The organism is Streptomyces sp. enrichment culture, assembly GCF_964272855.1.
Lineage (GTDB): Bacteria > Actinomycetota > Actinomycetes > Streptomycetales > Streptomycetaceae > Streptomyces.
This window is the reverse complement of the sequence record NZ_OZ186847.1, coordinates 3,145,462-3,260,040: the sequence shown is the minus strand read 5'-3', so window position 1 is coordinate 3,260,040 and position 114,579 is coordinate 3,145,462. Positions and strand designations below refer to the sequence as shown.

Here is a 114,579-nt window from a genome sequence, read left to right as displayed (position 1 = left end):
CGCGGGAGCTGCCGCCGGTGCCCTCCGGGCCGCGCCGCTCCCGGCGCAAGCCCAGCGCGTGGCGCCAGCGCCGGGTCGCGGTCGCCGCCGGTGCCTTGGGCGCCGTGTCCGCGGCGGCGCTGGTCGCCGGATTCGCCTTCTCGGGGTCGTCCTCAGAGGACGGCACACAGGGCGGGAAGGGCCGTACGAGCCCGACGGCGGACGACACGGACGCAGGGGACGCCGCGCCGGACGAGGAGACGTCGACGGGTGAGGGCGGCGGTGCGGCCTCCGCGCCCGCTCCGGGCGGTGCCGCCGCCTCCGGTGCCCCGGCCGCGGACCCCTCGAGCGGTGGTTCCGGCGAACCCTCGGCGTCGCCCGGCGCCTCCCAGGAGCCGGCGACGGCGAGCCCCGCGCCCACCAGTGCCCCCACCACAACCGCCACGAGCGCGCCGACCGCGTCCGACGGTGGTGACGGCAAGCCGGGCCGTGGTCATGGCAGGGGGCTGAGGTAGGCCGGGCCACCTGCGGGAGACGGCCACCAGCAGGCCTGAAACGCCTCCTTGTCCCCTCTCGTCGTCGCACTAACAATGCGCATGACAACGCAGCGGGCGGCCGGACGACCTCCGGTCGCCCACGTCGTACAGAGGGGACCCCACATGAAGAAGCCTCTCCTCGCCACGCTCGCGGCCCTGGCCATCGCCGGGGCGGGCGCGGCACCCGCCGTCGCGGCGACGCCGGACACCGAGGCCCCCGCGGTCAAGGCGGTGAACTTCGCCGGCACCGTCGCGCTCAGCAACTGCTCCGGCTCGGTCATCCGCATGCCCGACTCCGCCGACGACGACCCGGCGCTGGTGCTCACCAACGGCCACTGTCTGGAGTCCGGCTTCCTGGACCCCGGCGAGGTCGTCGTCGACCGGGCCTCCACCCGCTCCTTCGGCCTGCTGAACTCCGCCGGCACCCGCGTGGCGACCCTGCGCGTGAACAAGATCGCCTACTCGACGATGACCGACACGGACGTCGCCGTCTACCAGCTCACCCGCACCTACGCGCAGATCCGCGGTTCCTACGGCATCAACGCGCTCACCCTGAACGACGCCCACCCGGTCGCCGGAACCGCGATCAGCGTCGTCTCCGGTTACTGGAAGCGCGTCTACAACTGCTCCATAGACGGCTTCGTGCACCAGATGCGTGAGGGCGACTGGACCTGGAAGGACTCCGTCCGCTACACCGCCGCGTGCGACACCATCGGCGGCACCTCAGGCTCCCCGGTCGTCGACCAGGCCACCGGCCGGGTCGTCGCCGTCAACAACACCGGCAACGAGAGCGGCGAGCGCTGCACGCTGAACAACCCGTGCGAGGTCGACGCGAACGGCAACGTCACCGTCCGCCAGGGCATCAACTACGCGCAGCAGACCTACCAGCTCGCCGCCTGCTTCGGCCTTGACAGCAAGCTGGACCTGTACGCGAGCGGCTGCACCCTGCCCAAGCCGTGACCTGACCGGTCAGACGGGCGTCCTGCGCACCGACCGGCCCGCCAGGACGTCCGTCCGCCGCCCGTCGTCCATCACGAACCGCCCGTCGACCAGGACGTACGGGATGCCCGCCGGAAGGGTGCGCGGACGGTCGTACGTCGACCCGGCCGCGACGGTCGCCGGGTCGAACAGCACCAGGTCGGCGCGGTACCCCTCGCGCACCACGCCGCGGTCCGGCAGCCGCAGCCGGGCCGCCGGGCGGGCGGTGAGACGGGCGACGCACTCCTCCAGCGACAGCACGCCCAGCTCGCGGACGTACCGGCCGAGGTAGTGCGGGAAGGTGCCGTACGCGCGCGGATGCGGCTTGGCGCCCTGGAGGATGCCGTCCGAGCCGCCGGTGTGGGCGCGGTGCCGCATGATCGCCCGGACGTTCTCCTCGTGGCCGACGTGCTGCAGGATCGTCGGCCCCAGCCGGTCCGCGACCAGCAGCCGGTGGGCGACCGTCCACGGCGCCTCGCCGCGCGCGTCCGCCGACTCCCGGACCGTACGGCCCACGTACTCGCCCAGCTCCGGGTCGGTCACGCCCGAGATCTCGATGGTCTCCCACTCCACGGGCACCCCGTGACAGCCGTCCGCGCCGACGACCTCCATGTGGTGCCGGATCCGCTCGGCGGTCTCCGGGTCGGTCAGCCGCTTCAGCACCGCCTCCGGCCCGCCCTCGCTCGCCCAGCTCGGCAGCAGCGCCGCGAGGGTCGTGCAGCCGGGGGTGTACGGGTAGGTGTCGAGGCTGATGTCGGACCCGGCGGCCAGCGCCTCGTCCAGCAGGGCCAGCAGCTCGGGCGCGCGGCCCTTGTTCACGCCGAAGTTCATGGTGGCGTGCGCCAGGTGCAGCGCACAGCCCGCCTCCCGGGTGAGGGCCACCATCTCCCCGTAGGCCGCCAGCGCGCCCGCCCCGTACGACCGGTGGTGCGGGCAGTAGTAGCCGCCGTACGACGCCACCACCCGGCACAGCTCGGTCAGTTCCGCGTCCTTCGCGTACATGCCCGGCGTGTACGTCAGCCCGGAGGACATGCCGACCGCGCCCTGCTCCAGCCCCTCCGCGACCAGCCGCCGCATCCGGTCCAGCTCGCGCGGGGTCGCCTCCCGGTCCTCCCAGCCGACGGCGAGCGCGCGGACCGTGCCCTGCGGGACCAGGTAGGCCGCGTTCACGGCGATGCCCCGGTCCAGCCGGTCCAGGTACTCGCCCACCGAACGCCAGTCGAAGTCGATGTCGTCGCCGGAGCCGTTCCAGCCGGTGATCGCCCGGCGGACCTCGGCGAGGGTGCGGTCGTCGACCGGCGCGTACGACAGCCCGTCCTGGCCGATCACCTCCAGGGTGACGCCCTGCGCGGCCTTGGCGCTGTGGTCCGGGTCGCGCAGCAGGGCGAGGTCGCTGTGGGCGTGCATGTCGATGAAGCCGGGGGACAGGACCAGGCCCTCGGCGTCCAGCTCCCGCATCGCGGTGGGGCGCTGACAGCCCGCCGCGGCGGCCTCCTTGACGATCGACACGATCCGGCCGCCGTCCACGACGACGTCGGCGCGGTAGGAAGGGGCGCCGGTGCCGTCCACGACGTCCGCGTCCCGGATGACGAGGTCTTCCATCGCCGATGCCTCCGGTCTCCTAGAAGAACGTGCGGATGTAGTCGACGACCGTGCCGTCCGCCTCGGCCACCGGGATCAGCTGCCACTTGTCGAACGACGTGCACGGATGCGACAGCCCGAGGCCCAGCCAGTCGCCGACCTCCAGGTCCGCCTCCGGCCCGGTGCGCAGCCAGGCGTGCTGGTCGGACAGGCCGGTCACCTCGACGCCGGCGGCCGGGCGCTCCACGCCGTCGCGGCGGACCACCTGGGCGAACGGCAGATCCAGGTCGTAGGCCGCGTCCCGCTTGCCCGCGTTGACGAACGCCTGCTCCGGGGAGGGCCGGGAGACCACCTGCGCCCACAGCCGGAACGCGGGCTCCAGAGCGCCCTCCTCCGGGACCCGGGTGAAGGGGGTCAGCTTGCGGTAGTGGCCGTCGTCGTGGGAGACGTACGCGCCGGAGCGCAGCAGCTTCAGCACGGGCGCGGAGAGTTCCGGCAGCTCGGCGAAGGCGTCCGCCACCGCGTCGAACCAGGCGCTGCCGCCCGCGCTGACCACGATCTCGTCCAGCCCCGCGAACCGGCCCGCCTTGTCGAACCCGGCGGCCAGGGAGACCAGGCTGTCCAGCCACGCCCGTACGCGCTCCGGGGTCGCCCGCGGCACCTCGCCCTCGTACCCGGCGACACCGACCAGCCGCAGCGACCGGGCGGCGGCCACCGCGTCCGCGACCGCCGCGCACTCCGCCTCCGTGCGGACACCGGTGCGGGCACCCTCGCCGGCGGCGAGCTCGACGACGACGTCCAGCGGGCGGGCGGCGCCCTCCAGGGCCGCGTCCATCAGTTCCACGCCGCGCACCGAGTCGACGTAACAGACGAACCGGAAGCCGGGGTCCGCGGCCAGCTCGGCGGCGATCCAGCGCAGGGCCGCCGGGTCCACCAGCTCGTTCGCCAGGAACACCCGCCGCACTCCGAACGCCCGCGCCACCCGCACCTGGTGCGGCACCGCGAGGGTGATGCCCCAGGCGCCGTGCTCGATCTGGCGGGCGAACAGCTGCGGGGCCATGGAGGTCTTGCCGTGCGGGGCGAAGGCCAGGCCGTGGCGGGCGGTGTACGTCGCCATGAGCCGGAGGTTGTGCTCCAGGTGTTCGGCGGACAGGGCGAGGACGGGCGTGGTGAAGCCGCCGGTGAACAGGTTGCGGCGCTGGGCGGCCAGCTCGCCGACGGTCAGCCCGTCGGCGTCCGGCGGGAGGCCACGGAAGCGGTGGTCGACGACTTCCTCGGCGAGCCGTGCGAGGGCTTCGCTGCTCATGGAGCCTCCCTGATCAGGTGTGTTGCATTCTATGCAACGTTCGTTGCGTATATCGCTTGTCGCTGTCTAACATCTCGGCCGACGCGGGGTCAACGGAACCGCCACGACCCGCGAGAGCCGACGAGGAGCTACGAGCATCGTGACCACGACCGGAACCGGCAACGCCCCCGACGTGGACACCCCCGACGTCGTGGACGTCGTCGCGCTCGGCGAGTCCATGGTCACCTTCCTGCCCACCCGCCCCGGCCGCCTCGCCGACGTACCGTCCTTCGACCGGGCCATCGGCGGCGCCGAGTCCAACGTCGCCTGCACCCTGGCCGCCGCCGGGCACACCGCGCGCTGGGTCAGCCGGGTCGGCGCCGACGGCTTCGGCGACCACCTGGTCGAGACGATCGCCGGCCACGGCGTCGACACCACCGCCGTGCGCCGCGACCCCGCCCGCCCCACCGGCGTCTACTTCCGCACCGCCGGCGACCGGGCCACCGACGCCCACGAGGTGGCCTACTACCGCGCCGGGTCGGCGGCGTCCGCGATGAGCGCGACCGGCGTCGACCTCGCCGCCGTACGCGCAGCGCGCGTCCTGCACCTGTCCGGCATCACCGCCGCGCTCTCCGCGAGCTGCCTGGAGCTGATGCGGGAGCTGACCGCTCCCGCCGCCGGGCGTCCGCGGGTGTCGTTCGACGTGAACCACCGGCCCGGGCTGTGGCGGGACGCCGGCGGTCCGGGGGTGCTGCTGGACCTGGCGCGCGGCGCGGACATCGTGTTCGTCGGGGCGGACGAGGCCGAGGCGGCCTGGGGCGTCACCGGCGGCCCGGACGCGATCCGCGCACTGCTGCCGGAGCCGGGCGTACTGGTGGTCAAGGACGGGGCACGGGGGGCCACGGTGTACGAGAGCGCGGACGGCGGGCGACCCGGCGGCGGCAATCCGTCGGCGCCGGACCGAGCGGCAGGCCCCGCCGCGGCCCCGGCACCGGGCACCCGCACCACGCGGACCACCTACGTCCCCGCCCCCGAGGTCTCGGTCACGGCAGCCGTCGGCGCCGGAGACGCCTTCGCCGCCGGGTTCCTCTCCGCCACCCTGCGCGGCCTCCCCGTCCGCGACCGCCTGCGCCACGGCCACCTGTGGGCCGCCGCCGCCCTCACCGTCCCCGGCGACCTCGCCACGCCCCCCGCCCGCGACCACGCCGACCGGCTCGCCGACCTCGACGACACCGAGTGGGGGAGACTTCGACTCGGCCCCGGCTGGACCGCCGTGGAAGGGGCCGAGGAGGAGGTACGTACGCCATGAGCCAGACCGTCGACCGCGCGCTGAGCATCCTGCCGCTGCTCGCCGAGGGACCCGCCGACCTCGGACAGGTCGCCGACCGCCTCGGCGTGCACAAGTCCACCGCGCTGCGGCTGCTGCGCACCCTCCACGAACACGGCTTCGTCTACCGCCAGTCCGACCAGCGCTACCGCCTCGGCGCCCGGCTCTTCTCCCTCGCCCAGGAGGCCATGGAGAACCTGGACATCCGGGAGATCGCCCACCCCCACCTCGTCCGCCTCAACGAACAGTGCGGACACACCGTCCACCTCGCCGTCCACGAGGAGAACGAGGTCCTCTACATCGACAAGGTCGAGAGCCGCTACCCGGTCCGCATGTACTCGCGGATCGGCAAGCCCGTCGCCATCACGGTCGCCGCGGTCGCCAAACTGCTCCTCGCCGACCTCCCCGAAGCCGAGCGCCGCGCCCTCGCGGACAAGCTCGACTACCCCATGTACACGGCCCGTTCGACCCCCAACGCCCCCGCCTTCCTGCGGGAGCTGGAGAAGGTGCGCGAACAGGGCTGGGCCACCGACCTCGGCGGCCACGAGGAGTCCATCAACTGCGTCGCCGCACCCGTCCGCGGCGCCGACGGCCGGGTCGTCGCCGCGATGTCGGTCTCCGCGCCGAACGTCGTCGTCACCGCCGACGAACTCCTCACCCTGCTCCCACTGGTCCGCCGTACCGCGGAGGACATCAGCGGCGAGTACTCCGGCAGAACCAGCGCGAAGGACACCGCATGACCGAGAAGACCGCCCTCACCCCCAAGACCCACACCACCCCGCCCGCGAAGTTCTCGCACGGCGTGAGGAAGGGCAACATCCTCCAGGTCGCCGGCCAGGTCGGCTTCCTGCCCGCCGAGGAGGGCAAGCCGCCCACGCCCGCCGGCCCCACCCTGCGCGAGCAGACCCTCCAGACCCTCGCCAACGTCAAGGCGATCCTGGAGGAGGGCGGCGCGAGCTGGGACGACGTGATGATGATCCGCGTCTACCTCACGGACGTCGGCCACTTCGCCGAGATGAACGAGATCTACAACACCTACTTCGAGGAGCAGGGCCTCACCCAGCCCCCGGCCGCCCGCACGACGGTCTATGTCGGCCTGCCCGCCGGCCTCCTCATCGAGATCGACGCCCTCGCCGTCCTGAGCTGATCTCCGCCGCACTCACGCACGCCTGTCACGGCGCGGCGCCCGACATCCCACGGGGCGCCGCGCCGCGCTCCGCCCTGCCCGAAAGCCGCATGCATTTACGTAGAGGACCCCCGTATGTCCTTCCCGCTCGCCGCCTCCACCCCCGCTGAGACCCCGCCCCACACCGGCGGCCTCCTCCTGCTGATCGACGGCACCGCCGGGCTGCTGACGGTCGCCGCCCTCGGCATCGCGCTGCTGCTCCTCCTCATCATCAAGGCGCGCCTCCAGCCCTTCGTGGCCCTGCTCGCCGTCTCCATAGCCGTCGGCCTGATGGCCGGCCTCTCCGTCACCGAACTCTTCGGCACCGTCCAGCGCTCGGACGCCGTCTCCACCATCGAGTCCGGCATGGGCGGCATCCTCGGCCATGTCGCCATCATCATCGGTCTGGGCACCATGCTCGGCGCGATCCTCGAAGTCAGCGGCGGCGCCGAGGTGCTGGCCTCCCGTCTGCTCAACCTGTTCGGCGAGCAGCGCGCCCCGCTCGCCATGGGCCTGACCGGCCTGATCTTCGGCATCCCGGTCTTCTTCGACGTCGGCATCTTCGTCCTCGCGCCGATCGTCTACGCCGCCGCGAAACGCTCGGGCAAGTCGATCCTGCTGTACTGCCTGCCGCTGCTCGCCGGCCTGTCGATGACCCACGCCTTCCTGCCCCCGCACCCCGGCCCGGTGGCTGCCGCGGGCCTGCTCCACGTGGACCTCGGCTGGGTCATCCTCATGGGCGTCGTGTGCGGCGTCCCGGCGGTGCTGGCCGCCTGGGCGTTCTCCGCGTGGATCGGCCGCCGCGTCTTCGTGCCGGTGCCGCAGGACATGGTGGAGGCCGCCGAGGAGGCCAAGCGGGCGGTCCTCGACGAGCAGGGCGGGCAGCGCGCCCCGCGCGAACAGCCGGTCGCCCTCGGCACGGTGCTCGCCATCATCGGTACGCCGCTGATCCTGATCCTCGCCGCCACCTTCTCCTCGATCGCCCTCGACCCTCCCGCAAGCTCTCCGACAGGCTCCGAGCAGGGGGTACCCCCATCCCTCCGCTCGGTCGTCGAGTTCTTCGGCCACCCCTTCGTGGCCCTCACCCTCGCCCTGCTCCTCGCCTACTACGTCCTCGGCGTCCGCCGCGGCTGGTCCCGCAAGTCCCTGGAGACCGTCTCCACTTCCTCCCTGAAGCCGGTCGGCAACATCCTGCTCGTCGTCGGCGCGGGCGGTGTCTTCGGCGCCGTCCTCAAGGGCAGCGGAGTCGCGCAGGCACTGTCGGACACCTTCAACGACGTCGGCCTGCCGGTGATCGTCCTCTCCTACCTGATCTCCCTGGTCCTGCGCGTCGCCCAGGGCTCGGCGACCGTCGCCATCGTCACCACGGCCGGCATCGTCGCCCCGCTGCTCGCCGAAGGCGACCACTCGCAGGCCTTCGTCGCCCTGGTCATCATGGCCATCTCCGCGGGCTCCATCTTCGCCTCGCACGTCAACGACGGCGGCTTCTGGATCGTCGCCAAGTACTTCGGCATCAGTGAGCGGGAGACCCTGAAGACGTGGACGGTGCTGGAGTCGGTGCTGTCGCTCGCGGGGTTCGCGGTGGCGGCGGTGCTCAGCGTCTTCGTGTAGTCCGCCGGGCCCGCCGGTTCGCCGGTCCGCCGGTCCGTCGTTCGCCCGGAAGCCGACCAGTCGGCGACCGGCGGGTCGTGTCCAATGGATGAAGGGGAGCCCCACGGGGGAGCGGCGGCCCTCGCCATGCCGAGTGCGGGGCGAGGGCTGGCTGTTCCCGGCACAGGTATGTCGTCCATACTTCCGCCGTGGAGCAGCGCATAGGACCCAGCATTCAGCCCCTGCAAGGCGCCGCGGCCGACCCGGCGTTCGTCCCCGGCATCACGGGCCCGCGCCCCGAGGAGCCGGAGGAGACGGCGTCCGCCGAGGCGGAGGAGACGGCCGTCACCGAGGAGGCCGTTGAGGAGGAGCCGAGGGAAGCGGCCCCGGAACCGGAGGAATCCACCGAGGACGGCCCCGTGTTCGAGGCCGCCGACCGGCGCGCCCGGATCGTCGCCGACGGCAGGGGCGTACGCCTGAGCCTCGACGAGGAGGCCTGCGAGTTCCGCTGGGACGAGATCGGCGCGGTCGAGACCGCGACCGCCCGCTTCGGCAAGCGGTTCACCGTCACCGTGCACACCCCTGACCGGCGCTGGTACCCGATCGAGATCGAGGCGCCGGCCAGGGCGAGCTTCAAGGAGTGGGAGTCACAGCTCGACGCGGTGCTGGACGCCTACTTCGAGGAAGACGAGAAGGCGCAGGAAGGCGAGAGGGCACAGCAAGACGCGAAGGCCGAGGAGGGCGAGAAGGCCTAGCAGTACTGGGCTTCCTTCCCGATCGACCGGTACATGCAGTCCGCGTTCTCCAGCAGCTGCAGCACCGCGTCCCGGTTGCGTGAGGTCTCCCGCTCGATCACCTCGTCGGGCGGGTAGAACCCGCCTCCGCCGGACCTCGGGTACATCTCGAAGGTGTATCCGAAGATCTTGTGCACGCCCCAGAGGTAGTCGTCGATCGACCCGTCGGTGATGTACAGGTCGCTGGACTGTTCCGGCGTGTAGCCGTTGCTGGCGGCCATCTTCTGACCGACCGTCGCGAAGGCGTTGCGGTCGTCGGCGGTCATGCCCGTGGTCGTGTCGGAGTACGTGTACCCGAACGGCCACAGCACCAGCTCGCTGTAGGTGTGGAAGTCGATGCCCGCCTTGATCTGCTGCGTGCCGCCGACGACCCGGCTGCGCACGAAGTCGGAGACGACCTTGACCTCCTTCGCCGACTCGGGCGCCGAGCCCCGGTAGGTCTCGGAGGACGTCGAGCCGGACGAGCCGCCGCAGCAGCCCCAGCGGTAGTTCCAGTTCCGGTTGAGGTCCGTGCCGACGTACGACGAACCGGAGTTGGGCTGCCGGTTCTTGCGCCAGGAGCGGTAGGAGCCGGACGCGATGTCGTACTCGCCACCGTCCGGGTTGAGGTCCGGGATGATCCAGATCTCGCGGTTGTTCACCATGCCGGTGACCCGGGAGTCGGTGCCGTAGTCGGAGGTCAGCTCGCGCAGCAGGTAGAGCGCCATCTCGACGGTCAGGTGCTCACGGGCGTGCTGGTGGTGGGTGAACAGCACCTCCGGCTCGGACTCGTCCGCGGCCACGTTGTCGCTGATCTTGATCGCGACGATGTTCCGGCCCTGGTACGAGGTGCCGATCGTGCGCTGGGAGGCGATCGACGGGTTGGCGGCGACGATGGAGTTGATCTCGCTCGTCATCTCCGCGTAGTTGTGGTAGCGCGAGTCGGCCGACGGGAAGTCGTACAGCCGGATCTCGTCCGACCCGGCCGACCGGTCCGGCACCGCGCCCAGCGGGCTGACGTCGTAGCCGAGCCGGCGTAACTGCCGGATCTGTTCCGCGCGGCCGGAGATCACGACGCCGTGCCCGTGGACCTCGTCCACGGAGACGCCGGCCCGCTGGAGCGCGGTGCGGTCCTCGGCCGTCGAGCGCAGATGGACCTCGTACTGGCGGATGTCGTCCGCCGAGGCGGTCGCCTCTGCCGCGCTGACGGCGGTGGCGTCGGTGGCCGTCGCCGAGAGGGGTGCGGCGAGGGCGAGGGCGAGCAGGGCGGCGAGCGCGGCGGTGCGTCTGCCGCTGCGGGCGCCCGCGCCCGGGGGAGTGTTCTTGCCGCGAATGCGAAGTCGCATGAAGTCTCCTTGTTTCTCCGGGGATTCCGGGGTCTCCGGGATCTCCGGAGTCTCCGGAAGTGGGGAGTGGAGCGGTGGGGGTGGTTCTCCGGTGCGACGGTGCGGTGGTGCGGCGTGCGGGTGTGGCGCTCATGGTGCGGTGATGGCATGAGCAGGTCAATAGGTCGCGGGGTGCCGATGGCCTGAAGCAGACGGAAAACGGCTGCGCAGTGTACGCGGGGCCGCCGGTCCGGGCGGCCCGCCCGGCAAAGTGCACCCGCGGGTGTGAGCGCCGCGTGCATATATGTGGGGGCCGGGGCAGAGTGAGGGTCCGCGGACGGGCAGCCGCGGACTGTTGCCGACTCCCAGCTCCCACCCCAGAGGACAGGCTGATCATGGGCGGATCAGCGCCACGACGGGACTGTCAGCTGCCGGTCGAGACCACCAGCTTCGTCGACCGGCGGGACGAACAGGCCGAGGGCCGCGACCTGCTGGCCCGGGCCCGGCTGGTCACCCTGACCGGACCGGGCGGCGTCGGGAAGACGCGCCTCGCCGCACGCATCGCGGCCCGTGTCGCCCGCGCCTTCCCCGACGGCGTGCGCTTCGTCCACCTCTCCGGCCTGCACGACCCGGCCCTCGTACCGGTCGCCGCCGCCGACGCGCTCGGCCTGCACGACCACTCGGCGCAGCCCCCGCTCGACGCCCTCGTGGACCAGGTACGGGAACGGCGGCTGCTCCTCGTCGTCGACAACTGCGAACACCTCCTCGCCGCCTGCGCCGAACTGGCGGCCGCCCTGCTGCACGGCACCACCGGCGTACGCGTCCTCGCCACCAGCCGGCACCGGCTCGGCCTCACCGAGGAACACCTCATGGAGGTACGGCCGCTGCCCGTACCCGACCCCGACGGAGATCTCTCCGCCGCCGACGCCAACCCCGCCCTCGCCCTCTTCGCCGACCGCGCCGCCGCCGTCGTCCCCGGCTTCCGCCTCACCCCCGGCAACCGGGCCGCCGTCGCCCGCCTCTGCCGGCGCCTCGACGGACTGCCGCTCGCCATCGAACTCGCCGCCGTCCGGATGCGCGTCCTCGGTGTCGAACAGCTCCTCGAACGTCTCGACGACCGCTACCGCCTGCTCTCCTCCGGCAGCCCCGCCGTCCCGCCCCGCCACCAGACGCTGCGCGCCGCCGTCGACTGGAGCCACGAACTCTGCAGCCGGCAGGAGCAATTGGTGTGGGCCCGCGCCTCCGTGTTCGCGGGCGGCTTCGACCTGGACGCGGCGGAAGCGGTGTGCGCCGACGGTGAGCGAGTGCGCTCGTACGACGTCCTCGAAGCCGTCGCCGGGCTCGTCGACAAGTCCGTGCTGTGCCGCGAACCCGGCCCGGACGGCGTCCGCTACCGCCTGCTCGACACCCTGCGCCACTACGGCCTGCAGCAACTGCGCCGGCTTCCCGGCGAGGAGCTCGCCGCCCGGCGCCGCCAGCGCGACTGGATGCTGACCCGCGCCGCCGCCTGCGAACAGGCCTGGTTCGGCCCGGGCCAACGCGCCATCGTGGCCCGCCTCCGCGCCGACCAGGACAACCTGCGGGCGGCACTGGCGTTCAGCCTGACGGGTACGGGCGGAGGAGAGGGTGGCCTCGCCGGTGATGCCGGTGATGCCAGTGGTGCCGCCCGCGCTGACGCCGGTGGTGAGTCCGCCGTACTCGCCGGCCCCACCCCCGGCGAAGCCCTCGCCGGCCTCCGGCTGGCCGGGACGCTCTGGTTCTACTGGCATGCCTGCGGTGCCCCCCGCGAAGGCCGCTACTGGCTCGACCGCGCCCTGGACGCCAACCCGGAACCCACCCGCGAGCGCGCCCGTGCCCTGTGGGTCTCGGGGCTGCTCGCGGGCTGCCCCGAAGACCTCACCCGGGGCCTGCGGCGGGCCGAGGAGGCCGCCGCGCTCGCCCGGCGGCTCGGCGACGAGGCGGAGGCCGCGCACGCCGGTTACGCCATCGGCGTCATCCGGCTGTTCAGCGACGACCTGCCCGCCGCCCTCGCCCACTTCCGCGCCAGCGTCGCCCGGGGCCGCGTCCCCGGCCAGCACCCCAGCCTCGTCGGCCTCGACCGCGTCGAACTCGCCTGCGCCCTCGGCTTCCTCGGCGAGGCCGACCAGGCGATCACCGTCTGCGAGGAGACCCGGCGGCTGTGCGAGGCGCACGGCGAGGAATGGGTGCTGTCGTACGTGCAGCGCATGCTGGCCCTCGCCCACACCGTGAAACAGGACTGGCCGCGGGCCGAACACCACGCCCGCGAGGCCCTGCGCCGCAAACTCGCCGTCCACGACATCACCGGCATCGGCCTCACCCTGGACCTCCTCGCCCAGATCGCCGGCCAGGACGGCGCCCCGGAACGCGCCGCCGTGCTGCTCGGCGGCGCCGACCGGGTCTGGGCCGACGTCGACCGCGACCGCTGGGGCTCCGCCGCACTCGGCGCCGCCCGCCGCGGCACCGAGACCCGGGCCCGCGAGGCCGTCGGCGCCCAGGACTTCGAGCGGGCGTACGACCGGGGCGCCGCGCTGGGCCTGACGGAGATCGTCGGCTACGCCCTTGAGGAGCACCGGCCGCCCGAACCGCCCCAGCCGGAGCGGCCCCCGCAGGGCGTCCGCCTGACCCGGCGCGAGACGGAAGTCGCCGAACTCGTCGCCGAGGGACTGGCGAACCAGCAGATCGCCGACCGCCTGGTGATCGCCCGCCGGACTGCGGAGGGCCATGTGGAACGCATCCTCAGCAAGCTCGGCTTCAGCAACCGCAGCCAGATCGCCGCCTGGGTGACGGCCCAGCGCTGACCCCGCCGAACCACCCCCCACACCCCGATTCACCCGTACCGACCCACCCCGCATCCGACAGGAACCCCCATGACCACCCGACCAGCCAGCCCACCCCGCCCCTTCGACCACCGCATGGCCGTCCACAGCTCCGACGAGGAGTTCCTGGCCACCGCCCTGTCCTTCCTCGCCGAGAGCCTCACCGCCCCCGACGAGCCCCCGCCCGTCGCCATCGCCGCTCCCGCCAAGCTGGACCTGCTGCGCGTCGCCCTCGCCGGTGACGCGGCACGCGTCGTCACCGTCCCGCACACCGACTGGTACACGGGCTCCGCCGCCAACGCCATCGCGCAGGCCGCCGGTTACCTCACCGCGCACGCCGGCCCCGGCGGCCGTATCCACCTCCTCATGGAGCCCGACTGGGGCGGCCGGGCGGGCCGCTCCGCGCGCGAGTCCGCCGAGTGGATCCGCTACGAGGCGCTGGCCAACCTGCTGTTCGCCCCGTTCGCCACCACCGCCCTGTGCGTCTACGACACCCGTACCGCGGGCCCCGCCGTGATCGCCGCCGCCCGCCGCGCCCACCCCGACACCGAGGTGTACGCCGATCCGCTGCTGGTCGCCGCCGAGCTGGACGCCGTACCACTGCCCCCGGCACCGCGGGACGCGCACCGGCTGGACACGCCCGACCCGCACGCCGTCCGCGCCTGGGCCGTCGCGCGGGGACTGGCCGCCGCGGAGGCGGAACTGTTCGCCACGGCCGTGGCGGAGGCGGCCGTGGACCCCGTGACCGGCGTCCTGCTGTGGGGCGAGGCCCCGTCCTGCGTCTGCGAACTGCGCTCCGCGCGCCCGGTCGGCGACCCGCTCGCCGGCTTCGTCCCGCCGCCCGCCACCGAACCGGCACCCGGCCAGGGCCTTTGGTTCGCCCGCCAGGTCTGCGCGTACGTGGACGTACGAGACGACGCGGCGGGAACCTCGGTACGCCTCCAGTACGCCTAGCCCGCACGGCCGGGCACTGCCACGCAGGTATGGAAACGGGTAGTCCTCCCCGTGTGCCGGACCCACCCCCGGGACAACCTGAACCCATGCTGAGACCCGCCGGGGGCGTCCTCCCGGACCCTCACCCCGAGTACGGCGCCTACCCCCAGCCCCCGATGGGCGCGGGGTACGCCAGCGTCGAGTACGACCCCCGTCCCTCCGCGGTCGGCGAGGCCCGCGCGCAGGTGCGCAGGCAGCTGGAGGGGTGGGGGCTGGCGGAGCGGGACGGCCAGGACGACCTGGTGGCCACAGCCGAACTCCTCGTCAGCGAGCTGGCCACCAACGCCCTGCTGCACTCCGCGAGCCGCTTCCGGCTCACCCTGTCCGCCGCCCACGGGGTACTGCGCTGCGAGGTCGCCGACGCCGGCCGCCGCGTACCTCAGGTGCTCCAGGCGGGCACCTCGGAGAGCGGCCGGGGCATATACCTGGTGGACGCGCTCGCCCGGCGCTGGGGCTGCCATCAGGACGGGCCGGGCAAGACCGTCTGGTTCGAGCTCGGCACGTGCGCGTGCGACGGCTGCGGTCGGCGACAGCCGTAGCACGTGGCAGGCGGCCCGGGCAGCCCGGGCCCCGGCGGCACAGCCGTCCGCTGGGGCCCCTCGTCACCCCGCGCACCGCCGACTGAGCGTAAAGAGTGGAGATCGCGTACGCCCTCTTGCCGCGAAGCGGACCATCCGCTTTCTTGACCTGCATGGCGGACACCACGGGAAACACCACGGCATCCCAGGTCGGCGGATCGGCGACGCGGTCCACACCCCGCAAATCGAGCTGGAAGTACATCGGCCCCGGAATCGTCGTCGCAGCGACCGGTGTCGGCGCCGGCGACCTGGTCGCCACCCTCATCGCGGGCAGCAGCTTCGGCTACACCCTCCTCTGGGCCGCGATCGTCGGCTGCCTCGTCAAGATCTCCCTGGCGGAGGCGGCGGGCCGCTGGCACCTGTCCACCGGCCGCACCCTGTTCGACGGCTGGGCGAGCCTCGGCCGCTGGACGACGTACTTCTTCGCGTCGTACCTGGTGATCTGGGGCTTCGTCTACGGCGCCGCGGCGATGTCGTCGAGCGCGCTGCCGCTCCAGGCGCTCTTCCCCGACGTCATGGACCTGAAATGGTGGGGCGTGGCCTGCGGTCTGGTGGGCCTGGTCTTCGTCTGGTTCAACAAGTACGCCGTGTTCGAGAAGGTCATGACGGTCCTCGTGGGCGTCATGTTCGTGGTGACGGTGTACCTGGCGATCAGGGTCACCCCGAACCTGGGCGAGGCCTTCGCCGGCCTGCTCCCCGTCCTCCCCGACGAGAAGGACTCCATCCTCAACACCCTCGGCCTCATCGGCGGCGTGGGCGGCACCATCACCCTCGCGGCCTACGGCTACTGGGTCAACGCCAAGGGCTGGACCGACACGGGCTGGATGAAGGTGATGCGCCTGGACAACCGGGTCGCCTACGCGACGACGGGCATCTTCGTCGTGTCGATGCTCTTCGTCGGCGCGGAACTCCTGCACTCCGCGAACGTGGCCATCGCCAGTGGCGACAAGGGCCTGATCCAGCTCACCGACATCCTGGAGGCCGAGTACGGCGCGGCGACGGCGAAGTTCTTCCTGATCGGCTTCTTCGCCACGTCGTTCACCTCACTGATCGGCGTCTGGCACGGCGTGAGCCTCATGTTCGCCGACTTCGTCGCCCGCTACCGCCGAGGCGACGAGGCTAAGGGCAAGGAGATCGCCGCCGGCACCCGCGAACGCTCCTGGCCCTTCCGCGCGTACCTGCTCTGGCTGACCTTCCCGCCCGTCATCCTGCTCTTCCAGGGCCAGCCCTTCCGCCTGATCATCATCTACGGCGTCCTGGGCGCGGCGTTCCTGCCGTTCCTGGCGGGCACACTGCTGTGGCTCCTCAACTCGGGCCGCACCCCTAGCGAATGGCGCAACGGCTGGCTGAGCAACGGCATGCTGGCGCTGGCCGGACTGCTGTTCCTGATCCTGTGCGTGAAGCAGATCTGGGACCAGCCGTGGTCGGAGTTCTTCTGACGGCACGGATTCTTACGGCAGACGTGAAACATTTCCCGGCCCCCACCGCATCGAAGAGGTGACGGCGACGGCAAGGTGACGGAGCGGCGGGTCACCGGTTGGGCGGGGAGCACGGATGAGACAGCGGCGGGCGGACGAGTACGCGGAGTTCGCGGCGGCACGCAGCGGACACCTGTACCGGTCCGCCTGCCTGCTCACGGCCGGGGACACCCACCTCGCCGAGGACCTCGTCCAGGAGACCCTGGGCCGGCTCTACGTCAGCTGGAACCGGGTCAGCCGGGCCGGCAACCCCGCCGCGTACGCCCAGACCGTGCTCACCCGCACCTTCCTCGCCCAGAAGCGGCGCCGCAGCAGCACCGAGCGCGCGACCGACGTACTCCCCGAACAGGCGGACGCCACCGGTGACGACACACCCCTGCGCCTGACCCTTCTGGAAGCACTGGCCCGGCTGCCCGCGAAGGACCGGGCGGTGGTCGTGCTGCGCTACTGGGAGGACCGCAGCATCCAGGAGACGGCGGCCGTCCTGCACGTCAGCTCGGCGGCCGTACGCACCCGGTGCGTACGCGCTCTCGCGCGGCTGCGCGAACTGCTCGGCGAGGACATGACCGAGTACGCCGCGACCTGAGCTTCTTCATTCACCTCACCTCTTCATCTCACATCTCACGACTCCAGAAACGGCGGTTCGCCATGCCCGCAGAGCCCACAGAGCCCACACAGGACCCCTTCGAGAACCGGCTCGGCGCCGCCCTGCGCGAGACCGGCGACACCTTCGACACCGACCGCCCCGCCCTGATCGCCGCGGGCCAGGCACGCGGACGCCGGATGCGGCTGCGCCGCCGGGCCGCGGTGTTCGGCGGCGCGGCGAGTCTCGTGGCGGTGGGCGTGAGCGCGGCACTGGTCCTTCCCGGAAACGGGAGCGGCACCGGCACCGCCCCCGGCGGCGGGGGTGGAGCCCAGTCCGTCGGCCGCGCGGGCACGGCGTCCGCGACCACGAGCACACCCGCCCCCGAAACCGCCGAGGAGCTGATCGCCACGCTGAAGTCCCTGCTTCCGCCGGGGAAGGTGACCGGCGAGCGCGGAGACGGCACGGCAGGGGGCTCGCCGTACGCGCATGTCGTGTTCGACGACGGGGAGGGCCCCGGCGCCGTCTCCGTGGGTCTGAGCCGGGTGGAGCCGGGCAGCGAGTCGGCACGCCAGGTGACCGAGTGCCCGGCCAAGGCCTTCGTCGCGCACGACGCGTGCAGCACGACCCGGCTGGCGGACGGCTCCCTGCTGATGATCTTCCAGGGGTACGAGTACCCGGACCGGCGCGTGGACACCAAGCGCTGGCAGGCCGAGCTGGTGACCGCCGAGGGGCAGCACATCAGCGTGAGCGAGTGGAACGCCGAGGCGGAGAAGGACGCCCCGATCACCCGGGAGGAGCCCCCGCTGTCCCCGGAGGAGCTGGCGAAGATCGCCCAGGCGTCCGCGTGGCGGGCCGCGATCGACGCGATCCCGGAGCACCCGAAGGGCAAGCCGTCCGCAGGGACCGGCAGCGGGGACGAGGGTAGGAACCCTGGGGCAGGCGGCGAGGCGCCCCCGGCCGCGGACGGCACGACCGTCGTGAAGACTCTCAAGAAGCTGCTGCCCAAGGGCCTGAAGGTGGTCTCGGACGGCGGCCAGGAGACCGAGTACGGCTACGTGGTCGTGGACGACGGCAAGGGCCGGAGCATGGTCCAGATCAACGTGCAGGCCGGCATGTCGGACGTCGCCGACCAGCTCTTCGGCCCCGACTCTCAGACGCTGGAGGACGGCACGAAGGTCGTCGTCCGGCAAGGCCCCGGCGAGAAGGGCGGCGAGGGCGTCGTCATGTGGACCGTCGACACCATGCGCCCCGACGGCCGCAGGGTCGTGATCAGCGCGTTCAACTCCGGTGCGCAGCACACTGCCGCCACCCGCGAGACCCCGGCCCTGACGATCGGGCAGCTCCGCGAGATCGCCCTCGACCCGCAGTGGCCGACCCTGCTCTGAACCACCCGAGGCGGCGGACCGCCCGGCACCGGCGGACAGTTATCCTCATGGACCTCACCACGTTCCCGGGGGACCTCCGCCAATGACCACGCAGCCGCCGCCATACGGCAACCAGCCCGCCTACGGCCCCCCGGTGCCACCCCCGCCGACAACGCCCCCGGCGGGCTTCGGCCCACCCCCGCCGCAGTACGCCCCGCAGCCACCCCAGCCGGTCGCAGCGGGCCCGGAGTTCATGGCAGTGGACCGCCACAGCTCCATCATCGTCGACACCGAGGGCGTGACCTTCGAGATCAACGACGTGATCGCCGAATTCCCGTGGCCGGAAGTCCGCAGCGTCCACTACAAGGCGAGCCCGTCGGGCAAGCACCTCATGATGGGGGTCGTCCATCTCGACGGCCGCTTCTACGAGTGCGTGGTGGAGGCGAAGCCCCGGACGAAGCTGGGGGAGTGGTTCACCCAGTTGCAGGCGGTGCTGGGGTACTACCGCCCGATGGGCTGATGGTTCACCCTGGGCTGCGCGGTGGCGAGGAGTACGGCCGGTCTACCGGAAGGGGATGTTGAGCCAGGGACTGTGGGGGTGGGACGTCAGAATCCGGTGGGCGTCGACCATGTTGGTGTACCACTCCCCGAACTCCTCCTCGTCGAAGTGCAGACAGCGCCCGAGGATGTACCCGGCGGAGAAGTCCTGCCACGATCTGTACGACAACGCCGCGGAGCGCCCGGCCTCGATGACGGCAGCCTCGGCCTCGTACAGGGTCCCGAACCGGGCCCCCAGGCCCCACCGTGCCATCTTCGAGGCGCGTCCGAGATCCCAGGCTTCGACAGAGGAGACATAGCGGTTCTCGTCCAGCACTCCGTCGGCCCGCATCCGGGCCTCGTACCGGGTGATGCGCCCGATGAGATGCTGCAAGCCTGCGACGCGGGCCTCGACCTCGGCGCTCGGGTCGGGCTCGGTCCTCGTCACGCCTTCGGCGCTGACGGTGACGGAACCGCCTGCCCGCGCACGGAGCACGTTGGCGACGGCCTGCCGCCAGTACCCGACATCGACGTGCCCGCCGAAGTCGCGAGCGATGGAGCGGCGGACACTGAGCACGAAGTCCCAGACACCGCTGTGGGACTCACAGGCCAGGAGGTCCCGCAGAGCGGACTGCCATTCCTCACGTGTGGAGATCCCCCACCACTCGCGAAGCCGCTCGCGTTCGCCGGCGTATCCGGTGCCGTGCCAGCCCATGGCGTTCCACAGCGAGCCGTTGTTGACGCACAGCAGGGCGCCGCAGGCGAGACCGTGGGCGACAGGGCCGTGCAGGGCGCCGCCGACGCGAAGAGTGCGCAGCCGCATGGAGATGCGCTCTTCGGCTGCGCGCTCGGCTGCCTGCGACCAGTCCGTCGAGCCGGGCGGGCCGTAGGGCAGCACGACCTCGCACGGGCTGCCGGGATTTATCGCGATCCAAGACGGGCTCTTCTCACTCCAGACTCGGGAAATCCACCACAAGCGCGCCCGCGCATACACCACATTCGGCTGCGGTGCCGGCAGCATCCCGTCGGTGAACAGCTCCCACCGCATAGCCCCGGTGTGAGGGTCCTCAAAGTAGCGACGAGGACACAGCTCAGGCGTCTTGTCCAGCATCTCGCGGTCCGACTGGTAGTAGAGATTCACATACGCGAGGGCGTTGTAGAACGCCGCCCAGTCATTACGCTGTTTGGCCTCGAACAACACCTCTTCGATATCCGTCGGCGGAATCCAGGAAAGTGGTGGCGGCCCGAACGGCACGTCATTTTCTCCCATGTCTCTCAACGGTCATCGGGATGACTTCAATGCGACACCTCGATAAATGGATGCGGTTTTCTCGCCAAATTTCTGCCTCCTCCGCTCCCTGTTCTCCACGAATGGACTGCAGCTTCCCTCGCGGTCGTGACTTCATGGCAGGTCCGGGATCAAGGACAGCCATGCTGAAAGCTTCCCGTGCAAAGGATCACTCATGGGGAACAAGCCCTCGACGCAGCGCAAGGGGGTCAACAAGTTTTTGACGCGCCGGAGTTGCAGCACCTCCTGGCGGGGCAAGGTCCGCCAGTGCACGGCGTCGGTGCGTAGCTCGTCGGGTGTCCTCCCGATCTCCCGGAAGACGGCTTCGCAGAGATCGGCCGGGTCGCGAAGCCCACGGTCCTGTGTGGCCCCGAATGATCGGATGGCGTTGACGCGAACGTAGGCCTCGTCGGTCAGGGCTGCCTTCCTGTCCGTCTCGGATGCTTCCGTCTTGCGCTGAATCGCCGCAAGGGCAAGGTGGGCCCATCGCAGGCGCATCTCAGTGGGCAGACGGGCATCCTCCATCCGCCCGACAGCCAATTCTCGCAAGGTTTCCCATAGTTGCCGGTCAGTGTTGCCGTGCCCGGCCCGGGCGGCGACCTGTTCCAGCTCTTCAATGGATCGGCGAGACATGTTTCTCAGTGCGAAGTTCTGCGCTGATGGCTCGTCATTCCAGGAAGATGATCCCTGCACGTTCGAACGCATCCTTTCCTACCTGGAGGCTTTCCAGGGAAGGCAAATAGTGGCCACTGTTATTGTTTATGTCTATACCGAAGTAGCTGCCGCTTTCTCCGGCCAGTTCTGCTTCACCCGCAGCATGCACTGGTCCTCCGCGGGTCAGCACGGGATGCTTGAGCTCCACTCCGTTAACATGCTTAGGCATGACGAGCAGCTCGCCGTATTGATCGACAACCCACTTGATTGTTCCGGAGTTGATTGCTTCGTCAAATCCACTGTCGCCCACCCGTAGCGGCCCTACGCCAAGCCTCTCCGCCTGCGCCAATTCACCTTCGAGCAGCTCAGGTAGCTTGTTCTCATAGGGGGCCAGCCCGAAAGGATCAGTCAGGCGGTGCGGGTTGCGGACGTAGGTGGCCGCGTTGGGGGCGGGACTGAGGCCGAGGGGGTCGGGGTTGAGGTAGCGGGCGGTTTCGGTGTCGTAGTGTCTGAAATAGTTGTAGTGCAGCCCCGTTTCCGGATCGTAGTACTGGCCCGGGAAGCGGAGAGGTATGTACGAGGTGCTGTTCGATGCCCAAGCGGTGGTGCCCCACAGGGTGCTTCGTGTTCGCCATGCAATTCTCCCCTGCTCGTCGAAAAGCTCGGTCGGGGTGCCGACCAAGTCCGAGACGATAGAGAAGAAACGGGAGTCGATCTCCTCCTGGGGGGAATCGGCAGCCAGAATGCGCTCGATCTGGGCTATGGGCTGCATGCCCTGGTGGTCCCAGGTGAGGGTGACCGGGTTGGGCAGGTCCGGAGAGGTCGTGGTCTGTTCGCACAGGGTCGTGCCGTCCCAGGTGAACAGCACCCGCTCGACCACTGTTTCGCCGTCCTCCGCCAGGCGGAGCTTCGCCGTGCGGCGCCCCAGGGGGTCGTACGTGTAGCGCCAGCGCGTGCCGTCCGGGGTCGTCACCGACGTCAGGCGGTCCTCGGTGTCCCATTCGTAGCGCCAGGTGTCCGGCTTGCGGGACAGGCGGGGCTTCTGGCGCAGGGTGACGCGGCCCAGTTCGTCGTGTTCGTAGCGGACTCGGCCGGCCCGGGTGATGCGGGTGCCTGTGTACTCGCGGTCGCCCACCGCTTCCGCGCCGGGGTGCGACGCCGGCCAGGACGCCGACGTCTGGTTGCCCGCCGCGTCGTACGCGTACGTCTCCGTCCAGTTCGCCGCGTGCACCGCCGTCACCCGGCCCGCCGGGTCCAGGTCGAAGCGGCGCGGGCCGGAGAGCTGGTCGTCGATGCCGATCAGGTTGCCGTCGGCGCGGTACGTGTACGAGCGGTGCTGGATCCGCGTCCCGCCAGCTCCGGTCACCGATTGCGTCGTCAGGCGGCCGAGCTGGTCGAAGGCGTGTTCCAGGGTGACCGTCGCGCCGATCCGACGGGTCAGTTCGCGGCCTGCCGCGTCGTAGGTGAAGTCGATCGCGCGGCCCGAGGCGACCATGCCTGTGCGGCGCCCCGCCGCGTCGTACCCCCAGGTCGTCGTCGCGCCGGTCGGGGTCGTGCGGCCCGTTCGGCGGCCCAGGTCGTCGTAGGTGTATGTGAGTGTCCGGCCGTCTACCGTCTCCGAGAGCAGGCGGCCGAACTCGTCCCGTGAAAGTGCCAGGGTCGTGCCGTCCGGGCCCGTCGCCTCCGCGAGCTGGTCCGTCTGGTCGTACGCGAAGGTCGTGACCTGGCCCGCGGCGTCCTTGCGGAGCACCTGACCCAGTTCGTTGCGTTCGAAGCAGACGGTCTCGCCGAGCGCGTTCACCCGCGACGTCAGGCGGCCCGCCGCGTCGTACTCGTACGTCAGGCGGCGGTCGTCGAAGTCCGTCTCCGTGATCAGACGGCCGGCCGGGTCGTATTCGTACGTCCATGTCAGGCCCTGCGGGTTGGTGACCTTCGTCAGCCGCAGTTCCTTGTCGTGGTCGAAGTCGTAGCGGACGCCGTCCGGGCCCGTACGGGACGTCAGTAGATCGAAGTGGGTGTACTCGTAGCGCGTGACACCGCCCATCGGGTCGGTGTGGGTGGTGCAGTTGCCTTCGCCGTCGTACGTCCAGCTCTCTGTTGTGCCGTCGGCGGCCGTACGGCGGGACAGGCGGCCCTCTACCGTCCACTCCAGGCGGGTCGTCGCGCCGGTCGGGTCCGTGATCGTGACGGGTCGGCCGAACGCGTCACGGCCGTAGCGGGTGATCGCGCCCAGAGGGTCCGTGATCTCCACGGGGAGCCCTGCCGCGTCGCAGCGGACCGTTGTCGTGTGGCCCAGCGGGTCGGTCACCGACGTGAGGTGGCCGGCCTCGTTGTAGGTGAAGCGGGTGGTGTGGCCTGCCGGGGTCGTCACCGCCGTCCTGTTGCCCCGGTCGTCGTACGTCTGGCGTACGGCCGTGCCGTCCGTGTTCACCACCCGGACGGGCAGCGCCAGCTCGTTGTACTCCGCCGTCGTCTCCCGGCCGTCGGCTCGGACGACCGACGCCAGGTTGCCCGCCTCGTCGTAGCGGAACGACGTGACGTGGCCCAGCGGGTCCGTGCGGGACAGGACGCGGTTGTGGCGGTCCCGTTCGAAGCGGATGGTCGCGCCCAGCGGGTCGGTCTCGGCGACCACCTGGCACAGATCGTTCACCAGGTAGCGGTGGACGTGGCCGGCACCCGTGGTCGCCGTCGTCGTCCGCAGGCCCGTGTGCGGGTCGCGGTCGCCGTACTCCAGGCGCAGGGTCATGTGGCCCTCTGCGCCGCCCTCCGCGACACAGCGGTCCCGGTCGTCGTACTCGTACGTGTAGCCGCGGTCGTTCGTGTCGGTCCAGGAGGTGATCCTGCCCGCCTCGTCGTACGTGAACTTCAGGGGCCGTCCCGATGAGTTCACGACCTCCGTCAGGTCGCCCGCCTCCGAGTAGCCGTAGCGGATCAGTTCCTGGTCGGCGCCGGCCAGGTGCAGGGCCGTGATGCGGTGGTCCTCGGTCGTGATGCGGATGCGGTAGCCGCCGCTGTGGGCGATCGCGGCCGGGGCGCCGTCCTTGTCGTACTCGAAGGTGATCCAGTTGCCGTTGCGGTCGTCGATCTGTTCCAGCCGGGCGTGGGCGTCCGTCTGGTCCTCGAAGTGCCAGACCCGGCCGGTCGACGGGTCGGTGATCCGGTACCCCTCAGGGTCCCGGTGCAGGGGCCAGCGCGGGCCCTCGGTCGGCAGGGTCGGCTCGCCACCGGGCTCCGGGTGCGGGTAGGCGAGGAGCAGGCCGTCCTCGTGTACGAAGACGATGCGTTCCTCGTCCACTTCCAAGCGCTGGTCCACCGTGTTGGACCATGACGGGCCGAACCAGCGGCCCGCCCGGTAGCCGGACTCCGCGCGGCGTTTGAAGACCAGCGGGAGGGTGCCGGGCAGCGTGATGTCCGTCTGGGGGAGGTACATCTTGCCGGTGGCGAGGTCGACGGGGTCGGTCGGGTTGTTGGCCACACGCTGGCCGGGCTCGCTGTGGGCGCCCGGTTCGGAATTGTTGAGGTGGCTCGCGCCGGTGCCCAGGCCGGTGTCCTTGCCCAGTCCATTGACCCCGTCCAGCCGACGTGCGAGCCCCGCCGATCCGCCCACCGCAACCCCGCCGGCCAGGCTCGGCGCCAAGTAGCCCAGCATCCGCACCGGGTCCTTCTCGAACGCGTCCCAGGTGTTCACCGTGCCCTGGTAGAAGTCCTTCGAGAAGGCGACGGGGTCGCGGACGGCCCCGATGCCGCCGTCGATGACCATCCCGGCGTCGTGGAGGTAGGCGCCGGGCTCGGTCAGCAGGCGGCCGGGGTTCACCGCGAGGGCGAAGTCGCCGAAGTCCTCCGCGGCCTCCTTCGCACCGCCCTTGAAGCGGGACCACGCGCTCGGGCGGTTCGGCGCCTTCTCCGCGGCCTTCCCCAACTCCCGCTTGGCGGTGGCCGCCGCCTCCTCGACGTCGCCCTGAGCGGTCTGGATCCTGCCGACCAAGTCGGCCATCAGCGTCTTGCCCGGGTCGGCCGACGGCGGCTTGGTGGCGCCTGCCGTGTCGCCCGCCTTCGTGTCGCCCGCCTTCACCGCCGCGTTGTAGTCCGTCACCGCCTTGTCGTACGTGCGCGACAGCTCACGGGCGGTCGGCGCCTCGTTGTCGATGATCTGCGCGGTGAGGCGCTGGGCCGTGTCGAGGGTGTTCCGGTAGGCCAGCACCGCCAGGCTGGCCGCGACGAACGCGTCCAGCGCCGTGTCCAGGTCCTTGGGGAGGCGTTTGACCGTGTCGCGGAACACCTCGGCCGCCTCGCCCTGCCAGGGGTCGGTGTTCAGCTTGCGCAGCTGTTCCGCGCCCTGGCCGAAGTGCGCCGCCGCGCCGGCCAGCTTCTTGATGAGCTCGTCCAGTTCGGACGGTTTGCCGGGTATCCAGTCCTGGACGGTGTCCCCTTCGGCGATCCATGCCCGGCGGCGGAAACTCTTCTCGGTCATCGTTTACGCCTCTACTCCCCGCCGGTGCCCTGCTCAGTGCTCTCCGTACGCGGCCTGAACTGCTGCTCCTTGCCCGTGATGCCGTGCCCCTCCAGCCACGACGTCACCGGCCGGTCGTCCTTCTGCTGCTTCTGCAGCTCGACCATCCGCGCCTCGTACGCCACCTTCGTATCGGTGACGAGAAAGGTGTTGATCACGGAGGCGAGCGCGGCCACGATCACGTCGGCGTCGTCCGCGATGCAGCCGAGGCCGTGGCTCCACTTGGCGAGGAAGGAGTCGACGGCGTCCGTCACCTCGCTCGCGCCGGTCTTGTCGAGCGTGTTCAGCGCCATGAACTCGAGTCGCTGTTCGGCGCTTTCGCCGGCGAGTTTGCGTGCCGCCTCGGTCGACTCCTCCAAGGGGCGGGCTATCGATTGGAGGAACTGCACCTCGTACTTGAAGTCGCCGCCGTCGGCGCCTCTGGGTACCAGCCAGGATTCACCGCTCATGCCGTCGTGCTCCCCCCGTTCCGGTACGAGATGTGCAGCACCGGCTCGGTGTCGCCGATGGCCGCCGACGCCAGCCGCACCGCGTGGTCCGCGGCCGGGTCCAGCCACACGTCCAGTCCGGGTGGCAGGAGGTCGAGTACGTCGGCGCCGGTGGTGGAGAACCACGGGCCCTCGCCCGCGAACAGGGCGAACTGGTCGAGGGAGGAGAAGACGGGGATCAGGCGGTCGGCTTTCGCCGCATCCCGCCTGTCTTCGGCGTCCATCAGGTCCAGGAGACTCGAACGCGGGCCCTCGCCAGGTGTCGTCGCCCCGGCCGCCGATGCGGGCACCGTGAGAAAGCCCGGCTCGTCCGGTCGTTCGCAGTACACCCGTGCCCTGATGAACGCGTCGAAGACGTCCTGCGGCGGGGCCAGTCCCTCCCGCGCCCGCCGCACGACGTCAATCAGGTCGACGGCTTCCCCCTCCGTACTCATGTTCCCAAAGATCACATGGGGTGGTTACGGAGAGCAAAGCGGCTCACACGTTTTCGGTCCACGGCTTCGATCCGATCCGTGGACTCCGGCTCGGCTACGGCAGCGCGTGCACGTGCGGCCCCACCGCGTTCGACCACGCGTTGCCCGCCGTCGCGTCCCAGTTCGTGGACCAGGTCATCGCGCCCCGCAGGTCGGGGTAGGTCCGCGAGGGCTTGAACGACCCGCACCCCGTGCCCTTCGTCAGACAGTCCAGCGCGTTGTTCACCACGGAAGGCGAGACGTACCCGCTGCCCGCGCCCCGCGTCGACGCCGGCAGGCCCAGGCCCACCTGGGACGGGGCGAGGCCGCCTTCCAGCTGGATGCAGGCCAGCGCCGTCAGGAAGTCCACCGAGCCCTGGCTGTAGACCTTGCCGTCGCAGCCCAGCATGGAACCGCTGTTGTAGTACTGCATGTTGACGACCGTGAGGATGTCCTTCACGTTCAGCGCGGTCTGGAAGTACGAGTTCGAGGTCGACTGCATGTCGATGGTCTGCGGGGCCATCGTGAGGACCATCGACGGGCCCGCCTTCGCGGACAGGGACCGGAGCGCCTGCGTCATGTACGTCGCGTTGAGGCCGTTCTCCAGGTCGATGTCGACGCCGTCGAAGCCGTACGTCTGCATCAGGCCGTAGACCGAGTTGGCGAAGTTCGTCGCGGACGTCGAGTCGTTTACGGTGACGGTGCCGCGTTCGCCGCCCACCGAGATGACGACCTTCTTGCCGGCGGCCTGCTTGGCCTTGATGTCGGCCTTGAACTGGTCGACGGTGTAGCCGCCCAGCCCCGCCGAGTCCAGGTTGAACGTCACCGCGCCCGGCGTCCCGGTGGCGTCGGCGAAGGCGACCGCGATGATGTCGTACTGCGCCTGGACGTCCGACAGCTTCTGCACGGTCGCGCCGTTGTTGAAGTTCTGCCAGTAGCCGGTCACCGCGTGCTTGGGCACGGAGCCGCCGCCGCCTCCGCCGCCGGTGGGGGAGGTCGTCGCGTTCACCGTCGCCGACTTCGGTGACTCACCCGCCGCGTTCGTCGCCGTGACCTGGAAGGAGTACGACGTGGAGGCCGCGAGGCCCGTCACGGTGGCAGAAGTGCCGGTGACCGCGGTGACCTTCGTACCGTTGCGGTAGACGTTGTAGCCGGTCGCGCCGGACACCGTGTTCCAGTTGAGGGAGACGGACGACGACGTCGTGCCCGCGACCGTCAGGCCGCTCGGGGCGCCCGGGATGGTCGGGCCCGGGTCGGTGCCACCGCCGCCGTCGGGGCCGAAGACGGAGATGTCGTCCGCGTGGTACGCCGCCTGGCCGTACCAGCCGTGGGTGTAGATCGTCACCGAGGTCGTCGAGGACCCGGTGGTGAAGGTGGTCCGCAGCTGCTTCCAGGACGTGCTGTCCGGGGTCCACGTCGAGACGTCCGTCGTGCCGGTGCCGGTCGCGCCCAGGTAGGCGTAACCGCCCTGGACCCAGGCGCTGAGGGTGTACGTCGAGTTGGGCTTGACGGCGACCGTCTGCGAGCAGCGGGCGTTGTCCTGCCCGGCGGGCGTCGCCTTGAGCGCGGCCGAGCCGCCGTGCACGGGGGAGGTGACGGTCGTTCCGCTGCCCGCGGAGCAGGTCCAGTTGCTCAGACCCGATTCGAAGCCCGCGTTCTTCGCGTTGTTGATGTCTGCGGCGGACGCCTGGACGGCGGTGGTGAGGGAGAGGGCGAGGGCGGCGGTGGCGGCGCCGGACCACAGGCGTATGCGCCTGTTTCTCCGTCTGTGTACGAGGTCCACTGGGGCCTCCGTTGGGGAGTGGGGGTCGTGGGTCCTTCGGGACGACGGTGGCCACCGCTGACCCCTCAAAGTTGGTCTAGGCCAATTGAGTTGTCAAGAGGTCCAGACCAAACTCCCGGTTTCTGGGGGATGCTTCGAAAGGGTGCCGCTTCGGGTCCCCGGTGCACACAACCTGTCCCGTTTTGGCGTGACTTGTGCGAAGGCAGTTGCTCGCGAGCTACACAAACGCTGTTCTCCGGTCGCAGAGGCGTGGATACAGTGCTGACGTAGTCACGCAATGAAGTCATCTCGGTGCGTCGGAGTCACCCCGGCGGACCGACCGGCGCGAGACGGGGAGCTGCGCGTGCCAACTGCCATTGCCGTGACCAGCGCCGACCTGGCGCTGCCGGCGCAGGACGAGCGGACGCTGCCCGCGGTCGTGCTGAAGGACCTGGACCGGCGTCCGCTGGAGCAGGTGCTCGCCGAGGTCGTGGCCGTCCTGGAGACCCACGGCCACCTCGTCGTCGTCCACTCCGCGGCCGCACCCGCCGCCGTCGAACGCCGGCTGCGCACCGTCCGCTCCCTGCTGGAGACCGACCGGATCGCCCTCTTCAAGCCGGAACTGCCGCCGCTCGGCGTCGCCGTCCTCGCCCGGCAGCTGCGCCAGCTCGCCTCCTGCGACCTCGGCCCCGGCGTCCTCGCCTCCGCCGGCCGGCTGCTCACCCACTACATCCACGCCGGCGCGCTGCTCGGCTCGGTCGCCCGCCTCGAACGGGTCCCCGTCGACCTCAAGGCGCACGCCAAGTCCTGGGTGCCCGGCAGCCAGTTCGCCGTCGTGGCGCACCCGCAGCCGCAGCTCGTCCGCCTCGCCCCCGGCGCCGCCCTCACCGGCCCCGAGTTCGGCACCTGGATGCTCACCGCCAAGGGGCAGCTCCAGTCCGACTGGGTCACGGGCACCCTCGGGCCGTCCTGGAAGGTGCAGGGCCTGCGGGAGACGGCGCTGCCCGCCGAGTCGCCCGCCTGGTGGGGGACCGGGAAGCTGATCGAGTTCTGCTCCTACCTGCCCGACCTGTCGGTCCTCTACCAGCTGGTCGGCTCGGTCCGGCAGAGCAGCTGCCGCTGGTGCGGCATCGACGTCATCGGCGACCGCTGCGTGTTCTGCTCCGCCACCGCGCCACCTCCCGCGCAGCACCACCAGCTCACCGCCGGGTGAGCACCCGAGAAGCCCCGACCGCCACCCCCCGATGAGGTTGCCCGCTTCATGAACTCCCGTCAGCGCCGCGGCGTGATACTGCTCCTCCTCTCCGTCCTGTGCGCCCTGGGCGCGTTCGCGGGCGTCCTGTCCGTCGTCAACGACGTGAAGTCCAAGGTCGGCCCCGAGGTCGCGGCGTACCGCCTGAAGCAGCAGATCGAGCCCTACACACCGCTGTCCGCCGCCCAGTTCGAGAAGGTCTCGATGCCCGAGCGGTGGCTGTCGCCCAACGCGGTCCGCGACCTGTCCGAGATCCGCGGCAAGATCGCGGTCACCACGCTGCAGAAGGGCTCCCTGCTCCAGACCGACATGATCGTGAAGCGGCCCGCCCTGGAACCGGGCGAGCAGGAGGTCGCCATCATGATCGACGCAGCGACCGGCGTCGCCGGGAAGATCACCGCGGGCTCCCGGGTCAACGTCTACGCCACCTTCGAGGGCGAGCGGGAGGGCGACCCCGACCAGTCCAAGATCATCGTCACCGACGCCCGGGTCATCGACGTCGGCGAGCTGACCGTCCTGACGCCCGACGAGAACGACCGGGGCCGGGAACCCACCGACGCCGTCCCCATCACCTTCGCCCTGTCCGCCCTCGACGCCCAGCGCATCACCTACGCCGAGTCCTTCGCCCAGCGTGTCCGGCTCGCCCTGGTCGCGCCCGGCGGCGACTCCGCGATCCCCGAAGAGGACCGGACGTACGAACTCGCGAAGGACAAGTGAGAGGCCCGTATGCCCACGAGGATCCTGCCGGCGGTCGGCGACGCGGACGCGGCGCGCTCCGTCACCACCCTGCTCAGCCAGCTCCCGGACGCCGAGCCGGTGGCCCCGGTGGTGGACTCCACCCAGCTCGTCGACACCCTCGCCCGGCTGGCCGCCGAGTCCGTCGACGAACTCCCCGAGGTGGTGGTCGTACACGAGCGGATCGGCCCCGTCCCCGCCCTGGAGCTGATCCGCGAGGTCGCCTTCCGCTTCCCGGCGGTCGGCGTCATCCTCGTCACCTCGGACGCGAGCCCCGGCCTCTTCCAGGCCGCCATGGACTCCGGCGCCCGCGGCCTGGTCACCCTCCCGCTCGGCTACGAGGAACTCGCCAGCCGGGTCCAGGCCGTCTCCCAGTGGTCGGTCGGCGTACGCCGCCACCTCGGCCACGGCGGCGACGTGTTCACCGGCGTCGGCGGCACGGTCGTCACCGTCAGCGGCGCGAAGGGCGGTGTGGGCGCCACGGTCACGGCCGTCCAGCTCGCGCTCGCCGCCCAGACCTCCGGCCGCAGCACCGCCCTGGTCGACCTTGACCTCCAGGCCGGGGACATCGCCTCCTACCTGGACGTCCAGTTCCGCCGCTCGGTCGTCGACCTCGCCGCCATCACCGACATATCGCCACGCGTCCTCGCCGACGCCGTCTTCCGCCACGACACCGGCCTCGCCCTGCTGCTCGCCCCCGCCGAGGGCGAACGCGGCGAGGAGGTCACCGACCGCGCCGCCCGCCAGATCGTCAGCGCCCTGCGCTCCCGCTACGAGACGGTCGTCGTCGACTGCGGCACCCAGCTCACCGGCGCCGGCGCGGCCGCCGTCGAGATGGCCGACACCGCCCTGCTGCTCACCACCCCGGACGTGGTCGCCGTACGCGGCGCCAAACGCGCGGTGCGCATGTGGGACCGGCTCCAGATCCGCAAGGCCGAGGAGACCACGGTCGTCGTCAACCGCCACACGCGCGGTACGGAGATCCAGCCCGCCCTCATCCGCAAGATCACCGGCACCGCCGTGGCGGCCACCGCGATCCCCGCCAACTTCAAGGAACTCCAGGCCGTCGTGGACGCGGGCCGCCTGCACGAACTCGACGCCAGAAGCACGGTCAAGCAGGCGCTGTGGAGCCTCGCCGGCGAACTCGGCCTGGTCAAACCGGCGGCCGGGGACCGCCGGGCCGGCGGCCGGTTCCGCGGCGACCGGGGCGCGGCGGGCTTCCGGCGGCGCAGGGACGCGGGGGGATGAGCATGCGCGGGCGGATACGGAGGCGCCCGGTGCGAAGCCGGGACCGCGGCCAGGTCACCGTCGAGTTCCTGGGGATGACCCCGCTGATCCTGATCACACTGGTGCTGCTGTGGCAGTTCGTACTCGTGGGGTACACCTTCGTGCTCGCGGGGAACGCTGCGGACGAGGCGGTGCGCGCCGCCACGGAGGTGGCCCCGGGCGAGCGCCAGGGCGCCTGCGAGGCGGCCGGGCGGGACAAGCTGCCGGGGGCCTGGGAGGGGGGCGCGCAGGTGAGCTGTGCGGGCGGGGGCGGCTATGTCACGGCCGACGTCACCCTCAAGGTGCCCGTCCTCTTCCCCGGCGCCGCCGACTTCCCCTTCGAGGTGAAGGGACACGCCGGCGCGGTCGAGGAGGAGACGGACTGAGATGCCGTACGTGACGCCGTACGACAGGGACCCGGGGCGAGGAAGGGGCCGTGACCGTGGCCAAGTCGCCCTCGAGTACCTCGGCTTCATCCCGATCCTGATCCTCGTCGCGCTGGCCGCCGTACAGATCGGGCTGATCGCGTACGCCGCCCAGCAGGCCGGCACGGCCGCCCGCGCCGGCGCCCGCAGCGCCTCCCTGGACGGGCCGTTCGCGGCGGACTGCCAGGCCGCCGTCAGCGGCTGGCTCGCCGACGGGACGACCTGCACCGGCGGCGGGGGCGGCGACGAGGTGGAGGTCACCGCGACCGTCGACATCCCCTCCGTCGTCCCCGGCTGGGACTTCGGCGACGCCCACAAGTCCGCCACCATGCCGCGCGACCACTGACCGAGGAGCACCGGAGCCATGAGCCTGCGGGCACGCATCAACTCCCCCGAGGAGCACGGCACTCGGGGCGAGGACGGCCACCTCGTCGCCTCCTACCGCGCCAAACTCCTGGAGGAGATCGACCTCGCGGAGATGAGCGCGCTGGCCGCCGCCGAACGCCGGGCGCGGCTGGAGCGGGTGCTCGGCCACATCATCAGCCGCGAGGGCCCCGTACTGTCCACGGTGGAGCGCTCCCAGCTGATCCGCAGAGTGGTCGACGAGGCGCTGGGCCTCGGCATCCTGGAACCGCTGCTGGAGGACGCCTCGATCACCGAGATCATGGTGAACGGCCCCGACGCGATCTTCGTGGAGCGCGGCGGCCGGGTGGAACAACTCCCGTTGCGCTTCGCGTCGAACGACCAGCTGATGCAGACCATCGAACGGATCGTGTCCACTGTCAACCGGCGGGTCGACGAATCGAACCCCATGGTCGACGCCCGCCTCCCCTCCGGCGAGCGCGTCAACGTCATCATCCCGCCGCTCTCCCTCACCGGGCCCACGCTCACCATCCGCCGCTTCCCGCGCTCCTTCACCCTGCACGAGCTGGTCGGCTTCGGCTCCCTCGACGAGCACATGCTGTACCTGCTCGCCGGGCTCGTGCAGGCACGCTTCAACATCATCGTCTCGGGCGCCACCGGCACGGGGAAGACCACCCTGCTCAACGCCCTCTCCGGCCTCATCCCGGAGTACGAGCGGATCATCACCATCGAGGACTCCGCCGAACTCCAGCTCCAGCAGCAGCACGTCATCCGCCTGGAGTCCCGCCCACCGAACGTCGAGGGAAAGGGCCAGGTCACCATCCGCGACCTGGTCCGCAACTCCCTCCGTATGCGCCCCGACCGCATCGTCGTCGGCGAGGTCCGCGGCGGCGAGTCCCTGGACATGCTCCAGGCCATGTCCACCGGCCACGACGGCTCGCTGGCCACCGTCCACGCCAACAGCGCCGAGGACGCCCTGATGCGGCTCCAAACCCTCGCGTCCATGTCCGACGTCGAAGTCCCCTTCGTCGCCCTGCACGACCAGATCAACAGCGCTGTCGACGTCATCGTCCAGCTCACCCGCTTCGCCGACGGCGCCCGCCGCGTCACCGAGATCGCCGTCCTCGACAGCCACGGTGGAGAGCCCTACCGCCTGGCCACCGTGGCCCGGTTCGACGCCCGGCCGATGACGTCCGACGGCCGCGTCCACGGCACCTTCCAGTACTTCCCGCTGCCGCGCCGCACCGCCGACCGCCTCTACATGGCGAGCCAGCCCATCCCCCAGGCGTTCGGCGTCGCCCACACCGAGGACCAGCTCGCCACCCGAGAAGCCAGATAGGCATGGACCAGGTAGTCATGGAACTCAACACCCTCGTCGGTCTGACGACCGGCATCGCCCTGCTGACCTGCGTCCTCGCCGTCGTGGGCCTGCACGCGTACGCCACCGGCAGGGCCCAGCGCCAGGCCCTGGTCGACCGGCTCTCCGCCACCGGCCAGATCCCGTACGCCGGACGCCGACGCCGCTTCCGCCACCTCGACCGGCGGCTGCGCCGCACGAAACTCGGCAGACGCCTGGAACTGCGCCTCGCGGCGACCGGCCTCGACATCACCCCCGGCGAGTTCTTCGCCGCGATGCTCGCCACCGTCGCGGGCCTGTGGCTGATCGGCCAGGCCACCCTGGCGCCGTTCTTCGGCCCGATCGCGGGCCTGCTCGGCGCCTGGGCGGCGCTGCAGTACCTCACCTGGCAGCGGCAGAAACGCATCGAGAGGTTCATCAACCAGCTCCCCGAACTCGCCCGCATACTCGCCAACGCCACCCACGCCGGCCTCGCGCTGCGCACGGCCATCGGCATGGCGGCGGAGGAACTGGAAGCCCCCGCCGGAGAGGAACTCGCCAAGGTGGCCAACCAGCTGGCCGTCGGCGCGTCGATGGACGACGCGCTCGGAGAACTGGCGGAACGCCTTCCGTCGCGGGAACTCGTCGTCCTGGTCACCACCCTCGTGCTGTCGAACCGCGCGGGCGGCCAGGTGGTCGGGGCGCTGCGGAACCTGACCGAGACGCTGGAGGAACGCAAGGAGACCCGGAGGGAGATCCGCACCCAGCTCTCCCAGGTGAACATGACGTCGTACGCCGTCCCCGTCATGGGCATCGGCTCCCTCTTCCTCATGAACGGCGTGAAGGACGGCGCCCTGGACCGCATGACCGGCTCCCCGGTCGGCCAGGCCTGCGTGATCATCGCGTTCGCGCTGTACGCGGTCGGGTTCGTGCTGATCCGCCGCATGTCCCGGATCGACGTCTGAGGAAAACCGAGGGAACGGGAGGAGGGAGAGAACCATGGCACTGCTGCTGGCCCTGCTGATGGGCATCGGCGTCTGGGGCGCCTTCGCCGGGATCCGCATGTACCGGGCGGACGCCAAACTGCCCACCGACCTGGCACTCGCCCTGGAGGTGGGCGCCACCCGCACCGGCGCGGTCGACTCGCTGGTCGACCGCCTCGGCATGCGCTACGCACCCGCCGTACTGCGCCTCATGGGCCCGAAGCAGGTCGCCAAGTACCGCCGCAAGATCGACCTGGCGGGCAACCCCGGCGGCCTGACCATAGACCGCTACGCGGCGAGGCGGGCCGTCTACGGCGCGCTGGGCGGCGTCGGCGGCCTGATCTTCCTGCTCCAGGGCAACGTGCTGATGACCCTGCTCCTCTTCGCCTTCGGCGCGTTCTGGACGGAGGTCGGCATCTGGTCGGCGATCCGCATCCGCAAGGACGTCATCGAACGCACCCTGCCGGACTTCCTCGACGTCCTCGCGGTCGTCGTGAGCGCGGGCCTCGGCTTCCGACAGGCCCTCGACCGGGTCGCCTCCCGCTACGAGGGCCCCTGGGCCGACGAGATCCGCATCACCCTCCGCCAGATGGACCTCGGCATGAGCCGCCGCCAGGCCTTCGCGGAACTGCGCCGCCGCAACGACTCCGAGCAGGTCGCCATGTTCGTGACGGCGTTGCAGCAGGGCGAGGAACTGGGCGCGCCGATCGTCGACACCCTGGTGGCGCTCGCCAAGGACATGCGCCGCACCGACGCGCAGAACGCCCGCCGCAAGGCGGCCCGCGCGGTCCCCAAGGCCACCATGATGATCACCACCTTCATGGTCCCCGCAACGATGCTGCTGCTCGCCGCGGGCCTGCTCCTGGGCTCCGGGACGGACTTCGGCACCATCACGGGTGAGTGAGAGATGGCGACGATCACAAGCGCTTCGGGGCGGCGGGGTGGGGGGTCACTGCGTTGGCGGCGGGGGCGGGGGGTGGTGGGGGCGCGGACGGGTGTAGGGGCGCAGACGGGTGTGGAGGTGAAGGCACAGCGGACCGGCACGGTTCAGGAACCCTCCGCTCCTGCCCCGGCTGCCGCCCCGAGCCCTGCCCCTGCTGCCGTCCCGGGCCCTGCCCCCACCCTCTCCCTCCAGATCAACGCCCTCCAGGCGCTGTGCCGCCAGGTCTTCGGGTTCCGCCTGGCCATGATCGCCCTGGCGGCCCCCGCCGCCCTCCTCAACGCGGCCCCCGGCCTGGGGGCGAACCTGGTGGGCGCGGCGGTCGTCGTCACCTTCATGGCGTCGTACGCCCTCTTCAGGGACTGGGAACGCTTCGGCCCCCTCCTCCTGCGCCACCCGACCCTCCTGGCCGCGGACACCCTCTTCGGCTCCCTCCTCCTGGTCTCCGCGGGCCCGGACACCACCCTCGCCTACGTCAGCGTCTGCACCCCGCTCCTCGCCGGCCTCGCCTACAGCTGGCGCGGTGCCGCCTGCTTCGCCTCCCTCCAGTCGCTGATCCTGCTCCTCGTCCAGGCGACCCTGGCCCGCAGCGGCGACAGGACCCCCGCGGAGGCCCTGCTCCTGCCCGGCCTCTGCGTCATCGCCGGAGCCGTCGGCTCCACCCTGCGCAACCTCATGCTCCGCTTCGGCGAAGCCACCCAGGCGCTGACCGAGGTCCAGGCCCGGCTGGCGGCCGCCGAGGCGGTGGCGGAGGAACGCGCCCGCCTCGCCCGCGAACTCCACGACACCGTGGCCAAGACCCTGCACGGCGTCGCCCTGGCCGCCGACGGCCTGGCCGCCTCGGCAGGCGCCCCCGCCCCCGACCCCGCCACGCTCCGCCGACAGGCAGACCTCGTGTCCCGCTCGGCCCGCAGGGCGGCGGCAGAATCCCGAGAACTCCTGAGGGACCTGCGCCGCGAGTCACCTCCGAGCGAGCCCACGGACCTGCAAGCGCAACTCGACGACCGAGTACGTGACTTCACCTCACGTACGACGATCCCGACGACGTACCGCACGACGGGCGCCCGGGCCCTACCCCCCGTCCCACCCGCGGTGGCCCGCCAACTCCTCACGATCACAGCGGAAGCCCTGGAAAACGCCCACCGCCACGCGTCCCCATCCAAGGTGGAGGTGACAGCGGGCATCGAAGACGACCAACTGCACCTCACCATCTACGACGACGGCCACGGCCTGCCCCCCGGCACCACCCTCGAACACCTCCGCCGGGCAGGCCACTTCGGCCTCCTGGGCATGGTCGAACGCGCCGCCTCCGTGGGCGCCCGCATCCGCATCGGCCGCGGCGCCCACGCCACGGGGACGGAAGTCCGCCTCGACCTCCCCCTGGCGGCCCTGACGACCACCCCAGGCGAAGCAGCATGAGGAGCCACCCGATGCCGCCTCTCTTCGACGTCCCCCCACCCCGGGCCACCCTCCGCGTCGTCGTCGCGGACGACAACCCGGTGGTCCGAGCGGGCCTGACCGCACTGCTCACCGGCCGCCCCGACATCACGGTCGTGGCGGAGGCCGCCGACGGCCGCGAGGCGTACGAGGCGGCCCAGGCCCACCGCCCCGACGTGATCCTCCTCGACGTCCGCATGCCCGGCGTAGACGGCCTCTCAGCGCTCCCGTACCTCGTACGCCTGGCCCCCGTCCTGATGCTGACGTACAGCCGCGAGTCCGAAATCGTCCAGGAGGCCCTGCGACGCGGCGCGGGCGGCTACCTCGTCCACGGCGAGTTCACGGCGGACCAACTGGTGACGGCGGTACGGGACATCAAGGAGGGCAAGGCCCACTTCACGGCAACGGCGGCGGGCGCGCTGCTGGCGCAGCTGAGGGAGGGCAGCGCAGACACAGAGAGTGCGCTTGCAAACCTTTCATTACCCCCAACTATCCCCATCCCGGCGCCAATTTCACCGGAATCGCTTTCGCAAGTGCAACCATCTATGGCACAGTCCTCACCGGAACGGTTCCCCGACCGGACGCGGTACCGGCTCAGCCCGAGGGAGGCGGAGATCATGGACCTCATCGCATCCGGCATGAACAACCAGCAGATCGCCGCCACCTGCTTCATCAGCGAGAAGACGGTCAAGAACCACATCAACCGCATCTTCGCCAAGCTCCACAGCACCAGCCGCGCAGAAGCCACCACCAAGTGGCTCGGCACGGCCCCCGACTCCCCGGGGGGCCCACGATGACCCCGAAATGGGCCCGGATTTGGGCCCACGAACCCTCGAAGCCTCCCCACATCCCGCTCTACCCTCCCCCCGTCGGAACCGACAGCGGCACATCCGAAGGGGAGCACCATGCGCAAGTGGAGCGACGACAAGGGTCAGACCGCGGTGGAATACCTGGGGATCATCGCGGTGGTGGTGGCGATCGTGCTGGCTATTACGGGGACGGACATCGGGCAGACGATCTTCGACGCGATCACGACCAAGATTGCCGAAGTCACAGGCGGCTGATGAGGCGCCGGAGGTGCCGAGACGACTCAGGGCAGGCCTTCCCCATCTACATCACGGTGGTGGCGGGTCTGCTCTTTCTCGCGTTCGCGTACCTTGCGGTCGGCCAGGCCGCGGGAACCAGGAACGAGGCCCAGACAGCGGCTGACGCGGCAGCGCTCGCGGCGGCGCTGGAGGCACGGGACCAGCTGGCGGGGGAGTGGCTGGAGAACCTGAAGGACCCAGCCGCGTGGCAGGGCATCTTCGACGGCGACGTGCAGGTGACCGACTCGTGCTGGCGAGCCCATGAGCTAGCGGCACAGAACGACGCGCACGTGCAAGGGTGCGGGCCGGCAGGGCTGCTCGGCTACGAGGTCGAAGTCGAGACCGACGAGCCGGTGGGGGACTCCATCGTCCCCGGCACGGAGGACACGTACGCCAAGGCATCGGCCAAGGCCGTCATCGAGCCCCGGTGCACCTTCGATCCGCCGGCCGACGATGCGGGTGACGACGCGGGTGACGAAGCGGCCGACGACCCGGGTGACGGCGAGGTTGACGACGAGCTGCCCACGCTCAGCTGCCAGGACAAGGACTGGGTTCTCAACCTTGACGACCTCACTGACCTGCCGGACCCGGAAGACCTCTTCGACGTCCACCTGGCCGACTGACAAGCGAACGACGAGTGACGAAGGAAGCAGAGGCATGAGCATTCGGTTCACAGCGAAGGCCCGCAGGGGGATGGCCGCGTTGTCCGTGGTGGCCGGTCTGGCCCTCGGCATGGCCGGATGCAGCGGCGGTGACGGCGAGGACAAGAAGCCGGAGAGCTCGACGTCCGCCTCCGAGGCGAGCGGCTCCCAGCCGAGCGCTCAGGAAGGGCAGGCTGAGACGCCGTTGGCCGAGGTGAAGGGCTCGAACGGACTGCTTCTCCAGATCACCTCCGCCGAACGCGACGCCGGCGGCTTCGTCACCGTGAATGGGAACCTGAAGAACGACGGAGCCAAAAGCGTCGCCATCCCGGCCTCGTTGAGCGGCAACGAGACGGAGATCATCAGGAACGGCAGGTCGCTGGGCGGAGCCACACTCGTCGACTCCCAGGGCAAGAAGCGCTACTACGTACTGCGCGACACGGACGGCCGCCCGCTGACGACCACGGGCTTGTCGACGATCAGGTCCGGCGAGAGCGTCGCTGTCTTCATGCAGTTCCCCGCACCACCGGCCAACACCACAGAAGTCACCTTCCAGCTGCCCACATTCGCCAGCGCCCCCATCTCGATCTCCGGGTGAGGCCACCGATGAACGCAACCCCACGCCTCCCCCTGACCCTCGCCACCGCCACCCTCCTCCTCACCACCACCCTCTACACGGCCACCACCGCCCACGCCGACGACACCCCCAGCGTCCCGCCCGGCACCGAGGCCACGGCCGCCGCACCGGTCGAACTGGACGCCAACGACCCGGACCTGAAGCTCCCTGAGGGCGCCACGCTGGCCGAACCGAAGGTCCTCGACATCAAGCAGGTCGTGGAGGATCAAGGCGGCGAGGAACGCCGGGAGGACACGAACGCGGACGTGAAGTTCGCCCTCCAGGCGGAGGTGCTGTTCCCGAGGGACAGCGCCAGGCTCAGCGCGGAGGCGAAGGCCCGCATCGAGGCGATCGCGCAGGAGATCAAGACCCAGAACGCGACGCGCATCCGCGTCTTCGGCTTCACCGACAACCTCGGCTCCTCAGCCCACGGCGACGTCCTGTCGAGACAGCGCGCGAACGCCGTCCACGACATCCTGGACACGGAACTGAACGACCCAGGCGTCACCTTCGAGGTGCGCGGCTACGGCGAGGACTACCCGATCGCATCGAACGCCTCCGAGGAGGGACGGAAGAAGAACCGACGGGTGGAGGTGTCGTTCCCGCGGGGGGAAAGCTGATGGCCGTCAGCCGTCGGACTTGTCGCCCCCGTTGGCGTCGGTGGGTGCCGCGATGACGAATACGCCCTTGCCCTGGACACCTTGAACGATGCCCTCGGCTTGCAGCATCTCGATAGCCGACTTGATGGTCCGGCGGCTGACCGTTCCACCAGTCTCCTGTTCCAGCTCATGGTGAGAGGGGATGCGTCGGCCAACCGGGATCTCACCTCGCCGGATGCGCTCGCGCAGAGCGGACGCCAGCTGCACGTACATCGGAATGATGCTGTCCCGGTCGATCTCTATCATGCCCGGGAGCGTAAAAGGCCAGCCCAGGACAGCATAGGCCGTCTTAGCACGTGCATAGACGTACTAAGACGTACCAAGTTGCGGTAGTGTCGATGCGGACAGAAGTCCCCCGCGACGGGTGGAGCCGTCCGGGGGCGTGGTCACCAACCGCTGGAGGTTGACGACGTGAGCATTATCCACGTGCTGCTGCGCTGGATCCGGGCCTTGTACGTGCCCGGCCCCGGCAGGCACAGGTCGGGCACGAGCGCTGCTGCCGTCCCCATGCCGACGGACGAGCCGCGAGCCACCCACCCGGCCGCCGCACCACTTCCCATCCACCGCTCCCCGTACGGACTGCCGACCCCGCTCGATGTTCGGACAGCGGCTTCGGTACGGCCGTACGTACGCGCGACCGACATGGAATGGGTGGCGGCCTGATGCCCAAGGAAGGCAAGAAACCCCGCCCACCGGTACGCATGTGCGCCCGCTGCCGCGTGACCACCCAGGCCCCGGTCGTGGTCGGCGTGGTCCACCAGAACTCGGGCCCGGGCTTCGTCGTGTACGCCTGCCGGCCGTGCGCCGCGCACTACCCGCCGGAACCGCCCGTGCTGCACCCGACAGGGGGCGAGACATGACCGGACGGGCACGCACCACCAGGGCCGAACGGCACCTCTCCCCGGAGTGTGCCCTTGCGCACCGCCCCGGCTACGAGGACGTACACAGCGCCTGCCGCCGCCTGACGGACGTCCCACTGCCGTTCGGCGGCGGCCTGCTCCTGGTACGGCGCTGTGGGTGCGTCTGTCACGGCCTGGCACGGGAGCGAAAGAGATCCAGCTGAGACGGGCGACAGGGGGTCGCGAGGCTCCCTGTCGCACCGCTCCGTCCCGTCGTTGGCGCAGCGTGCCATGGCTCTGCGCCTGCGTGTCATGCTCCGGCGCTGAGCGAACGCGACGTAGGCCGTGATCACGAACGCTTCACGCCCAACCACCGTTCACATCCCGCCAGAAGCGAGTCCGGGGGAGGAAGGGCGGGAGCCCCCGTGCGTAGGTCGGCGTCTTGGCAAGGCAGGAGATCGGTCTCGTGGGATGAGCAACACTCGCTTGGCGTGGGACGAGTGGGAGCAGCTCAAAGGGCCAGCAGGCGATCGCCTGAGAGGCCGTGGAAGGGGTGGCCAAATGCTCACACTGTGACGCACCTTCCTGACCTGCTGTCACAGGCGGTCACTAGAGTAGGTGAGTACGGTCTCGCCTGATCCGGAGGCCGGAACGGGGAACGGGAACGGGGAGGCACCGGTGCTGCCGAGCGACAGTGGCGGTTCGACGAGCACGAGCGCGTCGACGGGCTCGACGGGCGCGTCCTGGCTGTCCAGCGTGTTCGACACGACGAAGGACGCGGTCCACGACCTGTCCACGGAGCTGTCGTCGTTCACGAAGTTCCGGCAGCGGGTCGACGAACTCATCCGCGACCTGAAGGAGTCGCAGGCCGGACCCACGAAGGTGGGACAGGAGCAGGTCGGGCGCCAGAAGTTCGGCGGCGGCGAAGGGGCCTGGACCGAGGCGGCAGGCCTGCACAAGTCCTACGAGAAGGTCATCACCGACCTGGAGACGTTCTCCAAGCTGCTCTCCGACTGCATGGAAGCCATGTCCATCGCGGTCCTGGCATCCCACAAGGGCTACGAGAACATCGACCTGGACGTCCGCAACCGCATGGCCGCGATCACCGCCGAGACGACGGAACACTACGGAGGCCCGTACGACCCCGAGCGCGCGAAGCGCGAAGGCGTCGCGGGCGGGGGCGCCGATACCGGTGGGCAGAAGCCGCCGAGCGGCGACGCGGGCGGCACGATCTGATCCGGCGGGCGACGGGCACGGTACAAGAACGGGGAGACGACTGATGGCAGGCAAGGGATCCAGTGGGTCCGGCGGGTTAGGTGGCGGCACGTCGTTCGAGAGCATGAGCCACGAGCAGATGCTCGCCTGGCTGGACCAGGCCGACAGCGGGACGGTCCAGTCCGCCGCCGAGAAGCTGGTCGCAGCGGCCAAGGAGATCCGCGAGATCGCGAACGAGCTCAAGATCCGCCCGCAGTGGGTGGAGTGGAAGGGCGAGGGCGCGGACGCCTTCCGCATCTGGGCCGGCGACCTCGCCAACTCCGCCCTCCGCCTCGCCGACTTCAGCAGCGACTCCGGCAAGTGGCTCTCCCAGGCCTCCAGCGCGATCGCCACCGCCCAGGCGGCCATCCCACGCGACGAACCCAGCGCCACCACCAACCTCGCAGCCGCCAAGGCCCACCACAACGACCCCGACGCCGGAGCGATCGCCTCCAAATCCAGCTCCGAACTCGCGGCACTGAAGGCCAACAAGGAAAACGTCCGCCAGGAGGCGGCCCGCGAGATGCGGAAGCTGGCGCAGGCGTATGACCTGTCGTCGACGCAGATGGACAAGCTGGAGCGGCCGAAGTTTCCGCCGCCGCCCAGCCAAGTCGGTGTTGAGGATGTGCAGGACTTGGCACGGCCTGGAACCAGAGGTGCCGACGCTGAGTACGGGGACGTCATTACACCAGGCGCTGGTAGCTCTGTGAGGGCTGCGATTGGAGAGGCAGCGCCGACAGGACGGTCTGGCGACGCGGGGCCTGTCATGGGTGCTCCGGCCGAGCCCTACCGTCCAGCGACCATCGACCACCCGGCGTATGTCGAGATCGACTCGGTCGGCACGCTCCCTGAGACGCATCACCCTGTCACAGGACCGGGGCCGATGGTGGGACCGGGCACACCGGCTCGTCCCGAAACCGTCTGGCCCCCAACTACGACCGGTGTGATTCCGCCAACTTCAGGCCGCGGTGGAGGACGCATGCCCACCGTCTCCGGCGGAGGAGGGAGGCCGATTGCTGGCGGACGCGCACCGTTCGCGCCGGGGCAGGGAGGCACGGGTCTTCCGCGCGGCCGTGACATCCCGGGCGCTGGTCCCTTCCCGCACGGTCCGACATCGGGTACTGCTGCTGGCAGGGCCCTTCCAGGTCAGGGCCTGAGCCCCGGCCGCAACGTGCCCGCTGCCTCCGGCGTCACGGGTGGACGGCCGACAGGGCCGGCCGTCACAGGCGGACGTCCGATGGGTCCCGGTGTGTTGGGTGGACGGCCCGCGAGTCCCGGCATCGTGGGCGGACGCCCGGCCGACCAGGGCACCGCCGGGCGACGTTTGCCCGCCACGCCCACCGCGGGGAAGCCTTCAGTCCGCCTGCCTGGTGGCACAGTCGTGGGCGGAGAGTCCCCTGCGAACCGTGGATCGGCGGGCCCTGTTCCGGCGGCGGGGGCGACGGCGGCGGCTCGCCCCGGAGCCACGACGAACACCGGACGCCCACAGTCCACTCCGCATGGCGGCGTAGTCGGCGGGACTCCGCAGCAGACAGGCCGCGCCCTCGTCCGTCCCGGTGCACCGATACCCTCCGCTCCGACGCGAGGTGGCATTGCCGGGGGCACACCGAGCGAAGGTGGCGACCGCAGCGGCGTCCGACGTGCGGCAGGGCCGGCCAACGGTGTTCCGCGGGGACAGGCGCAGCAGACCGATCGTCGCAACACCTCGTCGCCTGCCGACTGACCCACAGAGGAACAGGAGAGGGACGTACATGCTCACCAACAGAACGAGGCACGGTCGGCTCCGGGCTGTCACCTCAGCGGTCGTCGGCCTTCTGCTGGTGGGAGGTGCGGCCACTCCCGCGCACGCCGACTCGACCCGATCCCAGCAGTGGCACCTGGATGCCATGCACGCGGAGGAGATGTGGCGTACGAGCACAGGCGAGGGCGTCACGGTGGCGGTGATCGACTCCGGGGTCGATCCGCACAATCCCGATCTGAGCGGACGTGTTATCGACGGTTTGGACCTTGCACCTTCAAGCCAGGCCGGTGACGAGCACACGGACTACGACGGGCACGGCACGGGGATGGCCGGACTCATCGCTGGCACCGGGGCGTACGGCGGTGGACACGGTGCGTTCGGTCTCGCGCCGGGTGCTGAGATTCTTCCCATCCGCATGCCCGGGGGCGACGACGGCACCGGCTTCAAGGTCTCCTCCGACCTCAGCAAGGCCATCCGCTACGCGGCGGACCACGGCGCCCGCGTGGTCAACATCTCTCTCGTCGGGGCGATCAACTCGCCGGAATTGACGGCTGCCGTGCGATATGCGATCGACCATGGCTCACTTGTCTTCGCAGGCGTAGGGAACTCCGGTGATGAGGGCAATCAAGTCCTGTACCCGGCGGCCACACCTGGTGTGATCGGAGTGGCGTCGGTGGGAAGGAACCTCCGCCGGTCTTCCTTTTCGCAGTTCGGACCGCAAGTGGACATGGCGGCTCCCGGCGAAGACATGGTGCACGCCTGCGGAGGCAAGACGGGCCTGTGCAAAGGCGACGGCACAAGTGACGCCACAGCCCTCGCCTCCGCCAGCGCCGCCCTCATCTGGTCCAAGCACCCGACCTGGACCAACAACCAGGTCCTCCGCGTCATGCTGAACACCATCGGCGCCCCCACGGACGGCGCGAAGCGCAACGACTCCATCGGCTACGGCATCGTCCGCCCGCGCATTGCGCTCCAGAACCCCGGCGACCCAGGTCCGGCGGATGTCTACCCGCTGCCTGATCTCAAGGCAGTCGAGGCTTCGGCTGCCCCCTCTGCGAGCGCACCCGAGTCCCAGCCCGCGACAGCGCCAGCCAAGGACGAGGACGCCGGCGCGAGCACCACAGCCATGCAGGAATCCTCGAGCAGCTCTCTGTGGGTCATTCTGACCGTAGGTGCGGCCGCCCTCTTCGCAGCTGTCGTAGCAGCGGCTGCCGTAACCCGCAGGCGTCGTAGGGCTGCCTCCCGTACACCGACGGAGAGTCATACGCATGCGGTGATGTAGGCGTAACCCAGGCCGCGCGCTCAGATGTATGGCGATACGGTGCCGCGCTATCGCAACAGTTCCCGGCTTGTGTCCGTTCAATGATGAGATGCCACATGGAGGAACCGCACATGGCATGGGATGAATGGGATCAACTCAAAGCCTCAGCGGCGGCACAGGATTCCACGCAGATGCAGCTCAACCAGTACCCTGGCGACCAGGGAGGCGGCGGCACTAGAGGAGACCTCGAAGTAAGCAACCAGGGTCTCGAAGCCGTCGGGAAAGCCGCCCGCGACCTGTTCAACGACTTCACCACCTACAGCGGGCACGCACGCGTTGCCTCCGAGAAGGCTGCGGGCGGGCTCAAGGGTGAGGGATTTGCTCTCGGCGGCGCACTGGAACATGTGTCGGCGCGCTGGAGCGAGCAGACCAAGACGCTGCTGGATGCCTGTGCCCACATCTCGAACCATCTGCGGTTCACCAAGAACCAGCACACTGCTGACGACTCCTACATCGCCGGCGCAGTCAGCAGCATCGCCACACTCGACGAGGGTTTCGACGACCTGAAGGACCACTGACGTCGATGGAACTCGATGCCCTGCGATACGGCAATTTCTCCCAGCTCGGTGAAGCAATCACCGATTGGGAGCAGATGACGAAGAAACTTGCCGATCTGAAGAAGGATGCCGAGGGCAACTTAAAGGCCAAGGCCGACAAGGCCAAGTGGACAGGCGTCAACGCCACTGTCAGCCGTGAGTTCATCACCAAGACTGCCGCTGAGTTCGCTGATGCGCACGCCCAGGCGAACACCGTCGCCAAGATCCTCAAAGACACCCGGCAGGAGCTCATTGACTACCGGACCCAACTCAACGACGCCGTAGACCGTGCTGCTAAGAAGCATCTGACCGTGGCGGACACAGGAAACGGCTCGTTCACGGTCGTTGCCAACACCCGTCCCGACTGGGCGTCAGACCCGAGCGGCGAGCATAGTGCAGTCAGCCAGAAGGAGGTCGACGATGCTCGTGACGAGATCCAGCGCATCCTGACCAAGGCCACTCAGAGCGACTCCACCGCAGCGAAGGCGCTGCGTATGATCGTCGATCAGGCCAAGTACGGTTTCGTAGGCGCCAGTTACGACAGTAGGGATTCAGCAGCCAAGGCCATCGCGGATGCCGACAAGGCGGCCAAGATTCTCGCCAAGGACCCTCGTGATGTAACGAGTACGGAACTCGCCGCGCTCAACAGTGCTCTGGCCAAGTACAAGAATGATCCGCTCTTCGCGGAGGAGTTCGCCACACAGGTTGGGCCGAAGAAGGCGCTCACGTTCTGGGCTGGTATCGCTGATCCGTACCAGGGGCAATACAACCACGACCCTGCGCGAGACAAGCAGGTCAAGCAACTTCAGAAGAACCTCGGAATCACGCTGGGCCGAGCCACACTCTCCGACAGCGACCAGATGACGAGCTGGAAAGACCGGATGATCAAATTGGGTCCGAGCCAGCTTGGCATCGACGATGCCAGTAACCCCACCGGTTACGCCGTCATGAGTAATCTCATGCGCTTCGGTGACTATGACGATGACTTCCTCTACCGCTACGGTGACGAACTTCTCGCATACGACAAGCAGGTCAACGGTCAGGCCATCAGCCCGTGGGTCAATAACGCAAACACAGGTGATCTCAATCTGTGGGGCAACGAGAATGACCGTGGCCGGGACCCCGTGACGGGCTTCCTTGAGGCGTTGGGTCATAATCCCGGCGCTTCGGAGAAGTTCTTCGCTCGCCCCGACTTCTCGGATACTTCTATGCCGACGCTCGAGAGAGACACCGTGAACGCCGCATCCGAGGTCAATGAACATCTCAAGTATCTGACCAGTGAACGTGTCTGGGTATCCGATACCGCGATGAGCGGCAAAGAAGGCTACGTCGCCGGGCGCGATGCACTCGGTCACGCGCTAGAGGCGGCGACGACTGGGTATCCGTCTGACGCTGACGCGAAGGATACTGTGGCAGGTGACCTGCGCACAGCGAACACTGCGGGCGTGTTTGAACAGGTTGTGTACCTCTACGGAGGCGAGAAAGGCCCCGAGCTGTTGCACAACCAGCCTGAACTCGCCGACAGCTTGGGGAAGATTGGTGGCGCGTACATCGATGATCTCAACTACGAGATTTCCGGCATCGGTGACATTGCAAAGGATGGCGAAGACTTTCCTGCTCGTTACGAGGGGCGGGTGAACATTGCAAACCAAGGTGCCATTGACTTCCTGAGCGTCCTCGGTCAGAGCGAGGAGTCGCACAAAATTGTCACCGCAGCGCAGCACATATACACGCTAAGCCTATTGGATGCCAACCCGGCCACCAGTGAGGAGAACATCAATCGCGCTCGGGATGCCATGTCGGTCGGCGCGGAAGCTCGCGGAATCCTTGACCACTCCCGTGTGGAGCAGGCAACCGCGACTTACGGTGCGGAATCAGAGAAGGCGAACAAGGAACTTGCCCGCTCATCCGACTGGAAGAAGCTAATGGCAGGTGCAGTGGTGGCTGGCGGAGTCGCCGCTGTTCCTCTTCCTGGCTCCACAGCTGCTGCTCTGGTAATCGCTCCTGTTGCCGCGGATCAGATCGTCAATGCGGCTAATACGCTGCTCGGTCATGAAATCGATAAGGCCACTGAAGGAGCGGCAGCTGATCCCCGCGGGCCCTCGCAAATGACCAGCAGGACATTCTACGGTGCGGGCACGGAGGACTTGGGATCGATCTACAAAGCATACTTCGAGGAGAATCCAAAAGCCGCAAAAAAGGCAGATGATCAAAATTGGATTGACGACATCGAAGGTGCTTACCTGGGTGTCGGGTCGCATCAGAACAAGTACCGAGGAAGACTTCCCTACCCGGAGTGAATAGTGATGTGTCTGACGGCGGAGCGTAAACTATTGCGGTCGGCTCTCCTGTGCGCGGCCGCTGCGGTTCTTGCGGGCGGTTGCAGTGGCGACACCGGCACGAGCGATGCTGAGAAGGGCAAAACCGGAATACCTGTGACCAAGATTTGCGATGGGACGCTTGATGCTGCGGCCGGGGATGCTTTGCAGCGTCTGGCCGGCCAGGGTGGGGTGGAAGAGTCCACGGGAGTGAATCGAGAAGGGCGGCCGAACAAGTTCTCCGTGAGCAGGTCGGTCGAGCACCTTCACGATGAGTACGTGCAGCAGAGCGTGTGCCGTGTGTACAGAGTCGGTGATAACAGCGGTAAGCCCTTGCTTGAAGTCCGTTTCACGGCGTCCGAGTACTATCTCTCGGGGGAAGAGGATTCGGGTAGCGACCGGAAGATTCGTTACCCGCTCGGGCTCTTCGCGCGGACAAGTGTCAACGGTGCAAAACTCTTCTTCCGTTGCCCGACCAAAGCGCCAAGCAAGGACGCATTCATTGGGGACACGGAGTATGTAAAGGGCGAGCTGTGGGCGGCCACCATCCCCTTGCGGGGAAGCGACGATGCAAGAGACGCCATGACCGTCCTGAACTCGATGTCAAGGGCTGTCGCCGAAACCGCGGGCTGTGCGGAGCAGGCCGACTTGCCGAGTCGGGTGCCTGACGGAGAAGTTGTATGAGGTCTTTCGGCGTTGGCGCTCGACGTTGACGTTTTGATCGCTACCCGGCCGGTGGCTCCTCCGCCGACACTTGCACCCCCACCCCCGGCCGCATCCCCCACTGCGCCATACTCCCCGCCTCCGCCTCCACCACATGCCGAGCCCGCAGGCGCGGCATTCCCAGGCGGCTCGGCTGCATCGTCTTCACGGTGATCACTCGGAAGTTGCGGTCGAGGTAGGCCACGTCGATCGGTATGCGCATGCCGAAGGTGTGGATGCTGGCGGCGGGGGTGAGGAGGAGGGCTCCGTTTTGGGCATCGCGGCCGAGTAGGCCCTTGGTGCGGGCGCGGTAGGACGTTGCTATTTCGAGGGGGACGTGGGTCTCGCCGTTCGCAGCGTGGACCACCAGCGTCCCCCGTCCGTCACGCCACCGCCGGCGCATTGCGGGTCACCTCCCGTATTGCCACGTTCCGGGGGATCAGACTGTCATCATGCGCAGACTTCTGCTTCAGGTGGCGACGTCCCTCGACGGATACATGGAAGGTCCCGGCCGCGACATCAGCTGGCATCGTGTCGACGAGGAGCTTCACCAGCACATGAACGACACGCTCCGCGGGATGGGGGGCTTCCTCAGTGGGCGGGTCGTGTACGAGATGATGGCCGAGTTCTGGCCGACGGCCGATCAGGGTCCTGAGGTCGACGCGACGATGGCGGAGTTCGCGGGAATCTGGCGGGACATGCCGAAGATCGTGTACTCGCGCACGTTGCGGGACGCGGACGTCGGGTGGAACACGACCGTCGTACGGGACGTCGTGCCGGAGGAGGTTCGTGCGCTCAAGGAGCAGCCCGGCGGTGACCTGGTGCTCAGCGGCGGGCAGGCCGCGGAGGCGTTCCTCCGGCACGGGTTGGTCGACGAGTTCCGTATTTACGTCAACCCCGTGCTCGTCGGGGGCGGCACGCCCATGTTCCCCGAGTCCTCCTCGCTGACCGATCTGCGGCTCCTGGAGAGCCGTACGTTCGGCAACGGGGTGGTCCTGCTCCGGTACGAGGTACGGGGGACGACCCCCAGGGCTTCCGCGTAAATCGGTTGTCCCGTGGTCCCGTGCGCCGTTAGGTGGTCCCATGACTGGACTCGGCGTTGTCTTCCGTCCGCAACTCCCGCCCGAGCGACTGCGGGCCCTCGCGCGTCTCGCCGACGACACCGGTCTCGACGAGCTGTGGCTGTGGGAGGACTGCTTCCTGGAGGGCGGGATCTCCACGGCCGCCGCCGCGCTCGCCTGGACCGAGCGGATCAAAGTGGGCGTGGGGTTGCTGCCCGTGCCGTTGCGCAACGTGGCGGTCACCGCCATGGAGGCCGCCTCGCTGCACCGGATGTTCCCGGGCCGCGCCCTCGTCGGCGTCGGGCACGGCGTCCAGGACTGGATGGGGCAGGTCGGGGCGCGCGCCGAGTCGCCGGTGACTTTGCTGCGGGAGTATCTGGCCGCGCTGCGGGCCCTGCTGCGCGGGGAGCGCGTCAGCACCGAGGGCCGGTACGTGAAGCTGGACGACGTCGCCCTCGACTGGCCCCCGCACGCCCCGGTCGACGTGCTCGCCGGCGTCACGGGACCGCGCTCGCTGCGGCTGTCGGGGGAGGCGGCCGACGGCACCATCCTCACCGCGGCGACTCCTCCGGACGGCGTACGACGGGCGCGGCAGCTCATCGGGGAGGGGCAGGCGTCGGCCGGGCGGAGCGAGCCGCATCACGTCGTCGTCTATCTGCTCACCGCCACCGGCGCCGACGCCTCCGACCGGCTGCGCGCCGAGCTCGTCGCCGAGGGGCTGGCCGACGTTCCCGGTCTCGGGGTCGCGGGGGACGCCGCCGAGGTCGCCGATGCGGTGCGGCGGCTCGCGGACGCCGGTGCCGGCACCGTCGTACTCCAGCCGACGGCCGACGAACCCGACCCCGAGGGGTTCGTGCGGTTCGCGGCACAGCAGGTGCGGCCCCTGGTCTCCTGAGCCCAGGGATTGGCCTACGTACGGAATCACCCCCGTACGGAATCGACCCCGTACGGAATCGACCCCGTACGGAATCGACCCCGTACGGAATCGACCCCGTACGGAATCGACCCCGTACGGAATCGACCCCGTACGGAATCGACCCCGTACGGAATCCCGAACCGCCCGCACACCGAACCCCCTGTCACCATCGAGAGATGCACCAGACGCACCCCCGCACCTTCGAAGAACTCGTCGCCGAGGGCGCCGCCGTGCCCACCGAGGGCTGGGACTTCTCCTGGTTCGAGGGCCGGGCCACCGAGGCGCGGCCCTCCTGGCGGTACGCCGAGTCGCTGGCCGGGCGGCTCGCCGCCGCGAGGGCCGTACTGGACGTCCAGACCGGGGGAGGGGAGGTCCTGGACTTCGCGCTGGGCCGGGCCGGATCCGCTCCGGCCCTCGCCGTCGCCACCGAGGGCTGGCCGCCCAACGTCGCCAAGGCCACCGCGCTGCTGCGCCCGCGCGGCGTGCCGGTGGTCGCCGCGCACGAGGACGCGCCGCTGCCTTTCGCGGACGGCGCTTTCGATCTGGTCGTCAGCCGGCACCCCGTACGGCCGCACTGGGACGAGATCGCCCGGGTGCTGGAGCCCGGCGGCGTGTACTTCGCCCAGCACGTCGGGCCGAGCAGCGTCTTCGAGCTCGTCGAGTTCTTCCTCGGGCCGCAGCCGGAGGAGGTGCGCCGGGGCCGGGACCCGGAGGGGGAGCGGACCGACGCGGAGGCGGCGGGGCTGGAGGTGGTGGAGCTGCGGGCGGAGCGGCTGCGGATGGAGTTCCACGACGTCGCCGCGGTCGTTCACTTCCTGCGGAAGGTGGTGTGGATGGTGCCCGGCTTCACCGTCGAGGCGTACGAGCCGCAGCTCCGTGAGCTGCATGAGCGGATCCAGGCCGAGGGGGCCTTCGTCGCCCACAGCGCCCGGCATCGGTTCGTCGCCCGCAAGCCCGCCTAAAGCCACCAGGCGCAGGCATGCGTTGCCAGGGTGTCCTGCGAACCCCTGTCACACCAGACCCACCAGACCCACAGCCCCACCAGCCCCACCAGCCCCACCAGCACTTTTATTCACAGTGTTCTCACATTGTTATCGGAAGTGGCTCGTTTCACTCACACGCCTCACGTAAGTTCAGACCAAGGTAATTCGCGTGCGCAAAGCCGCGCGGGACGGCACCGCGTGGTGGAGGGGGCTGCGCGGTGCCGTGTCTGGCCTCTGTGCTCCCACCCGGTGCGGCTCCCCGCCCGGCGTTGTCGCCTGCCTCGCCGTTCGCGTCAAGCTCGCGCCGGTGTGCCGTTGTAGCCCGCGCGGGGGACGCCCGGCAGGGCGCGCCGAGTGCTGTGAACCGGCCATGAGCCGCCTGTGAACGGGATTTTCCGGTGCCAGCGCCGCGTCGCCGGACAACTTCGGAGAGTAGTTGTGGCGCGCTGATGTGCGCGACATCCCTCACGAAGGGTTATGGTGGAAACCCCCCCTCGGGCCGGTCCGTCTCCCCCCCACGGACCGGCCCGTTTTCTTTGCCGGTGGAGGCCCGGATCCCCGCGCCCGGTCCCCGGCCCGGAACGAGGCATTGCCGCCGCGGGGGTAGGCTTCGCCCCGGGGGACCGCCATACGGACAGGGGTGGACCGGGCTCGCTCTCGGCGGTGACGAGCCGCTGCCGGCGACACCGTTCTCTGTCCGACCAGTACGGAGGGGCTGACAATCACGTGAACCTGCGCGACAAGCTGCGCGGCCTGCTGGTCAGGCTCTACGCACGCCGGGTGGAAGGTCACCTGGACCACGCTCAGGTGCCCAAGCACATCGGCGTGATCATGGACGGCAACCGTCGCTGGGCGAAGGCGGCGGGCTCCAGCACCGTGCACGGCCACCGGGCCGGCGCCGAGAAGATCGAGGAGTTCCTCGGCTGGTGCAGCGAGACGGACGTCGAGGTCGTCACCCTCTGGCTGCTGTCGACGGACAACTTCGACCGGCCGCAGGAGGAGCTGGGCCCGCTCCTCGGCATCATCGAGGACGTCGTGCGCACCCTGGCCGCCGACGGCCGCTGGCGGGTGCACCACGTGGGCACCCCGGACCTGCTGCCGTCCGGCATGCAGACCACCCTGAAGGAGGCCGAGGAGGCCACCGCCCACATCGACGGGATACTGGTCAACGTCGCCATCGGCTACGGCGGCCGGCAGGAGATCGCCGACGCGGTCCGCTCGATGCTGCACGACGCGGCCGACAAGGGCACCTCGATCGAGGACCTGGCCGAGGCCGTCGACGTCGACATGATCGGCCGGCACCTCTACACCGGCGCCCAGCCGGACCCGGACCTGGTGATCCGCACCAGCGGCGAACAGCGGCTGTCCGGATTCATGCTGTGGCAGACGGCCCACTCGGAGTACTACTTCTGTGAGGTCTTCTGGCCGGCCTTCCGCAAGGTCGACTTCCTGCGTGCCCTGCGTGACTACGCGGCACGCCACCGCCGTTACGGCGGCTGACACACGACGTCCCCCAAGAGGGCGTACGGGTACCCCGTCTCACTGGGGTGAAACGGTGCAAGACGGCGCATGTCACGTGGAGTTCACCGGCGCGCCGTCATATGCCGTGGCATGGCAGCGCTTGTTCGAGGGCATAGACCAGACAGGTCGACACCCGAACCACGGGTGTCGGATCTCAGCGGACGGCACGGAGCCGTCCGCCCGGGAGGCCCTTTGCACGAGCCCGACCGTGCGGTCACTGGCACGGGAGAAGCAGTGGAGGGCCGGTTTCCGGCCCGTGCATCGAGGCCGACGACCGGCCTGGTTCCTTCCCGCCCTCCCGGCCCAGCTTCCACCCCGTCGCTCCCCGACCTCATCCGAGGGGGTACGTCCTTCCGTGGTGACCAGCGCACAGCGCCGAAAGCCAGACCGGCGCACCTATGTTCTCGACACCAGCGTCCTGCTGGCCGACCCGAACGCTCTGAGCCGCTTCGACGAGCACGAGGTCGTGCTCCCCGTCGTCGTGGTCACGGAGCTGGAGGCCAAGCGGCACCATCCCGAACTCGGGTACTTCGCCCGGCAGGCCCTGCGCCTGCTCGACGACTACCGGGTGCGGTACGGCCGTCTGGACGCCCCCATCCCGACCGGTGACCTGGGCGGGACCCTCCGTGTCGAGCTCAACCACTCGGACCCCAGCGTGCTGCCCACCGGCTACCGCCTGGGGGACAACGACTCCCGCATCCTCGCGGTCGCCCGCAACCTGCAGGCCGAGGGGTTCGACGTCACCGTCGTGTCGAAGGACCTGCCGCTGCGGATCAAGGCCTCCTCCGTCGGGCTCCTGGCCGAGGAGTACCGCGCGGAGCTCGCCATCACGGACTCCTCCGGCTGGACCGGCATGTCCGAACTGACCCTGCCCGCCGAGCAGGTGGACATCCTCTTCGAGGAAGGGCACGTCCACGTCCCCGAGGCGGCCGGCCTGCCCGTCCACACCGGTCTGACCATCCACTCCGAGCGCGGCCGGGCCCTCGGCCGGGTCACCGCGGAGGGCGATGTCCGGCTGGTGCGCGGCGACCGGGAGGCGTTCGGCATCAAGGGCCGCAGCGCCGAGCAGCGGATCGCGCTCGATCTGCTCCTCGACCCGGACGTCGGCATCGTCTCCATGGGCGGCCGGGCCGGCACGGGCAAGTCGGCGCTGGCGCTGTGCGCGGGTCTGGAGGCGGTGCTGGAGCGGCGTCAGCACCAGAAGGTGATGGTCTTCCGGCCGCTGTACGCGGTGGGCGGGCAGGAGCTCGGCTATCTGCCCGGCACCGAGGCGGAGAAGATGAGCCCCTGGGCGCAGGCCGTCTTCGACACCCTGTCGGCGGTCACCAGCCGCGAGGTCATCGAGGAGGTCACCGCGCGCGGCATGCTTGAGGTGCTGCCGCTCACCCACATCCGCGGGCGTTCGCTGCACGACGCGTTCGTGATCGTGGACGAGGCGCAGTCGCTGGAACGGAACGTCCTGCTGACCGTTCTGTCCCGGATCGGGGCCAATTCCCGGGTGGTGCTCACGCATGACGTGGCCCAGCGGGACAACCTCAGGGTCGGGCGCTACGACGGTGTCGTCGCCGTCGTGGAGAAGCTGAAGGGGCATCCGCTGTTCGCGCATGTCACCCTGACCCGGTCCGAGAGGTCCCAGATCGCCGCGCTTGTGACCGAAATGCTGGAGGACGGGCAGATCTGAACGGTCTGACTGGTCTGACCGGTGTGGCTGCTCTGACCGGTCTGACTGATCTGCGCAACTTCATAGGCGTTACGCGGTAGTTGGCGCCGTCCGGAAAGGCGAAGAGCCTAGCCGGGCGGCGCCTTCGCGTGTGCGGAAACGACGAAATCCCCGGGCTCAAACGGGATGTGAGCTTTCACACGCAACTCGGAATTGCCTTGCGACGTCGCCGTGCGGCAGAGTCTCACTCCTGTCAGGCCCCGCATACGACACACCTGTACCCCCAGCGGTACGGCACAACTTCAGAACCACCGCTAACTCCATAGCACCGTCGTATGCCGCCCGAGCACCATGCGGCGCTCCCCGCGAGGGAGTTGCCCACCGGGCCCGCGCCTCCCGTGACCCCGTAGTTGGGGAGGCCAGTGTTCAGGGGCACGATTGCGTCCGCCAGGGTCACCGAAGCGGGCGATGCTGGAAGGAAACCGTGTGAGCCGGATTTCGGTCCGGGGATTCGCAGTGGCCTCGGCCACCGCGGTCACCGCTGTCGGAAGCGTCGTCGGCGTTGCCTCGGGCAGCACCGCGCAGAACAACGACGCCGAGGCGGCGGCAGCCGACCTGACGCTCCTCGCGGACATACCCGCGGGCCAGCAGGCCCAGGTGCAGACCGCGTCCCTGACGCAGCAGGCCAACGTGCAGGCCATCGCGGCGGACGCGACCGCGAAGAAGGACGCCGAGGAAGCGGCCCGCAAGCAGGCCGCCGAGACCGCGATCGCGAAGAAGGAGCAGGCCGAGAAGGCCGCTCAGGAGGCCAAGGAAGCCGAGGAGGCCAAGGAGCGCGAGGAGGCCGAGCAGAAGGCCAGCCGCGCCGCCGCCCGCGCCGACGCCTCGACCTTCGCCGTCCAGAGCTCGTACACCATCGCGCAGATCCAGTCGATGGCCGCGCAGATGGTGCCGGGCGACCAGTTCCAGTGCTTCAGTAACATCGTGGACCACGAGTCCGACTGGAACTACCGGGCCGTGAACCCCTCCTCCGGTGCCTACGGTCTCTTCCAGGCGCTGCCCGGGACCAAGATGGCCTCCGCCGGCGCCGACTGGCAGACCAACCCGGCCACCCAGATCAAGTGGGGCCTGAACTACATGAACGAGCGCTACGGCAGCCCTTGCGGCGCCTGGTCGTTCTGGCAGGCCAACCACTGGTACTAGGCCGTACCCGACACAGGTACGAGGCGTACCACCCGCTGGTCCTCGCGAAGCCCCTCACCGTCTACGGTGAGGGGCTTTCGCCATGTACGGTCGGACGGAACGACTCCAGGGAGGAGTGGTGGGCGACGGGGGAGAGGGACGGAACATGTCGCGAGTGCCAGGGTGGCTCGGCCGGTTGGGAGCCGGGCTGAACCGCGTGGGCAGGCAGTGGGAGGAACGCCGCGCCGAGGCGGAGAAGGAGCCCCCGGAGGACGAGGGCCGGTCGCTCGAACCGCCCGCGCCGCCCGTCCAGGTGCCGCCGCCTCCCGGGTACGCCCCGGCCGTGGCCGCCCGCCCCGACCCGGCGCAGGCCGTGCCGTGGGGTGTCCGGGTCGCCGCCGAGGCCGGCTGGCGGCTGCTGGTGCTGGCCGGCACGGTGTGGGTGCTGATGCGGGTCATCAGCGCCGTACAGCTGGTGGTGCTGGCGTTCGTCGCCGCGCTGCTGATCACCGCGCTGCTCCAGCCGACCGTGGCCCGGCTGATGCGCCGGGGGGTGCCGCGCGGGCTGGCCACCGCGCTGACCGCGCTCCTCGGGTTCGTGGTGATGGGCCTGGTCGGCTGGTTCGTGACCTGGCAGGTCATGGAGAACATCGACAATCTCTCCGACCAGGTCCAGGACGGCATCGACGAGCTGCGCCGCTGGCTGCTGGACAGCCCGTTCCACGTCACGGACAAGCAGATCAACGACATCGCCGAGAACCTGCGCGAGGCGATCGGCGCGAACACCGACCAGATCACCTCCGCGGGCCTGGAGGGCGTGACGGTCGTCGTGGAGACGCTGACCGGCATCCTGCTCGCGGTCTTCTCGACGCTGTTCCTGCTCTACGACGGCCGGCGCATCTGGGAGTGGACGCTGAAGCTGGTCCCGGCCGCCGCCCGGCCGGGCGTGGCGGGCGCGGGGCCGCGGGCCTGGCGGACGCTGACCGCGTATGTGCGCGGCACGGTGATAGTCGCCCTGATCGACGCCATCTTCATCGGCCTGGGCATCTACTTCCTCGATGTGCCGATGGCCGTGCCGCTGGCGGTGTTCATCTTCCTGTTCGCGTTCATCCCGCTGGTCGGCGCCGTGATCTCCGGGGCGCTGGCGGTGGTCGTCGCGCTGGTGACGCAGGGGGTGTTCACCGCGGTGATGACGCTGGTGGTGGTGCTGGCGGTGCAGCAGATCGAGGGGCACATCCTCCAGCCGTTCATCCTGGGCCGGGCCGTGCGGGTGCATCCGCTCGCCGTGGTGCTGTCCGTCGCGGCGGGCGGCATGGTGGCCGGGATCGGCGGCGCGGTGGTGGCCGTACCGCTCGTCGCCGTGTCGAACACGGTCGTCGGCTATCTGCGGGCCTACTCGCACGAGGCCGCGCTGCGCCACTCCCCGGCGCCGCACGGCGCCACGTCGACGGACGCGTCCCCGGCCCCGCCGCCGCAGGCGAACGCCTGAGGGCCGCCCGACAAGCGCCTGTGAACGACGAAGGCCCCGTCCACCAGGGGAAGGTGGACGGGGCCTTCGGGCGTTACCGGCGGATCACTCGGCGAGGACCGCCTCGGCGTCGAGGGTGACGCCGACCGCCTGGATCACGGAAGCGATCTTGAACGCCTCCTGGACGACCTCGCGGTCGATGCCCGCCTTGCGCAGCACCTGCTCATGCGAGTCCAGGCACATGCCGCAGCCGTTGATGGCGGACACGGCGAAGGACCACAGCTCGAAGTCGACCTTGTCGACGCCGGGGTTGCCGATGACGTTCATCCGCAGGCCGGCGCGCAGGGTGCCGTACTCGTGGTCGGACAGCAGGTGGCGGGTGCGGTAGAAGACGTTGTTCATCGCCATGACGGCCGCCGCGGACTTGGCCGCGGTGTACGCCTCCGGCGTGAGGTTCGCCTTCGCCTCCGGCTCCAGCTCACGCAGCACGATCGGGGAGCGCGAGGCGATGGCGGTCGCCAGCACGGTGCCCCAGAGCTGCTGGGCGGGGAGGTCGGAGTTGCCGATGACCGAGCCCAGGTTGAGCTTCAGGTCCTTGGCATAGTCCGGTATGCGGGACTTGAGGGAGTCGAGCGACATGGGGTCACTCACCCGCCAGCAGCTTGACCGGGTCCAGCGTCTCGTCGCCCTTGCTCCAGTTGCAGGGGCACAGCTCGTCGGTCTGCAGGGCGTCCAGGACCCGCAGGACCTCCTTGGGGTTACGGCCGACGGAGCCGGCGGTCACCATGGAGAACTGGATCTCGTTGTTCTGGTCGACGATGAAGACCGCACGCTTGGCGAAGCCGTCCTCGCCCTCGATGCCGAGGTCGCGCATCAGCTCGTGCTTGGAGTCGGCCATCATCGGGAACGGCAGGTCGCGCAGGTCGTCGTGGTCCTTGCGCCAGGCGTGGTGGACGAACTCGGAGTCGCCGGAGAAGCCGAGGACCTGGGCGTCACGGTCGGCGAACTCGTCGTTCAGCTTGCCGAAGGCGGCGATCTCGGTCGGGCACACGAAGGTGAAGTCCTTGGGCCAGGCGAAGATGACCTTCCACTTGCCCTCGTAGGTCTTGTGGTCGATCGTCGCGAACTCCTTGCCCTTCTCCAGCGAGACACAGGCGGTCAGTTCGAACTCGGGGAACTTGTCACCGACAGTGAGCACTAGCTCTCCTTGCAGCGCAGCGAAGAAACACCCGCTTTTGACAGGTGTTTCCCATGGGTTGGACGTGACCGATCGTGGCACAGCACGCATTGATTAGTGAAATAGCTACACTCGGTCGTGTTGATCGGAGGTAGCTATTAGTGACTGTCAGTAACGTGGGCCATCCCGGCAAACGCCGCCAGCCCAGCCTCGCCCAGCTCCGGGCGTTCGCCGCCGTCGCCGAGCATCTGCATTTCCGGGACGCCGCCGCGGCCATCGGCATGAGCCAGCCCGCCCTCTCCGGCGCCGTCTCCGCGCTGGAGGAGGTGCTGGGGGTGACCCTTCTCGAGCGTACGACCCGCAAGGTGCTGCTCTCGCCCGCCGGCGAGCGGCTCGCGGTGCGCGCGAAGGCCGTGCTGGACGAGGTGGGCGCGCTGATGGAGGAAGCCGAGGCGGTGCGGGCGCCGTTCACCGGGGCGCTGCGGCTCGGGGTGATCCCCACCGTCGCGCCGTACCTGCTGCCGACCGTGCTGCGGCTGGTCCACGAGCGCTACCCCGACCTCGACCTCCAGGTCCACGAGGAGCAGACCGCGAACCTGCTCGACGGGCTCACCACTGGCCGCCTCGACCTGCTGCTGCTCGCCGTGCCGCTCGGGGTGCCCGGCGTCGTCGAACTCCCGCTGTTCGACGAGGACTTCGTGCTCGTCACCCCGCTCGACCACTGGCTCGGCGGCCGGGAGGGCATCCCGCGCGAGGCGCTGAAGGAGCTGAACCTGCTGCTCCTCGACGAAGGGCACTGCCTGCGCGACCAGGCCCTCGACATCTGCCGGGAGGCGGGCCGCGAGGACGCGCCGGTGACCACCACCGCCGCCGGTCTGTCCACCCTCGTCCAGCTGGTCGCTGGCGGCCTCGGCTGCACGCTGCTGCCGCGCACCGCCCTCAAGGTCGAGACCAGCCGCAGCAATCAGCTGCTCACCGGCTGCTTCGCCGACCCCGCCCCCACCCGGCGGATCGCCCTGGCGATGCGGGCGGGGGCGGCGCGCGGTGCCGAGTACACCGAGCTGGCGGCCGCGCTGCGCGAGGCACTGCGGCCACTGCCGGTGCGGGTGCTGGAGGCGGGGGCCTGACCCGCGGTCACTCGGTGCGCAGGCCGTCCGGGCGCATCAGGCGCAGCAGCGGGGGCAGGCTGAGCAGGGTGACGGCGAGGACGACGCCCGCGCCGATGCCGGTCATCGCCAGGACACTCGACCAGTCCACGCGTACCGAGGTGTCCGTCATCCGCAGCAGCACCGCGCCCAGCGTCAGCCCCACCACGCAGGCCAGGGCGAGGCCGAGGGCGACCGGGACCGCCGTCTGCCACAGCACCGACAGGGTCAGCGTGCGGCGCCGGGTGCCGAAGGCGACCAGCGACGACAGCAGCTTGCGGCGTTCGCGCAGCTGCTCCAGCTGGGAGACGAGCAGGCTCGCCCCGATCAGCGCCAGCACACAGGCGGCGCCGACGAGCAGTCCGGTGCGGATGGTGGCGAAGCGGTTGTTCTGCTCGCTGGCGAACCACGTCGACGGCTGGCTGAGCGGGTCGACCAGCGCCGCCGTGTTCCGTACGTGCTCGCGCGCGTCCGGCACCGACTCGTCCAGCCCCAGGTAGAGCCGGCCGGACACGCCGGCGGCGGCCTCCTCCGGCAGCGCAGCCGGGGTCATCAGGACGCCGCCGCGCCGCACACCCGTGGGGTCCGGGACCGAGCGCGCCTCCTTGATGTCCGCGGGCACGGGCCAGGCGACCGGCTTCTTCCCCTCCCGGTCGGCGTCGAACCAGAGCGATCGTCCCCGCTTCACCATCACGGGTGTGTCCGTGTCGTACTCGCCGCCCCGTACGACGAAGGAGTCGCCGTCGCGGCAGGAGGGCAGCTCCGCCAGCTCGCGCAGGGACGCGCAGTCGCCGACGGTGACGGGGGTGTACCGCTCGGCTCCCGTGGCCCGGTCGCCGACGTAGCCCTCGGAGAAGCCGAAGACCCGCCGCACGCCCTCGGTCGACTCGTAGCGGGCCTTGACCGTGCCGAACGGCGTACCGTCCGGCACGTCGACCTGCATCTGGGCGCGGGTGAGGTCCTTGCCGGTGCTCTTGGTGTAGTCGTCCTCGACGCCTGCGAACAGCATCTGCAGCGCGATCGCCCCGGCCACCGCCACCGCGATGCCGTTGACCATGCGGGCCGCGGTGCCGCTGCTCAGCTGGAGCCGGCGCACGGCGAGCTGCCAGGAGACGGCACCCGCGCCGAGCCGGGCGACGACCGCCTCGACGATCCACGGCAGCAGCGCGGTGATACCGACCAGCAGGAACAGCACACCGCCGGTGACCAGGTACTGGTTGAAGTCGCCCTCCTCGCGGCCGTTGCCGACCATCGGGTAGAGCATGCCCAGCCCGGCCAGCGGCAGCAGCAGCCGCCACCACAGGCGGCGCCGCGCGGGCCGGGTGGTGCGCACCACGCCGAGGGGCTCGATCACCACACCGCGCAGCGCGAACTGGGTGACCAGCACGGCCGCGGCCAGGACCGCCACGGCGACCAGCACCGCCAGCAGCGGCGAGGGGTCCAGGTAGCTCGGGAACGCGCTGAACCCGAACACCTCCACCGTCCCCGCCCATTGCCGGCCGAGCAGGAAGAACCCGGTGCCGAAGACTAGGCCCAGCGCGGCCCCGGCCATCGCCTCGCCCGCGGCGACCCGCCGGGTCATCCGGCTGTCGGAGCCGACCAGCCGCAGCGCCGCCAGCCGCCGGTCGCGGCGTTCGCCGCCGAACCGTACGGCGGTGGCGACGAAGACGCCGACCGGCATCAGCAGCACCACCACGACGACCAGGAGCAGCAGGAGCAGCACCGGGTCCATCCGCTCCGTCGCCGGCAGCGGATCACCGAACCGTTCGAGGCGCGACACCCCGTCGTCGAGGCGTGCCGCGAGTCCTTCGCCGCCCCGGTAGTAGGCGAGTTCGGCCGAGCCGATCAGCCCGCTCTCCCCGATGGTGCCGACGATCCGCTGCGGCAGCCGCTCCCGCAGGAGCTTGCCCTCGTCGGACTCCAGCAGCCGCTCGAGTGCGGGGGACACCACCATCTCGTCCACGCCGGGGAACTCGGCCACGCCCGGCGGCAGGGGAGCGCGCGGCCCCTCGGGTTCCAGCACCCGCCCGCGCACGTCCTGGTCGCGGAAGGTGGTGTCGGTGCCGGCGATCAGGAGGGTCGCGTCGCTCTTCTTCGGCTCCGTCTGGTTGATCAGGAGGTCGGAGCGGGCGGTGCCCCGCTCGTCCCGCGCCGCCAGCGCGTTCGGGATCGCGGTGGTGAGCAGCAGCAGCGCCACGCCCAGCCCGACGCCGACGGCGGTCAGCAGGGTGCGGATCCATCCCTCCCGCCCGCCGGCGAACGCGAACCGGAACCCCAGGCCCAGGTCTCTGGACCAGTGCCGCAGGTTCATACGATCCGCTCCATGTCCCGCGAGCGGCCGTCCCGTACGACGATCTCGCGGTCGGAGTAGGCGGCGACCCGCGCCTCGTGCGTGACCAGTACGACCGCCGCGTTGGTCGACCGGGCCGCGTCCGTCAGGAGCTCCATCACCCGCTCCCCGTTGAGGGAGTCGAGCGCGCCGGTCGGCTCGTCGGCGAACAGCATCCGGGGTCCGGTCACCAACGCCCGGGCGACGGCGACACGTTGTCCCTGCCCGCCGGAGACCTCGCCGGGGCGCTTGCCCGCGATGCCGTCGACCTCGAGGCGGGCCATCCACTCGCGTGCCGTGCGCTCGGCGGCCTTGCGGGGCGTGCCGCCCAGCCGCAGTGGCAGCGCCACGTTCTCGACGCAGCTCAGCTCCGGCACCAGCTGCCCGAACTGGAACACGAACCCGAACTCGCTGCGCCGCAGCGCACTGCGCTCGGCGTCGCTCATCCCGGCCATCTCGCGCCCGGCGTACCGGATCGACCCCTCGTCGGGCGTCACGATCCCGGCGAGGCAGTGCAGCAGCGTCGACTTGCCGGACCCGGAGGGGCCCATGACGGCGACGACCTCGCCCGGGTGGATGGAGAAGTCGGCGCCGTCGAGCGCCGTGGTCGGCCCGTACGTCTTGCGCAGCCCCTCGGCCACGAGCAGGGCACCGGCGGGGGCGTTCACTGGGCGACCACCGCCTCGGCCAGCTTGTGGAGGCGGGCGGCGGTCAGCTCCAGCCAGCGCAGGTCGGCCTCGAGATGGAACAGCGCGTGGTCGCAGATCAGCTGGTCGGCGAGGTCGCCCTTGCGCTTGCGGTCGGTGAGGATCCGCATCATGCGCAGGTGTTCGGCGCGCTGGGTGTCGAGGATGTCCGCCGCGTTCCGGTGGGTGAGCAGCGCGAGGACGACCTTGGTGTAGAGCGTCGACTGGAGGTACGGCTCGGGCTTCTCCGGTGTGGCGAGCCACTGTTCGACGTCGGTGATCCCGGCGTCGGTGATCGCGTACCGCTTGCGCTCCGGGCCGCCGCCGGGCTCGATGCCGTCGACTTCGACAAGCCCGTTCTTCAGCAGGCGGGACATCGTCGAGTAGACCTGGCCGTAGTGCAGCGGCCGGTCCTGACCGAATTTCGCGTCGAAGGCCCGCTTGAGGTCGTAGCCGTGGCGGGGGCCGGACTCCAGCAGGCCGAGAAGGGTGTGACCGATGGACATGGCGCCACTCTACACACCATGTATACGCCGCGTGTATACGCCGAGTGTTCAGTTGTCCTTGTCGCTCGTCGGCCCCCTCGGCGGGCGGCCCCGGCGCGGGATCGGGCCCGCCTCGCCGGGCAGCCGCCCGGCCTCCCCGAGTGCCCGTCGCAGCAGGAACTCGATCTGCGCGTTCGCCGAGCGCAGCTCGTCGCTCGCCCAGCGGGCCAGTGCCTCGTACACCAGCGGATCGAGCCGCAGCAGCACCTGCTTGCGCTGCTGCTGCGGCCGCCGCCGGGGAGTGAGCTCCTCCGGAGAGTCCGTCACTGGTAGAGCGTTCCGGTGTTGAGGACCGGCTGCGCGGAGCGGTCCCCGCACAGCACCACCATCAGGTTGGACACCATCGCCGCCTTTCGTTCGGAGTCCAGTTCCACGATGTCCCGCTCGGCGATCCGGTCCAGCGCCGCCTCGACCATGCCGACCGCGCCGTCCACGATCTGCCGCCGCGCCGCGACCACCGCGCCGGCCTGCTGCCGCTGGAGCATCGCGGAGGCGATCTCGGGCGCGTAGGCGAGGTGCGTGAAACGGGACTCGATGATCTGCACGCCGGCCGCCTCCACGCGAGCGTGCAGTTCGATCGCCAGCTTCTCGGTGATCTCCTCGGCGTTGCCGCGCAGCGAGAGGCCGCCCTCGTCGTGGGCGTCGTACGGGTACTCGATGGCGATGTGCCGGACGGCCGCCTCGGTCTGGGTGGCGACGAACTCGATGTAGTCGTCCACCTCGAACGTGGCCTGCGCGGTGTCCTCCACCTTCCAGACCACCACCGCGGCCAGTTCGATCGGGTTGCCGTAGGCGTCGTTGACCTTCAGGACGGCGGTCTCGTGGTTCCGCACCCGCGTCGAGATCTTGGTGCGGGACGTGAGCGGGTTCACCCAGCGCAGGCCGTCCTGCCGGATCGTGCCCCGGTACCGCCCGAAGAGCTGGACCACCCGGGCCTCACCCGGCGCCACCATGTTCAGCCCGCACATGGCGATGAATGCGGAGACGCCGACCAGGATGCCGAGGACTATCAGCGCGGCCTTCGCGCCGGTCGCCGTGACGGCGGTGGCGGCGACCACCATGGCGATGCCGGCCAGCAGGCCGACCAGGCCGAGGAGCAGGGCGAGTCCGCCGCCGATGCTGTGCGCGGTGAACTCCCGGACGCGCGGCTCGGGCATCTCGGGTACGTCGGCGGTGGTCGCGGTGTCGTGTGCGGACATGGATGGTCCCCCCGTTCGTGCTAACTCTGATCTAGCTAAGTGATATCAGATTACCCCGTCACGGCAACCTCGGCCACCTCTCGGGCGTCGGTTCCGTAGAGACAGGTGCTGATTGTCACGTCGGGAAAAGACCGAAACAGGCCGACTTGGCCACATAGAGGAGTGTTAGCTTTCGAAGCTGACCTGAGCCACGCGAACTTGTGTGACCGACGAGAGCGAAGCGGAGCAGACGGAGTCATGGGACGAGCGGAAGAGAGACGAGCGCGACAGCGCGGTGGCCGCCGCGCGGCGCCCCGGCGCCCCCGTTCGTCTGGCGCGGCCGGCAAGAGCGGCATACGCCGGCTGTTCACCTGGAAGAAGATCCTCGGCACGTTCCTCGGGGTGTGCCTGCTGGGCATCGGCGCGTTCATCGTGCTGTACCTGGTGATCGACATCCCGCAGGGGAACGCCCTCGCCAAGGAGCAGGGAAACGTCTACAAGTACAGCGACGGCAGCACCCTCGCCCGCAAGGGCCTCAACCGGGAGGTCGTCGACCTCTCCGAGGTCCCCAAGGGCGTCCGGAACGCCTTCGTGGCCGCCGAGAACAAGTCCTTCTACAGCGACTCCGGCGTCGACCTGAAGGGCACCGCCCGAGGCGTCCTCAACACCCTGTCCGGCAAGGGCAAGCAGGGCGGCTCGACGATCACCCAGCAGTACGTCAAGAACTACTACCTCACCCAGGAACAGACGGTCAGCCGCAAGCTCAAGGAGCTGATCATCTCCCTGAAGGTGGACCGCCAGATGTCCAAGGACGACATCCTCGCGGGCTACATGAACACCAGCTTCTACGGCCGCGACGCCTACGGCATCCAGGCCGCCGCCCAGTCCTACTACCGCGTCGACGCCGCCGACCTCAACGTGGAACAGGGCGCCTACCTGGCCGCGCTGCTCCAGGCCCCCAACTCCTACGACTGGACGATCGCCTCCGACACCGGCCGCAAGCTGGTCCGGGAACGCTGGGACTACGTCCTCGACAACATGGTCGAGGAGGGCTGGCTGGACGCCGGCGAGCGGGCCGGCATGAAGTTCCCCGTGCCGGAGGACCCCAAGGCCGCCCCCGGCATGGAAGGCCAGAACGGCTACATCGTCGACGCGGCCAACCAGGAACTCGCCCGGCAGCTGGTCGACCAGGGCTCCGCCGCCGACATGGAGGAGGCCCTGACCAGGATCAAGCGCGGTGGCTGGACCATCACGGTCAACATCGACCGCAAGAAGCAGAAGCAGCTGGAGAAGTCAGTCAAGGACCAGCTCACCAGCAAGCTGGACCCGAAGGAACGCAAGGTCGACGCGGACGTCCAGGCGGGCGCCGCCTCCGTCGGCCCGAAGACCGGCAAGGTCCTCGCGATGTACGGCGGTGTCGACTACGTCGAGCACTACACCAACAACGCCACCCGCGACGACTACCAGCCCGCCTCCACCTTCAAGCCGATGATCCTGGCCGCCGCCCTGGAAGAGGGCGCCACCACCCAGGACGGCACCCCGATCAACGCCGACACCGTCTACGACGGCGACAACAAACGCCCGGTCGTGGACAACGGCACCCCGGTCGGCTTCGCCCCGGAGAACGAGGACCAGGCCGACTACGGCGACATCACCGTGCAGACGGCCATGAACAAGTCCGTCAACTCCGTCTTCGCGCAGATGGGCGTGGACGTCGGCATGGAACAGGTGCTGGACACCGCGGGCGACCTCGGCATGGACACCGAGGGCCTGGACGCCGTACCGGCCCAGACCCTCGGCTCGATGGGCGCGAGCCCGCTGGAGATGGCCGGCGCCTACGCCACCCTCGCCAACCACGGCGAGCGGGTCACCCCGACCCTGCTCGCCTCCGCCGAGCACAAGGACGTCACCGTCGAGCTGCCCGACCCGGTCGGCGAGCAGGTCATCAGCCGCGAGGCCGCCGACACCGTCACCTCGGTCCTCACCGGCGTCGTCGACGACGGCACGGCCCAGCGGTCGGTGCGCGACAACCCCGAGCGCGGCGGCCAGCAGGTCGCCGGCAAGACCGGCACGTCCGACGACAACAAGTCCGCCTGGTTCACCGGCTACACCCCGAACCTGGTCACCTCCGTCGGCCTGTTCGGCGAGGACGACAAGCCCCCGCACCGGCAGGTCCCGATGTACAAGGCGGGCGGCGAGCCGCGCGTCAACGGCGGTGGCTTCCCGGCGCAGATCTGGGCGCAGTACACCTTCGGCGCGATGGGCAAGGTCACCGAGTTCGACCTGGACACCACCCAGGGCGCCGCGGTCCGGCCCACGTGGACCCCGACGGTCACCGAGACCCCGACCGAGGAGCCGACGACGGAGGAACCCTCGTCGACGCCGTCCACGTCGGAGAGCCCGTCGGAGACGCCGAGCCAGACCCCGTCCCAAACCCCCTCGCAGACCCCGACACAGACCCCGAGCCAGACCCCGACGACGGCGCCCCCGACGGGCGGCACCCTCCCGGAGAACCCGTTCGAACCGGAAGAGGACGAGTAGGGACACCGCACCCGCCGTACGGAGGGAACCGTCACGGCGGGTGCGCGCTACGTCCGGTTCAGCTCGAACCAGACGACCTTCCCGGTGCTGAGCCGGGTGGCCCCCCACCGCCGGGCCATCCGGTTCACCAGATACAGCCCGCGCCCGCCCTCGTCGGTGGCCCGGGCCTGCCGCAGCCGCGGCAACTGCGGCACGTCGTCGCCGACCTCGCAGCGCAGCACGTCCGTCCGCAGCAGCCGCAACGTGACCGGCCGCGAGGCGTACCGCACCGCGTTGGTGACGACCTCACTGACCAGCAGCTCGACCGAGTCGGTCAGCTCCTCCAGACCCCACCGCGCGAGCGCCCGCCGGGCCAGCCGCCGGGCACGGCCGGGCGCCGCGTCCTCCGGCTCCAGGAACCAGTACGCCACATCGCTCGGCGCGATCCCGTCGAACCGGGCGGCGAGCAGGGCGATGTCGTCGTCCCGGTCGCCCGGCCCGAGCATGTCCAGCACCTCGTCGCAGAGCGCCTCCAGCGGCGGCGGATGGTCCGGCCCGGTCAGCTGCGCGGTCGCGGCGAGCTTCTCGCGCAGCTGCTCTATGCCGGTCCACACGTCCCGCAGCCGGGACTCGACCAGGCCGTCGGTGTAGAGCAGCAGCGTCGCCCCGGCGGGCGCGTCCAGCTCCACGGCCTCGAAGTCGACGCCACCGACACCGATCGGCGCGCCCGCCGGCACCCGCAGCACCTCGGCGCGTCCGCCCAGGTGCAGCAGCACGGGCGGCGGATGGCCGGCGTTGGCGATGGTGATGCGGTGCGAGACCGGGTCGTAGACGGCGTAGAGGCAGGTCGCCATGCGGTCGGTGCCCAGCCGCTGGGCCTGCTCGTCGAGGTGGTGCAGCACCTCCTGCGGCGGCAGATCCAGACCCGCGAGGGTCTGCGCCGTCGTCCGCAGCTGGCCCATGATCGCGGCGGACGTCATGGAGTGCCCCATGACGTCACCCACGACGAGGGCCACGCGGCTGCCGGGCAGCGGGATCGCGTCGTACCAGTCGCCGCCCACCCGGGCGGTCTCGGCGGCGGGCAGGTACCGGGAGGCGAGCCGCACACCGGTCGGCTGCGGCAGCGTCTCCGGCAGCATGGTCCGCTGCAGCTCGTCGGCGATGTACGCCTCACGGCCGTACAGCACCGCCTTGTCGATGCCGAGCGCGCTGTGCGTGGCGAGCTGGGCGGCGACGAGGAGGTCGTCGGCCTCGAAGGCGATCCGCTCCGGGCGGCGCAGGAAGACCGCGGCGCCGATCACCCGGCGGCGGCCGCGCAGCGGCGCCAGAATGGCCCGCTGGCCGTTCGGGATGATCGATTCGCCCTCCTCGCCGAGGAGTTCGGGCAGCGCGGCGCGGGCGGCCGGCGCGTCGGCGAAGACCGGGCGGACACCGCGCAGCACCTCGTTGAGGGCGCCGCCGGGGCGGACCTCGCACAGTTCGGCGGTGAGCGCCGACAGCTCCGACGGCTCCGGCTGGAAGACGGGCAGGAAACCGCCCTCGGTGTCCCGCTCCTCCGGGATCCGGTCGGTGCGGCGCAGCCGCAGCACCACCGGGCCGGTGGGCCGCTCGTCGCCGACCGGCAGCGGGTCGCGCAGGTAGACGAGGATCGCGTCGGAGAAGGTCGGCACGGTCGCCCGGCACAGCCCCATCACGATCTCGTCCAGGTCGATGCCGCGGGCGATCCGCCGGGTCGCGGCGCCCACGAAGCGCAGCCGGTCGCCGTCCCGGCGCATGGGAGTGGGCCGGCCGGGCGGCAGGCCCTGACCGGTGCGGCGGTCCTGCTCCAGGCTCGGCTGGGCCGGGATGGCCTCCGTCGCGGGGCGCGGCCGATGGTCGCCCACGCTCGGCTTCGTCCGCGCGGGAGGCACCGCCACGGGTCCGTCCGCGGTCGGCTGGGAGTGCTCCGGGCCGGGACCGCCCGCCGGTCCGGTTCCGGGACCGGTGCCCTCGGGGGCGGGGGTCACCGGCGGGCCCGAGGGCGTCTCACCGGCGCCGCGGGCCTGTGCCTGGGGTAACCCGGTGCCGCCGGGCGTGCTGCGCTGCGGCCCCGGGGTACGCAGGAGCGCCCCGCGGGGATCCACGGGGTCGGCGCCCTTCCGGGGGCGCTCGAAGGAGGTCGGCTGCTCCGTCACGCGTGTCGCATCCATCCGTCCGGGGCTGCGCGCCGCGCGATCCGCGTGCGCCGCTGCAGTTCGTCCCGCAGGAAGGCCGATACCCGGAATACGTGTCCGGGGAACGGATTTCCCGCGTGGTCAGAGGTTGTTCCTGTGCCACCTGCGGACCGGCCGCGGCCCGCACGGGTAGTGCGCTCGTACCCCTCGCTCACGTCGTGCCGCCCCTCGGTGACATGTGGTCAGGCCCGTTGCGCGCCCCGGGAATTGCCGCCGCGCGCCCTTGCGGAGGACGATCCTACGTTTCTTGCCCGGGGGCGCATCAAGGGTCTCATGAGGACAGGTGCGCGGGCATGCGATCCCAGTCGTCCGGGAGGACGGGGACGGACCAGGACGGATCCGGGCGCCAGTGCTGCCAGCCGTCCGAGAACGGCGGGCCCCAGGCGCGGATCACCTCCACCGCGTCCCGCCCCGCCGCACGCACCCGTTCGGCGAGCCGGGCGTCCATCAGGCCGTCCCGCTGGGCCTGCGCGAACTCGTCCTCGTCGCGCCAGTGCCAACTGCGGTCCGGCTGCACGGAGATGTCCAGGAAGTGATCCTCGGAGTCGACCCCGCCGTCCCAGCGCGCCAGCGGCTGCTCCAGGTTCACGTACCAGTTCTTGAACCGCCATCCCGGCTCCCAGAACAGCCACACCGACCAGGGCTCGCCGGGCCGCGCCAGCTTCAGCACCCCGGTGCCGAACCAGCGGTCGCGCTGCACGGCGCGCGGCTTGGTGTAGCGGGTCTCCAGCGGCTCCAGGTGCACGGGAGTGCCGTCGGCGAGGACCGGCTTCACACACTCGGTGCCGGGGGCCAGCCAGACGGCGAGCACGTCCTCGTCGTCGCGGACGACGGTGACGGGGCGCACGATGTGGAAGCGGTCGCCGGCGTTCTCCCGGTACCGCCACAGGATCCGGCTCCCGGGCGCCCAGAAGGCCGTTGATCCGCCCGCTTCCACTTCTCTCACCGCTCCGTCGTCTGCCATGAACAGATATTAGGTGTCACTGTCATACGACGCTGCGGTACGCGTCACGGTTCACACGTGCGGAACGGCCGGTTACGGCCGTGTCATACGCAGGACGTCCAGCGCCTCGTCCAGTTGTTCCACGGTGAGGTCGCCGCGCTCCACGTACCCGCTCTCGAGCACCACCTGCCGGATCGTCTTCCGCTGCGCCAGCGCCTTCTTGGCGACCTTCGCGGCCTCCTCGTACCCGATGTACTTGTTGAGCGGGGTGACGACGGACGGCGACGACTCGGCGTACTCGCGGGCGCGTTCGCGGTTCGCGGTGATCCCGTCGACGGTGCGGTCGGCGAGCAGCCGCGAGACGTTCGCGAGCAGCCGGACGGACTCCAGCACGTTCTTCGCGATGACCGGGAGCATGACGTTCAGCTCGAAGTTGCCGGCCGCGCCCGCGGTGGCGATCGTCGCGTCGTTGCCGATGACCTGCGCGGCGACCATCAGAGTGGCCTCGGGGATGACCGGGTTGACCTTGCCCGGCATGATCGAGGATCCCGGCTGGAGGTCGGGCAGGGCGATCTCGGCGAGACCGGTGCGCGGTCCCGAGGACATCCACCGCAGATCGTTGGCGATCTTCGTCAGCGACACCGCGATGGTCCGCAACTGCCCGCTGGTCTCCACGATCCCGTCCCGGGCGCCCTGCGCCTCGAAGTGGTCGCGGGCCTCGGTCAGCGGCAGCCCCGTGGTCCGGGCCACCTCCTCGATGACCGCGGCGGAGAACCCCGGCGGGGTGTTGATGCCGGTGCCGACCGCCGTGCCGCCGAGCGGCAGTTCGGCCAGCCGCGGCAGCGAGGCCTCCAGCCGCTCGGCGCCGTACCGCACCTGCGCCGCGTACCCCGCGAACTCCTGGCCCAGCGTCACCGGGGTGGCGTCCATCAGGTGCGTCCGCCCCGACTTCACGACGTCCGCGAACTCCTCGGCCTTGCGGGTCAGGGAGGCGGCGAGGTGCCACAGGGCGGGGATCAGGTCGCGGGTGACGGCGGCCGTGGCCGCGATGTGGATGGAGGACGGGAAGACGTCGTTGGAGGACTGGGAGGCGTTGACGTGGTCGTTGGGATGGACGGCCCTGCCCAGCCGCTCACTGGCGAGGGTGGCGATGACCTCGTTGGTGTTCATGTTGGACGAGGTCCCGGACCCCGTCTGGAACACGTCCACCGGGAAGTGCTCGTCCCAGCGCCCCTCGGCCACCTCCGCGGCGGCCTCCTGGATGGCCTCCGCGACGTCCTTGTCCACGACCCCCAGCCGGGCGTTCACCTTCGCCGCCGCCGCCTTGATCCGCGCCAGCGCCTCGATGTGCGCCCGCTCGATCCGCTGCCCGGAGATCGGGAAGTTCTCCACCGCCCGCTGCGTCTGCGCCCGCCACTTGGCGTCCGCGGGGACCCGGACCTCACCCATGGAGTCGTGCTCGATGCGGTATTCGCTCATACCCGCTACAGCGATCGGGGGCGGTGCGATGTTCCGGGGGGGCGGAGGCCGCCCCCCGGATGGGCCAGCTACGCCAGACCCGGGCCCCGCACCGGGATGTGCGTGAACGTCGGCTCGGGCGCCGGGTTCTGGAAGAAGTCGTTGCCCTTGTCGTCGACGACGATGAACGCCGGGAAGTCCTCGACCTCGATCTTCCAGACGGCCTCCATGCCGAGCTCCTCGTACTCGACGACCTCGACCTTCTTGATGCAGTCCTGGGCGAGGCGCGCTGCCGGGCCGCCGATGGAGCCGAGGTAGAAGCCGCCGTGCGTGCCGCACGCGTCGGTGACCTGCTTGCTCCGGTTGCCCTTCGCCAGCATCACCTTGGAGCCGCCCGCCGCCTGGAACTGCTCGACGTAGGAGTCCATGCGGCCGGCCGTGGTCGGGCCGAAGGAGCCGGACGCGTAGCCCTCCGGCGTCTTCGCCGGGCCCGCGTAGTACACCGGGTGGTCCTTCAGGTACTGCGGCATCTCCTCGCCCGCGTCCAGCCGCTCCTTGATCTTCGCGTGCGCGATGTCACGCGCCACGACGAGCGGCCCGGACAGCGACAGCCGGGTCTTGACCGGGTACTTCGTCAGCTCGGCCAGGATCGCGTCCATCGGCTGGTTCAGGTCGATCCTGACGACGTCACCGGACTCGTCGAGGTGTTCGTCCGTCGTCTCCGGCAGGAACCGCGCCGGGTCCGTCTCCAGCTGCTCCAGGAAGACGCCCTCCGCGGTGATCTTCGCGACGGCCTGCCGGTCGGCCGAGCAGGAGACGGCGATGGCCACCGGGCAGGAGGCCCCGTGCCGCGGCAGCCGCACCACGCGCACGTCGTGGCAGAAGTACTTGCCGCCGAACTGCGCCCCGATGCCGATCTTCTGCGTCAGCTCGAAGACCTTCTCCTCCAGCTCCTTGTCCCGGAAGCCGTGGCCGAGGGGCGAACCCTCGGTGGGGATCTCGTCCAGGTAGTGCGCGGAGGCGTACTTCGCGGTCTTCAGCGCGTACTCCGCCGACGTGCCGCCGACGACGATCGCCAGGTGGTACGGCGGGCAGGCGGCCGTGCCGAGCGAGCGGATCTTCTCCTCCAGGAACTTCATCATGGAGGCCTCGTTCAGGACGGCCTTCGTCTCCTGGTACAGGAACGACTTGTTGGCGGAGCCGCCGCCCTTCGCCATGAACAGGAACTTGTACGCGCCGCCGTCCGTCGCGTACAGCTCGATCTGCGCGGGCAGGTTGGAGCCGGTGTTCTTCTCCTCCCACATGGTGAGCGGAGCCATCTGCGAGTACCGCAGGTTGAGCTTGGTGTAGGCGTCGTAGACGCCCCGGGACAGGGCCTCCTCGTCACCGCCCTCGGTCAGCACGTTCTGCCCGCGCTTGCCCATGACGATCGCCGTGCCGGTGTCCTGGCACATGGGCAGCACGCCCGCCGCCGCGATGTTCGCGTTCTTCAGCAGGTCCAGCGCCACGAACTTGTCGTTGCCGGACGCCTCGGGGTCGTCGATGATCCGCCGCAGCTGCGCCAGGTGGGCCGGCCGCAGGTAGTGCTGGATGTCGTGGATCGCCTCCTCGGCCAGCTTCCGCAGCGCCTCCGGCTCGACCTTGAGGAACGTCCGCCCGTCGGCCTCGAAGGTGGAGACACCCTCGGAGGTCACCAGCCGGTACGGGGTGGTGTCCTCTCCCATGGGGAGCAGATCGGTGTACGCGAACTCAGGCATCTCGCCCATTCCTCACTCACGACAGACAGCGGCTGGCCTCCGTTGGCAGCGCCCCCAGCGTAGAACCTGCCTGTGACGGCGAGCCTGTGAGGTAAGGCTCAGTTGCCGGTCTGCGAGGGCTATCGCGATCTATCGTGTTTCGCTACGCTGCTGTCGTGGACCTTCAGAAGCAGACCGCGCCCCCCGCCTCCGAACTCCGCGCCTCCGACGCCGACCGCGACCGTGTCGCGGACGTCCTCGGCCAGGCCCTCGCCGAGGGCCGCCTCACCGCCGACGAGCACGCCGAGCGCGTCGAGCGGGTCTTCGGGGCCCGGACGGTCGGCGATCTGGAACCGCTCGTCCGCGACCTGCCCGGCGCGCACCGGCGGCGCGCGACCCCGCGGTACGCCCAGGCACCGGGCCGCCCCACGGCCGGCGCCATACCGGCCGATCCGGACGAGAACGTGGTCGCGGTGTTCAGCGGCGCGATCCGCAGGGGCCGCTGGCGGGCCGGGCGCCGGATCCACGCGTACGCGATATTCGGCAGCGTGGAGATCGACCTCAGCGAGGCGCTGTTCGAGTACCAGCAGGTCGTGGTGAAGGCGTTCTCCGTGTTCGGCAGCGTCGAGGTCAAGGTCCCGGAGAACGTGTCGCTGCGCGGCACCGGCGGCGGCGTCCTCGGCGCCTTCGAGGTGGACACGCTGGACGCGGCCGACCCCGACGCGCCGGTCGTCTTCGTCGACGGCTGGGCCGTCCTCGGCAGCATCGAGGCCCGTGCGAAGCGGGGCAGGAGCGTCGCCGACATCCTCGACCGCGTCCACGCCAAGGTGGACCGGAGTCTGCGCAGGCATCTCGACCGTTGACGGTCGTCAATCCAGCCACGCGGCGGCCGGCCGGCCCCGGCCGTCGGGAACTCCCCGCATAGGCGCGCGTACAGCGGGTAGACCTTGCTGCATCGTCTCTCGCTCGCGAAGCCGTCGTCAGGAGTAGACCGTGCTGCAACCGCCGCATTCGTCCCTGCAGGTAGCTGCCGTTCCGGCCCAGCGGGTGCCAGCGCGAGACAGGGACCAAGACGCCCCCTGGCACACCGAGGCGGTGTGCCGACGCGACGAGGCCGGCCTGTTCTTCGCCCCTTCCAAGGAGCCCACCGCCGCCCGGCTCTCCCGCGAGGAAGCGGCCAAGCGCGTCTGCGCGCGCTGTCCGGTCATGGTCGAGTGCCGCGAGCACGCCTTGCTCCAGCCCGAGCCCTACGGCGTCTGGGGCGGCCTCACCGCCGCCGAACGCCGTGTGGTCCTGGCCCGCCGACGCCGCCGCGACCTGGAACTGAAGAAGGCGGCGAGGACCGCCAACCGCATAGCGGCAGCCGGCTGAACCACGAAAAGACGAGGCGCCCCCTCCGCACAGGGGGCGCCTCGTCACTGCCTGCCGGCCAAGCGTGCCGACCCGAAGCCTCGGCAGGCCCTACTTCGCCCGGTCGAAGTCGATCGCGCTGTACGCCCGCAGCTTGCTCAGCCGGTGCTCGGAGTCGATCCGCCGCACCGTCCCCGACTTCGACCGCATCACGATCGAGTCGGTCGTGGCCGTCTCCGACCGGTACCGCACGCCCCTCAGCAGCTCGCCGTCCGTGATCCCGGTCGCGACGAAGAAGACGTTCTCCCCGGTGACCAGGTCCTCGGTCGTCAGCACGCGATCGAGATCGTGGCCCGCGTCGATCGCCCGCTGCCGCTCCTCGTCGTCCTTCGGCCACAGCTTGCCCTGGATGGTGCCGCCCAGGCACTTCACCGCGCAGGCCGAGATGATGCCCTCGGGCGTACCGCCGATGCCGAGCAGCAGATCGACGCCGGTACCCTCGCGCAGCGCCAGGATCGAGCCGGCGACGTCGCCGTCGGAGATCAGCTTGATCCGCGCTCCGGTCTCCCGGATCTCCTTGATGATCCCCTCGTGCCGCGGCCGGTCGAGGATGACCACGGTCACGTCCTCCGGCGTGGCCCGCTTGGCCTTGGCGACCCGGCGGATGTTCACGGACACCGGCGCGTCGATGTCCACGAAGTCGGCCGCCTCGGGGCCGGTGACCAGCTTGTCCATGTAGAACACGGCGGACGGGTCGAACATCGACCCGCGCTCCGCGGCGGCGAGCACGGCGATCGCGTTCGGCATGCCCTTGGCGGTCAGGGTGGTGCCGTCGATCGGGTCGACGGCGATGTCGCACTCGGGCCCGGTGCCGTCGCCGACCTGCTCTCCGTTGAAGAGCATCGGGGCCTCGTCCTTCTCGCCCTCCCCGATGACGACGACGCCGTTCATGGAGACGGTGGAGACGAGGGTCCGCATGGCGCGCACCGCGGCACCGTCGGCGCCGTTCTTGTCACCACGTCCCACCCAGCGGCCGGCGGCCATCGCCGCGGCTTCGGTCACGCGGACCAGTTCCAGGGCGAGGTTGCGGTCTGGGGCCTCGGACGGTACATCGAGCTCGGACGGCAGATGATGCTCGGTCATCGGAGCGCACCTTTCTGATACGACGACGGCCGGATGAGGGTGTTGGCCACGACTCTATCGTCAGATCGACAAAATGAGCAGGGCACCCCACGTATGAGCGGACGGGGCACCTGCGACCATAGGGGGCGTGGCAGGAACGAACGGCAAGCAGAAGACAGCCCGGAGCATGGTGCTCTCCCTGGGCGTGACATTGCTCGCGGGCGGGGTCATGTACCTCTTCGTCCCGCACGACGACAGTGAACCGCAGATCAAGCCGGTCGACTACCGCGTCGAGCTGATCACGGCCCGCCGTGCGGCGCCCTACCCGGTGGCGGCGCCGGAGGGGCTGTCGGACGACTGGAAGGCGACGTCCGTGCGCTACAAGGGCGTCGACAACGACACCTGGCACTTGGGCTTCCACGCGCCGGACGGCGAGTACGTGCAGGTCAAGCAGTCGATGGAGAAGCGTTCGAGGTTCATCGACGACGCCACCCAGGGCGCCCACGAGACCAAGGCCACCGAGGAGATCGACGGCCGTACGTGGACCCGGTACACCGGCGGCCGGTACGACGCGCTGGTGCTCTCGGCCGACGACGAGGACACCAAGGGCGCGACGACCGTCGTGGCCGGGACGGGCTCGTTCAAGCAGCTCTCGGAGATGGCGGCGGCGCTGAAGCTGGCGTGAGGCGCGCGCGGCGGCGGACAGCACACGCGAAAGGGCCCCGGCGAGTGCCGGGGCCCTTTGCTGTGGTTCGGACGGTCCGTGGCTCGGACGGTCCGTGGCTCGGACAGTCGGTGGCTCAGACGGTCGTGACGACCTGCTCGTACGACAGCCGCGGCGAGCGCGGGAACCAGGCGTCCGGGCCCGGCTTGCCGATGTTGACCACCATCAGCGGGGTGTGGTCGTCGTCCAGGAACTCCTTGCGGACGCCCTCGAAGTCCAGGCCGGTCATCGGGCCGGCGGCCAGGCCGGCGGCGCGCAGGCCGACGATGAAGTAGGCGGCCTGGAGGGTGGCGTTGAGCAGCGCGGAGTTCTCGCGCACCGGGCGCTCGGCGAAGAAGGCGTCCTTGGCCTGCGGGAAGTGCGGGAACAGCGCGGGCAGCTCCTCGTGGAACTCGTTGTCCGCGGAGAGGATGGCGACCAGCGGGGCGGCGGCCGTCTTGGGCTGGTTGCCCTCGGCCATGTGCCGCACCAGGCGCTCACGGGCCTCGGGGGAGCGGACCAGGGTGATGCGCAGCGGGGACTGGTTGAACGCGGTCGGACCGTACTTGACCAGGTCGTAGATCGCCTGGATCTGCTCGTCGGTCACCGGCTCGTCGGTGAAGGTGTTCGCGGTGCGGGCCTCGCGGAAGAGCAGGTCCTGGGCGGCGGGGTCAAGAACGAGGGACATGGCTGAACCTTTTCGGACGTCGTGCTGAACGACATCGACAGTACGTCAGTGAAGTTCAACGTTCAACCAAAAGTGGGGCGTGGTGATCCGCTTCACAGCCCGCACCTCGATTCCCGGCCCCGCCGACGGCCTACCGTTCCACGGCTCACGGCCCCGGCCGACGGCCTACCGCTCCGCCGCCTCGGCCTCGTCCGCCTCGTCCGCCGCGGCCTCCTCGGCCAGCGCCGCGTCCAGCCGCGCCCGCGCGCCCTCCAGCCAGCGCCGGCACACCTTCGCCAGCTCCTCGCCCCGCTCCCAGAGCGCCAGCGACTCCTCCAGCGTCGTACCACCGGCCTCCAGCCGGCGTACGACCTCGATCAGCTCGTCACGGGCCTGCTCGTAACCGAGCGCCTCTTCCACCTTGCTGGTCATCAACTCACCCTAGGTTCGACTCGTCTCGACACGTACGGAGAACTCGCCCTCGGCCACCCTCGCGCGCAGCGCCTCGTCCGCCGTGACCTCGCCCGGGTCGCGGACCACGTGCCCGTCGGCCTTCTGCAGCACGGCGTACCCCCGCTGGAGCGTGGCGGCGGGCGAGAGCGCCACCACGCGCGCGTGGGTGTGGGTCAGCTCCGACTCGGCGCGGTCCAGGAGATGCCCCAGACAGCGGCGGCCCCGCCCGGTCAGCGATTCCACCAGGTCGGCGCGCTCGTCGATCATCCGGTGCGGATTCTCCATCGCCGGCCGCGCCAGCGCGTGCGCCAGCCCGCGCTCCTCCCGCTCCAGGAACGCCTCCATGCAGCGCCGCGCGCGGTTCCGCAGCTGCCGCACCCGCTCGACCTCCTCGCCGACGTCCGGCACGACCTTCTTGGCCGCGTCGGTCGGGGTGGAGGCGCGCAGGTCCGCCACGTGGTCCAGGAGCGGGTTGTCGGGCTCGTGGCCGATGGCCGACACCACCGGCGTACGACAGGCGGCGACCGCCCGCACCAGCTGCTCGTCCGAGAACGGCAGCAGATCCTCCACGCTGCCACCGCCGCGCGCGACGATGATCACGTCCACGTCGTCGATCTCGTCGAGCTCCTTCACCGCCTGCACGACCTGCGGCACGGCGTGCACGCCCTGCACGGCGACGTTGCGGACCTCGAAGCGGACGGCCGGCCAGCGGTGCCGGGCGTTCTCCAGCACGTCCCGCTCCGCGGCGGAGGCACGGCCGCAGACCAGGCCGATCAGCTGCGGCAGGAACGGCAGCGGCTTCTTCCGCTCCGGCGCGAACAGCCCCTCGCCGGCCAGCGCCTTCTTCAGCTGCTCCAGCCGCGCCAGCAGCTCGCCGACGCCGACGGGCTTTATCTCGGTCGCCCGCAGCGACAGCTGCCCCCGCGGCGCGTACCACTCCGGTTTCGCGAGGACGACCACCCGGGCGCCCTCGCTGACGACGTCGGCCACCGCGTCGAACACCTGCCGGTAGCAGGTGACGCTCACCGAGATGTCGTACGACGGATCCCGCAGCGTCAGGAACACCACACCGGCGCCCGGCCGCCGCGACAACTGGGTGATCTGACCCTCGACCCACACCGCGCCGAGCCGGTCGATCCACCCCCCGATGAGCCGCGACACCTCACCGACGGGCAGCGGGGATTCCGCGGACGTGTTCACAGCCATGCTCGTGAGCGTAACGGCAGCCGCTGACAATCCGGGGCAGCCGCAGTCCCCGGTCGGCCCCGCGGCTCAGTCCGCCGCGGCGGAGCCCCGGAGGCCGCGCTGGACGGCCGCCGCGATCAGGCCGACGGCCAGCCAGACCGCGCCCACCACCTGTGCCGCCCGCGACGCCTCCACGATCACGGCGACGGTGATCGCCGCCCCGAGCACCGGCACCAGCACATGCCGCCACCAGCTCACCGGCCCCCCTCGCCGCCGTACCGCGAACCACCCCACCACGCTCGCGTGCAGCAGCGTGAAAGCGGTCAGCGCGCCGATGCCGACGACCGAGACGAGGTGGTCCATGCCGTCGTCCCGGCGGGCCGCCCACACCGCCGCGACCGGCGTGACGACCGCCGCGCACAGCAGCGCCACCCGCGGCACCCCGGCGTCCGTCCGCGGCAGCCGCCGGTCGCGGCTCATGGCGAACAGCAGCCGGCCCGGCCGCCGCCTGCCCCGCCAGCGCGGCGAACGCGGCGCCGACCGCCTTGCTGACCGCCACCAGGTCGTGCAGCCAGGCACCGACCGAGACGTCCACGGCGTCGTAGAAGGCCGAGCCCTGCCGGACGGGGTCGGCGGCCAGCTCCGCCGACGACACCGGCTCCAGCACGGCCACCAGATACGTCTGGGCGACGAACAGCACACCCGCGAGGGCGAGACAGGACAGCACCGCGCGGGCGACCTTCTCCGAGCCGCCCGTCACCTCCTCCGCGAAGGAGGCGATCGCGTCGAACCCGAGATCGAGATACGACAGCACGGCGACGGAAACCGCCCCGATCGCCGCGGACAGCGCGAACGCGCCCTGTGAACCGTCCCCGGACAGCGGGGACAGCCACGCCCGCTCGGCGCCGTCCCGCGCGAGGACGACGGTCGCGGCGACCACGAACACCAGGAGGACCACGATCTCCATCGCCAGCACGAGGAAGCCCACCCGCGCGGCGACCCGTACGCCCGTCGCGTCCGTACCGCCCTGCCCCGCCCCTCCCAGCTCACGGCCAGTCTCCCCGGCAGCCCGGCGGGGACGCGATCTCTGACCCCCGAACGCGGCCTTACGATGGGTCGCATGACTGCTTCGCCTGGCCGCCGTGTCCTGCTCGCCGCCCCCCGTGGTTACTGCGCGGGTGTGGACCGCGCCGTGATCGCCGTCGAGAAAGCCCTGGAGCAGTACGGCGCTCCGGTCTACGTCCGCCACGAGATCGTCCACAACAAGTACGTCGTGCAGACCCTGGAGAAGAAGGGCGCGATCTTCGTCGAGCAGACGGAGGAGGTGCCGCCGGGCAACATCGTGATGTTCTCCGCGCACGGCGTCGCCCCGGTCGTCCACGAGGAGGCCGCGCGCGGCCGGCTCGCCACCATCGACGCGACCTGCCCGCTGGTCACCAAGGTCCACAAGGAAGCCGTCCGCTTCGCCAACGAGGACTACGACATCCTCCTCATCGGGCACGAGGGCCACGAGGAGGTCATCGGCACCTCCGGCGAGGCCCCCGACCACATCCAGCTCGTCGACGGACCGGGCGACGTGGCGAAGGTCGAGGTCCGCGACCCGTCGAAGGTCGTCTGGCTGTCACAGACCACCCTCTCCGTCGACGAGACCATGGAGACCGTCGACGCGCTCAAGGAGAAGTTCCCGCAGCTGATCTCCCCGCCCAGCGACGACATCTGCTACGCCACGCAGAACCGTCAGCTCGCGGTGAAGCAGATGGGCGCCGAGGCCGACCTGGTGATCGTCGTCGGCTCCCGCAACTCCTCGAACTCCAAGCGGCTCGTCGAGGTCGCCAAGCTGGCCGGCGCCCGCGCCTCCTACCTGGTGGACTTCGCCGACGAGATCGACGAGGCCTGGCTGGAGGGCGTCACCACGGTCGGCGTCACCTCGGGCGCCTCGGTGCCGGAGGTGCTGGTCGAGCAGGTGCTGGAGTGGCTGGCCCAGCGGGGCTTCGAGGACGTCGAGATCGTCAAGGCCGCCGAGGAGTCCATCACCTTCTCGCTGCCGAAGGAACTGCGCCGCGACCTGCGTGAGGAGGCGGCCGCGCTGGTCGCCGAGCGCGGCGGGGCCGGCACGGCCGGCGAGTGACGGGTCCGGCCCGCCCGGCCGGGACGTGACCGTCAGTCGTCCGTCGTAACGTGGAGCCATGCAGATCTTCGGTGTGGACATCGGCGGATCCGGAATCAAGGGCGCCCCTGTGGATTTGGACAGGGGCGACCTGGCGCAGGAGCGCTGCAAGGTGCTCACCCCGCACCCGGCGACCCCCGACGGGGTGGCCGACGGGGTCAGACAGGTCGTCGAGCACTTCGGCTGGACGGGCCCGGTCGGCCTGACCTTCCCGGGCGTGGTCACGGGCGGCTCCACGGTGCGTACGGCGGCGAACGTGGACAAGGCCTGGATCGACACGGACGCCCGCGCGCTGTTCTCCGACCGCCTCGGCGGCCTGCCGGTGACGGTGGTGAACGACGCGGACGCGGCGGGCGTCGCCGAGATGGCCTTCGGCGCCGGGCGCGGCCGCAAGGGCACGGTCATCCTGCTGACCTTCGGCACCGGGATCGGCAGCGCGGTCTTCGTCGACGGGACACTCGTTCCCAACACCGAGCTCGGCCACCTGGAGCTGCACGGGCACGACGCGGAGAAGCGGGCCTCCAGCAAGGCCAAGGACGACCACGACCTGTCCTGGGAGCAGTGGGCCCACCGCGTCCGCGGCTACCTCGCGCACGTCGAGATGCTGTTCTCCCCGGAGCTCTTCATCATCGGCGGCGGGGTCAGCCGCAAGGCGCACAAGTTCCTGCACTACATCGAGGACATCAAGGCCGAGATCGTCCCGGCCGAGCTGCAGAACAACGCGGGGATCGTGGGCGCGGCGATGCACGCGGCGCAGGGGGGACGGGGCGGCGCGGGCTGAGCCTCCTGGGCGCCGCTGCCGGTCGGCGGGGTCGGTCGTTGTCGGGCCGCCCTCGGACTGCGGGGGTCGGCCGCTCTCGGGTCGCGGTCAGGCCGCGGTGGGGGGGCGCCTGCGGGCCGCTGCGGCGCGCTTGGCCATCAGCCTCAGCTTGCGTACGGTCACGATCGCGCCGGCGATCAGCGTCCCGCCGTACAGCCAGCCGGCCTGGGTCGCCAGCGCGGTGAACAGGGCCATGATCCGGGAGCCCGGTCCGTCGCCGTGGGCGAGCGGCAGCAGGCCCACCGCGAAGGCGATCGGGACCACCACAGGCACGGTCACCAGGTCGCCGCGGCGCACCCACACCGCGCCGAGCACGCACACCGGCAGGAACAGCACGCCGTACACCAGCGGCGAGGCCCCGAAGAGCAGCTGGTCCAGAAAGCCCAGGGTGAGCATCAGGGTTCCGCAGAACAACCCGCAGCCCAGCCCGGTCAGCCGCGGTTTGGGCAGCGGCCGGGCCGGGACGGCCGCCGCGGGAGGGGGCCGCCGGGCGGGCGCCGGCCGCCGTTCGGGAGCCGTGCCGCGCGGTGTCGTACCGCGCTGCGGGCCGGGACGGGTCGGCCGGACCGCGGATCGGGGCGGCCGGGGCGTGCGGACGACGCCGCGGGCCGTCTGCGGCGGCAGGGGCGGCGAGGTGCCGCGGCGCGGTCCTTGTTGCGGGGGGCGTGTCCTGTGTTGCTCCACTGGCCCAACTTAGGTCGTTTTATGTGCCGAATAGCCCGTCCGACACGCCGTGTGGCCCGCTTGGCCAAGCGATCGGCACATCGCCGGGGCCCGACGGGTACCCCGTAGACTGGGGGATCGGCCAGTCTCGTACGCGCTCAGCAGCACTCGGTCCCTGGCCCCCTGGCCCCGCCCTCACCACATACGGGAAGTCGCAACGTGTCGCTCACGATCGGAATCGTCGGTCTGCCGAATGTCGGCAAGTCGACCCTGTTCAACGCCCTGACCAAGAACGACGTGCTGGCGGCCAACTACCCGTTCGCCACGATCGAGCCCAACGTCGGTGTGGTCGGCGTCCCCGACGCCCGCCTGGCGAAGCTCGCGGAGATCTTCAAGTCGGAGCGGGTGCTGCCGGCGACGGTCGACTTCGTCGACATCGCGGGCATCGTGCGCGGCGCCTCCGAGGGCGAGGGCCTGGGCAACAAGTTCCTGGCGAACATCCGCGAGTCCGACGCGATCTGCCAGGTCATCCGCGCCTTCAAGGACGAGAACGTCGTCCACGTCGACGGCAAGGTCTCGCCCAAGGACGACATCGAGACGATCAACACCGAGCTGATCCTCGCCGACCTCCAGACCATCGAGAAGGTCCTGCCGCGCCTGCAGAAGGAGTCGCGGATCAAGAAGGACGTCGCGCCCAAGGTCAAGGCGGTCGAGGAGGCCAAGGAGATCCTGGAGAAGGGCGACACCCTCTTCGCGCACGGCATCGTCCAGGGCACCGAGCGCAACGAGCTCCTCCACGACCTGCACCTGCTCACCACCAAGCCGTTCCTCTACGTCTTCAACGTCGACGAGGACGAGCTGACGGACGACGCGTTCAAGGACGAGCAGCGCGCCCTGGTCGCCCCCGCCGAGGCGATCTTCCTCAACGCCAAGCTGGAGGCGGACCTCGCCGAGCTGGACGAGGAGGACGCCATGGAGCTGCTGGAGTCGGTCGGCGCGACCGAGCCCGGCCTGGCCACCCTCGCCCGTGTCGGCTTCGACACCCTCGGCCTGCAGACCTACCTCACGGCCGGCCCCAAGGAGTCCCGCGCCTGGACCATCAAGAAGGGCGCGACCGCCCCCGAGGCGGCCGGCGTGATCCACACGGACTTCCAGAAGGGCTTCATCAAGGCCGAGGTCATCTCCTTCGACGACCTGGTCGAGACCGGCTCGGTCGCCGAGGCCCGCGCGAAGGGCAAGGCGCGCATGGAGGGCAAGGAGTATGTGATGCAGGACGGGGACGTGGTGGAGTTTCGCTTCAACGTCTGACGCCTGTCGGCAGAGAGCGCCCGTACCGCCCGCTGGGTGGGCGGGCGCCTTTTTTTGACCGTGTGAAGCCCTCGGCTCACCGGATGCTTTCCCCCGCCTTGGCCGGTAACGCCAAGGGCACTGGCCGGGAACCGCCGGTTGCGTATGGGGCGTGTGTTCCTGGGAAGACACGTTGCCGTCGATGTCGGGGGAGGCGATGAAGTGCGTGACGGGACTGCGCTCGCGGAGCGGATCGCTGAGCGGCGGGCCGGGACAGGCGATCCGCGGGCGCTCCTCGGGGAGCTGAGGCGGGCCCGGATGCTCGTGCCGCTGGACCGGGGCGGGCTGTGGACGGGGCATTTCGGCGGGGTGCGCTGGGTGTTCGCGTTCACCGGCGAGGAGGCCCTGGCACGCTTCGCGCAGTCGCGGGCGTGGGAGCCCGGGAGCTCCGGGGACGGCGCCCGGCCCTGGGAGTTCGCCGAACTGCTCGGCGCCCGGCTGCTCGACGAGATCATCCCGGCGATGGGCGAGCCCGCGGGCATCGCCGTAGACGTCGCGGACCCCGATGGGTCCATGCTCTTCCCGCCCGCCATGGGCATCGTTCCGGACGAAGCCGCCGTCGACACGCCGGGCAAGCCCACCGGCGGGGCCGGCGCGACCGCGGGGGGTGCCGCCTGATGGGCGACGGGGCGAAGGATCTCGGTGTCGACAACTACACCGTCCAGCGGCTCACCCAGGGCATACGCGACGCGGTCGGTGAGCTGAAGGAGATCGGTACGAGCACCGGAGCGGTGCTCGGCAAGGGCTTCTCCGAACTGGCGATGACCGGCATGGAAGCCGGGCACCACGGTCTGTCCGTGGACTTCGAGGACTTCTGTGAGCGGTGGGAGTGGGGCGTACGGGCGCTGATCCAGGACGCCAACACCATCGCGGCGAAGCTCGGCCTGGCCGCGGGCGTGCTGTGGGAGGAGGACCAGTACGTCCAGAGCTCGCTGAAGTTCGGCGTCAACTCTGTCGCCGGCGGCAGCCCGTACGCGTCCGAGGAGGACATCGCCAAACAGGGCTGGGGTGACGTGTTCACACCGGACGCGCTGGACCCGGACTGGAGCGCCGAGTCGTGGGACCGCGCCGGCGACGAGATGGCCCAGACCTGGAAGGACACGGGGCGAGCGGTGCTCACCGAGGGGCAGGGCGGCGAGCGGTCGCGGATCCTCAACGACCTCCTCGGGATCGACCAGCGACAGTTCGACCAGGCCGTCGACGACGCCTTCGGGCCGTCGCCCGAGGAGCGCGCCCGGCAACAACAGCAGCAGCAGAACGGCGGCGGGGGGAACTGACGCATGGGTATCGGGGATTTCGTCAGTGACATCACGCCGGACGTCGTCGAGGACGCGGTCGAGGACGGCGTCGAGTGGGTCGGCAACCGGGTGGAGGACGCCGGCAACTGGACGGCGGACCGGCTCCAGGACGTCGGCTGGGAGTCCGGTGCGGACTGGGTGCGCGAGCAGTCGCGTTCACTGGCGAACCGGATGGGTGCCGAGGTCGACGAGATGGACCTCGGGCAGACGGAGGACAAGACAAAGCTCATCTACGGCTCGCCGGGCAAGCTGCGCTCCACTGCTTCCCACCTGCGTGACTTCACGGACTCGTTCAACGACGTGGGGCTCGGTCTCGAAGGGCTCGACTCGGACTCCCTGCAGGGGCAGGCGGCGGACGCGTTCCGCAAGACGGTGAAACTGGAGCCCCCCAAGTGGTACAAGGGCGCGGACGCGTTCGAGAAGGCGGCGAAGGCGCTGGAGTCGTTCGCGGACACGGTGACCTGGGCGCAGGGCCAGGCGCAGCTCGCGATCGACAGGTGGAAGGAAGGCACGAAGGCCTCGGCGGATGCCCTGGACGCGCACAACAAGAAGGTCGACGACTACAACAACGCCGTCGACAAGTACAACGCGACGCCCGCCGACAAGCGTGACCCCGCCACACTGCCGCCGAAGCCGGGCCAGTTCTCCGACCCCGGCAAGGCGAAGATGCAGGAGGCGCAGGACATCCTTGCCGAGGCGCGCAAGCAGCGGAACTCCGCCGCCGAGACCGCCCGCAAGGCAGTGCAGGAGGCCCGCGACGCGGCCCCGCCCAAGCCCTCCTACGGCGAACAGTTGACGGACGGGCTCGACGAGCTCGAACTGATGCAGACCCACTTCGCCATGGGCGCGGTCAAGGGCACCGCGGGGATCCTGAACTTCGTCCGGGGCCTCAACCCGCTGGACCCGTACAACATCACGCATCCGGCCGAGTACGTCACCAATCTCAACAGCACCGTCGCCGGACTCGTCCAGGTCGCCAACGACCCCTGGGGCACCGGCAAGCAGATGCTGGACAACTTCATGAAGGACCCGGCGGAAGGGTTCGGCACGCTCGTGCCGGACGCGATCCTCACCGTCGCGACGGGTGGTGCCGGAGCCGCCGCGAAGGGCGTGAGGCTCACGGACGAGCTCGCGGACGCCGCCAAGGCGCGCCGTGCCGACGACCTCAGAGAGACCGTCCGCAGGCCTGATGGCAAGCGGTGCGGCCGTGAGCCCGTCGACTTCGCGACCGGCCGCATGTTCCTGCCGCAGGAGGACGTGCTGCTGCCGGGCAGCCTGCCGCTGCTGTTCCGCAGGGATTTCGAGTCCTCCTACCGGGCGGGCCGCTGGTTCGGCGAGAGCTGGTCGTCGACGATCGACCAGCGTCTGACCGTCGACCCGATCGGTGTCGTCTTCCACGGTGAGGACAACCTGCTCGTCCCGTACCCGCACCCGGCCCCCGGCACTCCGGTGCTCCCCGAGGCGGGGCCGCGCTGGCCGCTGGAGCGGCACACCGACGGCAGTTACACACTCACCGACCCGGACACGGGCGTCGTCCGGCACTTTCTCGCCCCACCCGGCGTCGAGCCGGGAGACAACGGCTCCGCGCCGCTCGCCGAGATCGCCGACCGCAACGGGCGCACGATCACCGCGGAGTACGACGAGGAGGGTGCCCCGCTCGCCCTCACCCACTCGGGGGGCTACCGCCTCACGTTCACCACGGAGAACCGCCGGATCACCTCGCTGAGTCTTGGCGGCACCGAGATCGCCAGGTACGGATACAGCGCGGAAGGCCATCTCAACGAGGTCACCAAGTCCTCGGGCATCCCCACCCGGTTCGACTACGACACCGAAGGACGCATCGTCGCCTGGACCGACACGAACGGCTCCAGCTACAGCTTCGTGTACGACGACAGGGACCGGTGCGTCTTCCAGACCGGTGCCGAGGGGCATCTGCGCTCGGAGTTCCACTACAGCGAGCCGCACCCGGACACCGGCCTGACCACCACCACGGTCACCGATTCCCTCGGTCACACCTGGCGCTACACGGTCAACAGCCACCTCCAGGTCGTCGCCGAGACCTGGCCCACGGGCGCGGTGATCCGGTACGCCTACGACCGCGACGACCGGCTGCTGTCCCGTACCGATGCGCTCGGTGCGCGGACCGAGTTCCGCTGGGACGACGAGGGCCGTCTCGTCTCGACGGTCCGCCCCGACGGCAGCGTGCAGACGGCGGCCTACGGCGGCGACGGCCGCCCGGTCGAGCTGGTCCAGCCGGGCGGGCTGCGCTGGAAGCAGGAGTACGACGAACGCGGCAACCGCGTCGCGGTCACCAACCCCGCCGGGCGCACCACCCGATACACCCACGACGCGCTCGGCCACGTCACCTCGGTCACCGACCCGCTCGGCGCGACTACCCTGCTGCGCCACAACGCCGCAGGCCTTCTCATGGCCCAGACGGCCCCGGACGGCGGTGTGACGACGTACGTCCGGGACGCCTTCGGCCGGATCACCGAGCGCACCGGACCGAGCGGCGGCACCGCCCGCTTCGAGTGGACCCCTGAGGGCCGGCTCGCGCGGTTCACGGGCGCGGACGGGGCCGTGGAGTCGTGGACGTACGACGGCGAGGGCAACTGCCTCAGCCATACCGACCCCGAGGGCCGCAGCACGACCTTCGAGTACACCCACTTCGACCTGCTCGCGGCCCGCACCGACCCCGACGGTGCCCGCCACGAGTTCACGCACGACACCGAGCTGCGCCTTACCGAGGTCAGGAACCCTCTGGGCCTGCGGTGGAGCTACACCTACGACGCGGTCGGCAACCTCGTCGCCGAGACCGACTTCGACGGCCGCACCGTCGCCTACGACGTCGATCCGCTCGGCCGGGTGCTGACCCGTACCACCCCGCTCGGCGCGGCCGTCCGCTACGAGCGCGACCTGCTCGGCCAGGTCGTCCGCAAGGACGCCGGCGGCGCCGTCACGACGTACGAGTACGACCCCGCGGGCCGGTTGCTGCGGGCCGTCGGACCCGACGCCGAGCTGACGTACGTGTATGACCGTCGGGGCCACGTCAAGACAGAACTGCTCGACGGGCGTGCGCTGTCGTTCTCGTACGACGTGGCGGGGCGCCGCACCCGGCGCGTCACCCCGGGCGGCCATGTCACCTCGTACACGCACGACGGCGCGGGCCGTGCCGCCGCGCTGACCGTCGCGGGACACGACATCGTGTTCACGCGTGATGGCGCGGGGCGTGAGCTCGCCCGCCGCGTCGGGGAGACACTGACGCTGACGTCGGACTGGGACGCCGCGGGCCGGCTCACCGCCCAGGAGATCGCGCGCGGCGGCCACCGGCTGAACCTGCGGACGTACGCGTACCGCGAGGACGGCCATCTCGTCGCGGTCGACGACGCCCTGCGCGGCCCGCGCCGCTTCGGCCTGGACGCGACGGGCCGGGTCACCGCCGTCACGGCCGACCGGTGGAGCGAGTCCTACGCGTACGACAGCGGTGGCAACAACGTCGCCGCCGCCTGGCCGGACCGCCACGCCGGTGGCGACGCGCGCGGCCGGCGCTCCTACACCGGAACCCGGATCACGGAGGCCGGAGCCAACCGCTACGCGTACGACGACGCCGGCAGGCTGATCCGCCGCTCGAAGACCCGGCTTTCGAAGAAGCGTGACGTGTGGACGTACGCGTACGACGCCGAGGACCGGCTCACCGAGGTCACGACCCCGGACGGCACACTGTGGCGCTACCGGTACGACCCGCTGGGCCGACGCATCGCCAAGGAGCGCATGGCGGCCGACGGCCGGACGGTGGCGGAGCGCACGCGCTTCGTCTGGGACGGTCCCGTACTCGCGGAGCAGACCACGGAGATCCCAGGCGAGCTGCCCCACCACACCACGCTGAGCTGGGACCACGAGGGCCTGGTCCCGGTCGCCCAGACCGAACGGCTCACCGACGCCGTCACCCAGCGGGAGATCGACGCGCGGTTCTTCGCGATCGCTACCGATCTCATCGGCACCCCGACCGAGCTCATCGACGAGGACGGGCGCATCGCCTGGCAGAGCCGCACCACGCTGTGGGGCATCACGACGTGGAACGCCGACGCGTCCGCGTACACACCGCTGCGGTTCCCCGGCCAGTACTTCGACCCGGAGACCGGCCTCCACTACAACCACCACCGCTACTACGACCCGCAGACCGCCCGGTACACCACGCCCGATCCGCTGGGCCTCGCGCCCGCGCCCAACCCGACCGCGTACGTGCACAACCCGCACCGGTTCAGCGATCCGCTGGGCCTCGCTCCGTACGAGGACAACGGGGGGCTCGGCGATCTCATCGAGGTCAACAAGCCCGACGCCGACGCGGACAAGCTGGCCGACAAGCTCGGCGGAGAGCCTCGCAGGAGGTTCGCGAACGATCCGGACGGACGTGAGTTCGACGCCATCAGCGACGAGTACGTGGCCCAGGCGAAGCCCGCGGACTTCACGTTGAACAAGAAGTTCCGCAAGCAGGCGCAAGCCACGTTCGAGGCGGCGATCCAGAGTGGCCGCACGCCGTACTTCCAGTTCGACGGACCGCCCGGACCAGGCGTGATCGATAAGCTCCAGGAATACGGACGCCGGTACGGCGTCGAGCCGGTGATCGACACGACTCCGCTGGAGTGAGGGCATGTACGAGTTCCATGGCTGGTTCGGCATTTCCGAGGACCCGTACGAGGACGACTCGCAGTCCCTGAAGGCGGGCGCCGAGGAGCTGCGGGCGCGGATCGACTCGGTCCAGTGGTCCTCCAGCTGCAAGGTCGTGCTCGACGTGTTCAACGGGCTGGACGTCGTCACGGCCACCGGTCACACGAACCACGTCGGATACGAGGCCGGGCAGCTGGACGAACTGGTGGCGTACATCGCGCGCCGCTTCCCCGGTTCGTGGGGGATGCTCTACGACCGCTCCGATGAAGGCGACATCCCGAACGCGGACAACGCGTTCCGGGTGCGCGTCGTGCGCAGGGGGATCGTCGAGGAGCGCCTGGACCCGTTCCTCTCGCCGTGCAATCCGGTGATCGAGGACTGAGCCCTACGAGGCCCGCCTGGCCACCCGCCGGCACGCCTCCGCGTACCCCCGTACCAGCGGCCTTTCCCCGTCCTCCCGTCGCCAGGCGAGGGCGTAGCGGGTGGGGGTGAGGCCGTTGACCGGGCGGGTCGTCACGCCGCCGAGGGTGATCAGGGGGGCGTTGCCGGTGGCGACCAGGCAGATGCCGAGGCCGGCGACCAGCGCCTCGTAGGTCTCCTCGGTGCCGGCGATCTCCGCGCCGACGCGGGGCGGCCGGCCGGCGCGGGCGTCGAGGGCGAGCCAGTGGTCGCGGAGGGGGCCGGCGGTCGGGGGGAGGGCGAGGAACGGCTCGTCGAGGAGGTCGGTGAAGTCGATCTCGGTGCGGGCGGTGAGGGGGTGGGTGTCGGGGAGGGCGACCATGCGGGGCTCCTCGGCGATCACGGTCCAGGCGTAGCGCTCCTGGTCGGGCAGTGGCAGCCAGACGAAGGCGACGTCCGCGGTGCCGTCGGCGAGGCCCGCGGTGGGGTCGTCCCAGACGATCTGCCGCAGGCGCACCGCGGCTTCCGGGTGGGCGGCGGTGAAGCGGGAGCGGATCGCGGGGAGGAGTCCGCCGCGGCCGGGACTGGTGCTCATGCCGATGACCAGGGTCGTTCGCTGGGTGGCGCGGGCCCGGGCGACCGCTTCGGCGCCTTCCTCCCAGGCGTCCAGGACGCGCCGGGCGTGCGGCAGCAGTGCCTCGCCCGCCGGGGTGAGGGCGACGCTGTGCCGGTCGCGCCGGAAGAGTGCGACGCCCAGCTGCCGTTCGAGCGCGCGGATCTGTTTGCTGAGGGCGGGCTGGGAGACGTACAGCCGTTCGGCGGCGCGGGTGAAGTGCAGTTCCTCGGCCACGGTGAGGAAGTAGCGCAACTCTCTGCCGTGTACGTCCGTTGTCATGTCCAACGGTTATCACCGGGAATCTTGGACGGGCAACGCCCTTTTACAGCAGTCTTGTTGATGTTGCGGAAGTGACTGAGAAGGGGACGGGACATGAGCAAGGTCTGGCTGATCACGGGCGCGAGCAGCGGATTCGGGCGGGCGATCACCGAGGCGGCGCTGGCCGCGGGGGACGTCGTGGTGGGGGCCGCCCGACGCCCGGAGGCGCTGGACGACCTGGTGGCCGCGCACCCGGACCAGATGGAGGCGCTGCGGCTGGACGTCACGGACACCGGTGCCGCCGAGGCGGCGGTGCGGGACGTGGTGGAGCGGCACGGGCGGATCGACGTCCTGGTCAACAACGCGGGCCGTACGCATGTCGGCGCCTTCGAGGAGACCACCGACGACGAGCTGCGTGCCCTGTTCGACCTGCATCTCTTCGGGCCGGCCGCGCTGACCCGGGCGGTGCTGCCGTTCATGCGGGAGCGGCGTTCGGGCGCGATCGTGCAGATGAGCAGCGTGGGCGGGCAGATGTCGTTCGCCGGTTTCGCCGCGTACAGCGGTACGAAGTTCGCGCTGGAGGGCATGTCGGAGGCGCTCGCCGACGAGGTGGCGGAGTTCGGCATCAAGGTGCTGATCGTGGAGCCGGGTGCCTTCCGCACCTCGCTGTTCGAGGGGAACCGGGCCGGCTTCAGCCCCGACAGCGGGGCGTACCCGAAGGTCACCCAGACCCGCGGGTACGTGGCGACCGGCGACGGCACGCAGGCCGGTGACCCGGCCAAGGCGGCGGCCTTGATCCGCGCGGCCCTGGAGGCCGGGAAGACCCCGCTGCACCTGCCGCTCGGTGACGACGCGGTCACCGCCGTCCTCGATCATCTCGACCAGGTGCGGGACGACGTGGCGGCGTGGGAGAAGCGCACGCGGGAGACCGGTTTCGACGCCTGACGGCACTCCTCCGCCGGGGGCCCGACCGTCCCCCGGAGGAGGTGATGGCTCGTCATGAACGGCGTATGGCACGCCTGTTACGTCCGTGCAGGGCCCTTGTGCAATTCCTGTGCAGGCCTCAATCTTTCGGCTGACGCACAGTGAGGCACACGGGCCCCGGCTGGGCTCCGGCATGCCCCGCGGCTTGACATGTCTCGTCGCTTGGCATGTCCCTGACCTCCTCGTGCGTGCTCCGCACTACCCGTGCACCACCCCCACCGGCGCACCACCGATCGAGGAGGACCCCTCAGATGGCAGTGATGCGTACTCCCCACCGCACCACCCGGCGAAGACTGGCCGCGATCGCCGTCGCGAGCACCGCGGCGCTCGCCGCGGGCCTGGTCTCCGCGCTGCCCGCCGGCGCGGCACCCGCCGCCGCCGAAGGCCGCATCAAGTACGAGGGCGCGGCGAACGCCGTCGCCGACAGCTACATCGTGACCCTGAAGCCGGGCGAGGCCCGCTCCGGCTCCGCCGAGGGCCGCGCGCTGGCCAAGAAGTACGGCGCCACCATCGAGCGCACGTACACCAAGGCCCTCAACGGCTACGCGATCGAGGCCTCCGAGACCGAGGCGAAGCGGCTCGCCGCCGACCCGGCCGTCGCCTCCGTCGTGCAGAACCGCACGTTCAGCATCGACGCCACGCAGCCCAGCCCGCCGTCCTGGGGCCTGGACCGCATCGACCAGCGGAACCTGCCGCTGAACAGCTCGTACACCTACCCGGACTCGGCCGGGCAGGGCGTGACGGCGTACGTCATCGACACCGGCGTCCGCATCACCCACAGCGACTTCGGCGGCCGCGCCTCCTACGGCTACGACGCCATCGACAACGACAACACCGCCCAGGACGGCCACGGCCACGGCACGCACGTCGCCGGCACCGTCGCGGGCAGCGCCCACGGCGTCGCCAAGAAGGCGAACATCGTCGGCGTCCGGGTGCTGAACAACTCCGGCTCCGGTACGACCGCCCAGGTCGTCGCCGGCATCGACTGGGTCGCGCGCAACGCGGTCAAGCCGGCCGTCGCCAACATGTCCCTCGGCGGCGGCGCCGACTCCGCGCTCGACACGGCCGTACGCAACGCCATCGCCTCCGGCGTCACCTTCGCCGTGGCGGCGGGCAACGAGAGCACCAACGCCTCGACCCGGTCGCCCGCACGCGTGACGGAGGCGATCACCGTCGGCGCGACGACCTCCTCCGACGCCCGCGCCAGCTACTCCAACTACGGCACGGTCCTCGACCTGTTCGCCCCGGGCTCCTCCATCACCTCCGCCTGGAACAGCGGCGACAGCGCCACCAACACCATCTCCGGTACGTCGATGGCGACCCCGCACGTCGCCGGAGCGGCGGCGCTCTACCTGGCCGACAACCCGACGGCCACGCCCGCCCAGGTGTCCTCGGCGCTGACCGCGGCCGCCACGCCCGACGTCGTCGGCAGCCCGGGCACCGGCTCGCCCAACCGCCTGCTGTACGTCGGCGGCGGCAGCACGACCCCGCCGGGACCGCGGTTCGAGAACACCGGTGACTACGCGATCAACGACAACGCGACCGTCGAGTCCCCGGTCACCGTCTCCGGTGTCTCCGGCAACGCGCCCGCGGCCCTCGCCGTCGAGGTCCACATCGTCCACACCTACATCGGCGACCTCCAGGTCCAGCTGATCGCCCCCGACGGCACGGCGTACACCCTCAAGGGCTACGGCACCGGCGGCAGCTCGGACAACATCGACACCACGTACTCGGTCAACGCGTCCGCGGAGAGCGCCAACGGCACCTGGAAGCTCCGGGTGAGCGACAACGCCAACTTCGACACCGGGCGCATCGACGCCTGGGCGCTGCAGTTCTGACACCCTGGCAGTACCCCTAGAAGTACTCCTCGTCCTCGCGGAAGGGCTCCGGGTCCGTCACCCAGCCCGCCGCGAGGACGAGGCGTGAGTGGCGGTGCAGGGCGAGGAAGCCGAAGGGGCGGTCGAAGCGGGCCCGGACGGTGGTGGTCAGGAAGCGCAGTTGGGGGACGCCGGCGCCGATGGCGTCGAACGCCGTGACCGCCGCCGCGCGGAAGCCGAGCGCCCCGAACCGGGCCATGGCGGACTGCTCGGCCGAGCCGACCGCGAGCGGGTGGGCGCTGACGCCGGGGAAGTGGCCGACGCGGTCGTCCCGCGCGGCGGTGAGGCCGAACAGGGCGTGGTGCTTCAGCAGGTCGTGGTGTCCGGTGAGGTCGAACGCCGCGGTGGTCACCTCCAGCGTCGGCGGTTCCGGCCGCTCGCTGCGCGTCCTGACCACGCGCAGGCCCGGCCCCACGTCCCCGTAGGGGAGCTGCGGGCCGGGGACCACGGGGCACCGGCGGGCGAGGACGTCCAGGCCCGCCGACAGCACCTGCCCCGGCGTCATGTGCTCCTCGCCGAGCAGCAGATGGAGGTCCAGGGCGTTGTCGCCCAGCACCTTCAGCTCGGTGACGAAGCCGTGCGGGGTGTCCGCGACGCCGACCCGGTCCGGGAGCGCGCTCGCACGCCACAGCCCGAGCACGGTCCGCTCGCTCCACGGCCCGGTCTCCGGCGCCAGCGGGTACTCGTCGAACGGCCGCAGCCAGTTCGTGCGCAGCGTGAGCGCTCCGGCCAGCACCAGCTCGGTGCGCGCGTCCAGCGTCACCGGCATCCGCTCGACGAGCCCGCCGGTCCGCTTCGCGGCCCACGCGTCGAGCACGGCGTGGTCCGCGGCGACGTCTCCGGACAGCACCCCGTGCGCCTCCGCCGGCAGCCCCGCCCGCCATGCCTCGCGCAGTTCCAGCGTGCGCTTGGTCCACAGGCCGACGGCCGTGTCCAGGCCGCGCGTCGCCGCCAGCCGGGCCAGCAGCTCCCGCGCCGCCGGGGCCGCCTGCTCCGCGGGGAGGCCCACCGCGTCCGTCAGTTCGTCGCGGGCCGGGCCCCCGGCGCCGTCGGCGAGGAGGGCGAGCAGCGGCCACACCCCGGCCGCGGAGAACACCGTGCCGGCCTCGACGGTCCGCGCCCACCGGGCCGTCAACCCGTTGACCGCCCGGATCGTCGCGTTCGTGACCCCCATGTCGCCCCCAGTCGCCCCGCGCTTACCATGCGCCAAGTCGTACGTCAGTTCCTCACGAACCGAGTCAGGAGCACGGTACCCGTGTCCACACCCCCGCCCACCGGCCCCGAGCAGCCGCCGGGCCCCCAGGGCCAGTACCCGGCTCCGCACCCGCCGGGCCCTTACCAGCAGGGTCCGTACCAGCAGGGGCCGTACGCCCCCGGCCCGTACGCGTCCGCTCCGTACGGCGGCTGGCAGCCCTACCCCTACCAGCAGCAGCCCCCGGTCAACGGTGTCGCCATCGCCGCCCTGGTCCTCGGCGTGCTGTGCTTCCTGCCCGCCGTCGGGCTGGTGCTGGGGCTGATCGCCCTGCGGCAGATCAAGAGGAAGGGCGAGCGCGGCAAGGGCCTGGCGATCGCCGGTTCCGTGCTGTCGTCCGTCGGGATCGCGCTGTGGGCGGTGGCGCTGCCCACGGGGGTCGCCGCCGACTTCTGGGAGGGCTTCAAGGAGGGCGCGGCCGGCGAGACCCTCTCCGTGGACAAGGGCCAGTGCTTCGACGCGCCCGGCGGCTCCCTGGAGGGCGTGACGTACGACCTCGACGTCGTTCCCTGCGCCGGCGAGCACGACGGCGAGGTGTTCGCCACGGTCACCCTGCCGGGCGGCTCCTTCCCCGGCGACGACCACGTCACGGCGGTGGCCGAGGACAAGTGCTACACGCTCCAGAGCGACTACGCCCTGGACCTGTGGGCCCTGCCCCAGCACGTCGACGTGTACTACCTCACCCCGACCCGGCAGAGCTGGCGGCTCGGCGACCGCGAGATCACCTGCATCTTCGGCAACACCGACGAGAAGGGCACCCTGACCGGCTCGCTGCGCAACGACGCGACCACCCTGGACGCCGACCAGCTGGCGTACCTGGAGTCGGTGCGCGACCTCGACAGGGTCCTCGACCGGGAGCCCGACGACTACCCCGAGGACGACCTCGAGGTGAACACGGACTGGGCCGGCGAGGTCCGCGACGGCCTCGACGACCAGACCGAGGCGCTGCGCGGCCGCGGCTGGCCCGCGGACTCCGAGCAGCCCGTCGCCGACCTGGTGGACGAGCTGGAGGCGGCGCGCGAGCACTGGGCGAAGGCGGCGGCAGCGACCGACGCGGACACCTTCTACGAGCACTACGAGGCCGGGTACGAGTTCTACGACGGCGCGACGACGATCGACGTCCGCGAGGCGCTGGGACTGGACACCAGCCCGCCGGAGTACGACTACGACGACAGCGCGGAGGAGGAGGCGGGCGGCGGCGACCTGAACGTGTGAGCGCGGCCATAGCGGGGAGAAAGTGCCTGCGTAAGCCCCTTGCACGTCGATGTCATCACATCGAGTGATTCTCTGGCCTTTGCTTGCTCCGTAGAACCCAGGGTTGCCACGCTGTTGCTGTCTGTACAACCTGATGGGAGCGGCCAGTGACATTCGGTGAGCAGCCGGCGTACCTGCGTGTCGCGGGTGATCTCCGCAAGAAGATCGTCGACGGTCTGCTGCCACCGCACACCCGCCTGCCGTCCCAGGCGCGGATCCGCGAGGAGTACGGCGTCTCGGACACGGTCGCCCTGGAGGCCCGCAAGGTGCTGATGGCCGAGGGGCTGGTCGAGGGCCGGTCCGGGTCCGGGACCTATGTGCGCGAGCGGCCGGTGCCGCGCCGCATCGCCCGCTCCGGGTTCCGCCCGGCCGACACCGCCACCCCGTTCCGCCAGGAGCAGGCCGACACCACGGTGCGCGGCACCTGGGAGTCCGGCAGCGAGCAGACCGAGGCGAGCGGCCCGATCGCCGAACGGCTCGGCATCAAGCCGGGCGAGCGTGTGATGCGCACCAAGTACGTCTACCGGGAGGCCGGCGAGGCGATGATGCTCTCCACCTCCTGGGAACCCCTCGCGGTCACCGGCCGCACCCCCGTGATGCTGCCCGAGGAGGGGCCGCTCGGCGGGATGGGCGTGGTCGAGCGCATGGCCGCCATCGACGTCATCGTGGACAACGTCACCGAGGAGGTCGGCGCCCGCCCCGGCCTCGCGGAGGAGCTTCTCGCCCTCGGCGGCGTCCCCGGCCACGTCGTCCTCGTCGTCCAGCGCACCTTCTACGCGTCCGGCCGCCCCGTCGAGACCGCCGACGTGGTCATCCCGGCGGACCGGTACCGGGTGGCGTACCACCTGCCGGTCAAGTAGGGCGGGCGGCCGGAACCGCTCCGGCTCACGCCCCCACGTTTCACGCACGCCGCAGGAGCGCGCACGGGTTGGAGGGCGCACGCCCTCCCGGCAGTTGCCGTCGGCACTCGACCGGTCGGCAGGCCCGTGCGCGCCGGTTGAAATCCGGTCGTTCTCGCAGGTCGCCCGCACGATGGCGGGCAGGTCGCCGACCGGATGCGGCAGTTCCCGTCGACGGCGCGTTCGATGCCGCGCGCCCCCTGATGGCTGGCTTGTTGCGTATCTCTTCGTGAAAAGGCGTGTTCGCTGCGTAAAGGTTAGGCGTAGGCTCGGGCATATGCGGATTGCGGTTTCCTTAGCGGGCGGGGCGCGCAGGGCGGGAAGCGGAGGGGCGCGATGAACGACAGCACGATCACTCTTCCCTGGCTCGTCATACGCCAGGACGACAACGGCAATCGCTACCGCGTCGGCCGGTACGCGACTCGCGCCGAGGCCCAGAAGATCGCGGACAGCCTCGACAGCCGAGGTCACAAGCAGCTTTATTGGGTCCAGCGGATCGATCAGGGCGGGGAGGACGCCGACGCCGTCGGCTGACCGCGCTGGATAGGCTCCGGTGCATGACGCAACGGACCGTGGTGGTGGGAGCCGCCCTGCTCGACGACGGCCGCCTGCTCGCCGCGCGCCGTAGCGCGCCCCCGGAGCTGGCCGGCCGCTGGGAACTGCCCGGCGGCAAGGTCGAGCCCGGCGAGGCCCCCGACGCGGCGCTCGAACGCGAGCTGCGCGAGGAACTGGGCGTGGAGACCGAGGCCGTCGAGCGGGTGCCGGGGGAGTGGCCCCTGCGGCAGCCCTACGTGCTGCACGTCTGGACCGCGCGACTGCGGCCCGGCTCCGCCGGCCCCGAGCCCCTTCAGGACCACGACGCGCTGCGCTGGCTGACCCCCGCCGAGATCTGGGACGTGGACTGGCTGGACCAGGACGTCCCCGCGGTGCGTGAGATCGCCGCCCGCCTGGGCGCGGGCGCGGGGCGAACGGAGTGAGCGGCGGGCCCGCCCGGGCCCATCGGGGGCGCACCCACCGCTTCCGTACGCCGTTCGTGCCACAGTGCGCCCCACTGCGCGGTACTGCCCCCTGAATATCGGGTATGTGCCCATTAACCCCACGAAACCGGACATGGGTGGGCTCGCTTGCCTGGGATGTGATCGGCGTGATCGACACCGAAGGCGACCGCGCCGAGTGGACCTTTCCCGCGGACCCGGGAGCCGTTCGCACCGCACGCTCGGTGGTCCGCGGCCAACTGCACGGCTGGGACCTCGACAGCGTCGGCGACATCACGACCCTGTTGGTCAGCGAGCTGGTGACGAACGCCCTGCGGCACGCCACCGGCCCCATCGGCGTGCGCCTCATCCGCCCCGCCGGCCTTCCCGACGTACTGCTGGTGGAGGTCTCCGACCCGCTCCCGGACCCGCCCCGCGAACGCGCCGCCCGCCCCGACGACGAGAGCGGCCGCGGACTCCAACTGGTCGCCTCCTCCTCGCGCCGCTGGGGCAGCCGCCCCGGCGTGAACGGCAAGACGGTCTGGTTCGAACTGGCCGTGCCGACATGAGGGCACACACGGGTGTCGTCGTCGCACGGCCGTACCGGCACCGGGATCACGCCACCGGCCGGTGCCCGACCGCGTGATTCGAGGGCGTGTCCGCTGGTTAGAAGACTGGAAGTGTTCTCGCAGCACGGTCCGAAAACCAGCTGGACCGTGCTGTGATCGTGAACACCGTGTTGTGCGGCGCCGTAGTGCTGGATACTGCGGGCAGCCGCCGCCGGTGACCGGTGCCGGACGCGGTGAGCTGGAGGGGACGGTTCGCGTGAGCGAGATACCAGCGAAGGCCACGGAGTTCGAGGACCCGTCGGGCGGCGCGAGGGCGAAGGCCGCGGACGCCGCGGGCGGATCCCGGCAGGCGCCACCCGCCGGTGCCCTGTGGCAGAGCAGTCCGCCCGGCTCGATCTACGACTACATAAAGGTCGCGTCCTTCTCCATCGGCCCGGACGGGCTGGTCGACCAGTGGAGCCTGCGCGCCGAGCAGTTGTTCGGCATCCCGGCCGAGCGGGCCGTCGGCATGGACCCCATCGCGGCGTTCGTCGACCCCGACCTGCGCGAGCGCGGGCACCGCAAGATGGCCGAGATCCTGGACGGCCGGGAGTGGACCGGGGTGGTCCCGTTCCGGACCCCGGACCCGGACGGGGGGCGGGGCACGGACGGGCTCGCCGAGGTCTATGTGATGCCCACCCGGACCGAGGAGAGCGAGAGGGCCGCAGTCTGCATCGTCGTCGACGTCCGGGTGCTGCGCAGCATCGAGACCGACCTTGCCGCTTCGCAGGCGATTTTCGGTCAATCTCCTTTCGGTTTCCTGCTGATCGACACGGAACTGCGGGTGCGCCGCGCCAACCAGCGGTTCGCCTCCGTCTTCGGCGGCACCCCCGACGACCACCGCGGCCGGGGCGTCCACGACTATCTGCCGCGTGCCGAGGCCGACCGGGTCTCCGCGACCCTGCGCCGCGTCCTGGAAACCGGCGACTCCATCACGGACATGCACGTCACTGGCTTCGTGCCCGGCACCGACGACCGGCGGCACTGGTCCGTCAACCTCTACCGCGTGCACAGCGGCACCGGCCGCCCCATCGGCATCGCCTGGCTCGGCACCGACATCACCTCCCGCCGCGACGCCGCCCGCGAGGCCGCCGCCGCCCGGCGCAACCTGGCCCTGCTCAACGAGGCCGGCGCCCGCATCGGCAACTCCCTCGACCTGGAGACCACCGCCCGCGAACTTCTCGACGTCGTCGTCCCCGGCTTCTGCGACCTGGCGACCGTCGACCTCTACCAGGGCCTCCTCGTCGGCGACGAGACCCCGCCCGGCCTGCCGGACGGCAGCGCCGAACTGCGCCGGGTCGCCTTCGCCAGCGCCGTCTCCGACGCCCCGTTCGCCGGCACCGGCCGGTCGGTCAAGGTCGGCGCGGTCCACCACTACCCGTTCAACTCGCCCTACGCGGACGCCCTGCGCGCCGCCCGGCCGAGAACCGTCCCCGCGGAGGAGGGCGGGCTCGTCCAGTCCACCCTCGCGGTGCCGATGGTCGCCCACGACACCGTCGTGGGACTCGCCCAGTTCTCCCGGACGAAGGGCAGCGAGCCGTTCGGCGACCGGGACCGCGAACTCGCCGTGGAACTGGCCGCGCGGGCCGCCGTCTGCATCGACAACGCCCGCCTCTACCGGCGCGAGCACGAACGGGCGTTGATACTGCAACGGTCCCTGCTGCCGCCCGGCGACCCCGTGGCCTCCGGACTCGACATCGCCTGCCGCTATCTGCCGGGCAACGCCTCCACCGGGCGGCCCAGCGAGGTCGGCGGCGACTGGTTCGACGTCATCGAACTGCCCGGTCACCGCACCGCGCTGGTCGTCGGCGACGTGATGGGGCGCGGACTGCGCGCCGCGGTCGCGATGGGCGAACTGCGCACGGCCGTGCGGACGCTGGCACAGCTCGACCTGGAACCCGCGGAAGTGCTCTCCCAGTTGGACGAGATCGCCCGCGGCCTCGGCACCCCCGGAGGCATCCAGCAGGCCACCCGCGCCGCGCGCCGCCCCCGCGAGGCCGACCTGTCCGAGGTCTACCTGGCGACCTGCGTGTACGCGGTCTACGACAGCGTCACCCGGCGCTGCACCTTCGCCAACGCCGGCCATCTCCCGCCGGTCCTGGTGGAACCCGGTGAGCCGGCGCTGATGCTGGACGTGCCGCCGGGCATGCCGCTCGGCGTGGGCGGCGAGCCGTTCGAGGAGGTGGAGGTCGAACTCCCCGAGGGCGCGCTGCTGGCGCTCTACACGGACGGCCTGGTCGAGTCCCGCGACCACCCGCTGGACGAGGGACTGCAGGCCTTCGTGGGCGCGCTGACCGACCCGGCGCAGCCCCTGGAGGACGTCTGCGACCACGTCCTCAACACCCTCGACACCCACCACGGCGAGGACGACATCGCCCTGCTCATGGCGCGCGTCCAGGGCCTGCCCGCCGAGTCCGTCGGCGACTGGACGCTGCCGCGTGAGCCGCGCAGCGTGGGCCGGGCCCGGGAGTACGCGCGCGGCCAGTTGCTCAGCTGGGACCTGGAGCCGCTGGTCGACACGGCGGAGCTGCTGGTCAGCGAGCTGGTGACGAACGCGCTCAGGTACGGCGAGGGCGAGATCAGACTCCGTCTGCTGCTCGACCGCACGCTGGTGTGCGAGGTCTGGGACTCCGGCCTCGTCCAGCCGCGCCGCCGCCGCGCCCGCGACACCGACGAGGGCGGCCGGGGCCTGCAACTGGTCGGCCTGCTCTCCGCCGCGTGGGGATCCCGCCGCACGCACCGAGGCAAGACGGTGTGGTTCGAGCTGCCCCTGCCGGACGGGGAGAACGGCCTGGTGGACCCGGCTGAGGCGCTGCTGAGCCTGTTCTGACCCGGCAGGGCCTAGGGGGTGTCTCGGCGATCATGCCGGGCTCGCGGCGCCTGGCACCGTGCCTCGCCGCGTTGTCGTCACTCGCCGATTCCCCCAAGCTCTCGGCTCCGCTCGAGCAGGGGGGACGCCCATCGCATCGGCTCCCTCCTCCGCCTTGCGACGCACGGCACCAGGCGCCCGCTCCCTGATCCGGCCTGATCGACGAGACACCCCCTACGGCGGCTCCGGTGCCCGGCGGTCACGGGTGCGGGGGCCGCCGAAGCTCGCGGACGGGGCGGTGTCCGGGTCGGTGCCGAGGAGGATGCCGCCGAGGAGCGCGCCGCCGACGCCGGTGCCGGGGGCCGCGTCCGGGTGGCCGTGGGCGCGCACGTCCTGTTCGGCGAGCAGGCGGGCCTGGCGGGCCAGGGACTCGGCCGCCACAGGGTCGTCCTCCCGCAGCGCCCGCGCCGCCGCCAGCCCGGTCCGCGCCTCGGCGCCGACCACGCCCCGGTGCGTGCCGACGAAGGCCTCCGCGGTGGCGACGGCACCACCGGCGACCAGCGCCCCGGCGGCCGACAGCACCCCCGCCCGCCCGGCGCCGACCGGCGCGGTCACCCGCACGATCCGGTTCAGCAGGTCGAGGGGGTCGTACGGGCCGGAGGTCAGTCCGTCGCGTACGACGGACAGCACCGCGTCGGCGTGCCGGATCCGCGCCCGCAGTTCACCGGCGGGCACGTCCGGGTCGGCCGCCCGCGCCCGCGCCGCCGCCAGTTCCGCCTCCGCCCCGGTCAGCGCGGCCGGCACCAGGGCGGCGGCCCGCGGCAGCCGGTCGGCGAGTTGTTCGGCGGCGGTGACGAAGGTCCCGGCCTGGGCCACCGCCTCCTCGGCGGCCCGCAGATGGGCGACGGCCCGGCCGGTCTCGTCGCGGTCGGCGCACTGGCGGGCCTGGTTGAGACGGGTCGTGGCGAACACCAGCCGGTCCTTGGCCTGTTCCACGTACCCGACGACGGACGCGCTCGCGGCGGGCGGACACCACCGGGCGACGTCCCTGAGAGCGGCCTCCGCCGCGCCGGTCCGCCCGGCCAGTTCCCGGAACCGGCTCTCCGCCGTCTCCAGCGCCCCGCCGATCCCCCGCTCCAGGTCGCGCAGCCGGTCGAACGCGGCGGCCTGCCCGTCCAGCAGCCGCCCCGCCTCCGCGCACCGCCCCTCGATCCCGGCGAGCGTCTGCCGCCGGGCCGACTTCTCGGCCGGCACGCCCTCGTCGTACCGCCGGCGCATCCGGAACGCCGCCGCCAGTTCGGCCTCCGCCGCCCGTACCGTCCGCTCGAAGGGGGCGACGGCCTCGGCGTCCGCGCGCGCCGCCGCGAAGTCCAGCTCCGCGCGGCTGGTGCGCACCCAGTCGTCCGCCGCGACCAGGGCCGCCCGCGCCCGCTCGTCCGCGTCGGCGAGGGACGGGCCCGGCGCCGGGCCGGCGGGCAGCCCGCCGGGCGTGGTCCGGGTGCGGGCCCGCCGGACGCGGCGCGCGTAACCGTACGCGCCGAGCACCACCGCCGCGCCCAGCGCCAGCAGCGGCAGGACGAGGTCGGCGGTGGTGCTCTCCTCTGTCTCCTCCTGCCGCGCCGCCGCGCTCGGCGAGGCCGCGGCGGGTGCTGTCGCGGTCGGGACGCCGGGGGCCGTCGTCATCCCCGGCAACGCCAGCCACAGCACCGCGACGACCGCGCCCAGCAGGGCGTGCGCCACGCGCGCGGATATGTACGGGTCGGCGCGCCGGGGGCGGCCCCGGATCAGGGAGGGCGTCACATTTCGGAGCGTATGAGCAGGAACTCGGCGCCGCGAGTGGGGTGCGCCTGCCGGTGGTGCGCAGAAAATGCCGGACCGCGTGGGCGGGCCGGCTGCGAGGATCGGCGGTTCCAGCCCCGTACGCCCGGGAGGCGCAGCCCATGCCCCGCACGGCCCTGACCCGCGACGACCTCGCCCCGCTCGCCCGAGCCGCGCTCGGCCGCCACCGCCCGCTGCGCTCCGTCACCCGGCTGCGCGGCGGCAGCAAGAAGGGCGTCTACCGTCTCACCTGCGACGACGGCCTCACAGCCGTGGCGTACGTCTGGTCGGCCGACGAGGACTACTGGGACGCCGGGCCCACCGACCCCCTCGACCCGCTGTCGCCCGGCACGGGCCTCGGCCTGTTCACGGCGGCGCACGACCGGCTCGCCGCCGCCGGGGTGCGCACACCGCGCCTGCTGCACGCCGACGGCACCCGCACGCGTCTCGCGGCGGACGCGGCGGTCGTCGAGGACCTGCGCGGCGGAAGCCTGGAGGAGATCCTGCGGCGGGATCCGGCAGCGGGGCGGGCCGCCCTGGAACGGCTGGCCGCCCAGCTCGGGCGGCTGCGCGAGGTGCGGGGACCGGGCCTCGGCAAGGTCGCCGTCGTCGACGGCGGCGGGGTGCCGGACGCGCCCTCCTGCGAGCGGCGCGTCACCGACGGCGCCCTGCGCTCGATCGCGGAGGCCGCCGTACGGGACGAACGGATCGCCGCCGTACGGGACGGACTGGAGGACAGGGTGCGGGAGCTGGCCGCGGCGGTACGGCCGCGGGCCCGGTACGGCCTCGTCCACGGCGAACTCGGCCCCGACCACGTCCTGCTCGACGCCGAGGGCCACCCGGCCCTGATCGACATCGAGGGCCTGATGTATTTCGACGCCGAGTGGGAGCACGCCTTCCTGCGGATCCGCTTCGGCTCCCACTACGACGTCCTGCGCGCCCCCGGCCTCGACGAGGACCGGCTGCGCCTCTACCGGCTGGCCACGCACCTGTCCCTGGTGTCCGGTCCGCTGCGGCTCCTCGAAGGGGACTTCCCGCACCCGGAGGGCATGCGGGCCATCGCCGAGCACCACCTGCGGCAGACGCTCAGCCTGCTGCCGGACGCCTCCTGATCTTCGAGCCCAGCCACACCAGCGGGTCGTACTTGCGGTCCACGGCCCGCTCCTTCAGCGGGATCAGGGCGTTGTCGGTGATCTTGATGCCCTCCGGGCAGACCTCCGTGCAGCACTTGGTGATGTTGCAGTAGCCGAGACCGTGCTCGTCCTGGGCGGCGCTCTTGCGGTCGAGCCCGCTCTCCGCCGCCGCGTCCAGCGGGTGCATGTCCAGTTCGGCGACCCGCATCAGGAAGCGGGGGCCGGCGAACGCCGCCTTGTTCTCCTCGTGGTCGCGCACCACATGGCAGGTGTCCTGGCACAGGAAGCACTCGATGCACTTGCGGAACTCCTGCGAGCGGTCCACGTCCTCCTGCGTCATCCGGTACTCGCCGGGACCCACCCCGGCCGGCGGCACGAACGCCGGCACCTCCCTGGCCTTGCGGTAGTTGAAGCCGACGTCCGTGACCAGGTCCCGGACGACCGGGAACGCCCGCAGCGGGGTCACGGTGATCGTCTCGTCGGGGGCGAACACCGACATCCGGGTCATGCACATCAGCCGGGGCCGCCCGTTGATCTCCGCCGAGCACGAACCGCACTTGCCCGCCTTGCAGTTCCACCGGACGGCGAGATCGGGGACCTGGGTCGCCTGCAGGCGGTGAACGATGTCCAGGACCACCTCGCCCTCGTTCACCTCGACCGTGAAGTCCTCCAGGCCGCCGCCGTCCGCGTCGCCCCGCCACACCTTGAAGCGGGCCTCGTAGCCGCTCATTCGTACAGCTCCTCTTCGGCGAGGTACTTGACCAGCTCCTCCTTCTGGAAGAGGGCGAGCAGGTCGGGGCGGATGGGGTCGGTGGTCTCCCGGGTCAGGACGACGGCGTCCCCGGCGAGCGCGCACAGCAGGTTCACCCGCCGCCACGCCCGGTCCATCGCCGGGAAGTCCTCCCGGGTGTGACCGCCGCGCGACTCGGTGCGCTCCAGCGCCGCCCGGGCCACGCACTCGCTGACCAGCAGCATGTTCCGCAGATCGAGGGCCAGGTGCCAGCCCGGGTTGAACTGGCGGTGGCCCTCCACACCGGCCCGCGCCGCCCGTGCCCGCAGGCCGGCGAGGGCTTCCAGGGCCTGCTCCATCTCGCCCTCGCGGCGGATGATGCCGACCAGGTCGTTCATGGTCCGCTGGAGTTCCTGGTGCAGGGTGTACGGGTTCTCGCCGGTCACCGAGAAGGGCCGCAGCGCCTCCTCGGCGGCCGCGTCGACCTGGGCGTCGTCCACCCGGGGGCGCGCCCCGGCGAGGTCCGCCGCGTGGTCGGCCGCGTACCGGCCCGCCCGGCGGCCGAAGACCAGCAGGTCGGAGAGCGAGTTGCCGCCGAGCCGGTTGGAGCCGTGCATGCCGCCCGCCACCTCACCGGCGGCGTACAGCCCGGGCACCCCGCGCGCCGCCGCCGTCTCGGAGTCGACGGCGACGCCGCCCATCACGTAGTGGCAGGTCGGCCCGACCTCCATGGCCTCCGCGGTGATGTCGACGTCCGCCAGCTCCTTGAACTGGTGGTACATGGACGGCAGCCGCCGCTTGATCACCTCGGCGGGCATCCGCGTCGACACGTCCAGGAAGACCCCGCCGTGCGGGGAGCCGCGGCCCTCCTTCACCTCGGTGTTGATCGCCCGGGCGACCTCGTCGCGGGGCAGCAGCTCGGGCGGGCGCCGGTTGTTGTCCGGGTCGTCGTACCAGCGGTCGGCCTCGTCCTCGGTCTCGGCGTACTTCTCCTTGAAGACGTCCGGGATGTAGTCGAACATGAACCGCTTGCCGTCGGAGTTGCGCAGCACCCCGCCGTCGCCGCGCACCGATTCGGTGACCAGGATGCCCTTCACCGACGGTGGCCAGACCATGCCCGTCGGGTGGAACTGCACGAACTCCATGTTCACCAGGGGCGCGCCCGCGAGCAGGGCGAGGGCGTGCCCGTCGCCGGTGTACTCCCACGAGTTCGACGTCACCTTGAACGACTTGCCGATGCCGCCGGTGGCGATCACCACGGCGGGCGCCTCCAGGACGAGGAAACGGCCGCTCTCCCGCTCGTAGGCGAAGACGCCGCTCACCCGGGATCCGTCCTTGAGCACCCGGGTGACCGTGCACTCCTGGAAGACCCTGAGGCGGGACTCGTAGTCGCCGGTCCGGGCGAAGTCCTCCTGCTGGAGCGCGACGATCTTCTGCTGGAGGGTGCGGATCAGCTCCAGGCCGGTGCGGTCGCCGACATGCGCGAGGCGGGGGTACTCGTGGCCGCCGAAGTTGCGCTGGGAGATCCGCCCGTCCTTCGTACGGTCGAACAGGGCGCCCCAGGTCTCCAGCTCCCACACCCGGTCCGGGGCCTCCTGGGCGTGCAGCTCGGCCATCCGCCACTGGTTGAGGAACTTGCCGCCGCGCAGGGTGTCGCGGAAGTGGACCTGCCAGTTGTCGTGCTCGTTGACGTTGGCCATCGCCGCCGCGATGCCGCCCTCGGCCATCACCGTGTGCGCCTTGCCGAACAGCGACTTGCAGACGACCGCCGTACGGGCGCCGCGCTCGCGGGCCTCGATGGCGGCGCGCAGACCCGCCCCGCCGGCCCCGACCACGACGACGTCCCACTCCTGCCGCTCGACCACGGACATCAGAAGAACCTCGGATCCTCGAAGACACCGGAAGCGACCAGGTAGACGTAGAAGTCGGCGAGCGCCACGCTCGCCAGCGACGTCCAGGCGAGCAGCATGTGCCGGGCGTTGAGCCGTCCCACGAACTGCCACATGCGGTAGCGCACGGGGTGCCGGGAGAAGTGTTTGAGCTTGCCGCCGACGATGTGCCGGCAGGAGTGGCACGACAGGGTGTACGCCCAGATCAGCACGATGTTGACGACGAAGACGAGGGTGCCGAGGCCCATGTGGCCCCACTCGTAGCGCTCGTCGCGGAAGGCGAGCACGGTGTCGTAGGTGAGGATGCCCGCGACCGGGATCGCCGCGTAGAAGAAGTAGCGGTGGATGTTCTGCAGGATCAGCGGGAAGCGGGTCTCACCGGTGTACTTCCCGTGCGGCTCGGCCACCGCGCAGGCCGGCGGGGACGCCCAGAAGCCCCGGTAGTAGGCCTTGCGGTAGTAGTAGCAGGTCAGGCGGAAGCCGAGCGGGAAGATCAGGATGAGGATCGCCGGTGAGATGCCCCACCAGCTGCCGAAGATCTCCCAGTTGGGGCCCGCCCGCATCGGCTCGCAGTTCTCGGCGAGGCAGGGCGAGTAGAACGGCGAGACGTACGGCGCCGCGTAGTAGTCGGCGTTTGCGAACGCCCGCCACGTCGAGTAGACGACGAAGGCGAACAGCCCGGCGGCGGTGGTGGCAGGCGCCAGCCACCACCGGTCGGTCCGCAGATGCGGGGCGGCGATCGCGGCGCGGCCGGCGGAGCGGACACCGCCGCCGGAGTGATGGGGTTCGGTTGTCGGGGGTTCCGTACCAGTGGCCAAGGTGTGACTCCCGGTCGGCTCGGGTTGCTCAGGGTGCGCGTCGGTCGCGGGCGCCGAGACCCTCGTCGTCCGAGTCCGTCCACAGGGCGACGTCGTACGGGGTGTCGGAGATGGTGACGAGTTCCGGCCGCCGGCCGGACGCGTGGCCGGAGGCCACCTCGCGGAGCAGGGCGACGCTCGCGCGCAGATGGTCGCAGTCGGCGCGGACCCGGCGGACGTCGATTCCGCCGCCCATCTGCTGTTCCAGTCGGTTCACGGACCGGTTCAGGTCCTCGAGGCACCGCTGGACTGACACCAGTTCATCGTGCACGGACATGACGTGACCTCACTTCCGTCGGCCGGGGGGCCGTGGACGGCGACGTTCATGCGCCTGCGAGTGTTGCGCGTCACACCTGCCGGTGGGAAGGGGAGTGCACCGATTGGCCGAGGCGTGTGGGTGCATCCCGTGGTGCGTTGCGCCGCACGGGTGACTTCCGGGCGACCGTCGCCGTGTCGCCGCCCGTTGCCGAACCCTTTCCTCTTCAGTGGCCGCATACATGTGATCAGCTCCATATACCGCCAAAAGTGATCGTAACGCCCGCGGCCCCCGGAGGTAACACCAGATGTCCCACCACGGCGTCACTCCCCGCGCGGTCATGCGCTCGGTCGCCTTCCTCACCGCGGGCGTGCTCACCGTGCCAGCCCTCGCCGGGTGCAGCTCGAAGGATCCGGCGGGCAAGCCGCTGGCCGGGCAGGACATCGCCCCCGCCGCGCGCGCCGAGGTCGCCGACGGCGGCACCCTGCGCTGGGCCGTGGACGCGGTGCCGGAGACCCTGAACACCTTCCAGGCGGACGCCGACGCGGCCACCACCCGGATCGCCCAGGCCGTGCTGCCGTCGATGTACCGGATGGACGCCCAGGGCCGCCCGCAGATCGCCGCCGACTATCTGGAATCGGCCAAGGTGGTGAAGACCGAACCGAAGCAGGTCGTCCTCTACAAACTGAGCCAGCAGGCCGTCTGGAGCGACGGCCGGGAGATCGGCGCCGCCGACTTCGCCGCCCAGTGGCGGGCCCTGTCCGGCAAGGACAGCGCGTACTGGACCGCTCGCAACGCCGGGTACGACCGGATCGAGCGGATCGAACGCGGCGAGAACGACCTGGAGGTCAAGGTCACCTTCGCGCGGCCCTACGCCGACTGGCGCTCGCTGTTCTCGCCGCTGTACCCGAAGGAGGTCATGGGCACGCCGGACTCCTTCAACGACGGGGCCCGCAAGCAGCTGAAGATCACCGCCGGGCCGTTCACCGTGAAGAAGGTCGACACCAAGGCCGACGAGGTCACCCTCGTGCGCAACCCCCGCTGGTGGGGCAGCCCCGCCCGGCTCGACGCGATCGTGCTGACCGCCGTACCCCGCGAGGAGCGGGCCGAGGCGCTGGCCGCCGGAGCGGTCGACCTGGCCGAGATCGACGCCGCCGAGGCCCGCCGCATCACCGCCGCCGCCGGACCGAGGGGCGCCTCCGCCTCCCCGTCGAAGGCCGCGCGCGACGACGACAACGGCGACGACGGCGGAGGAAACGCCGGGCCGGCCCGCCGGGAGCAGGCGCTGAGCGGGTTCGAGGTCCGCAAGTCCCTCGAACCCGCCTACACCCAGCTCGCCCTGAACGGCTCCGAGGGCCCGCTCGCCGACGAACGCGTCCGCCGGGCCGTCGCCCGCACCCTCGACCGCGAGGAGCTCGCCAGGACCGTCCTGCGGCCGCTGGACCTGCCCGCCGTCCCGGTCGGCAGCCACCTCGCCCTGTCCGGGCAGGCCGTCTACGCCGACAACAGCGGCGCCCTCGGCGACCAGGACACCGCCGCGGCCCAGGCCCTGCTCGCCGACGCGGGCTGGGTGCGCGGCGGGCCGGTCGAGGAGGGGGAGCAGGGCGAGAAGGCCGCGGGCCCGGAGGGCGAGAAGGCCAAGGGGAAGGGGACCGGCGACGACGGGATGTTCATCGTCGGCCAGGACGACAAGGCCAGGGACGTCCGCGACGCCGAGGACGGCAAGCGGGAGGGCCACCACCTCGCCCAGGACGGCAAGCAGCACCTGAAGCAGGGCGGCGCCCCGGGCGCGTACGCCCCCAAGGGCACCGCCGCCCCGGCGGGCACGAAGACCGGCGTGGTCGCCAAGGACGGCAAGCCGCTCACGCTCCGCTTCGTCCTGCCGTCCGGGCCGGGCTCGGAGAGCCTGCACGCGGTCGCGGACCGCATCACCCGCATGCTGGACCGGGTCGGCATCCGTACCGAGACGACCAAGGTCAGCGACGAGAGCTACTTCAGGGACCACATCGCCTCCGGCGCGTACGACCTCGCCCTGTACTCCTGGCCCGCCTCCGCCTTCCCCGCCACCGACGCCCGGCCGATCTACGCCAAGCCCGTCCCCGCCGCCGACGGCTCCCTCACCGTCGAACAGAACTACACCCGCGTCGGCACCGACCAGGTCGACCAGCTCTTCGACCAGGCGATCGCCACCCTGGACGAGTCCGAGTCCCGCTCCCTGCTCCGCAAGGCCGACGCCCGCATCTGGGCCGCGGCCGGCTCCATCCCCCTCTACCAGCGCCCGCAGCTGATCGCCGCGCGGAAGGACCTCGCCAACGCCGGCGCCTTCGGCTTCCGGACCCCGGTGTACGAGGACATGGGCTTCCTGAAGAAGGGAGCAAAGGTTTCTCCGAAGCCGTCGTCGTAGGGGCGTGGCCGCCTCCCGGCGGCGCCCGGCGAAGCCCGTTCTTCCGCGCCCCCGTACCATGGGAGGCAGGCCGAGGCGTGACCAGCCCGGCAGGGGCTAGCGCGAGCGACGCGCAGCCGATTCCACACTCCGGGAGTACGCCGCAATATGGCTGTGACCTCAACACGTCACGACATCCGCAACGTCGCCATCGTCGCCCACGTCGACCACGGCAAGACGACCATCGTCGACGGCATGCTGAAGCAGGCCGGCGCCTTCGCCGCCCACCAGCTCGACTCCGTCGACGACCGGGTCATGGACTCGAACGACCTGGAGCGTGAGAAGGGCATCACGATCCTCGCCAAGAACACGGCGGTGAAGTATCACCCCAAGGACGGCGGGGACCCGATCACCATCAACATCATCGACACCCCCGGCCACGCCGACTTCGGCGGCGAGGTCGAGCGCGGTCTGTCGATGGTCGACGGCGTCGTGCTGCTCGTCGACGCCTCCGAGGGCCCGCTGCCGCAGACCCGCTTCGTGCTGCGCAAGGCCCTCCAGCAGCGGCTGCCCGTCATCCTGTGCATCAACAAGACGGACCGCCCCGACTCCCGGATCGACGAGGTCGTCAACGAGACCTACGACCTGTTCCTGGATTTGGACGCCGACGAGGACCAGATCGAGTTCCCGATCGTCTACGCCTGCGGCCGTGACGGCGTCGCCTCGCTGACCAAGCCGGAGGACGGCACCGTCCCCTCCGACTCCACCAGCCTGGAGCCGTTCTTCTCCACGATCCTGGAGCACATCCCGGCCCCGACCTACGACGAGGACGCCCCGCTCCAGGCGCACGTCACCAACCTGGACGCCGACAACTTCCTCGGCCGTATCGCGCTGCTCCGCGTCGAGCAGGGCGAGCTGCGCAAGGGCCAGACGGTCGCCTGGATCAAGCGCGACGGCTCGATCAGCAACGTCCGCATCAGCGAACTGATGATGACCGAGGCGCTCACCCGCAAGCCCGCAGAGAAGGCCGGCCCGGGTGACATCTGCGCCGTCGCCGGCATCCCGGACATCATGATCGGCGAGACCCTCGCCGACCCCGAGAACCCGGTCGCGCTGCCGCTGATCACGGTCGACGAGCCCGCGATCTCGATGACCATCGGCACCAACACCTCCCCGCTGGTCGGCCGCGGCGGCACCGGCAAGGGCGCGGACGCCAAGTCGGCCGTGAAGGATCGCAAGGTCACCGCCCGCCAGGTCAAGGACCGCCTGGACCGCGAGCTGATCGGCAACGTCTCGCTGCGCGTGCTGGAGACCGACCGTCCGGACGCCTGGGAGGTCCAGGGCCGTGGTGAGCTGGCGCTCGCCATCCTGGTCGAGACCATGCGCCGGGAGGGCTACGAGCTCACCGTCGGCAAGCCGCAGGTCGTCACCAAGGAGGTCGACGGCAAGGTCTACGAGCCGGTCGAGCGTATGACGATCGACGTGCCCGAGGAGCACATGGGCGCGGTCACGCAGCTCATGGGCGTCCGCAAGGGCCGCATGGACAACATGTCGAACCACGGCTCCGGCTGGGTCCGCATGGAGTTCGTCGTCCCGTCCCGCGGTCTGATCGGCTTCCGCACGGAGTTCCTGACCCAGACCCGCGGCACGGGTATCGGCCACTCCATCCACGAGGGCTTCGAGCCCTGGTTCGGCACCCTCCAGACCCGTAACAACGGCTCCCTGGTCGCCGACCGCGCCGGCGCCGTCACCGCGTTCGCGATGACGAACCTCCAGGAGCGCGGCGTGCTCTTCGTGGAGCCGGGCACCGAGGTGTACGAGGGCATGATCGTCGGCGAGAACTCGCGCTCCGACGACATGGACGTCAACATCACCAAGGAGAAGAAGCTCACCAACATGCGGTCGTCCACGGCCGATGTGGCCGAGTCGATCGTCCCGCCGCGCAAGCTCTCGCTGGAGCAGTCGCTGGAGTTCTGCCGCGACGACGAGTGCGTGGAGGTCACCCCGGAGGCCGTTCGCATCCGCAAGGTGAACCTGGACGCCCGCGAGCGCGCCCGCGCCGCGAGCCGCGCCAAGCACGGCTGAATCTGACGTACCCGAGGCCCGGGCGTCCCCATCATGGGGGCGCCCGGGCCTTTTTCAACCCGTTTTTTCGCGCCGCCGCGCCCCCGCGCTGTCCGGAACGCGGAGACCGGCGCCCGATAGCCATGTAACACGTCCGTTTCGCGGCCTTCTTCGCCCGAACAGTTTGTCCAGATTTTGGAAGATCTACGCGTGAGCTGTGACTGAATTGAGATTTAAGAACGGTGGTCGGTAGTTGCCTCATGGCAGATAGTTAGCCGCGTAGCGCTCGGGTCAATGGGTCTCGCGCTGTGGGGACAGCGCCCGACTCACGAGCACCAGGGGGTGTCTGAACTTCCGTCAGGGGTGTCGGAGGTTCGGACAAGCGCCCCCTCCTGTTGGTGAACACGTGGAGTCATGAGGAGGAGTCCCATGCGCGGTGTCACAAGCGCGAGGCGGGCCACAGCCGTTCAGCAGGTCGTCACCACTCGCCCTTCGCCGTACGCCGATCCGCGCTGAGCACCGGCCGGGGGCCGCTGCCGCCGTGCGCCTACGCGCGTCCGGCTGCGGATTTCCCGCCCGGTTCAGGGTGCCCTGACGCCTCTTCATGCACCGCACCGCGCTCGCCCGTTGCTTCCGGCGAGTCGGCGGTTCGGCACATCCACACCTGTGAAATGGGCGAACTGTGACAAGTCCTATCGACCTTGAGGGCGGCGGAACGTCCGCCGTCACCGACGGCGGTCCCGGCAAGGAGAAGAAACCCGAGAGCGCGGGCCTGGAGGGCCGCTCACCCGGCCAGTTGATGTGGCTCCGCTTCAAACGCGACCGCACCGGCGTGATCGCCGCCTGCGTCGTCGGGTTCTACTTCCTGATCGCCCTGCTCGCACCGCTGATCGCGAAGCTGTACGGCAAGAACCCGTACACCGTCTACGCCGACGAGCGGCCCGAACTCTTCGACAGCGCGGGCGTGCCGGTGCAGCCCAACGGCGGCATCAGCGGCGAGTTCTGGTTCGGCCTGGAGCCCGGCAACGGCTACGACGTCTTCACCAAGCTCCTCTACGGCATCCGCACCTCGCTGATGATCTCCGTCGCGGTAACGGTCACCGTGGTGCTGACCGGCATCCTGCTCGGCATCACCGCCGGCTATCTCGGCGGCCGGACGGACTACTGGATCAGCCGGGTCATCGACTTCCTGCTCGCCTTCCCGGCCCAGCTGTTCTTCATCGCGAGCATGCCGGTGGTCGTCGCCCTCTTCGTCCACCCGCGTGACGAGACCCCGACCTACGTGCGGGTGCTGGCCCTCATCATGGTCCAGTGGTTCCTGGGCTGGATGAGCCTGGCACGCATCCTGCGCGGCACCACACTCGCCCTGCGAGAACGGGAGTTCATCGAGGCGGCGAAGGTCAGCGGGGCCTCGCCGTGGCGGATCATCCGCAAGGAGGTCCTGCCGAACGTGGTCACCCCGCTCCTCGTGCAGACCACGTATCTGCTGCCCAACTTCGTGACCGCCGAGGCCGGTCTGTCCTTCCTCGGGGTGGGCATCGTCGAACCGACGCCGGACTGGGGGCAGATGTTCTCCAAGGCGTCCACCGAACTCGTGATGCAGAACGACATCACGTACATGTTCTTCCCCGGCGTCTCGATGATCATCTTCATCGTGGCTTTCAACCTGCTCGGGGACTCGGTCAGGGACGCCTTCGATCCCAAGACGGCGCGCTGACCGTTCCATATGCAACTGGTGCAATACAGATGGGTGGAATCTGAGTGATGAGTAGGGGCGGACGCCACATATACGCCGCAATCTCAGTGCTCGCAGCCGGAGCCCTCGTGCTCACCGGTTGCA

At 70.7% G+C, this 114,579-nt stretch carries 100 protein-coding genes and 1 pseudogene (2 of these 101 cut by a window edge); 66 read left to right on the top strand and 35 right to left on the bottom strand.

Annotated features, from left to right (window positions below):
• Together ACSU6L_RS13730 and ACSU6L_RS13725 are read left to right on the top strand one after the other, a co-directional pair.
• Nucleotides 1-494 carry the 3' portion of a hypothetical protein gene (locus ACSU6L_RS13730; protein ID WP_437056764.1) on the top strand. The gene continues 100 nt to the left of window position 1, outside the view, so only the last 494 of its 594 coding nucleotides appear in the window; its start codon lies beyond the left edge, outside the window; it ends in the stop codon at nt 492-494.
• Nucleotides 495-638: 144 nt separating this feature from the next.
• The gene (locus tag ACSU6L_RS13725) at nt 639-1,475 is read left to right on the top strand and encodes a trypsin-like serine peptidase (protein WP_437056762.1); all 837 of its coding nucleotides are present in this window, start codon (nt 639-641) and stop codon (nt 1,473-1,475) included.
• A gap of 9 nt (nt 1,476-1,484) precedes the next feature.
• On the opposite strand, the gene ACSU6L_RS13720 is transcribed toward ACSU6L_RS13725, so the two are convergent.
• Nucleotides 1,485-3,095, bottom strand: coding sequence for an N-acyl-D-amino-acid deacylase family protein (locus tag ACSU6L_RS13720; protein ID WP_437056760.1), 1,611 nt, complete (start codon nt 3,093-3,095; stop codon nt 1,485-1,487).
• A 19-nt stretch (nt 3,096-3,114) separates the two neighbouring features.
• Nucleotides 3,115-4,380, bottom strand: coding sequence for an amino acid deaminase (locus tag ACSU6L_RS13715; protein WP_437056758.1), 1,266 nt, complete (start codon nt 4,378-4,380; stop codon nt 3,115-3,117).
• Nucleotides 4,381-4,597: 217 nt separating this feature from the next.
• Here ACSU6L_RS13715 and ACSU6L_RS13710 point away from each other — a divergent pair, with 217 nt between their 5' ends.
• The 5 genes from ACSU6L_RS13710 (at nt 4,598) to ACSU6L_RS13690 (ending at nt 9,196) form a co-directional block, all read left to right on the top strand.
• Nucleotides 4,598-5,668: a sugar kinase gene (locus ACSU6L_RS13710; protein ID WP_437064878.1), complete on the top strand. Its 1,071-nt coding sequence runs from the start codon at nt 4,598-4,600 to the stop codon at nt 5,666-5,668.
• Nucleotides 5,665-6,426 carry an IclR family transcriptional regulator gene (locus ACSU6L_RS13705; RefSeq protein WP_437056756.1) on the top strand — a complete coding sequence of 254 codons (762 nt, stop codon included), beginning with the start codon at nt 5,665-5,667 and terminating at the stop codon, nt 6,424-6,426. Before ACSU6L_RS13710 ends, ACSU6L_RS13705 begins: the two co-directional genes overlap by 4 nt.
• Nucleotides 6,423-6,833, top strand: a complete 411-nt coding sequence (locus tag ACSU6L_RS13700) for a RidA family protein (protein WP_437056754.1) — start codon at nt 6,423-6,425, stop codon at nt 6,831-6,833. The genes ACSU6L_RS13705 and ACSU6L_RS13700 overlap by 4 nt, the downstream gene beginning before the upstream one ends.
• A gap of 114 nt (nt 6,834-6,947) precedes the next feature.
• Nucleotides 6,948-8,462, top strand: coding sequence for a GntP family permease (locus tag ACSU6L_RS13695; RefSeq protein ID WP_437056752.1), 1,515 nt, complete (start codon nt 6,948-6,950; stop codon nt 8,460-8,462).
• Nucleotides 8,463-8,650: 188 nt separating this feature from the next.
• Nucleotides 8,651-9,196 carry a hypothetical protein gene (locus ACSU6L_RS13690; protein ID WP_437056750.1) on the top strand — a complete coding sequence of 182 codons (546 nt, stop codon included), beginning with the start codon at nt 8,651-8,653 and terminating at the stop codon, nt 9,194-9,196.
• Here the strand turns inward: ACSU6L_RS13690 and ACSU6L_RS13685 are convergent.
• Nucleotides 9,193-10,560, bottom strand: coding sequence for a M14 family metallopeptidase (locus ACSU6L_RS13685; RefSeq protein WP_437056748.1), 1,368 nt, complete (start codon nt 10,558-10,560; stop codon nt 9,193-9,195). The genes ACSU6L_RS13690 and ACSU6L_RS13685 overlap by 4 nt on opposite strands.
• Nucleotides 10,561-10,934: 374 nt before the next feature.
• Between ACSU6L_RS13685 and ACSU6L_RS13680 the strand changes: the two genes are divergently transcribed.
• The 7 genes from ACSU6L_RS13680 to ACSU6L_RS13650 all read left to right on the top strand — a co-directional run bounded on the left by ACSU6L_RS13680 (nt 10,935) and on the right by ACSU6L_RS13650 (nt 18,895).
• Nucleotides 10,935-13,358: an ATP-binding protein gene (locus ACSU6L_RS13680; protein WP_437056746.1), complete on the top strand. Its 2,424-nt coding sequence runs from the start codon at nt 10,935-10,937 to the stop codon at nt 13,356-13,358.
• A gap of 69 nt (nt 13,359-13,427) precedes the next feature.
• Nucleotides 13,428-14,330: an anti-sigma factor RsbA family regulatory protein gene (locus tag ACSU6L_RS13675; RefSeq protein WP_437056744.1), complete on the top strand. Its 903-nt coding sequence runs from the start codon at nt 13,428-13,430 to the stop codon at nt 14,328-14,330.
• A 155-nt stretch (nt 14,331-14,485) separates the two neighbouring features.
• Nucleotides 14,486-14,908 (top strand): ATP-binding protein, encoded by a 423-nt coding sequence (locus ACSU6L_RS13670; RefSeq protein WP_437064876.1) that lies wholly within the window; start codon nt 14,486-14,488, stop codon nt 14,906-14,908.
• Nucleotides 14,909-15,060: 152 nt separating this feature from the next.
• Nucleotides 15,061-16,386, top strand: coding sequence for an Nramp family divalent metal transporter (locus ACSU6L_RS13665; protein WP_437056742.1), 1,326 nt, complete (start codon nt 15,061-15,063; stop codon nt 16,384-16,386).
• A 115-nt stretch (nt 16,387-16,501) separates the two neighbouring features.
• The gene (locus ACSU6L_RS13660; protein WP_437056740.1) at nt 16,502-17,011 is read left to right on the top strand and encodes a SigE family RNA polymerase sigma factor; all 510 of its coding nucleotides are present in this window, start codon (nt 16,502-16,504) and stop codon (nt 17,009-17,011) included.
• A gap of 62 nt (nt 17,012-17,073) precedes the next feature.
• A complete protein-coding gene (locus ACSU6L_RS13655) occupies nt 17,074-18,396 on the top strand; it encodes a hypothetical protein (RefSeq protein ID WP_437056738.1) in 1,323 nt (440 codons plus the stop codon).
• An 82-nt stretch (nt 18,397-18,478) separates the two neighbouring features.
• Entirely contained in the window at nt 18,479-18,895 is a 417-nt protein-coding gene (locus tag ACSU6L_RS13650) for a hypothetical protein (protein ID WP_437056736.1), read from the top strand.
• A 42-nt stretch (nt 18,896-18,937) separates the two neighbouring features.
• Here the strand turns inward: ACSU6L_RS13650 and ACSU6L_RS13645 are convergent, their stop codons facing one another.
• The 6 genes from ACSU6L_RS13645 to ACSU6L_RS13620 all read right to left on the bottom strand — a co-directional run bounded on the left by ACSU6L_RS13645 (nt 18,938) and on the right by ACSU6L_RS13620 (nt 28,087).
• On the bottom strand, nt 18,938-20,167 hold the full coding sequence (locus tag ACSU6L_RS13645; RefSeq protein WP_437056734.1) for a DUF1266 domain-containing protein: 1,230 nt from the start codon (nt 20,165-20,167) through the stop codon (nt 18,938-18,940).
• A 147-nt stretch (nt 20,168-20,314) separates the two neighbouring features.
• Nucleotides 20,315-20,905 (bottom strand): hypothetical protein, encoded by a 591-nt coding sequence (locus tag ACSU6L_RS13640; RefSeq protein WP_437056732.1) that lies wholly within the window; start codon nt 20,903-20,905, stop codon nt 20,315-20,317.
• Nucleotides 20,868-25,325, bottom strand: coding sequence for a putative T7SS-secreted protein (locus ACSU6L_RS13635; RefSeq protein WP_437056730.1), 4,458 nt, complete (start codon nt 25,323-25,325; stop codon nt 20,868-20,870). The genes ACSU6L_RS13640 and ACSU6L_RS13635 overlap by 38 nt, the downstream gene beginning before the upstream one ends.
• An 11-nt stretch (nt 25,326-25,336) precedes the next feature.
• Entirely contained in the window at nt 25,337-25,813 is a 477-nt protein-coding gene (locus ACSU6L_RS13630; protein WP_073940291.1) for a hypothetical protein, read from the bottom strand.
• Nucleotides 25,810-26,286 carry an SseB family protein gene (locus ACSU6L_RS13625; protein ID WP_437056728.1) on the bottom strand — a complete coding sequence of 159 codons (477 nt, stop codon included), beginning with the start codon at nt 26,284-26,286 and terminating at the stop codon, nt 25,810-25,812. Before ACSU6L_RS13625 ends, ACSU6L_RS13630 begins: the two co-directional genes overlap by 4 nt.
• Before the next feature lie 94 nt (nt 26,287-26,380).
• Nucleotides 26,381-28,087 (bottom strand): chitinase, encoded by a 1,707-nt coding sequence (locus ACSU6L_RS13620; RefSeq protein ID WP_437056726.1) that lies wholly within the window; start codon nt 28,085-28,087, stop codon nt 26,381-26,383.
• A gap of 277 nt (nt 28,088-28,364) precedes the next feature.
• Between ACSU6L_RS13620 and ACSU6L_RS13615 the strand changes: the two genes are divergently transcribed.
• The 14 genes from ACSU6L_RS13615 (at nt 28,365) to ACSU6L_RS13550 (ending at nt 39,765) form a co-directional block, all read left to right on the top strand.
• Nucleotides 28,365-29,279 carry a hypothetical protein gene (locus ACSU6L_RS13615; RefSeq protein WP_437056724.1) on the top strand — a complete coding sequence of 305 codons (915 nt, stop codon included), beginning with the start codon at nt 28,365-28,367 and terminating at the stop codon, nt 29,277-29,279.
• 48 nt (nt 29,280-29,327) lie between these two features.
• Nucleotides 29,328-30,035 (top strand): Flp pilus assembly protein CpaB, encoded by a 708-nt coding sequence (cpaB, locus tag ACSU6L_RS13610; RefSeq protein ID WP_437056722.1) that lies wholly within the window; start codon nt 29,328-29,330, stop codon nt 30,033-30,035.
• A gap of 9 nt (nt 30,036-30,044) precedes the next feature.
• Nucleotides 30,045-31,301, top strand: a complete 1,257-nt coding sequence (locus tag ACSU6L_RS13605; protein WP_437056720.1) for an AAA family ATPase — start codon at nt 30,045-30,047, stop codon at nt 31,299-31,301.
• Nucleotides 31,302-31,303: 2 nt separating this feature from the next.
• Nucleotides 31,304-31,705: a TadE family protein gene (locus ACSU6L_RS13600; protein WP_079186802.1), complete on the top strand. Its 402-nt coding sequence runs from the start codon at nt 31,304-31,306 to the stop codon at nt 31,703-31,705.
• A 1-nt stretch (nt 31,706) separates the two neighbouring features.
• Nucleotides 31,707-32,090 carry a TadE/TadG family type IV pilus assembly protein gene (locus tag ACSU6L_RS13595; protein ID WP_437056718.1) on the top strand — a complete coding sequence of 128 codons (384 nt, stop codon included), beginning with the start codon at nt 31,707-31,709 and terminating at the stop codon, nt 32,088-32,090.
• 18 nt (nt 32,091-32,108) lie between these two features.
• Nucleotides 32,109-33,446, top strand: a complete 1,338-nt coding sequence (locus ACSU6L_RS13590) for a CpaF family protein (protein ID WP_437056716.1) — start codon at nt 32,109-32,111, stop codon at nt 33,444-33,446.
• Between the two features lie 17 nt (nt 33,447-33,463).
• Nucleotides 33,464-34,408, top strand: a complete 945-nt coding sequence (locus ACSU6L_RS13585) for a type II secretion system F family protein (protein ID WP_437064874.1) — start codon at nt 33,464-33,466, stop codon at nt 34,406-34,408.
• Between the two features lie 34 nt (nt 34,409-34,442).
• Entirely contained in the window at nt 34,443-35,330 is an 888-nt protein-coding gene (locus ACSU6L_RS13580; RefSeq protein WP_437056714.1) for a DUF5936 domain-containing protein, read from the top strand.
• Nucleotides 35,331-35,333: 3 nt separating this feature from the next.
• Nucleotides 35,334-36,785 carry a sensor histidine kinase gene (locus tag ACSU6L_RS13575; protein WP_437056712.1) on the top strand — a complete coding sequence of 484 codons (1,452 nt, stop codon included), beginning with the start codon at nt 35,334-35,336 and terminating at the stop codon, nt 36,783-36,785.
• Entirely contained in the window at nt 36,782-37,600 is an 819-nt protein-coding gene (locus ACSU6L_RS13570; protein WP_437056710.1) for a response regulator, read from the top strand. The genes ACSU6L_RS13575 and ACSU6L_RS13570 overlap by 4 nt, the downstream gene beginning before the upstream one ends.
• 108 nt (nt 37,601-37,708) lie before the next feature.
• Entirely contained in the window at nt 37,709-37,867 is a 159-nt protein-coding gene (locus ACSU6L_RS13565; protein ID WP_437056708.1) for a Flp family type IVb pilin, read from the top strand.
• Entirely contained in the window at nt 37,867-38,511 is a 645-nt protein-coding gene (locus tag ACSU6L_RS13560; RefSeq protein ID WP_437056706.1) for a pilus assembly protein TadG-related protein, read from the top strand. Before ACSU6L_RS13565 ends, ACSU6L_RS13560 begins: the two co-directional genes overlap by 1 nt.
• A gap of 34 nt (nt 38,512-38,545) precedes the next feature.
• Entirely contained in the window at nt 38,546-39,127 is a 582-nt protein-coding gene (locus tag ACSU6L_RS13555; protein ID WP_437056704.1) for a hypothetical protein, read from the top strand.
• Between the two features lie 8 nt (nt 39,128-39,135).
• Complete coding sequence (locus tag ACSU6L_RS13550; RefSeq protein ID WP_437056702.1) at nt 39,136-39,765, top strand: OmpA family protein; 630 nt, start codon at nt 39,136-39,138, stop codon at nt 39,763-39,765.
• A 6-nt stretch (nt 39,766-39,771) separates the two neighbouring features.
• Here ACSU6L_RS13550 and ACSU6L_RS13545 read toward each other — a convergent pair whose 3' ends face one another.
• Nucleotides 39,772-40,050: a GntR family transcriptional regulator gene (locus ACSU6L_RS13545; RefSeq protein ID WP_437056700.1), complete on the bottom strand. Its 279-nt coding sequence runs from the start codon at nt 40,048-40,050 to the stop codon at nt 39,772-39,774.
• Between the two features lie 165 nt (nt 40,051-40,215).
• Between ACSU6L_RS13545 and ACSU6L_RS13540 the strand changes: the two genes are divergently transcribed.
• The 6 genes from ACSU6L_RS13540 (at nt 40,216) to ACSU6L_RS13515 (ending at nt 48,497) form a co-directional block, all read left to right on the top strand.
• Nucleotides 40,216-40,467, top strand: coding sequence for a hypothetical protein (locus ACSU6L_RS13540; protein ID WP_437056698.1), 252 nt, complete (start codon nt 40,216-40,218; stop codon nt 40,465-40,467).
• An 854-nt stretch (nt 40,468-41,321) separates the two neighbouring features.
• Complete coding sequence (locus ACSU6L_RS13535; protein WP_437056696.1) at nt 41,322-41,879, top strand: hypothetical protein; 558 nt, start codon at nt 41,322-41,324, stop codon at nt 41,877-41,879.
• Between the two features lie 1,769 nt (nt 41,880-43,648).
• Nucleotides 43,649-44,920, top strand: a complete 1,272-nt coding sequence (gene mycP / locus ACSU6L_RS13530) for a type VII secretion-associated serine protease mycosin (protein WP_437056694.1) — start codon at nt 43,649-43,651, stop codon at nt 44,918-44,920.
• Nucleotides 44,921-45,030: 110 nt separating this feature from the next.
• Complete coding sequence (locus ACSU6L_RS13525) at nt 45,031-45,477, top strand: hypothetical protein (RefSeq protein WP_437064873.1); 447 nt, start codon at nt 45,031-45,033, stop codon at nt 45,475-45,477.
• 5 nt (nt 45,478-45,482) lie between these two features.
• On the top strand, nt 45,483-47,795 hold the full coding sequence (locus ACSU6L_RS13520; protein WP_437056692.1) for a hypothetical protein: 2,313 nt from the start codon (nt 45,483-45,485) through the stop codon (nt 47,793-47,795).
• Between the two features lie 6 nt (nt 47,796-47,801).
• Nucleotides 47,802-48,497, top strand: a complete 696-nt coding sequence (locus ACSU6L_RS13515) for a hypothetical protein (protein ID WP_437056690.1) — start codon at nt 47,802-47,804, stop codon at nt 48,495-48,497.
• A gap of 40 nt (nt 48,498-48,537) precedes the next feature.
• Here ACSU6L_RS13515 and ACSU6L_RS13510 read toward each other — a convergent pair whose 3' ends face one another.
• Complete coding sequence (locus ACSU6L_RS13510) at nt 48,538-48,918, bottom strand: DUF192 domain-containing protein (protein ID WP_437056688.1); 381 nt, start codon at nt 48,916-48,918, stop codon at nt 48,538-48,540.
• Nucleotides 48,919-48,967: 49 nt separating this feature from the next.
• Here ACSU6L_RS13510 and ACSU6L_RS13505 point away from each other — a divergent pair, with 49 nt between their 5' ends.
• From ACSU6L_RS13505 to ACSU6L_RS13475, 7 genes are all read left to right on the top strand, one after another.
• Entirely contained in the window at nt 48,968-49,558 is a 591-nt protein-coding gene (locus ACSU6L_RS13505) for a dihydrofolate reductase family protein (RefSeq protein ID WP_437056686.1), read from the top strand.
• A 40-nt stretch (nt 49,559-49,598) separates the two neighbouring features.
• Nucleotides 49,599-50,471 carry an LLM class flavin-dependent oxidoreductase gene (locus ACSU6L_RS13500; RefSeq protein WP_437056684.1) on the top strand — a complete coding sequence of 291 codons (873 nt, stop codon included), beginning with the start codon at nt 49,599-49,601 and terminating at the stop codon, nt 50,469-50,471.
• A 197-nt stretch (nt 50,472-50,668) separates the two neighbouring features.
• A complete protein-coding gene (locus ACSU6L_RS13495; protein ID WP_437056682.1) occupies nt 50,669-51,454 on the top strand; it encodes a class I SAM-dependent methyltransferase in 786 nt (261 codons plus the stop codon).
• Between the two features lie 747 nt (nt 51,455-52,201).
• Entirely contained in the window at nt 52,202-52,975 is a 774-nt protein-coding gene (locus ACSU6L_RS13490) for an isoprenyl transferase (RefSeq protein WP_437056680.1), read from the top strand.
• 376 nt (nt 52,976-53,351) lie between these two features.
• Nucleotides 53,352-54,677, top strand: a complete 1,326-nt coding sequence (locus ACSU6L_RS13485; RefSeq protein WP_073940263.1) for a PhoH family protein — start codon at nt 53,352-53,354, stop codon at nt 54,675-54,677.
• A 465-nt stretch (nt 54,678-55,142) separates the two neighbouring features.
• Entirely contained in the window at nt 55,143-55,859 is a 717-nt protein-coding gene (locus ACSU6L_RS13480; RefSeq protein WP_437056677.1) for a transglycosylase SLT domain-containing protein, read from the top strand.
• A 145-nt stretch (nt 55,860-56,004) separates the two neighbouring features.
• Nucleotides 56,005-57,327: an AI-2E family transporter gene (locus ACSU6L_RS13475; RefSeq protein WP_437056675.1), complete on the top strand. Its 1,323-nt coding sequence runs from the start codon at nt 56,005-56,007 to the stop codon at nt 57,325-57,327.
• An 84-nt stretch (nt 57,328-57,411) separates the two neighbouring features.
• Here the strand turns inward: ACSU6L_RS13475 and ACSU6L_RS13470 are convergent, their stop codons facing one another.
• On the bottom strand, nt 57,412-57,945 hold the full coding sequence (locus ACSU6L_RS13470; RefSeq protein WP_437064871.1) for an alkyl hydroperoxide reductase: 534 nt from the start codon (nt 57,943-57,945) through the stop codon (nt 57,412-57,414).
• Nucleotides 57,946-57,949: 4 nt separating this feature from the next.
• A complete protein-coding gene (locus ACSU6L_RS13465; RefSeq protein WP_437056673.1) occupies nt 57,950-58,504 on the bottom strand; it encodes a peroxiredoxin in 555 nt (184 codons plus the stop codon).
• Nucleotides 58,505-58,644: 140 nt separating this feature from the next.
• Here ACSU6L_RS13465 and ACSU6L_RS13460 point away from each other — a divergent pair, with 140 nt between their 5' ends.
• On the top strand, nt 58,645-59,610 hold the full coding sequence (locus ACSU6L_RS13460) for a LysR substrate-binding domain-containing protein (protein ID WP_437056671.1): 966 nt from the start codon (nt 58,645-58,647) through the stop codon (nt 59,608-59,610).
• A gap of 7 nt (nt 59,611-59,617) precedes the next feature.
• Here ACSU6L_RS13460 and ACSU6L_RS13455 read toward each other — a convergent pair whose 3' ends face one another.
• Genes ACSU6L_RS13455 through ACSU6L_RS13435 form a run of 5 tightly spaced genes read right to left on the bottom strand, consistent with a single transcriptional unit; the run spans nt 59,618 to nt 64,387 of the window.
• Entirely contained in the window at nt 59,618-61,939 is a 2,322-nt protein-coding gene (locus ACSU6L_RS13455; protein WP_437056669.1) for an ABC transporter permease, read from the bottom strand.
• Entirely contained in the window at nt 61,936-62,625 is a 690-nt protein-coding gene (locus tag ACSU6L_RS13450; RefSeq protein ID WP_437056667.1) for an ABC transporter ATP-binding protein, read from the bottom strand. The genes ACSU6L_RS13455 and ACSU6L_RS13450 overlap by 4 nt, the downstream gene beginning before the upstream one ends.
• The gene (locus ACSU6L_RS13445; protein WP_073940255.1) at nt 62,622-63,149 is read right to left on the bottom strand and encodes a PadR family transcriptional regulator; all 528 of its coding nucleotides are present in this window, start codon (nt 63,147-63,149) and stop codon (nt 62,622-62,624) included. Before ACSU6L_RS13445 ends, ACSU6L_RS13450 begins: the two co-directional genes overlap by 4 nt.
• Nucleotides 63,150-63,197: 48 nt before the next feature.
• A complete protein-coding gene (locus ACSU6L_RS13440) occupies nt 63,198-63,455 on the bottom strand; it encodes a hypothetical protein (RefSeq protein ID WP_437056665.1) in 258 nt (85 codons plus the stop codon).
• A complete protein-coding gene (locus tag ACSU6L_RS13435; RefSeq protein WP_437056663.1) occupies nt 63,452-64,387 on the bottom strand; it encodes an SPFH domain-containing protein in 936 nt (311 codons plus the stop codon). The genes ACSU6L_RS13440 and ACSU6L_RS13435 overlap by 4 nt, the downstream gene beginning before the upstream one ends.
• Nucleotides 64,388-64,624: 237 nt before the next feature.
• Between ACSU6L_RS13435 and ACSU6L_RS13430 the strand changes: the two genes are divergently transcribed.
• Nucleotides 64,625-66,907 carry a transglycosylase domain-containing protein gene (locus ACSU6L_RS13430; RefSeq protein WP_437056661.1) on the top strand — a complete coding sequence of 761 codons (2,283 nt, stop codon included), beginning with the start codon at nt 64,625-64,627 and terminating at the stop codon, nt 66,905-66,907.
• A gap of 47 nt (nt 66,908-66,954) precedes the next feature.
• Here ACSU6L_RS13430 and ACSU6L_RS13425 read toward each other — a convergent pair whose 3' ends face one another.
• From ACSU6L_RS13425 to ACSU6L_RS13410, 4 genes are all read right to left on the bottom strand, one after another.
• Nucleotides 66,955-69,075, bottom strand: coding sequence for a SpoIIE family protein phosphatase (locus tag ACSU6L_RS13425; RefSeq protein ID WP_437056659.1), 2,121 nt, complete (start codon nt 69,073-69,075; stop codon nt 66,955-66,957).
• A gap of 295 nt (nt 69,076-69,370) precedes the next feature.
• A complete protein-coding gene (gene fomD / locus ACSU6L_RS13420; RefSeq protein ID WP_437056657.1) occupies nt 69,371-70,063 on the bottom strand; it encodes a cytidylyl-2-hydroxypropylphosphonate hydrolase in 693 nt (230 codons plus the stop codon).
• Nucleotides 70,064-70,135: 72 nt separating this feature from the next.
• On the bottom strand, nt 70,136-71,521 hold the full coding sequence (locus ACSU6L_RS13415; RefSeq protein ID WP_073940249.1) for a class II fumarate hydratase: 1,386 nt from the start codon (nt 71,519-71,521) through the stop codon (nt 70,136-70,138).
• 68 nt (nt 71,522-71,589) lie between these two features.
• On the bottom strand, nt 71,590-73,266 hold the full coding sequence (locus ACSU6L_RS13410; protein ID WP_437056655.1) for a fumarate hydratase: 1,677 nt from the start codon (nt 73,264-73,266) through the stop codon (nt 71,590-71,592).
• A 146-nt stretch (nt 73,267-73,412) separates the two neighbouring features.
• On the opposite strand from ACSU6L_RS13410, the gene ACSU6L_RS13405 reads away from it, so the two are divergent.
• Nucleotides 73,413-74,099, top strand: coding sequence for a DUF1707 SHOCT-like domain-containing protein (locus ACSU6L_RS13405; RefSeq protein ID WP_437056653.1), 687 nt, complete (start codon nt 73,413-73,415; stop codon nt 74,097-74,099).
• A 130-nt stretch (nt 74,100-74,229) separates the two neighbouring features.
• Entirely contained in the window at nt 74,230-74,607 is a 378-nt protein-coding gene (locus ACSU6L_RS13400; protein ID WP_073940247.1) for a WhiB family transcriptional regulator, read from the top strand.
• Between the two features lie 90 nt (nt 74,608-74,697).
• Here ACSU6L_RS13400 and glpX read toward each other — a convergent pair whose 3' ends face one another.
• Nucleotides 74,698-75,729: a class II fructose-bisphosphatase gene (gene glpX, locus ACSU6L_RS13395; RefSeq protein WP_073940246.1), complete on the bottom strand. Its 1,032-nt coding sequence runs from the start codon at nt 75,727-75,729 to the stop codon at nt 74,698-74,700.
• 127 nt (nt 75,730-75,856) lie between these two features.
• Between glpX and ACSU6L_RS13390 the strand changes: the two genes are divergently transcribed.
• The gene (locus ACSU6L_RS13390; protein WP_437056650.1) at nt 75,857-76,393 is read left to right on the top strand and encodes a DUF4245 domain-containing protein; all 537 of its coding nucleotides are present in this window, start codon (nt 75,857-75,859) and stop codon (nt 76,391-76,393) included.
• Between the two features lie 115 nt (nt 76,394-76,508).
• Here the strand turns inward: ACSU6L_RS13390 and ACSU6L_RS13385 are convergent, their stop codons facing one another.
• The 4 genes and pseudogenes from ACSU6L_RS13385 to ACSU6L_RS13370 all read right to left on the bottom strand — a co-directional run.
• Nucleotides 76,509-77,099, bottom strand: a complete 591-nt coding sequence (locus ACSU6L_RS13385; protein ID WP_365507307.1) for a malonic semialdehyde reductase — start codon at nt 77,097-77,099, stop codon at nt 76,509-76,511.
• Between the two features lie 165 nt (nt 77,100-77,264).
• Nucleotides 77,265-77,510: an exodeoxyribonuclease VII small subunit gene (locus ACSU6L_RS13380; protein ID WP_437056648.1), complete on the bottom strand. Its 246-nt coding sequence runs from the start codon at nt 77,508-77,510 to the stop codon at nt 77,265-77,267.
• Between the two features lie 9 nt (nt 77,511-77,519).
• On the bottom strand, nt 77,520-78,737 hold the full coding sequence (gene xseA / locus ACSU6L_RS13375) for an exodeoxyribonuclease VII large subunit (protein ID WP_437056647.1): 1,218 nt from the start codon (nt 78,735-78,737) through the stop codon (nt 77,520-77,522).
• Nucleotides 78,738-78,803: 66 nt separating this feature from the next.
• A pseudogene (locus ACSU6L_RS13370) lies at nt 78,804-79,725 on the bottom strand (amino acid permease); the annotation flags it as partial.
• Nucleotides 79,726-79,827: 102 nt separating this feature from the next.
• Between ACSU6L_RS13370 and ACSU6L_RS13365 the strand changes: the two are divergent.
• Nucleotides 79,828-80,844, top strand: a complete 1,017-nt coding sequence (locus ACSU6L_RS13365) for a 4-hydroxy-3-methylbut-2-enyl diphosphate reductase (protein ID WP_437056645.1) — start codon at nt 79,828-79,830, stop codon at nt 80,842-80,844.
• A 58-nt stretch (nt 80,845-80,902) separates the two neighbouring features.
• Nucleotides 80,903-81,664 (top strand): polyphosphate--glucose phosphotransferase, encoded by a 762-nt coding sequence (gene ppgK / locus ACSU6L_RS13360; protein ID WP_437056643.1) that lies wholly within the window; start codon nt 80,903-80,905, stop codon nt 81,662-81,664.
• A gap of 87 nt (nt 81,665-81,751) precedes the next feature.
• On the opposite strand, the gene ACSU6L_RS13355 is transcribed toward ppgK, so the two are convergent.
• Complete coding sequence (locus tag ACSU6L_RS13355; protein ID WP_437056641.1) at nt 81,752-82,387, bottom strand: DUF6542 domain-containing protein; 636 nt, start codon at nt 82,385-82,387, stop codon at nt 81,752-81,754.
• A gap of 198 nt (nt 82,388-82,585) precedes the next feature.
• Here ACSU6L_RS13355 and ychF point away from each other — a divergent pair, with 198 nt between their 5' ends.
• The 5 genes from ychF (at nt 82,586) to ACSU6L_RS13330 (ending at nt 90,061) form a co-directional block, all read left to right on the top strand.
• The gene (gene ychF, locus ACSU6L_RS13350; protein WP_073940238.1) at nt 82,586-83,674 is read left to right on the top strand and encodes a redox-regulated ATPase YchF; all 1,089 of its coding nucleotides are present in this window, start codon (nt 82,586-82,588) and stop codon (nt 83,672-83,674) included.
• Nucleotides 83,675-83,875: 201 nt separating this feature from the next.
• Entirely contained in the window at nt 83,876-84,331 is a 456-nt protein-coding gene (locus ACSU6L_RS13345) for a hypothetical protein (protein ID WP_437056639.1), read from the top strand.
• A complete protein-coding gene (locus tag ACSU6L_RS13340; RefSeq protein WP_437064870.1) occupies nt 84,328-84,990 on the top strand; it encodes a hypothetical protein in 663 nt (220 codons plus the stop codon). Before ACSU6L_RS13345 ends, ACSU6L_RS13340 begins: the two co-directional genes overlap by 4 nt.
• 3 nt (nt 84,991-84,993) lie before the next feature.
• Nucleotides 84,994-89,658 carry a putative T7SS-secreted protein gene (locus ACSU6L_RS13335; RefSeq protein ID WP_437056637.1) on the top strand — a complete coding sequence of 1,555 codons (4,665 nt, stop codon included), beginning with the start codon at nt 84,994-84,996 and terminating at the stop codon, nt 89,656-89,658.
• 4 nt (nt 89,659-89,662) lie between these two features.
• Nucleotides 89,663-90,061 carry an Imm7 family immunity protein gene (locus ACSU6L_RS13330; protein ID WP_437056635.1) on the top strand — a complete coding sequence of 133 codons (399 nt, stop codon included), beginning with the start codon at nt 89,663-89,665 and terminating at the stop codon, nt 90,059-90,061.
• A gap of 3 nt (nt 90,062-90,064) precedes the next feature.
• On the opposite strand, the gene ACSU6L_RS13325 is transcribed toward ACSU6L_RS13330, so the two are convergent.
• Complete coding sequence (locus tag ACSU6L_RS13325; RefSeq protein WP_437056633.1) at nt 90,065-90,973, bottom strand: LysR family transcriptional regulator; 909 nt, start codon at nt 90,971-90,973, stop codon at nt 90,065-90,067.
• A 93-nt stretch (nt 90,974-91,066) separates the two neighbouring features.
• On the opposite strand from ACSU6L_RS13325, the gene ACSU6L_RS13320 reads away from it, so the two are divergent.
• Together ACSU6L_RS13320 and ACSU6L_RS13315 are read left to right on the top strand one after the other, a co-directional pair.
• Nucleotides 91,067-91,897: an oxidoreductase gene (locus ACSU6L_RS13320; protein ID WP_437056631.1), complete on the top strand. Its 831-nt coding sequence runs from the start codon at nt 91,067-91,069 to the stop codon at nt 91,895-91,897.
• 290 nt (nt 91,898-92,187) lie between these two features.
• Nucleotides 92,188-93,774 carry a S8 family peptidase gene (locus ACSU6L_RS13315; RefSeq protein WP_437056629.1) on the top strand — a complete coding sequence of 529 codons (1,587 nt, stop codon included), beginning with the start codon at nt 92,188-92,190 and terminating at the stop codon, nt 93,772-93,774.
• Nucleotides 93,775-93,790: 16 nt separating this feature from the next.
• Here the strand turns inward: ACSU6L_RS13315 and ACSU6L_RS13310 are convergent, their stop codons facing one another.
• Nucleotides 93,791-94,987: a serpin family protein gene (locus ACSU6L_RS13310; protein ID WP_437056627.1), complete on the bottom strand. Its 1,197-nt coding sequence runs from the start codon at nt 94,985-94,987 to the stop codon at nt 93,791-93,793.
• A gap of 81 nt (nt 94,988-95,068) precedes the next feature.
• Here ACSU6L_RS13310 and ACSU6L_RS13305 point away from each other — a divergent pair, with 81 nt between their 5' ends.
• The 6 genes from ACSU6L_RS13305 (at nt 95,069) to ACSU6L_RS13280 (ending at nt 101,630) form a co-directional block, all read left to right on the top strand.
• Nucleotides 95,069-96,280: a DUF4190 domain-containing protein gene (locus ACSU6L_RS13305; protein ID WP_437056625.1), complete on the top strand. Its 1,212-nt coding sequence runs from the start codon at nt 95,069-95,071 to the stop codon at nt 96,278-96,280.
• Between the two features lie 146 nt (nt 96,281-96,426).
• The gene (locus ACSU6L_RS13300; RefSeq protein WP_437056623.1) at nt 96,427-97,179 is read left to right on the top strand and encodes a GntR family transcriptional regulator; all 753 of its coding nucleotides are present in this window, start codon (nt 96,427-96,429) and stop codon (nt 97,177-97,179) included.
• A 375-nt stretch (nt 97,180-97,554) separates the two neighbouring features.
• The gene (locus ACSU6L_RS13295) at nt 97,555-97,752 is read left to right on the top strand and encodes an SPOR domain-containing protein (RefSeq protein WP_437056621.1); all 198 of its coding nucleotides are present in this window, start codon (nt 97,555-97,557) and stop codon (nt 97,750-97,752) included.
• Nucleotides 97,753-97,775: 23 nt separating this feature from the next.
• Nucleotides 97,776-98,195 (top strand): (deoxy)nucleoside triphosphate pyrophosphohydrolase, encoded by a 420-nt coding sequence (locus ACSU6L_RS13290; RefSeq protein WP_437056619.1) that lies wholly within the window; start codon nt 97,776-97,778, stop codon nt 98,193-98,195.
• A gap of 137 nt (nt 98,196-98,332) precedes the next feature.
• Nucleotides 98,333-98,761 (top strand): ATP-binding protein, encoded by a 429-nt coding sequence (locus ACSU6L_RS13285; RefSeq protein ID WP_365507346.1) that lies wholly within the window; start codon nt 98,333-98,335, stop codon nt 98,759-98,761.
• 256 nt (nt 98,762-99,017) lie between these two features.
• Nucleotides 99,018-101,630: a SpoIIE family protein phosphatase gene (locus ACSU6L_RS13280; protein ID WP_437056617.1), complete on the top strand. Its 2,613-nt coding sequence runs from the start codon at nt 99,018-99,020 to the stop codon at nt 101,628-101,630.
• A 213-nt stretch (nt 101,631-101,843) separates the two neighbouring features.
• Here the strand turns inward: ACSU6L_RS13280 and ACSU6L_RS13275 are convergent, their stop codons facing one another.
• Nucleotides 101,844-103,409: a hypothetical protein gene (locus tag ACSU6L_RS13275; protein WP_437056615.1), complete on the bottom strand. Its 1,566-nt coding sequence runs from the start codon at nt 103,407-103,409 to the stop codon at nt 101,844-101,846.
• A 140-nt stretch (nt 103,410-103,549) separates the two neighbouring features.
• On the opposite strand from ACSU6L_RS13275, the gene ACSU6L_RS13270 reads away from it, so the two are divergent.
• Nucleotides 103,550-104,539 carry a phosphotransferase family protein gene (locus ACSU6L_RS13270; RefSeq protein WP_437056613.1) on the top strand — a complete coding sequence of 330 codons (990 nt, stop codon included), beginning with the start codon at nt 103,550-103,552 and terminating at the stop codon, nt 104,537-104,539.
• On the opposite strand, the gene ACSU6L_RS13265 is transcribed toward ACSU6L_RS13270, so the two are convergent.
• The 4 genes from ACSU6L_RS13265 to ACSU6L_RS13250 are packed head-to-tail and all read right to left on the bottom strand — an operon-like array spanning nt 104,514 to nt 108,313.
• On the bottom strand, nt 104,514-105,290 hold the full coding sequence (locus tag ACSU6L_RS13265; RefSeq protein ID WP_437056611.1) for a succinate dehydrogenase/fumarate reductase iron-sulfur subunit: 777 nt from the start codon (nt 105,288-105,290) through the stop codon (nt 104,514-104,516). The two genes, ACSU6L_RS13270 and ACSU6L_RS13265, sit on opposite strands and share 26 nt — an antisense overlap.
• Nucleotides 105,287-107,161 carry a fumarate reductase/succinate dehydrogenase flavoprotein subunit gene (locus ACSU6L_RS13260; protein ID WP_437056609.1) on the bottom strand — a complete coding sequence of 625 codons (1,875 nt, stop codon included), beginning with the start codon at nt 107,159-107,161 and terminating at the stop codon, nt 105,287-105,289. Before ACSU6L_RS13260 ends, ACSU6L_RS13265 begins: the two co-directional genes overlap by 4 nt.
• Entirely contained in the window at nt 107,161-107,997 is an 837-nt protein-coding gene (locus ACSU6L_RS13255) for a hypothetical protein (protein ID WP_437056607.1), read from the bottom strand. The genes ACSU6L_RS13260 and ACSU6L_RS13255 overlap by 1 nt, the downstream gene beginning before the upstream one ends.
• Before the next feature lie 28 nt (nt 107,998-108,025).
• Nucleotides 108,026-108,313 carry a hypothetical protein gene (locus ACSU6L_RS13250; protein WP_073940219.1) on the bottom strand — a complete coding sequence of 96 codons (288 nt, stop codon included), beginning with the start codon at nt 108,311-108,313 and terminating at the stop codon, nt 108,026-108,028.
• Between the two features lie 286 nt (nt 108,314-108,599).
• Here ACSU6L_RS13250 and ACSU6L_RS13245 point away from each other — a divergent pair, with 286 nt between their 5' ends.
• The 4 genes from ACSU6L_RS13245 to ACSU6L_RS13230 all read left to right on the top strand — a co-directional run.
• Entirely contained in the window at nt 108,600-110,696 is a 2,097-nt protein-coding gene (locus ACSU6L_RS13245; protein WP_437056605.1) for an ABC transporter family substrate-binding protein, read from the top strand.
• Nucleotides 110,697-110,843: 147 nt separating this feature from the next.
• The gene (gene typA, locus ACSU6L_RS13240; RefSeq protein ID WP_365507363.1) at nt 110,844-112,760 is read left to right on the top strand and encodes a translational GTPase TypA; all 1,917 of its coding nucleotides are present in this window, start codon (nt 110,844-110,846) and stop codon (nt 112,758-112,760) included.
• Between the two features lie 661 nt (nt 112,761-113,421).
• The gene (locus tag ACSU6L_RS13235) at nt 113,422-114,456 is read left to right on the top strand and encodes an ABC transporter permease (protein WP_437056602.1); all 1,035 of its coding nucleotides are present in this window, start codon (nt 113,422-113,424) and stop codon (nt 114,454-114,456) included.
• Between the two features lie 47 nt (nt 114,457-114,503).
• Nucleotides 114,504-114,579 carry the 5' end (the start) of an ABC transporter substrate-binding protein gene (locus tag ACSU6L_RS13230; RefSeq protein WP_437056600.1) on the top strand. The gene runs 1,742 nt beyond the window's last position, so only the first 76 of its 1,818 coding nucleotides appear in the window; it begins with the start codon at nt 114,504-114,506; its stop codon lies beyond the right edge, outside the window.

What these genes read in the sequence shown, in the direction of transcription:
- ACSU6L_RS13725 (WP_437056762.1), top strand. Translation starts at nt 639, where the DNA reads ATGAAGAAGCCTCTCCTCGCCACGCTCGCGGCCCTGGCCATCGCCGGG.
- ACSU6L_RS13720 (WP_437056760.1), bottom strand. Translation starts at nt 3,095, where the DNA reads ATGGAAGACCTCGTCATCCGGGACGCGGACGTCGTGGACGGCACCGGC.
- ACSU6L_RS13715 (WP_437056758.1), bottom strand. Translation starts at nt 4,380, where the DNA reads ATGAGCAGCGAAGCCCTCGCACGGCTCGCCGAGGAAGTCGTCGACCAC.
- ACSU6L_RS13710 (WP_437064878.1), top strand. Translation starts at nt 4,598, where the DNA reads ATGGTCACCTTCCTGCCCACCCGCCCCGGCCGCCTCGCCGACGTACCG.
- ACSU6L_RS13705 (WP_437056756.1), top strand. Translation starts at nt 5,665, where the DNA reads ATGAGCCAGACCGTCGACCGCGCGCTGAGCATCCTGCCGCTGCTCGCC.
- ACSU6L_RS13700 (WP_437056754.1), top strand. Translation starts at nt 6,423, where the DNA reads ATGACCGAGAAGACCGCCCTCACCCCCAAGACCCACACCACCCCGCCC.
- ACSU6L_RS13695 (WP_437056752.1), top strand. Translation starts at nt 6,948, where the DNA reads ATGTCCTTCCCGCTCGCCGCCTCCACCCCCGCTGAGACCCCGCCCCAC.
- ACSU6L_RS13685 (WP_437056748.1), bottom strand. Translation starts at nt 10,560, where the DNA reads ATGCGACTTCGCATTCGCGGCAAGAACACTCCCCCGGGCGCGGGCGCC.
- ACSU6L_RS13680 (WP_437056746.1), top strand. Translation starts at nt 10,935, where the DNA reads ATGGGCGGATCAGCGCCACGACGGGACTGTCAGCTGCCGGTCGAGACC.
- ACSU6L_RS13675 (WP_437056744.1), top strand. Translation starts at nt 13,428, where the DNA reads ATGACCACCCGACCAGCCAGCCCACCCCGCCCCTTCGACCACCGCATG.
- ACSU6L_RS13670 (WP_437064876.1), top strand. Translation starts at nt 14,486, where the DNA reads ATGGGCGCGGGGTACGCCAGCGTCGAGTACGACCCCCGTCCCTCCGCG.
- ACSU6L_RS13665 (WP_437056742.1), top strand. Translation starts at nt 15,061, where the DNA reads ATGGCGGACACCACGGGAAACACCACGGCATCCCAGGTCGGCGGATCG.
- ACSU6L_RS13660 (WP_437056740.1), top strand. Translation starts at nt 16,502, where the DNA reads ATGAGACAGCGGCGGGCGGACGAGTACGCGGAGTTCGCGGCGGCACGC.
- ACSU6L_RS13655 (WP_437056738.1), top strand. Translation starts at nt 17,074, where the DNA reads ATGCCCGCAGAGCCCACAGAGCCCACACAGGACCCCTTCGAGAACCGG.
- ACSU6L_RS13650 (WP_437056736.1), top strand. Translation starts at nt 18,479, where the DNA reads ATGACCACGCAGCCGCCGCCATACGGCAACCAGCCCGCCTACGGCCCC.
- ACSU6L_RS13640 (WP_437056732.1), bottom strand. Translation starts at nt 20,905, where the DNA reads ATGCGTTCGAACGTGCAGGGATCATCTTCCTGGAATGACGAGCCATCA.
- ACSU6L_RS13635 (WP_437056730.1), bottom strand. Translation starts at nt 25,325, where the DNA reads ATGACCGAGAAGAGTTTCCGCCGCCGGGCATGGATCGCCGAAGGGGAC.
- ACSU6L_RS13630 (WP_073940291.1), bottom strand. Translation starts at nt 25,813, where the DNA reads ATGAGCGGTGAATCCTGGCTGGTACCCAGAGGCGCCGACGGCGGCGAC.
- ACSU6L_RS13625 (WP_437056728.1), bottom strand. Translation starts at nt 26,286, where the DNA reads ATGAGTACGGAGGGGGAAGCCGTCGACCTGATTGACGTCGTGCGGCGG.
- ACSU6L_RS13615 (WP_437056724.1), top strand. Translation starts at nt 28,365, where the DNA reads ATGAAGTCATCTCGGTGCGTCGGAGTCACCCCGGCGGACCGACCGGCG.
- cpaB (WP_437056722.1), top strand. Translation starts at nt 29,328, where the DNA reads ATGAACTCCCGTCAGCGCCGCGGCGTGATACTGCTCCTCCTCTCCGTC.
- ACSU6L_RS13605 (WP_437056720.1), top strand. Translation starts at nt 30,045, where the DNA reads ATGCCCACGAGGATCCTGCCGGCGGTCGGCGACGCGGACGCGGCGCGC.
- ACSU6L_RS13600 (WP_079186802.1), top strand. Translation starts at nt 31,304, where the DNA reads ATGCGCGGGCGGATACGGAGGCGCCCGGTGCGAAGCCGGGACCGCGGC.
- ACSU6L_RS13595 (WP_437056718.1), top strand. Translation starts at nt 31,707, where the DNA reads ATGCCGTACGTGACGCCGTACGACAGGGACCCGGGGCGAGGAAGGGGC.
- ACSU6L_RS13590 (WP_437056716.1), top strand. Translation starts at nt 32,109, where the DNA reads ATGAGCCTGCGGGCACGCATCAACTCCCCCGAGGAGCACGGCACTCGG.
- ACSU6L_RS13585 (WP_437064874.1), top strand. Translation starts at nt 33,464, where the DNA reads ATGGAACTCAACACCCTCGTCGGTCTGACGACCGGCATCGCCCTGCTG.
- ACSU6L_RS13580 (WP_437056714.1), top strand. Translation starts at nt 34,443, where the DNA reads ATGGCACTGCTGCTGGCCCTGCTGATGGGCATCGGCGTCTGGGGCGCC.
- ACSU6L_RS13575 (WP_437056712.1), top strand. Translation starts at nt 35,334, where the DNA reads ATGGCGACGATCACAAGCGCTTCGGGGCGGCGGGGTGGGGGGTCACTG.
- ACSU6L_RS13570 (WP_437056710.1), top strand. Translation starts at nt 36,782, where the DNA reads ATGAGGAGCCACCCGATGCCGCCTCTCTTCGACGTCCCCCCACCCCGG.
- ACSU6L_RS13565 (WP_437056708.1), top strand. Translation starts at nt 37,709, where the DNA reads ATGCGCAAGTGGAGCGACGACAAGGGTCAGACCGCGGTGGAATACCTG.
- ACSU6L_RS13560 (WP_437056706.1), top strand. Translation starts at nt 37,867, where the DNA reads ATGAGGCGCCGGAGGTGCCGAGACGACTCAGGGCAGGCCTTCCCCATC.
- ACSU6L_RS13555 (WP_437056704.1), top strand. Translation starts at nt 38,546, where the DNA reads ATGAGCATTCGGTTCACAGCGAAGGCCCGCAGGGGGATGGCCGCGTTG.
- ACSU6L_RS13550 (WP_437056702.1), top strand. Translation starts at nt 39,136, where the DNA reads ATGAACGCAACCCCACGCCTCCCCCTGACCCTCGCCACCGCCACCCTC.
- ACSU6L_RS13545 (WP_437056700.1), bottom strand. Translation starts at nt 40,050, where the DNA reads ATGATAGAGATCGACCGGGACAGCATCATTCCGATGTACGTGCAGCTG.
- mycP (WP_437056694.1), top strand. Translation starts at nt 43,649, where the DNA reads ATGCTCACCAACAGAACGAGGCACGGTCGGCTCCGGGCTGTCACCTCA.
- ACSU6L_RS13525 (WP_437064873.1), top strand. Translation starts at nt 45,031, where the DNA reads ATGGCATGGGATGAATGGGATCAACTCAAAGCCTCAGCGGCGGCACAG.
- ACSU6L_RS13520 (WP_437056692.1), top strand. Translation starts at nt 45,483, where the DNA reads ATGGAACTCGATGCCCTGCGATACGGCAATTTCTCCCAGCTCGGTGAA.
- ACSU6L_RS13515 (WP_437056690.1), top strand. Translation starts at nt 47,802, where the DNA reads ATGTGTCTGACGGCGGAGCGTAAACTATTGCGGTCGGCTCTCCTGTGC.
- ACSU6L_RS13510 (WP_437056688.1), bottom strand. Translation starts at nt 48,918, where the DNA reads ATGCGCCGGCGGTGGCGTGACGGACGGGGGACGCTGGTGGTCCACGCT.
- ACSU6L_RS13505 (WP_437056686.1), top strand. Translation starts at nt 48,968, where the DNA reads ATGCGCAGACTTCTGCTTCAGGTGGCGACGTCCCTCGACGGATACATG.
- ACSU6L_RS13500 (WP_437056684.1), top strand. Translation starts at nt 49,599, where the DNA reads ATGACTGGACTCGGCGTTGTCTTCCGTCCGCAACTCCCGCCCGAGCGA.
- ACSU6L_RS13495 (WP_437056682.1), top strand. Translation starts at nt 50,669, where the DNA reads ATGCACCAGACGCACCCCCGCACCTTCGAAGAACTCGTCGCCGAGGGC.
- ACSU6L_RS13475 (WP_437056675.1), top strand. Translation starts at nt 56,005, where the DNA reads ATGTCGCGAGTGCCAGGGTGGCTCGGCCGGTTGGGAGCCGGGCTGAAC.
- ACSU6L_RS13470 (WP_437064871.1), bottom strand. Translation starts at nt 57,945, where the DNA reads ATGTCGCTCGACTCCCTCAAGTCCCGCATACCGGACTATGCCAAGGAC.
- ACSU6L_RS13455 (WP_437056669.1), bottom strand. Translation starts at nt 61,939, where the DNA reads ATGAACCTGCGGCACTGGTCCAGAGACCTGGGCCTGGGGTTCCGGTTC.
- ACSU6L_RS13445 (WP_073940255.1), bottom strand. Translation starts at nt 63,149, where the DNA reads ATGTCCATCGGTCACACCCTTCTCGGCCTGCTGGAGTCCGGCCCCCGC.
- ACSU6L_RS13435 (WP_437056663.1), bottom strand. Translation starts at nt 64,387, where the DNA reads ATGTCCGCACACGACACCGCGACCACCGCCGACGTACCCGAGATGCCC.
- ACSU6L_RS13430 (WP_437056661.1), top strand. Translation starts at nt 64,625, where the DNA reads ATGGGACGAGCGGAAGAGAGACGAGCGCGACAGCGCGGTGGCCGCCGC.
- ACSU6L_RS13425 (WP_437056659.1), bottom strand. Translation starts at nt 69,075, where the DNA reads ATGGATGCGACACGCGTGACGGAGCAGCCGACCTCCTTCGAGCGCCCC.
- fomD (WP_437056657.1), bottom strand. Translation starts at nt 70,063, where the DNA reads ATGGCAGACGACGGAGCGGTGAGAGAAGTGGAAGCGGGCGGATCAACG.
- ACSU6L_RS13415 (WP_073940249.1), bottom strand. Translation starts at nt 71,521, where the DNA reads ATGAGCGAATACCGCATCGAGCACGACTCCATGGGTGAGGTCCGGGTC.
- ACSU6L_RS13410 (WP_437056655.1), bottom strand. Translation starts at nt 73,266, where the DNA reads ATGGGCGAGATGCCTGAGTTCGCGTACACCGATCTGCTCCCCATGGGA.
- glpX (WP_073940246.1), bottom strand. Translation starts at nt 75,729, where the DNA reads ATGACCGAGCATCATCTGCCGTCCGAGCTCGATGTACCGTCCGAGGCC.
- ACSU6L_RS13385 (WP_365507307.1), bottom strand. Translation starts at nt 77,099, where the DNA reads ATGTCCCTCGTTCTTGACCCCGCCGCCCAGGACCTGCTCTTCCGCGAG.
- ACSU6L_RS13380 (WP_437056648.1), bottom strand. Translation starts at nt 77,510, where the DNA reads ATGACCAGCAAGGTGGAAGAGGCGCTCGGTTACGAGCAGGCCCGTGAC.
- xseA (WP_437056647.1), bottom strand. Translation starts at nt 78,737, where the DNA reads ATGGCTGTGAACACGTCCGCGGAATCCCCGCTGCCCGTCGGTGAGGTG.
- ACSU6L_RS13365 (WP_437056645.1), top strand. Translation starts at nt 79,828, where the DNA reads ATGGGTCGCATGACTGCTTCGCCTGGCCGCCGTGTCCTGCTCGCCGCC.
- ppgK (WP_437056643.1), top strand. Translation starts at nt 80,903, where the DNA reads ATGCAGATCTTCGGTGTGGACATCGGCGGATCCGGAATCAAGGGCGCC.
- ACSU6L_RS13335 (WP_437056637.1), top strand. Translation starts at nt 84,994, where the DNA reads ATGGGTATCGGGGATTTCGTCAGTGACATCACGCCGGACGTCGTCGAG.
- ACSU6L_RS13330 (WP_437056635.1), top strand. Translation starts at nt 89,663, where the DNA reads ATGTACGAGTTCCATGGCTGGTTCGGCATTTCCGAGGACCCGTACGAG.
- ACSU6L_RS13325 (WP_437056633.1), bottom strand. Translation starts at nt 90,973, where the DNA reads ATGACAACGGACGTACACGGCAGAGAGTTGCGCTACTTCCTCACCGTG.
- ACSU6L_RS13320 (WP_437056631.1), top strand. Translation starts at nt 91,067, where the DNA reads ATGAGCAAGGTCTGGCTGATCACGGGCGCGAGCAGCGGATTCGGGCGG.
- ACSU6L_RS13315 (WP_437056629.1), top strand. Translation starts at nt 92,188, where the DNA reads ATGGCAGTGATGCGTACTCCCCACCGCACCACCCGGCGAAGACTGGCC.
- ACSU6L_RS13310 (WP_437056627.1), bottom strand. Translation starts at nt 94,987, where the DNA reads ATGGGGGTCACGAACGCGACGATCCGGGCGGTCAACGGGTTGACGGCC.
- ACSU6L_RS13295 (WP_437056621.1), top strand. Translation starts at nt 97,555, where the DNA reads ATGAACGACAGCACGATCACTCTTCCCTGGCTCGTCATACGCCAGGAC.
- ACSU6L_RS13290 (WP_437056619.1), top strand. Translation starts at nt 97,776, where the DNA reads ATGACGCAACGGACCGTGGTGGTGGGAGCCGCCCTGCTCGACGACGGC.
- ACSU6L_RS13270 (WP_437056613.1), top strand. Translation starts at nt 103,550, where the DNA reads ATGCCCCGCACGGCCCTGACCCGCGACGACCTCGCCCCGCTCGCCCGA.
- ACSU6L_RS13265 (WP_437056611.1), bottom strand. Translation starts at nt 105,290, where the DNA reads ATGAGCGGCTACGAGGCCCGCTTCAAGGTGTGGCGGGGCGACGCGGAC.
- ACSU6L_RS13260 (WP_437056609.1), bottom strand. Translation starts at nt 107,161, where the DNA reads ATGTCCGTGGTCGAGCGGCAGGAGTGGGACGTCGTCGTGGTCGGGGCC.
- ACSU6L_RS13250 (WP_073940219.1), bottom strand. Translation starts at nt 108,313, where the DNA reads ATGTCCGTGCACGATGAACTGGTGTCAGTCCAGCGGTGCCTCGAGGAC.
- ACSU6L_RS13245 (WP_437056605.1), top strand. Translation starts at nt 108,600, where the DNA reads ATGTCCCACCACGGCGTCACTCCCCGCGCGGTCATGCGCTCGGTCGCC.
- typA (WP_365507363.1), top strand. Translation starts at nt 110,844, where the DNA reads ATGGCTGTGACCTCAACACGTCACGACATCCGCAACGTCGCCATCGTC.